Source organism: Patescibacteria group bacterium (genome assembly GCA_040387855.1).
GTDB lineage: Bacteria > Patescibacteriota > Minisyncoccia > Phycocordibacterales > JAKAEA01 > JAZKCY01.
Genome location: JAZKCY010000001.1, coordinates 514,984 through 630,326, shown reverse-complemented (window position 1 = coordinate 630,326; position 115,343 = coordinate 514,984). Strand labels below are relative to the sequence as shown.

132 protein-coding genes, 1 tRNA gene and 1 pseudogene (2 of these 134 only partly in view) are annotated in these 115,343 nt (G+C 37.9%); 120 read left to right on the top strand and 14 right to left on the bottom strand.

All coding sequences use genetic code 11. The annotated features are described in order from the left end of the window. From V4519_03555 to V4519_03535, 5 genes are all read left to right on the top strand, one after another. On the top strand, window positions 1-822 hold the 3' portion of the coding sequence (locus tag V4519_03555; GenBank protein MES2437065.1) for a peptidoglycan-binding domain-containing protein. The gene continues 63 nt to the left of window position 1, outside the view; only the last 822 of its 885 coding nucleotides appear in the window; its start codon lies off the left edge, out of view; its stop codon occupies window positions 820-822. Between the two features lie 115 nt (window positions 823-937). Beyond that, a complete protein-coding gene (locus V4519_03550; GenBank protein MES2437064.1) occupies window positions 938-1,489 on the top strand; it encodes a plastocyanin/azurin family copper-binding protein in 552 nt (183 codons plus the stop codon). Between the two features lie 18 nt (window positions 1,490-1,507). Continuing rightward, window positions 1,508-1,963 carry a hypothetical protein gene (locus tag V4519_03545; protein ID MES2437063.1) on the top strand — a complete coding sequence of 152 codons (456 nt, stop codon included), beginning with the start codon at window positions 1,508-1,510 and terminating at the stop codon, window positions 1,961-1,963. A gap of 9 nt (window positions 1,964-1,972) precedes the next feature. Continuing rightward, window positions 1,973-2,911, top strand: coding sequence for an ATP-binding cassette domain-containing protein (locus V4519_03540; protein ID MES2437062.1), 939 nt, complete (start codon window positions 1,973-1,975; stop codon window positions 2,909-2,911). 5 nt (window positions 2,912-2,916) lie between these two features. Further along, complete coding sequence (locus V4519_03535) at window positions 2,917-3,705, top strand: ABC transporter permease (protein ID MES2437061.1); 789 nt, start codon at window positions 2,917-2,919, stop codon at window positions 3,703-3,705. A gap of 317 nt (window positions 3,706-4,022) precedes the next feature. On the opposite strand, the gene rsmG is transcribed toward V4519_03535, so the two are convergent. Beyond that, the gene (rsmG, locus tag V4519_03530) at window positions 4,023-4,742 is read right to left on the bottom strand and encodes a 16S rRNA (guanine(527)-N(7))-methyltransferase RsmG (protein MES2437060.1); all 720 of its coding nucleotides are present in this window, start codon (window positions 4,740-4,742) and stop codon (window positions 4,023-4,025) included. Between the two features lie 47 nt (window positions 4,743-4,789). Here rsmG and V4519_03525 point away from each other — a divergent pair, with 47 nt between their 5' ends. From V4519_03525 to V4519_03480, 10 genes are all read left to right on the top strand, one after another. After that, window positions 4,790-5,299 (top strand): hypothetical protein, encoded by a 510-nt coding sequence (locus V4519_03525; GenBank protein ID MES2437059.1) that lies wholly within the window; start codon window positions 4,790-4,792, stop codon window positions 5,297-5,299. Window positions 5,300-5,361: 62 nt separating this feature from the next. After that, a complete protein-coding gene (locus tag V4519_03520) occupies window positions 5,362-5,907 on the top strand; it encodes a hypothetical protein (GenBank protein MES2437058.1) in 546 nt (181 codons plus the stop codon). 5 nt (window positions 5,908-5,912) lie between these two features. After that, a complete protein-coding gene (locus V4519_03515) occupies window positions 5,913-6,866 on the top strand; it encodes a hypothetical protein (GenBank protein ID MES2437057.1) in 954 nt (317 codons plus the stop codon). A 24-nt stretch (window positions 6,867-6,890) separates the two neighbouring features. Beyond that, a complete protein-coding gene (locus V4519_03510; protein ID MES2437056.1) occupies window positions 6,891-7,472 on the top strand; it encodes a hypothetical protein in 582 nt (193 codons plus the stop codon). Window positions 7,473-7,511: 39 nt separating this feature from the next. Further along, entirely contained in the window at window positions 7,512-8,147 is a 636-nt protein-coding gene (locus V4519_03505) for an SdpI family protein (GenBank protein ID MES2437055.1), read from the top strand. A gap of 329 nt (window positions 8,148-8,476) precedes the next feature. Then, window positions 8,477-9,151: a response regulator transcription factor gene (locus V4519_03500; GenBank protein MES2437054.1), complete on the top strand. Its 675-nt coding sequence runs from the start codon at window positions 8,477-8,479 to the stop codon at window positions 9,149-9,151. Further along, entirely contained in the window at window positions 9,151-9,348 is a 198-nt protein-coding gene (locus V4519_03495) for a histidine kinase dimerization/phospho-acceptor domain-containing protein (protein MES2437053.1), read from the top strand. Before V4519_03500 ends, V4519_03495 begins: the two co-directional genes overlap by 1 nt. 392 nt (window positions 9,349-9,740) lie before the next feature. Further along, a complete protein-coding gene (locus V4519_03490) occupies window positions 9,741-10,031 on the top strand; it encodes a metalloregulator ArsR/SmtB family transcription factor (GenBank protein ID MES2437052.1) in 291 nt (96 codons plus the stop codon). A gap of 77 nt (window positions 10,032-10,108) precedes the next feature. Continuing rightward, window positions 10,109-11,089: a CapA family protein gene (locus tag V4519_03485; GenBank protein ID MES2437051.1), complete on the top strand. Its 981-nt coding sequence runs from the start codon at window positions 10,109-10,111 to the stop codon at window positions 11,087-11,089. A gap of 79 nt (window positions 11,090-11,168) precedes the next feature. Beyond that, window positions 11,169-11,777 carry a nucleoside monophosphate kinase gene (locus V4519_03480; GenBank protein ID MES2437050.1) on the top strand — a complete coding sequence of 203 codons (609 nt, stop codon included), beginning with the start codon at window positions 11,169-11,171 and terminating at the stop codon, window positions 11,775-11,777. 52 nt (window positions 11,778-11,829) lie between these two features. Here V4519_03480 and V4519_03475 read toward each other — a convergent pair whose 3' ends face one another. Together V4519_03475 and V4519_03470 are read right to left on the bottom strand one after the other, a co-directional pair. Continuing rightward, on the bottom strand, window positions 11,830-12,183 hold the full coding sequence (locus V4519_03475) for a 4a-hydroxytetrahydrobiopterin dehydratase (GenBank protein MES2437049.1): 354 nt from the start codon (window positions 12,181-12,183) through the stop codon (window positions 11,830-11,832). Continuing rightward, a complete protein-coding gene (locus V4519_03470) occupies window positions 12,164-12,916 on the bottom strand; it encodes a TIGR00730 family Rossman fold protein (protein MES2437048.1) in 753 nt (250 codons plus the stop codon). Before V4519_03470 ends, V4519_03475 begins: the two co-directional genes overlap by 20 nt. Window positions 12,917-12,955: 39 nt before the next feature. Between V4519_03470 and V4519_03465 the strand changes: the two genes are divergently transcribed. The 11 genes and pseudogenes from V4519_03465 (at window position 12,956) to uvrA (ending at window position 22,795) form a co-directional block, all read left to right on the top strand. Then, on the top strand, window positions 12,956-13,333 hold the full coding sequence (locus V4519_03465) for an FKBP-type peptidyl-prolyl cis-trans isomerase (GenBank protein MES2437047.1): 378 nt from the start codon (window positions 12,956-12,958) through the stop codon (window positions 13,331-13,333). Window positions 13,334-13,359: 26 nt separating this feature from the next. Then, window positions 13,360-13,587 carry a hypothetical protein gene (locus V4519_03460; protein MES2437046.1) on the top strand — a complete coding sequence of 76 codons (228 nt, stop codon included), beginning with the start codon at window positions 13,360-13,362 and terminating at the stop codon, window positions 13,585-13,587. Window positions 13,588-14,088: 501 nt separating this feature from the next. Continuing rightward, the gene (gene tgt / locus V4519_03455) at window positions 14,089-15,315 is read left to right on the top strand and encodes a tRNA guanosine(34) transglycosylase Tgt (protein ID MES2437045.1); all 1,227 of its coding nucleotides are present in this window, start codon (window positions 14,089-14,091) and stop codon (window positions 15,313-15,315) included. A gap of 77 nt (window positions 15,316-15,392) precedes the next feature. After that, window positions 15,393-15,977 carry a hypothetical protein gene (locus V4519_03450; protein MES2437044.1) on the top strand — a complete coding sequence of 195 codons (585 nt, stop codon included), beginning with the start codon at window positions 15,393-15,395 and terminating at the stop codon, window positions 15,975-15,977. A 201-nt stretch (window positions 15,978-16,178) separates the two neighbouring features. Then, a complete protein-coding gene (locus tag V4519_03445; protein ID MES2437043.1) occupies window positions 16,179-16,337 on the top strand; it encodes a hypothetical protein in 159 nt (52 codons plus the stop codon). A gap of 64 nt (window positions 16,338-16,401) precedes the next feature. Then, the gene (locus V4519_03440; GenBank protein ID MES2437042.1) at window positions 16,402-16,758 is read left to right on the top strand and encodes a hypothetical protein; all 357 of its coding nucleotides are present in this window, start codon (window positions 16,402-16,404) and stop codon (window positions 16,756-16,758) included. 69 nt (window positions 16,759-16,827) lie between these two features. After that, window positions 16,828-18,870 carry an excinuclease ABC subunit UvrB gene (gene uvrB / locus V4519_03435; protein ID MES2437041.1) on the top strand — a complete coding sequence of 681 codons (2,043 nt, stop codon included), beginning with the start codon at window positions 16,828-16,830 and terminating at the stop codon, window positions 18,868-18,870. An 80-nt stretch (window positions 18,871-18,950) separates the two neighbouring features. Then, on the top strand, window positions 18,951-19,373 hold the full coding sequence (locus tag V4519_03430) for a hypothetical protein (protein ID MES2437040.1): 423 nt from the start codon (window positions 18,951-18,953) through the stop codon (window positions 19,371-19,373). A 196-nt stretch (window positions 19,374-19,569) separates the two neighbouring features. Continuing rightward, window positions 19,570-19,752, top strand: a pseudogene (csrA, locus tag V4519_03425) (carbon storage regulator CsrA). Beyond that, entirely contained in the window at window positions 19,750-19,980 is a 231-nt protein-coding gene (locus V4519_03420) for a helix-turn-helix domain-containing protein (protein ID MES2437039.1), read from the top strand. The pseudogene csrA and the gene V4519_03420 overlap by 3 nt, the downstream one beginning before the upstream one ends. Before the next feature lie 157 nt (window positions 19,981-20,137). Continuing rightward, the gene (uvrA, locus tag V4519_03415; GenBank protein ID MES2437038.1) at window positions 20,138-22,795 is read left to right on the top strand and encodes an excinuclease ABC subunit UvrA; all 2,658 of its coding nucleotides are present in this window, start codon (window positions 20,138-20,140) and stop codon (window positions 22,793-22,795) included. A 28-nt stretch (window positions 22,796-22,823) separates the two neighbouring features. Here uvrA and V4519_03410 read toward each other — a convergent pair whose 3' ends face one another. Then, window positions 22,824-23,120 (bottom strand): hypothetical protein, encoded by a 297-nt coding sequence (locus V4519_03410; protein MES2437037.1) that lies wholly within the window; start codon window positions 23,118-23,120, stop codon window positions 22,824-22,826. A gap of 336 nt (window positions 23,121-23,456) precedes the next feature. Here V4519_03410 and V4519_03405 point away from each other — a divergent pair, with 336 nt between their 5' ends. Together V4519_03405 and V4519_03400 are read left to right on the top strand one after the other, a co-directional pair. Beyond that, the gene (locus V4519_03405) at window positions 23,457-24,707 is read left to right on the top strand and encodes a UvrB/UvrC motif-containing protein (protein ID MES2437036.1); all 1,251 of its coding nucleotides are present in this window, start codon (window positions 23,457-23,459) and stop codon (window positions 24,705-24,707) included. Between the two features lie 60 nt (window positions 24,708-24,767). Beyond that, the gene (locus V4519_03400) at window positions 24,768-25,739 is read left to right on the top strand and encodes a D-alanine--D-alanine ligase (GenBank protein MES2437035.1); all 972 of its coding nucleotides are present in this window, start codon (window positions 24,768-24,770) and stop codon (window positions 25,737-25,739) included. A 59-nt stretch (window positions 25,740-25,798) separates the two neighbouring features. Here V4519_03400 and V4519_03395 read toward each other — a convergent pair whose 3' ends face one another. From V4519_03395 to V4519_03385, 3 genes are all read right to left on the bottom strand, one after another. Next, window positions 25,799-26,191 carry a hypothetical protein gene (locus tag V4519_03395; GenBank protein ID MES2437034.1) on the bottom strand — a complete coding sequence of 131 codons (393 nt, stop codon included), beginning with the start codon at window positions 26,189-26,191 and terminating at the stop codon, window positions 25,799-25,801. Between the two features lie 78 nt (window positions 26,192-26,269). After that, window positions 26,270-26,647 (bottom strand): response regulator, encoded by a 378-nt coding sequence (locus V4519_03390; protein ID MES2437033.1) that lies wholly within the window; start codon window positions 26,645-26,647, stop codon window positions 26,270-26,272. Beyond that, window positions 26,613-28,187: an ATP-binding protein gene (locus V4519_03385; GenBank protein ID MES2437032.1), complete on the bottom strand. Its 1,575-nt coding sequence runs from the start codon at window positions 28,185-28,187 to the stop codon at window positions 26,613-26,615. Before V4519_03385 ends, V4519_03390 begins: the two co-directional genes overlap by 35 nt. Window positions 28,188-28,263: 76 nt before the next feature. Here V4519_03385 and V4519_03380 point away from each other — a divergent pair, with 76 nt between their 5' ends. Beyond that, window positions 28,264-30,342 carry a sodium:proton antiporter gene (locus tag V4519_03380; GenBank protein ID MES2437031.1) on the top strand — a complete coding sequence of 693 codons (2,079 nt, stop codon included), beginning with the start codon at window positions 28,264-28,266 and terminating at the stop codon, window positions 30,340-30,342. Window positions 30,343-30,348: 6 nt separating this feature from the next. Continuing rightward, window positions 30,349-30,495: a hypothetical protein gene (locus V4519_03375; protein MES2437030.1), complete on the top strand. Its 147-nt coding sequence runs from the start codon at window positions 30,349-30,351 to the stop codon at window positions 30,493-30,495. Between the two features lie 83 nt (window positions 30,496-30,578). Here the strand turns inward: V4519_03375 and V4519_03370 are convergent, their stop codons facing one another. Continuing rightward, window positions 30,579-31,232 (bottom strand): zinc ribbon domain-containing protein, encoded by a 654-nt coding sequence (locus tag V4519_03370; GenBank protein MES2437029.1) that lies wholly within the window; start codon window positions 31,230-31,232, stop codon window positions 30,579-30,581. 178 nt (window positions 31,233-31,410) lie between these two features. Further along, a tRNA-Ala gene (locus tag V4519_03365) sits at window positions 31,411-31,483 on the bottom strand. A 280-nt stretch (window positions 31,484-31,763) separates the two neighbouring features. On the opposite strand from V4519_03365, the gene V4519_03360 reads away from it, so the two are divergent. Further along, window positions 31,764-32,549 carry a PEP-CTERM sorting domain-containing protein gene (locus V4519_03360; protein ID MES2437028.1) on the top strand — a complete coding sequence of 262 codons (786 nt, stop codon included), beginning with the start codon at window positions 31,764-31,766 and terminating at the stop codon, window positions 32,547-32,549. Between the two features lie 374 nt (window positions 32,550-32,923). Beyond that, window positions 32,924-33,664, top strand: coding sequence for an NTP transferase domain-containing protein (locus V4519_03355; protein MES2437027.1), 741 nt, complete (start codon window positions 32,924-32,926; stop codon window positions 33,662-33,664). 57 nt (window positions 33,665-33,721) lie between these two features. Here V4519_03355 and V4519_03350 read toward each other — a convergent pair whose 3' ends face one another. Then, on the bottom strand, window positions 33,722-34,132 hold the full coding sequence (locus V4519_03350; protein ID MES2437026.1) for a DUF4383 domain-containing protein: 411 nt from the start codon (window positions 34,130-34,132) through the stop codon (window positions 33,722-33,724). A gap of 149 nt (window positions 34,133-34,281) precedes the next feature. Here V4519_03350 and V4519_03345 point away from each other — a divergent pair, with 149 nt between their 5' ends. From V4519_03345 to V4519_03280, 14 genes are all read left to right on the top strand, one after another. Then, on the top strand, window positions 34,282-35,478 hold the full coding sequence (locus V4519_03345; protein MES2437025.1) for a hypothetical protein: 1,197 nt from the start codon (window positions 34,282-34,284) through the stop codon (window positions 35,476-35,478). A 15-nt stretch (window positions 35,479-35,493) separates the two neighbouring features. Beyond that, window positions 35,494-36,213 (top strand): 6-phosphogluconolactonase, encoded by a 720-nt coding sequence (locus tag V4519_03340; protein MES2437024.1) that lies wholly within the window; start codon window positions 35,494-35,496, stop codon window positions 36,211-36,213. 44 nt (window positions 36,214-36,257) lie between these two features. Then, window positions 36,258-36,485, top strand: coding sequence for a hypothetical protein (locus V4519_03335; protein MES2437023.1), 228 nt, complete (start codon window positions 36,258-36,260; stop codon window positions 36,483-36,485). 1 nt (window position 36,486) lies between these two features. Next, entirely contained in the window at window positions 36,487-37,080 is a 594-nt protein-coding gene (locus V4519_03330) for an NAD(P)H-dependent oxidoreductase (GenBank protein ID MES2437022.1), read from the top strand. Window positions 37,081-37,096: 16 nt separating this feature from the next. Further along, a complete protein-coding gene (locus V4519_03325) occupies window positions 37,097-37,492 on the top strand; it encodes a TspO/MBR family protein (protein MES2437021.1) in 396 nt (131 codons plus the stop codon). Window positions 37,493-37,514: 22 nt separating this feature from the next. Further along, on the top strand, window positions 37,515-37,979 hold the full coding sequence (locus V4519_03320; GenBank protein ID MES2437020.1) for a pyridoxamine 5'-phosphate oxidase family protein: 465 nt from the start codon (window positions 37,515-37,517) through the stop codon (window positions 37,977-37,979). 11 nt (window positions 37,980-37,990) lie between these two features. Beyond that, window positions 37,991-38,470, top strand: coding sequence for a pyridoxamine 5'-phosphate oxidase family protein (locus tag V4519_03315; GenBank protein ID MES2437019.1), 480 nt, complete (start codon window positions 37,991-37,993; stop codon window positions 38,468-38,470). Between the two features lie 16 nt (window positions 38,471-38,486). Further along, on the top strand, window positions 38,487-39,035 hold the full coding sequence (locus V4519_03310) for a DoxX family protein (protein MES2437018.1): 549 nt from the start codon (window positions 38,487-38,489) through the stop codon (window positions 39,033-39,035). Window positions 39,036-39,157: 122 nt separating this feature from the next. Then, window positions 39,158-39,670 carry a hypothetical protein gene (locus V4519_03305; GenBank protein ID MES2437017.1) on the top strand — a complete coding sequence of 171 codons (513 nt, stop codon included), beginning with the start codon at window positions 39,158-39,160 and terminating at the stop codon, window positions 39,668-39,670. A 103-nt stretch (window positions 39,671-39,773) separates the two neighbouring features. Continuing rightward, a complete protein-coding gene (locus tag V4519_03300) occupies window positions 39,774-40,361 on the top strand; it encodes an RNA polymerase sigma factor (protein MES2437016.1) in 588 nt (195 codons plus the stop codon). Further along, window positions 40,348-41,067: a hypothetical protein gene (locus V4519_03295; protein MES2437015.1), complete on the top strand. Its 720-nt coding sequence runs from the start codon at window positions 40,348-40,350 to the stop codon at window positions 41,065-41,067. Before V4519_03300 ends, V4519_03295 begins: the two co-directional genes overlap by 14 nt. Window positions 41,068-41,132: 65 nt before the next feature. Beyond that, window positions 41,133-41,477, top strand: a complete 345-nt coding sequence (locus V4519_03290; protein MES2437014.1) for a hypothetical protein — start codon at window positions 41,133-41,135, stop codon at window positions 41,475-41,477. 168 nt (window positions 41,478-41,645) lie between these two features. After that, window positions 41,646-42,131, top strand: a complete 486-nt coding sequence (locus V4519_03285; protein ID MES2437013.1) for a VOC family protein — start codon at window positions 41,646-41,648, stop codon at window positions 42,129-42,131. Beyond that, window positions 42,128-42,760 carry a histidine phosphatase family protein gene (locus V4519_03280; protein ID MES2437012.1) on the top strand — a complete coding sequence of 211 codons (633 nt, stop codon included), beginning with the start codon at window positions 42,128-42,130 and terminating at the stop codon, window positions 42,758-42,760. The genes V4519_03285 and V4519_03280 overlap by 4 nt, the downstream gene beginning before the upstream one ends. Window positions 42,761-42,766: 6 nt before the next feature. Here V4519_03280 and V4519_03275 read toward each other — a convergent pair whose 3' ends face one another. Then, window positions 42,767-43,042 (bottom strand): hypothetical protein, encoded by a 276-nt coding sequence (locus V4519_03275; protein MES2437011.1) that lies wholly within the window; start codon window positions 43,040-43,042, stop codon window positions 42,767-42,769. 328 nt (window positions 43,043-43,370) lie between these two features. Here V4519_03275 and V4519_03270 point away from each other — a divergent pair, with 328 nt between their 5' ends. The 36 genes from V4519_03270 to V4519_03095 all read left to right on the top strand — a co-directional run bounded on the left by V4519_03270 (window position 43,371) and on the right by V4519_03095 (window position 75,818). Further along, window positions 43,371-43,997, top strand: a complete 627-nt coding sequence (locus V4519_03270; GenBank protein MES2437010.1) for a class F sortase — start codon at window positions 43,371-43,373, stop codon at window positions 43,995-43,997. Beyond that, window positions 43,994-44,272, top strand: coding sequence for a hypothetical protein (locus tag V4519_03265; GenBank protein MES2437009.1), 279 nt, complete (start codon window positions 43,994-43,996; stop codon window positions 44,270-44,272). Before V4519_03270 ends, V4519_03265 begins: the two co-directional genes overlap by 4 nt. 495 nt (window positions 44,273-44,767) lie before the next feature. Further along, window positions 44,768-45,514, top strand: a complete 747-nt coding sequence (locus V4519_03260) for a thioredoxin domain-containing protein (GenBank protein MES2437008.1) — start codon at window positions 44,768-44,770, stop codon at window positions 45,512-45,514. 4 nt (window positions 45,515-45,518) lie between these two features. Continuing rightward, a complete protein-coding gene (locus tag V4519_03255; GenBank protein MES2437007.1) occupies window positions 45,519-46,067 on the top strand; it encodes a hypothetical protein in 549 nt (182 codons plus the stop codon). Window positions 46,068-46,071: 4 nt separating this feature from the next. Further along, window positions 46,072-46,488: a disulfide oxidoreductase gene (locus tag V4519_03250; GenBank protein MES2437006.1), complete on the top strand. Its 417-nt coding sequence runs from the start codon at window positions 46,072-46,074 to the stop codon at window positions 46,486-46,488. 4 nt (window positions 46,489-46,492) lie between these two features. Continuing rightward, window positions 46,493-47,152: a DsbA family protein gene (locus V4519_03245; GenBank protein MES2437005.1), complete on the top strand. Its 660-nt coding sequence runs from the start codon at window positions 46,493-46,495 to the stop codon at window positions 47,150-47,152. Window positions 47,153-47,158: 6 nt separating this feature from the next. Next, on the top strand, window positions 47,159-47,806 hold the full coding sequence (locus V4519_03240) for a SurA N-terminal domain-containing protein (GenBank protein ID MES2437004.1): 648 nt from the start codon (window positions 47,159-47,161) through the stop codon (window positions 47,804-47,806). A 28-nt stretch (window positions 47,807-47,834) separates the two neighbouring features. Continuing rightward, entirely contained in the window at window positions 47,835-48,956 is a 1,122-nt protein-coding gene (gene rodA / locus V4519_03235; GenBank protein ID MES2437003.1) for a rod shape-determining protein RodA, read from the top strand. Between the two features lie 14 nt (window positions 48,957-48,970). Then, entirely contained in the window at window positions 48,971-50,866 is a 1,896-nt protein-coding gene (locus V4519_03230) for a cation-translocating P-type ATPase (protein MES2437002.1), read from the top strand. A 65-nt stretch (window positions 50,867-50,931) separates the two neighbouring features. Then, window positions 50,932-51,195: a metal-sensitive transcriptional regulator gene (locus V4519_03225; GenBank protein MES2437001.1), complete on the top strand. Its 264-nt coding sequence runs from the start codon at window positions 50,932-50,934 to the stop codon at window positions 51,193-51,195. Window positions 51,196-51,198: 3 nt separating this feature from the next. After that, window positions 51,199-51,438: a hypothetical protein gene (locus V4519_03220; GenBank protein MES2437000.1), complete on the top strand. Its 240-nt coding sequence runs from the start codon at window positions 51,199-51,201 to the stop codon at window positions 51,436-51,438. A gap of 5 nt (window positions 51,439-51,443) precedes the next feature. Further along, window positions 51,444-53,777 carry a heavy metal translocating P-type ATPase gene (locus V4519_03215; GenBank protein ID MES2436999.1) on the top strand — a complete coding sequence of 778 codons (2,334 nt, stop codon included), beginning with the start codon at window positions 51,444-51,446 and terminating at the stop codon, window positions 53,775-53,777. 4 nt (window positions 53,778-53,781) lie between these two features. Then, on the top strand, window positions 53,782-54,801 hold the full coding sequence (locus V4519_03210; protein ID MES2436998.1) for a sulfite exporter TauE/SafE family protein: 1,020 nt from the start codon (window positions 53,782-53,784) through the stop codon (window positions 54,799-54,801). 4 nt (window positions 54,802-54,805) lie between these two features. After that, entirely contained in the window at window positions 54,806-55,195 is a 390-nt protein-coding gene (locus tag V4519_03205; GenBank protein MES2436997.1) for a cupredoxin domain-containing protein, read from the top strand. A gap of 3 nt (window positions 55,196-55,198) precedes the next feature. Continuing rightward, complete coding sequence (locus tag V4519_03200) at window positions 55,199-55,762, top strand: VTT domain-containing protein (protein ID MES2436996.1); 564 nt, start codon at window positions 55,199-55,201, stop codon at window positions 55,760-55,762. Window positions 55,763-55,764: 2 nt separating this feature from the next. After that, window positions 55,765-56,034, top strand: a complete 270-nt coding sequence (locus V4519_03195; GenBank protein ID MES2436995.1) for a hypothetical protein — start codon at window positions 55,765-55,767, stop codon at window positions 56,032-56,034. Continuing rightward, complete coding sequence (locus V4519_03190; GenBank protein ID MES2436994.1) at window positions 56,027-57,028, top strand: hypothetical protein; 1,002 nt, start codon at window positions 56,027-56,029, stop codon at window positions 57,026-57,028. Before V4519_03195 ends, V4519_03190 begins: the two co-directional genes overlap by 8 nt. Before the next feature lie 206 nt (window positions 57,029-57,234). After that, window positions 57,235-57,588, top strand: coding sequence for a hypothetical protein (locus V4519_03185; GenBank protein ID MES2436993.1), 354 nt, complete (start codon window positions 57,235-57,237; stop codon window positions 57,586-57,588). Between the two features lie 66 nt (window positions 57,589-57,654). Beyond that, entirely contained in the window at window positions 57,655-58,776 is a 1,122-nt protein-coding gene (locus V4519_03180) for a tyrosine-type recombinase/integrase (protein MES2436992.1), read from the top strand. 2 nt (window positions 58,777-58,778) lie between these two features. Further along, a complete protein-coding gene (locus tag V4519_03175; protein MES2436991.1) occupies window positions 58,779-58,964 on the top strand; it encodes a hypothetical protein in 186 nt (61 codons plus the stop codon). Between the two features lie 41 nt (window positions 58,965-59,005). After that, a complete protein-coding gene (locus tag V4519_03170; protein ID MES2436990.1) occupies window positions 59,006-59,182 on the top strand; it encodes a helix-turn-helix domain-containing protein in 177 nt (58 codons plus the stop codon). Window position 59,183: 1 nt separating this feature from the next. Next, window positions 59,184-60,827 carry a recombinase family protein gene (locus tag V4519_03165; GenBank protein MES2436989.1) on the top strand — a complete coding sequence of 548 codons (1,644 nt, stop codon included), beginning with the start codon at window positions 59,184-59,186 and terminating at the stop codon, window positions 60,825-60,827. Beyond that, entirely contained in the window at window positions 60,781-61,881 is a 1,101-nt protein-coding gene (ychF, locus tag V4519_03160; protein MES2436988.1) for a redox-regulated ATPase YchF, read from the top strand. The genes V4519_03165 and ychF overlap by 47 nt, the downstream gene beginning before the upstream one ends. Window positions 61,882-61,888: 7 nt before the next feature. Beyond that, window positions 61,889-62,362, top strand: a complete 474-nt coding sequence (locus V4519_03155) for a hypothetical protein (GenBank protein ID MES2436987.1) — start codon at window positions 61,889-61,891, stop codon at window positions 62,360-62,362. Between the two features lie 74 nt (window positions 62,363-62,436). Next, window positions 62,437-63,399 carry a DUF5671 domain-containing protein gene (locus V4519_03150; protein ID MES2436986.1) on the top strand — a complete coding sequence of 321 codons (963 nt, stop codon included), beginning with the start codon at window positions 62,437-62,439 and terminating at the stop codon, window positions 63,397-63,399. A gap of 9 nt (window positions 63,400-63,408) precedes the next feature. After that, the gene (locus V4519_03145) at window positions 63,409-66,288 is read left to right on the top strand and encodes a class I tRNA ligase family protein (protein ID MES2436985.1); all 2,880 of its coding nucleotides are present in this window, start codon (window positions 63,409-63,411) and stop codon (window positions 66,286-66,288) included. Window positions 66,289-66,382: 94 nt separating this feature from the next. Further along, a complete protein-coding gene (locus tag V4519_03140; GenBank protein ID MES2436984.1) occupies window positions 66,383-67,411 on the top strand; it encodes a sigma factor-like helix-turn-helix DNA-binding protein in 1,029 nt (342 codons plus the stop codon). Window positions 67,412-67,502: 91 nt separating this feature from the next. Beyond that, a complete protein-coding gene (locus V4519_03135; protein ID MES2436983.1) occupies window positions 67,503-68,762 on the top strand; it encodes a hypothetical protein in 1,260 nt (419 codons plus the stop codon). Between the two features lie 5 nt (window positions 68,763-68,767). Then, window positions 68,768-69,745: an endolytic transglycosylase MltG gene (gene mltG / locus V4519_03130; GenBank protein MES2436982.1), complete on the top strand. Its 978-nt coding sequence runs from the start codon at window positions 68,768-68,770 to the stop codon at window positions 69,743-69,745. A 3-nt stretch (window positions 69,746-69,748) separates the two neighbouring features. Continuing rightward, complete coding sequence (locus V4519_03125) at window positions 69,749-70,951, top strand: glucose/sorbosone dehydrogenase (GenBank protein MES2436981.1); 1,203 nt, start codon at window positions 69,749-69,751, stop codon at window positions 70,949-70,951. Between the two features lie 19 nt (window positions 70,952-70,970). Beyond that, window positions 70,971-72,029, top strand: a complete 1,059-nt coding sequence (gene mnmA / locus V4519_03120; GenBank protein ID MES2436980.1) for a tRNA 2-thiouridine(34) synthase MnmA — start codon at window positions 70,971-70,973, stop codon at window positions 72,027-72,029. Between the two features lie 20 nt (window positions 72,030-72,049). Next, window positions 72,050-72,904, top strand: a complete 855-nt coding sequence (locus V4519_03115; protein ID MES2436979.1) for an ATP cone domain-containing protein — start codon at window positions 72,050-72,052, stop codon at window positions 72,902-72,904. Between the two features lie 64 nt (window positions 72,905-72,968). Further along, on the top strand, window positions 72,969-73,451 hold the full coding sequence (locus V4519_03110; protein ID MES2436978.1) for a hypothetical protein: 483 nt from the start codon (window positions 72,969-72,971) through the stop codon (window positions 73,449-73,451). Between the two features lie 4 nt (window positions 73,452-73,455). After that, the gene (locus V4519_03105) at window positions 73,456-73,935 is read left to right on the top strand and encodes an MgtC/SapB family protein (protein MES2436977.1); all 480 of its coding nucleotides are present in this window, start codon (window positions 73,456-73,458) and stop codon (window positions 73,933-73,935) included. A 2-nt stretch (window positions 73,936-73,937) separates the two neighbouring features. Next, the gene (locus V4519_03100) at window positions 73,938-75,065 is read left to right on the top strand and encodes a hypothetical protein (GenBank protein MES2436976.1); all 1,128 of its coding nucleotides are present in this window, start codon (window positions 73,938-73,940) and stop codon (window positions 75,063-75,065) included. Window positions 75,066-75,158: 93 nt separating this feature from the next. Next, window positions 75,159-75,818 carry a hypothetical protein gene (locus V4519_03095; protein ID MES2436975.1) on the top strand — a complete coding sequence of 220 codons (660 nt, stop codon included), beginning with the start codon at window positions 75,159-75,161 and terminating at the stop codon, window positions 75,816-75,818. A gap of 122 nt (window positions 75,819-75,940) precedes the next feature. Here the strand turns inward: V4519_03095 and V4519_03090 are convergent, their stop codons facing one another. Both V4519_03090 and V4519_03085 read right to left on the bottom strand, forming a co-directional pair. After that, entirely contained in the window at window positions 75,941-76,480 is a 540-nt protein-coding gene (locus V4519_03090; GenBank protein MES2436974.1) for a type II secretion system protein, read from the bottom strand. A 13-nt stretch (window positions 76,481-76,493) separates the two neighbouring features. Then, window positions 76,494-76,796, bottom strand: coding sequence for a hypothetical protein (locus V4519_03085; GenBank protein ID MES2436973.1), 303 nt, complete (start codon window positions 76,794-76,796; stop codon window positions 76,494-76,496). Window positions 76,797-76,831: 35 nt separating this feature from the next. On the opposite strand from V4519_03085, the gene V4519_03080 reads away from it, so the two are divergent. The 4 genes from V4519_03080 to V4519_03065 all read left to right on the top strand — a co-directional run bounded on the left by V4519_03080 (window position 76,832) and on the right by V4519_03065 (window position 80,816). Further along, entirely contained in the window at window positions 76,832-77,611 is a 780-nt protein-coding gene (locus V4519_03080) for a PD-(D/E)XK nuclease family protein (protein MES2436972.1), read from the top strand. Between the two features lie 357 nt (window positions 77,612-77,968). Then, window positions 77,969-78,694, top strand: a complete 726-nt coding sequence (locus V4519_03075; protein ID MES2436971.1) for a protein-L-isoaspartate O-methyltransferase — start codon at window positions 77,969-77,971, stop codon at window positions 78,692-78,694. 6 nt (window positions 78,695-78,700) lie between these two features. Then, window positions 78,701-79,306, top strand: coding sequence for a uracil-DNA glycosylase (locus V4519_03070; GenBank protein ID MES2436970.1), 606 nt, complete (start codon window positions 78,701-78,703; stop codon window positions 79,304-79,306). Beyond that, window positions 79,293-80,816, top strand: coding sequence for a carboxypeptidase M32 (locus V4519_03065; GenBank protein ID MES2436969.1), 1,524 nt, complete (start codon window positions 79,293-79,295; stop codon window positions 80,814-80,816). Before V4519_03070 ends, V4519_03065 begins: the two co-directional genes overlap by 14 nt. Window positions 80,817-80,844: 28 nt before the next feature. Here V4519_03065 and V4519_03060 read toward each other — a convergent pair whose 3' ends face one another. Continuing rightward, window positions 80,845-81,663, bottom strand: coding sequence for a hypothetical protein (locus V4519_03060; protein MES2436968.1), 819 nt, complete (start codon window positions 81,661-81,663; stop codon window positions 80,845-80,847). Between the two features lie 164 nt (window positions 81,664-81,827). Here V4519_03060 and V4519_03055 point away from each other — a divergent pair, with 164 nt between their 5' ends. The 34 genes from V4519_03055 to V4519_02890 all read left to right on the top strand — a co-directional run. Continuing rightward, a complete protein-coding gene (locus V4519_03055; protein ID MES2436967.1) occupies window positions 81,828-83,579 on the top strand; it encodes a M3 family oligoendopeptidase in 1,752 nt (583 codons plus the stop codon). A gap of 18 nt (window positions 83,580-83,597) precedes the next feature. After that, window positions 83,598-84,056: a hypothetical protein gene (locus tag V4519_03050; protein ID MES2436966.1), complete on the top strand. Its 459-nt coding sequence runs from the start codon at window positions 83,598-83,600 to the stop codon at window positions 84,054-84,056. 26 nt (window positions 84,057-84,082) lie between these two features. Beyond that, a complete protein-coding gene (locus V4519_03045; protein ID MES2436965.1) occupies window positions 84,083-85,966 on the top strand; it encodes an alanine--tRNA ligase in 1,884 nt (627 codons plus the stop codon). A 57-nt stretch (window positions 85,967-86,023) separates the two neighbouring features. Continuing rightward, entirely contained in the window at window positions 86,024-87,229 is a 1,206-nt protein-coding gene (locus V4519_03040; protein ID MES2436964.1) for a hypothetical protein, read from the top strand. Window positions 87,230-87,244: 15 nt separating this feature from the next. Further along, window positions 87,245-88,669, top strand: a complete 1,425-nt coding sequence (locus tag V4519_03035) for a hypothetical protein (protein MES2436963.1) — start codon at window positions 87,245-87,247, stop codon at window positions 88,667-88,669. A 69-nt stretch (window positions 88,670-88,738) separates the two neighbouring features. Beyond that, complete coding sequence (gene infA / locus V4519_03030) at window positions 88,739-88,957, top strand: translation initiation factor IF-1 (protein MES2436962.1); 219 nt, start codon at window positions 88,739-88,741, stop codon at window positions 88,955-88,957. A gap of 3 nt (window positions 88,958-88,960) precedes the next feature. Then, window positions 88,961-89,077 carry a 50S ribosomal protein L36 gene (rpmJ, locus tag V4519_03025; GenBank protein MES2436961.1) on the top strand — a complete coding sequence of 39 codons (117 nt, stop codon included), beginning with the start codon at window positions 88,961-88,963 and terminating at the stop codon, window positions 89,075-89,077. Between the two features lie 21 nt (window positions 89,078-89,098). Beyond that, entirely contained in the window at window positions 89,099-89,482 is a 384-nt protein-coding gene (rpsM, locus tag V4519_03020) for a 30S ribosomal protein S13 (GenBank protein ID MES2436960.1), read from the top strand. Between the two features lie 15 nt (window positions 89,483-89,497). Continuing rightward, window positions 89,498-89,929, top strand: coding sequence for a 30S ribosomal protein S11 (gene rpsK, locus V4519_03015; GenBank protein MES2436959.1), 432 nt, complete (start codon window positions 89,498-89,500; stop codon window positions 89,927-89,929). A gap of 13 nt (window positions 89,930-89,942) precedes the next feature. Beyond that, a complete protein-coding gene (rpsD, locus tag V4519_03010) occupies window positions 89,943-90,554 on the top strand; it encodes a 30S ribosomal protein S4 (GenBank protein MES2436958.1) in 612 nt (203 codons plus the stop codon). A 104-nt stretch (window positions 90,555-90,658) separates the two neighbouring features. Continuing rightward, window positions 90,659-91,630, top strand: coding sequence for a DNA-directed RNA polymerase subunit alpha (locus V4519_03005; protein ID MES2436957.1), 972 nt, complete (start codon window positions 90,659-90,661; stop codon window positions 91,628-91,630). A gap of 28 nt (window positions 91,631-91,658) precedes the next feature. After that, a complete protein-coding gene (gene rplQ, locus V4519_03000; GenBank protein MES2436956.1) occupies window positions 91,659-92,006 on the top strand; it encodes a 50S ribosomal protein L17 in 348 nt (115 codons plus the stop codon). Window positions 92,007-92,011: 5 nt separating this feature from the next. Continuing rightward, complete coding sequence (locus tag V4519_02995; GenBank protein ID MES2436955.1) at window positions 92,012-92,356, top strand: uL13 family ribosomal protein; 345 nt, start codon at window positions 92,012-92,014, stop codon at window positions 92,354-92,356. 2 nt (window positions 92,357-92,358) lie between these two features. Further along, window positions 92,359-92,772 carry a 30S ribosomal protein S9 gene (gene rpsI, locus V4519_02990; GenBank protein ID MES2436954.1) on the top strand — a complete coding sequence of 138 codons (414 nt, stop codon included), beginning with the start codon at window positions 92,359-92,361 and terminating at the stop codon, window positions 92,770-92,772. Window positions 92,773-92,841: 69 nt separating this feature from the next. After that, entirely contained in the window at window positions 92,842-93,153 is a 312-nt protein-coding gene (locus V4519_02985; protein ID MES2436953.1) for a hypothetical protein, read from the top strand. 308 nt (window positions 93,154-93,461) lie between these two features. After that, a complete protein-coding gene (locus V4519_02980; protein ID MES2436952.1) occupies window positions 93,462-94,052 on the top strand; it encodes a nucleotide exchange factor GrpE in 591 nt (196 codons plus the stop codon). Between the two features lie 14 nt (window positions 94,053-94,066). Next, the gene (locus V4519_02975; protein MES2436951.1) at window positions 94,067-94,390 is read left to right on the top strand and encodes a hypothetical protein; all 324 of its coding nucleotides are present in this window, start codon (window positions 94,067-94,069) and stop codon (window positions 94,388-94,390) included. Between the two features lie 35 nt (window positions 94,391-94,425). After that, window positions 94,426-96,345, top strand: a complete 1,920-nt coding sequence (gene dnaK / locus V4519_02970; protein ID MES2436950.1) for a molecular chaperone DnaK — start codon at window positions 94,426-94,428, stop codon at window positions 96,343-96,345. 308 nt (window positions 96,346-96,653) lie between these two features. Continuing rightward, a complete protein-coding gene (gene dnaJ / locus V4519_02965) occupies window positions 96,654-97,727 on the top strand; it encodes a molecular chaperone DnaJ (GenBank protein ID MES2436949.1) in 1,074 nt (357 codons plus the stop codon). 1,075 nt (window positions 97,728-98,802) lie between these two features. After that, complete coding sequence (locus V4519_02960; protein MES2436948.1) at window positions 98,803-99,915, top strand: ThiF family adenylyltransferase; 1,113 nt, start codon at window positions 98,803-98,805, stop codon at window positions 99,913-99,915. Window positions 99,916-99,920: 5 nt separating this feature from the next. Continuing rightward, a complete protein-coding gene (locus tag V4519_02955; GenBank protein MES2436947.1) occupies window positions 99,921-101,375 on the top strand; it encodes a hypothetical protein in 1,455 nt (484 codons plus the stop codon). Next, entirely contained in the window at window positions 101,372-102,952 is a 1,581-nt protein-coding gene (locus V4519_02950) for an aromatic amino acid ammonia-lyase (GenBank protein MES2436946.1), read from the top strand. The genes V4519_02955 and V4519_02950 overlap by 4 nt, the downstream gene beginning before the upstream one ends. Window positions 102,953-102,955: 3 nt before the next feature. Continuing rightward, a complete protein-coding gene (locus V4519_02945) occupies window positions 102,956-104,017 on the top strand; it encodes a nitroreductase family protein (protein ID MES2436945.1) in 1,062 nt (353 codons plus the stop codon). A gap of 35 nt (window positions 104,018-104,052) precedes the next feature. Beyond that, entirely contained in the window at window positions 104,053-105,756 is a 1,704-nt protein-coding gene (locus V4519_02940) for an ATP-binding protein (protein MES2436944.1), read from the top strand. A 42-nt stretch (window positions 105,757-105,798) separates the two neighbouring features. Next, complete coding sequence (locus V4519_02935) at window positions 105,799-106,845, top strand: hypothetical protein (GenBank protein ID MES2436943.1); 1,047 nt, start codon at window positions 105,799-105,801, stop codon at window positions 106,843-106,845. A gap of 104 nt (window positions 106,846-106,949) precedes the next feature. Next, complete coding sequence (locus tag V4519_02930) at window positions 106,950-107,504, top strand: hypothetical protein (GenBank protein ID MES2436942.1); 555 nt, start codon at window positions 106,950-106,952, stop codon at window positions 107,502-107,504. Between the two features lie 62 nt (window positions 107,505-107,566). Beyond that, window positions 107,567-108,580, top strand: coding sequence for a tryptophan--tRNA ligase (trpS, locus tag V4519_02925; protein MES2436941.1), 1,014 nt, complete (start codon window positions 107,567-107,569; stop codon window positions 108,578-108,580). A 687-nt stretch (window positions 108,581-109,267) separates the two neighbouring features. Next, window positions 109,268-110,659: an aspartate--tRNA ligase gene (gene aspS, locus V4519_02920; GenBank protein MES2436940.1), complete on the top strand. Its 1,392-nt coding sequence runs from the start codon at window positions 109,268-109,270 to the stop codon at window positions 110,657-110,659. 4 nt (window positions 110,660-110,663) lie between these two features. Next, on the top strand, window positions 110,664-111,326 hold the full coding sequence (locus V4519_02915; GenBank protein MES2436939.1) for a DUF4145 domain-containing protein: 663 nt from the start codon (window positions 110,664-110,666) through the stop codon (window positions 111,324-111,326). Next, on the top strand, window positions 111,316-111,678 hold the full coding sequence (locus tag V4519_02910; protein ID MES2436938.1) for a hypothetical protein: 363 nt from the start codon (window positions 111,316-111,318) through the stop codon (window positions 111,676-111,678). The genes V4519_02915 and V4519_02910 overlap by 11 nt, the downstream gene beginning before the upstream one ends. 210 nt (window positions 111,679-111,888) lie before the next feature. After that, window positions 111,889-112,143, top strand: a complete 255-nt coding sequence (locus V4519_02905) for a hypothetical protein (protein ID MES2436937.1) — start codon at window positions 111,889-111,891, stop codon at window positions 112,141-112,143. A 104-nt stretch (window positions 112,144-112,247) separates the two neighbouring features. Beyond that, the gene (locus V4519_02900) at window positions 112,248-112,724 is read left to right on the top strand and encodes a hypothetical protein (GenBank protein ID MES2436936.1); all 477 of its coding nucleotides are present in this window, start codon (window positions 112,248-112,250) and stop codon (window positions 112,722-112,724) included. A 61-nt stretch (window positions 112,725-112,785) separates the two neighbouring features. After that, window positions 112,786-113,787: a hypothetical protein gene (locus tag V4519_02895; protein ID MES2436935.1), complete on the top strand. Its 1,002-nt coding sequence runs from the start codon at window positions 112,786-112,788 to the stop codon at window positions 113,785-113,787. 36 nt (window positions 113,788-113,823) lie between these two features. Beyond that, window positions 113,824-115,343 carry the 5' portion of an ABC transporter ATP-binding protein gene (locus V4519_02890; protein MES2436934.1) on the top strand. It continues 259 nt past the right edge of the window, so only the first 1,520 of its 1,779 coding nucleotides appear in the window; it begins with the start codon at window positions 113,824-113,826; the stop codon falls past the right edge of the window.

The window sequence follows — 115,343 nt, the reverse complement described above, 5'->3', positions numbered from 1 at the left end:
ATGGTTTCAGCACATGCAACAACAATCAATAGTGATCTTATGGTTGGATCACGGGGTGCAGATGTTGTAACACTCCAGACATATCTCATGGAACATGAATACATGTCACCAACAGTAAAAGGATATTTTGGAGCACTTACTAAGGCTGGTGTGATGCAATACCAAGAGACACAAAAACTTCCAGTTACAGGAAAGTTTGATGCTGCAACCCGAGCAAAGCTTTCTGGTGGTGCCGTAACTACTCCATCATCTTCAGCGTCTATGTCAGCAGGAATGCCAAACACTATGACAAAAGCGGCAGATCTACGAGTTCTACTTAATGCTTTAGAGCATGAACACGTTGATCTCGCATCTGCAGCAGTTCGAGCTGGATTTGATGGTCATAAGAGTTTCGAAGCAGCTGCAGGACAGCTTGATAAGAACTCAGTTGATCTTTCAAAGGCTGTTGGATCAATCTACGGAGCAGATGCAGAAGCAAAGTTCCTTCAGATCTGGAGAAGCCATATTGGATTCTTTGTTGATTACACAGTAGCAGCAAAGGCAGGAGATAAAGCTGGAATGGATAAAGCTGTAGCAAACCTTGGAGGATATGTTGATGCTATTTCCGATTTCTTCTCACAGGCAAATCCAAACCTCCCACGAGAAGCAGTTCATCAGCTTGTAAGTGCCCATGTTGGACACCTTAAAGCCGCAGTAGATACATACGGAGCAGGAGATTTTGCTGGATCATACAAGAATCAGCATGATGCTTTCGTTCAGATCGGATCTATTGCAGATGCGCTTTCAGGAGCTATCGTAAAGCAGAACCCATCAAAGTTCTAATTAAAAGTATTTGATTGCAGAATATTAGACTGCGACTCAAGAGGAGATATAGTATGCTCTTCTTGAGTATCGGTAAAGTATTACAGGATAATAATAAAATTAATCTAAATAATATATGAACTCTAGAATAATAATTATAGCAATCATAAGTGCCCTAGTTTTTGTAGGTATAGTAGCAGTTGTAAATATGCAGTCTCGAGAACTTGATGTTCCTATAACAAATATGAATAGCACAAGCACTCCAATGACAACTTCAAATGCATCTACAACAATGATGCATGATGATATGGAAAATATGGATGATATGAATGCTGCTACAAGTTCAGTGCAAGCAACAACCTCAGTTAAAGCTACTACTCCTAAGCCAACTCCTTCAACCACAAAACCAACAACACCAATTGTAAAATCTACTTCAAATTCTGTTGCCGTGAGTATTAAAGGCTATGACTATTGGCCTAAAACACTCAGTGTAAAGAAAGGCACAATGGTAACATGGACAAATGAAGATATTGCAAAGCACACAGTTACTGGGTCAAATGGAGGCCCCGCAAGTGCATTCTTTGGAAAGGGTGAGACATACTCATATACTTTTAATGAGACTGGAACATTTGAATATTTCTGTGAGCCACATCCATATATGAAAGCTACAGTAGTTGTAACTCAGTAATAAAATAATAATAAAAACATGAATAAAAAATATATAACTTTAGGTATACTCGCTTTAGTCATAGTAACAGCAGGAGCAACAGCATATGCTATGAATAAAAATTCATGGCAAGAGGATGCTGTATTAGGTACATCAGAAATTAAGATTCCAACAACCCATTATGTTGATCTAACTGATGATAAAGCAGTACCAGCAGAGCTTCTGATTAAAATTGGTGAATATGTGCAGTTTGATAGTAAAGATGGAAAAACACATAACATAAGTTCTGGAAAAGGTAATGATTATGGTAATACTCATGAACATACAGCAACAAGTTCTAAAATGTCAGGAGACCAAATAGAATCTGGACCATTTGGAGCTGACGAAGGATTCAAAGTGTTTTTTGCTCGCACAGGTACCTATTATTTCCATGATCATATGGATGCTGATATTACTATTACTGTAGCTGTTTACGATCCATCAAAAAAAGAGTAGTATAGTCCAATGCAAGAAAACTCAGCAATTACAATTAAAAATCTTACCAAGTCATACGGTAAACTAAAAGTATTGGAAGGTATTAATATTAATGTTCCTAAAGGCACAATGTTGGCTTTACTTGGACCAAACGGAGCAGGTAAAACAACTACGGTTAAAATTTTAAGTACGCTTATTAAACCCGATGGCGGCGAAGTTGTTGTTAATGGCTTTAATGTCGTTGACGATGCTTACGAAGTACGAAAGTCTATTGGTCTCACTGGTCAGTATGCTGCTGTTGATGAAGTTCTCACCGGATGGGAGAACTTAGAAATGATGGGGCGTTTGTATCATCTTTCAAAAGAGCAAAGTAAGAAACGAGCAGGAGAATTGCTTGAGCAATTCGATCTTTTAGATGCTGCGGGAAGAGCTGCAAAGACATACTCTGGTGGTATGCGACGACGATTGGATCTTGCTGCAAGCTTGATTGCTGTACCTCCTATCGTTTTTCTTGATGAACCTACTACAGGTCTCGATCCACGAAGTAGAATTGCCATGTGGGAAGTTATCGAAAAGCTTAAGAAAGATGGAACAACTATTTTGCTTACCACTCAGTATTTGGAAGAAGCAGATAAATTGGCAGATCGAATTGCTGTGATCAACCATGGCAAAGTAATTGCTGAAGGAACTTCTGATGAACTTAAAGCGATGGTAGGTAAAGAGCGACTTGAATTAGTTCTTGCCAAAAATAGCAACTTTGAAAAGGCTGTAAGTATTGTAAATCATGCTGATGCTGTACTTGATAAAGAAGATCGAGCAATTACCGTGCCTGTAAACAATAGTGTGGCCGATGTAAAACGAATGCTTGATATGTTTGAGAAAGAGGGAATCCAGATCGAAAGTCTTTCATTACACAAGCCAACCCTTGATGATGTATTTCTAAAACTTACTGGTAAACAAACTCAATAAATATCATGCAAAAAACAACACATTCACGTTTATATTGGGTCATGAGTGATTGCTGGGTACTCATAAATAGAAGTATTAAGCACATCTTCAAGAATCTCGACCAGCTTATGTCGTTGGCAATTCAGCCTGTGATGTTTATGTTGCTATTCCGCTATGTTTTCGGCGGTGCGATTAATACTGGAGGAACAAGTTATGTAAACTTTCTTGTTGCTGGAATTCTTATTCAAATGGCGGCATTCGGAGCAATGACCACATCAATTAGTGTGGCTACAGATCTTAAGCGAGGTATCATCGATCGTTTCCGATCACTTCCTATGGCAAGTTCAACTGTTCTTGTGGGGCACGTTGTTGCTGATCTCGTACGAAACGTAATCTCATCTGCAGTGCTTATTCTTGTTGCATTCCTTATAGGCTTTCGACCAACAGCCACATTTACAGAATGGCTCATGATCCTCGCATTAGTTCTTTTATTTACTTTTGCAATCTCTTGGCTCTCAGCTGTGTTGGGCCTCTTAGCTAAATCTGTTGAAGCTGTGCAGTGGATGGGATTTGTTGCCGTATTTCCTTTAACATTCGCAAGTAGTGCATTCGTACCTACAGAAGGCATGCCAAAGGTTTTGAAAATCTTTGCAGAAAATCAGCCGGTGACACATGTGATCGAAGCGATTCGAGGATATATGGTAGGAACTCCTGTGGGCAATCACGCAACCATGGCAATCATCTGGTGTGTAGCCGTTACTGCAATTGCAATTCCACTTTCTGGATATCTTTTCCGACGATATTCTTCTGTTTAAATTGACGTAGCTCTGCGTTTCCCGTAGTCTGTTTTAAGGAATGTACCAGGGGGAATCACGGAGGTCTGATGCTTGTGAAAATTCTTTTCTACTCGAGTCTGATCTTGATGGCCATTGGCTGTATAATGGGATTTAGTCAGATGAGGGATGGAATCACGTATGCCGAAATAGAATACAAGTATGTCTACACAATTGGGCTGTTCCTAGCTTTAGTAGGAGCATTCTGTTTTGTGGGATCGATACTTGCGTATTTCTTTCAGGATAAAATCCGATTAGCTTTGAAACAAGGGCCGCACTAACACTGCGGTTTTTTTTATTTATACCAGTGGCTTCTTAAGTGGCATTCCTGATCGGCGTGGATACATGTCGGGAGTTTTTGAAATCTTTTTGATGATTATAATTTGTCGTTCAGGTAATTCTTCGAGATTAAGTGCTTGTGAAGACTCTACTTCAGCTCCCAAAAGTTTAATAGCATTAGAAGCTTGATCAACCTCATCAGTCCCTGCTTTTTTCTGAGCAATAAAAATACCATCTTTTTTAATAAGTGGAAGTACATATTCAGAAAGTGTTGGAAGGAGTGCTACAGCTCGTGCAGTTCCAATATCAAATGATTCTCGAAATTCTGGCATCTTTGCAAGATCTTCAGCTCTGCCGTGAATTGACTGCACGTTTTCAGGATCCAATTCTAAAGCAGTAATACATGCTTCCAGGTAAGATACCTTTTTTGCAGCTGCTTCTAAAAGAGTAATGTTTAGTTTTGGCTTCATGATTGCCACCACAAGTCCTGGGAAACCTGCACCAGTTCCCACATCAATATATGTACGAGCATTGTTTGGAATATGAGGAAGCACGGTGAGTGAATCTAGGAAATGCTTGATAATCACTTCTTTAGGATCAGTTATTCCCGTAAGATTCATAGTCTTATTCCATTCCAAAAGAGTATTCAAAAGTATAGTAAACTTCTCTAATTGATCTGCTTTTATACGAATTCCAAGTTTTTCAGCGCCTGAAATTAAGGGTTCCATAGTATTTTCCATATGTGCGCGATTATAGCATAAGAATGGCCATATGGTATGCTTTGAGCATGAAAAAAAGACTTGTGTACGTGCACGACAGTATGCAACTCGACTATACATATGAATGTACCGAACCTGTAGGTAAAAACTTTGATCCCGAATTTAAGCCTGATCTTACTCCAAAAGAGATGCTTGAGCTTGGTGTATTTGGTGGAAAATATCTTACTGATTGTAAAGATGAGTTTCCTGAGTCATGGTTTGCTCATGCAAAGCTTTCGTACGGCCAAAAGAATCCCAGCATTAATTATTTTCAAGTTGATGCAAGTCAGAGTCTGAAAGAATGGCAAAAGAAAGGCTGGATTTATGTGGATGATCCTCGAGGCTGGTTTCAATGGTATTGCCGTTACTATGTCGGACGTAGATTGGACAAAGAAGATGCTCGACAAATACGCAGATGGAAAGCAATGAAGCGACATATAGCACAAATTAAGAATAAATGTCGTCCGGGAGATGTATTTTGTAATACAAAACAACGCCAAGCACTCTTGCATTGGGCATACGATAGTAGAAAATTTTAATAGTGTTAGTTTTTAGATGCTGGTGCGTCACTAGATAGGTAGTAGCTAATATATTTACGTATATGCGAACAACTATATCTCAAGACTACCCACAGTTTACATCTGAAGAAGCTCTATTTCTGGTTACGGGTAAGCAGGATGCAAAATTTTACCATGTATATGATGCGACTATAGAATTAGTCGATGATATTTCTATTCCGCATCCAAAGTATTCTGATAGAGAAGGAAGTTATGCTTCAACAAGTAGAAACGGAATGATTCAATCAGGAAGTTCACTTACCGACTTAGATAGAGTAGTTATTCGTGATTTTATTACTGCGCTTAAACATCATCTTAAGATGTATATGCACATGCATAAGAAAAATATTGATACACTGTATCTGTTTACGCCTGATCATATGAAGAACTATATTCTAGATGCATTGCCAACTGAACTCAGATCAAAAGTCTCATATATATTTGCAGGAAATTATTATCACGAACATCCAGAATTTTTCCTACAAAAAATACAAGATCAAGCAGAACTAAATAATCTAACCGAACCTCAAGGTGAAGCAAAAAAAATTCTTGATAACTCATATAAAGCAAGGAGAGCAAAGTTTGCTTAATACCTATGCCAAAACGTCTTACGACAATTCCAAGTCATACCTATCAACCCACAACAGATAGAAATATCATGCGTTTTGTGGACCGCGAAGGGGATTGGACACACTATTGGATAAAATCTAAGAAGATGTTTGTGCCGGCAGTAAATCATATTATTAAAACTGGCTATCCAAAAGGAGAACGCTTCTATTCGTATTTGCTGAGCACTCAACCTGATGCCGCAGAGCGTAAATTAAGATCAGCGGGGGAAGAAGGTTCTCGTACGCATGAAGCAATTAGAAATTTACTTGAAGGTAAGCTTGTAGATGTTAAAACGAGATTTTATCATGAGCTTACATCCCGTTATGAACCTTTATCTCCAGATGAATGGGACAATCTTGAAGCTTTTGCAAAATGGTGTGCGGTATACCAACCTCAGGTACTCATATCAGAACATGCTGTATGGTCACCCACACATTTGTATGCCGGTACAGTAGACTTCATTGGATCAATCTTAGTTCCGGAAAATGATAAATGCTTTGGTAAATCAAGTTGGGGCAAGAGAATTCTAGTCTTATTAGATTGGAAAACATCGGGTGGCATATGGGATGATTACGAATTGCAGGTAGCCGCATATCGAGAGGCTGCGCTTGAAACAATTTTTAAGAACCAGCCAGTTCCTGAATTCGGGTCATTGTGGACAGGGATAGTGCGATTGGGTACAAAACACAAATCAGGATTTGAAATGAAAGTATGGAATGAAGAAATATCTGACAATAACTTTAGATTATTTCAGTCTGTGCTTGATATTTATGATAAAAAAGCTGGCTTTGAATTTAAACCAGAGATTAGACATATACCGTCACATTTCAGTCTGAAAATTCCAAGGTTGCGATTAAAAAAAACTAAAGCCAAAAAGCCGCCTGAAAGTGAAAGGGAAGATCATATGGCAGAGGCCGCTACCTCAGCTGTTACAAAATAAGAATTTTGTCGTAGTATAGATACTATGGATAAAAAAACAGCTTATATAGTAAGTAGTATTATTCTTATTTCTGCAGTTATTATTTTTGCATGGCCAGATACACGGGATGAAGTAGTCGTGCCACCAATAGTGCAAACTTCTACAAGTACACCACAAACTCTAAAGTCATATCAAAACATTGAGCATAGTATTGGATTTGTTTATCCAAGTACATATACCCTTACTCAAAAAGAATTGGGGAATGCAGAACGTAAGCATCTTCGCATTACGCTGGTGAGCGATACAACTGTTCGAGAAAATTCTGAGGGACCTACATCTATTAATTTTGATATTTATCAAAACAATCTTGATAAACAAACTATTGCTTCATGGGTAAAAAATTATAGTGAATCAAATTTTAAGCAGTCAGTTGTAGAAGGAAAATATGCTTCAACAACAGTAGCCGGAAAAGAAGCTATCACATATACATGGGATGGATTGTATCAAGGCGACAGTTATGTGTTTGCTCATGCTACAAATATTATAATGGCATCGGTAACGTATCTAACTCCTGAAGATACTATTAAAAAAGATTTTGAAACTATTCTTTCAAATCTAAAATTGTAAGAGTATAATAAAGAGATCCTAAAAGGGATCTCTTTATATATGAAAACATCATTATCTCGAAGTATTACATTTGCACTTTTAGTACTATCATTTATAGCGGGTTCGTATTTCTATCCACGGTTTCCAGAACAAGTAGTTACACATTGGAATTTGGTTGGGGAAGCAGATGGATATAGTACGCCGTTTGCTGCTGCATATTTTTTGCCAATATTGAGCTTGATGTTGTATGTGGTTTTTAAACTCCTTCCAAAAATTGATCCACGAAAAGATATGTACGCAGCTTTTAAAGAGACATACAATCTTATAGTTGTATCAGTGATTGTTTTCCTTACAATCATGCATCTTTTAGTAGGCTTTTATGGTTTAGGTTACACTATCCCAATACATATCGTTGTCCCAATCATGGTAGGGGCATTGTTTATAACATTAGGAAGTTATTTTGGAAAAATTAAAAATAATTGGTTTGTGGGAGTGCGCAATCCTTGGACACTCTCTCATGCTAAAGTTTGGGACAAAACCCATGCATTTTCGGGTAAGCTTTTTGTAATTGCTGGGGTCTTATTCATTGGTATGGCCTTTATTCCAAACCAGTATATAACCCCACTTTTTATTGCAATTATCGCTGGAATAATTATTATCCCAAATATCTATTCATATATAATTTATGGAAAGTAAGTTTAGCAAAAAGCTCAAAAAGCTCGATCTATCTTCAAGCTTTGCATTCGTCATTGGCTTAAGCTCTATGGCTATTTCGTGTATAGTCGCAGTAATTACTTTCTTTAAGCTAGCTGAGCAGCAAACTAATCTTGGGCTTTCTTTTTTGGTCGCCCTACTAGTGTTTTATGTATTCTCTCAAGTCTATTCTTTTATTATTTTATTTGGTCTCAAGTATTTTCTCAGAATCCAGAATAAGCTTTAGCTTTACTTTCATTAGGGGATTCAGATACACTAGTAAGAGCAATCTCGTAAGGAAAGGCATATAAGCTCGTCAATACATAACAAATATGAAGATTTTACTTATAGAAGATGATATTTCGCTTAATACCTCGCTTAAAGCGAGTTTGGGGGCGTCTGGATATGCTGTAACTGCTTTCTCTGAAGGAAATGCGGGAGAGAAGCATGTACTCTTAAATTCTATGGACTATGATCTCTTGATATTGGACTGGATGCTACCTGGTAAATCGGGTGTGGAAATCTGTGTAAGTGTACGAGAACACAAAATTACTACTCCAATATTGATGCTTACAGGACGGGATGAAACCAGTGATAAAGTAAATGCACTGGATTCTGGAGCGGATGATTACCTTACAAAACCATTTTCATTAGAAGAACTATTAGCTCGTGTACGAGCCCTACTACGTCGCCCAAAAGAATCTCTACCTACAGAAATTGCATATGGAGATATTACTATGAATCCTTCAACTCGAAAGGTATTTCGCGAAGGAAAAGAAATCCCTCTTACACTTAAAGAGTTTAATATTTTGGAATATTTTTTGCGACATCCAAATCAAGTAGTTACACGAGATGAAGTGCTTGATCATGTGTGGGACTATAATTTTAGCTCACTCAGCAATATTATGGACGTACACATCAATAACCTTAGAAAGAAACTTAATAAGGGCAAAAAAGAAAACTGCATTGAAACCGTCAGAGGTATTGGTTATAAATTTTCACAATAATGATGTTTAAGTATCCAGAAATTCCAGATGATTTCTTACAGGAAATCCGCTCACCTTTAGCGGCCTTTAAACTTGGCTTGGAATTATTGGAACAAGAAAAAATTGGACCTCTCAATAGAAAGCAAAAAGAAATTTTAGATGTTATGGATGAATCGATCCGAAAGATGTTGATGCTTGTTGGTCCTAGGCTTTCATAAAGTTCTCCACAGGGGGCACAGCAATAATAATGTATATACGTTATACTATATGTATATATTATTAATAGCATCTTAATTCAATGCGAGCAGGTCTTATTGTAATTCTTATCGGTGCGATGTTTCTCCTAAAAAATCTGGGGATTATCGACATGACTCAGTGGAGTATTTTGTGGCCAATTATCGTTTTGCTTTTAGGTATTTCAATTGTTCTCCGAAAGACATGCCGATGCAATGGACGAGGTTGTGCAAAATGTGAAGATACATGGAGTGAAGGTGGATGTGGGTGTGAGTGCGGTTTTTGTAAAGAATGTATCGTTAAGTAATCATATAAACCCTGTACCGAAAGGTACGGGGTTTATTGATATTATATAAGTACATGCTAATATTGAGCTATGACGGATTTCTGCAAAAAAATTCAAAAGCTCGGAAAGGGAATTTCTAGCCCATCACGATATAGAATTTTGGAGCTTCTTATGACAGGACCAAAGACGGTAAGTGAGCTTGTGATAAATATTAAACTCACTCAGCCAGCTGTATCACAGCATCTTGCTACACTTCGCACCTGCGGCCTCGTGGAAAGCTCAAAAAAGGGTCAGGAAGTGTATTACACTCTCGATACAAGACAAATGCTCACCGTGCTCAAAGTGCTTACTGACGACGTGCAGAAGTGCAAAAATGCCTAAAATCAAGAATTGAGATGAAACTATTATTTTCAATACTTTTTGGTATAGCCACGTTGTGGATATGTTTTTTGGCATATATGTATCGTACACCTAGTACATTTGTTGCTAGTTTGGAATCAGGTACTTCTGCACCTATAGCAAGTAGTACTACACCTCAGTCATTTTCTGTACTCTTTGTAGGAGATGTAATGGTTGGTCGACATGTAGAACTTTTGATGGATACAAATGGAGATGAGTATCCATTTACAAATATTTCAGGATTATTGCAAAGTGTAGATACTGTAGTGGCAAATCTTGAGGGACCCGTTGTTACAAATCATGTACGCACTCCATCAAATGGTTTTGGATTTACGTTTGAAAAAAGAATGCCAGCACTTTTGGCAAAACATAATATTAGTATCGTATCTCTTGCCAATAATCATACCTATGATCAAGGTATTGAAGGATATAATGAAACTCGAAGTTATTTGGAAAAAGCAGGAATTATTTCTGTAGGCCATCCACGAACTATTAGTGAAAATTATGTCGTTCGTACAAAAATAAAAAATCAGCCATTTGTATTCATTGGCTTTAATATGACAAATCCAAGTTTTGATTACGCTCAAGCTACCGCATTTACTCAAAACTTTTCAAAAAATCCTCAAGATATAGTTGTTGCTATGATTCATGGTGGCGAAGAATATAAACTTGTCTCCAATACTTCACAACAAAATTTTTATAGAAGTCTTATAGATGCTGGTGTTACTAGTGTTATTGCCCATCATCCTCATGTTGTGCAAGAAATAGAAAGTTATAAAGGCAAGCTTATCTTTTATTCTCTAGGTAATTTTATATTTGATCAGTATTTTTCAAAAGATGTTGAGCAAGGTTTGGCTGTAAAAATGAATGTAACTCCGGGCACTACACCAAATCTCAGTTTTGATTTAATCCCGCTTCAGAGCAAACGCAGTGTGCAGGGAGTAATGGATGACACTAATAAAAAGCCCTTCTTAGAAGCACTTGCTAAGCGGTCGTCAGCATCTCTTAAAGACCAAATAGTGTCAGGGTTGCTAAAATAGGCATTGTTGACACATTTTTAATAAATCAGTAGTATTTCGTCTGGCGTCGTACACCTGAATTAACTCGTGGAGGTGACTTTTGAGAAATGCTGAATCGGCTAATGGCACGGTTATCCTACTTGTAGGTTATCCGGGCTGTGGCAAAGGTACCCAGGGTTCGAAGATCTTGGAAGCGTTGGACTGGCCCTCGATCAATGTGGGGGATGAGTGTCGCAACATCTCACCAAGCACTGAACTTGGGCAGCTCGTGCACGGATACTCGTCGCAGGGTCTTCTCGTTCCAGATCAGATCCTGCTGCCAAGGATCTACCGACCTGCACTCGATAGGATCCCTCCGGGGAACCGTGTTGACGATGGAGTTCCGCGTAACATCAATCAGTATCAGCACCTGAGGCGCTGGACTGATGAGCGTAACGATGGAAACATCATCGTCTTCAACATCGAGGTTTCGGCTAGCGCTGCTAAGGCTCGAATGGAGAGCCGTCGGCGTAAGGGCGAGACCATAGATGTAATCGATCGGCGGATCGAGGAATTTGAGCGGGACTTCCCGCCGCTCCGTGCAGAGCTTGAAAGAGCACATGATGCTCATGAGCTCAACTTCATCACCATAGGCGGTGAACGGCCACTCGATACGATCTTTAAGGAGATCTACGAGTGGCTCAAGCAGCTGAAAGTGGTGGCAGCATAAAGCTTCTGTTCACGTACATAACAAGCATCATCCTGGAAGGGAGATGCTTTTTTTATTGCTCAATTTCCTCAGATTCAGCGAGAAGCTGATCAATTTTTGCAGCCATTATAAAATCATTCTCAGTAAGGCCTTTTACTGAATGAGTACTCAAAGTAATAGTAAGTTTATTCCAACCAAAAATATTTAAATCAGGATGGTGTCCTTCATATTCAGCGAGATCAGCAACTTCCTGCACAAAACTAATAGCATGTTTAAAATCAATAAAGCTTAAGGTTTTCTTTATTTCTTTATGATCTACAACATCCCAACCTTTTACTCTATGATGTAGCTCGTGAATAGCATCTGGTTCCAGTGCTTTCCCTCCTTTTTCACAAGGTACACATTTTTTATGTCTGAGCTCTTCCATCAGCATCTAAAGGTTTAGCTCGTACTCCCGTTCGAATTGGAGCAGCTTTTACAATTTCAACTATTCGATCTTCATCATCAGTAATAGTAAAGAGACTTAGATCTGCTTGATCTATGGCCTGATTTTCATCAAGCATAACTTGTTTCATTGCATTTATTACTGGATTCCAAAAACTCTCTCCAACTAAAATAATAGGAAGTTTTTCGATCTTATTTGTTTGAACCAGTGTTAGGATTTCGAAAGTTTCATCAAAAGTTCCAAATCCGCCAGGGAACATAAGATAAGCCTCTGCAGAAAATGTCATAGCTACTTTTCGAGTGAAGAAATAGTAAAACTCTACAGTATCAGTAAGATAAGGATTGCGAACTTGTTCATTGGGAAGCTTGATAGTAAGTCCAAGTGATGGTCCTTCTGCTTCAAATGCCCCTCGATTAGCAGCTTCCATAATTCCAGGACCTCCACCAGTCACTATTGAGTATCCTTCTTTTGCCAATTTATAGGCAATTCGGCGTGCACGCTGATAGTGTTCATTATCTTCAGGAAATCGTGCTGATCCGAAAAAGGTTACAGTTTTTGGTTGAGTTTTAATAAAATCAAAGCCTCGCTTAAATTCTTGTTCAATACGAGAAATACGCTTGGTTATTTCTTCATCAACCTCATGAAGCGTAATTGGTTCAATGTTGAGCTCCTTTGGAGGAAGATTTACTGTCGTCTTCTGGGTTTCTTCATTCATAGTGAAATTAGTATAGCATATGTGATACAATAGCCAGGTATGAAATTATCAAAAATAGAGTGGATTACCTTAGGTTTTGGATTATTAGTAGTCCTAGCCATTGTCGTCCCAATAATTTACTCACGCAGTATGCCTAAGATTGCAGAAAATGGAAAAACAGTGAGCGTGCACTATGTTGGTACGCTTCAGGACGGTACAAAATTTGATAGTTCTCGAGACCGTGGTGAACCTATTGAATTTGTTCTTGGTGCAGGTATGGTTATTAAGGGATGGGAAGAGGGAATTCTTGGTATGAAAGTTGGAGAAAAGAAGAATCTCGTAATTCCACCAGAAAAAGGATACGGAGCTCAAGCCGTTGGTCCAATTCCAGCAAATTCAACACTTCTATTTGAAGTTGAGTTGATGGACGTTAAATAATAGTTACTAAAATAATATAAAAATATATGTCAGAAGAAATGAAGAATATGGGAGGTGCAGCAGAAATTGATAACGATGCTGAACGAAAAATTTCAGAAGCAGAGGGTAAAGACGTTATAGGAAAAATTGATCTCGCACCTTCTGATGATATTGGAACAGTAGATGATATCAATGCTCCAGTAGGAAACAACCCATGGAAGATTGAAAATGAAGAATCAGACGAAGAAGCTGGTCCTGCAGAAAAGGTAGCCTAAGTGATATAAAAAATAGCAAAAAAAATGAGGGCCTTCGCAACGTGTTGCGGGGTCCTCTTTGTTTGTGCGAGCTAGGCTCGCTGTGAACTGGCTGACGCGCCGGCTTGCGGGCGATCAGTCGCCGGAGTACTTGGTGTGGGAGGGCATGGTGCTCTCCCGACCCGGCACGTGGTCCTTGGGGTAGGTCTCCACGGTGTCCGGGTGAACGATGACCGACGGTGCCGGCTGGGTGACAGCGGGCTCGATGCGGGAACGAATCACGTCGTGGGCGGTGGTGGGACGCATGTAAAACACTCCTCGAGATGCACCTCTTGGTTTACAACGCCTGGTGCTTGGGCGTCCGACACTGTCCATAGTGCCGGGGAACTGCTATCAAAAAGTATATACCTCTTATCGACGAGGTCAAGAGTATTTATACAAAATCCATCATGAATTTTCTATTAAGATATTGATGAGCCCGTTTACCTTGCATAACCCAACATATTCTTATAGTGTGTACCTATGGGTATACAATTCACTATTTTAAAGAAACTTGAAGGCAAAATGGGCCGCGTAGGTACTATTGAAACTCCAAATGGCGTCATTAATACTCCAGCATTTGTAACAGTAGGCACAAAAGCTACAGTTAAAGCATTAACTCCAGAGATGGTTGCTTCTGTTGGTGCTGAAGTTGTTCTTGCAAATACCTATCATCTTTTCTTGCAGCCTGGAGATGAGATTGTAAAAGCTGCAGGAGGCTTTGGAAAATTTATGAACTGGCATGGACCTACCATGACTGATTCAGGAGGATTTCAAGTTTTCTCTCTGGGTGCTGCATATGGAAATAACTTAGGAAAGATTTCTAATACAAAAAAGAGCAAAGAATTATTATTGCCAGAAGCTGGGAATGATCAGGATGAAGAAGAGAAGAAACCTAGATTAGTAGAAATCGATCACGACGGCGTGATGTTTCGATCTCATTTAAATGGTGACGCTCACTATTTTACTCCTGAAAAATCCATGCAGATTCAGCACAATCTTGGTGCAGATATGATTTTTGCATTTGATGAATGTACATCGCCAGAAGAGTCTATTCATTATCAAGCAAAGGCCTTAGATAGAACTCATCGCTGGGCAAAGAAAAGTTTGGAATATCATGTGAAGGCAAATACTGGTCAAGCACTTTTTGGAATTGTACAGGGAGGACGAGAGGAATCTTTACGAAAAGAAAGTGCACGCGTACTTGCAGATATGGAAGTGGATGGCAAAAAATTTGATGGCTTTGGTATTGGAGGATCATTTGCAAAAGAAGATATGAATACAGTTGTAGAGTGGGTGAATGGAATTTTGCCTGAAGAAAAGCCACGTCATCTTCTTGGTATTGGTGAGCCCTTAGATTTATTTGGAGCAGTTGAGAATGGCTGTGATCTTTTTGATTGCGTGACACCAACTCGTTTAGGTCGCAACGGAACTATTTACACAAAAGCAGGGAAGATACATATTAGCAATGCAGAATACACAACAGACTTTACTCCAATTGAAGACGACTGCGCGTGTTATGCCTGTAAAAATTATACTAAAGCGTATATAGCTCATTTATTTAAGGCAAAAGAAATGCTCGCTGGAACATTGGCATCTGTGCACAATTTGCATTTCTTAGTGAAGCTCGTAAAAGGCATGCGACAAGCTATTATTGATGGAGATTTTGAGGAATATAAGACTAACTTTTTGAAAGAGTATAAAACATAAATAAATATTTTTTATTTGCTATAGAGATATAGGTATGGTTTAATTTAGCCAGCAGTAGTTCTAACCGGAGTTTTTTCATGAGCGACGCAGAGCGTATCGTTCAGCTTGTTAACATGCTGTTGGCTTCCTCCAATCCCAATCCTCAACGAGTTGTTGCAATCTACATGGATTGGATAATTCGGAATTTGAGGGGGCTCAACATTGCTTTGTGGCTCAAGCAGGAAAAGGGTCACTTTGAGAATGTGGCATACTTCAAACACACTGTGCCAAAGACGAAGGATGTACTCTCCGCTTTGGAGCATGTGGTGGTGTCACGAGCTATTCATGAAGGGCTCGTGACGCTCTCGGCTAGTCGGCGGAGATTTTCACATCTACGCGCCTTGGCAGACAACGATGTGATCGCAATGAGGCTCACATCGTTGGGAAGTGTCAGTGGAGTCCTTTTGGTGTTTCGCCACAAACGACAAGGTGGGACGTTTACGGGTAGTGACAAACATCTCCTCGTTCAATCAGAGTCAATCTTTATGAGTGCACTTGCGGGCGCTCAAGACCGTGCGAGCGAGGAAACCAAAAGGCCAAATGAAGAGGCACCACCTCCTCCTCAGACCAAACCTCCAGATCCTGCAGACTGGTGGAAGCGCGGAGAAAAGCCTCCATACTAGACTCGTCGCAAGGCGGTCTTTTTTTATACACATTTATATTTTGACTTGTCGTTTTAAAGGAGTATAACTACATCAGCAGGAGGTTGTATGCAACCATATGTAAAGGAGGGTGTGGCATTGATAGGTTTGATGCCGCAGATCAGACTCAGGCGTTATCGCGAAGTCAATGTAACGTGCCTTGGGCAAACAGTGACATACGTGGTGACTCCAGAGCACCAACTCAAAGTTAAGTATCCTATTGAAGAAGTCCTTTGTAGTGGGACAATAGGTCTTGAAGTTGCGTTGGATGGAAAGGTCGTTGATCTTGGACAAGTAAGTCGAGATGACATAATCGTAGCTGCGTGGGGAAAGCTCCACTAGGTTACGATTTTTTATTTGATAAAGTTCTAAACTTGTGGTTATATTGCTCGAGGAAGGGAGGCCTATGCCTGCTAGAGTAAACAAGTTTGTAAAACGATTCGTGCCGAAAAAGCGTACTATTCCTGTCACGTCCTCAACCAAGCTCAAGGAGGGAAAGTACTACGACATCAATAGCCCCGAGGATGCGTTTGTTCTGTTCTTTCAACCAAGTAATCGGATCACCGTTACCGTTGTTGAAGAGAACGTTTCGCTCTTCAAGGGTGCTGTTGTATCCATCAACGGAGTTTTTTCTCGCCTGAACGAAGCTCGAATTGTGAGGGTGATTTCATGGAATGAGAATTGTGCCATTGCCGTAGATGGCACTGACCAAATTATCTTCTACCATGAGGCACCCCCGAAAGATCCAAACCCGCCGGCCTAGTTGTCGCGGTTTTTTATTGTCCTGTTATTTTTTCTTTATTAAACGTCTATTTAACTGTATAGTATCGACATGTCAGGATTCAATATTAAATCTGAATATAAACCCGCCGGAGATCAACCAAAAGCTATTGAAAAGCTTGTTGATGGATTGAAGAAGGATATGAAGCATCTCACCCTTTTGGGTGTAACTGGATCAGGAAAAACTTTTACTGCAGCAAATGTAGTACAAGCAATTCAAAAACCGACCCTTGTTATTGCTCACAACAAAACTCTTGCGGCACAGCTTGCTCAGGAGTTTAAAGAATTCTTCCCAGATAATGCAGTCCACTATTTCGTATCATATTACGACTACTATCAGCCTGAAGCGTATCTTCCAGTTACTGATACTTTTATTGAAAAAGAAGCTCAAATCAATGAGGAAATAGACAGATTGAGACATGCCTCAACACAGGCTCTTTTAACACGCAAAGATGTATTGATCGTTGCAACAGTTTCTTGTATTTACGGCTTGGGAAGTCCAGTTGAATATCAAAAAGTAAATATGCGTATCGATGTAGGTATGACTATTTCACGTGCAGAATTTATTCGAAAGCTTATTGATATTCATTACGAACGAACAGGAGCCGATCTCAATCCTGGAGTATTTCGAGCACTTGGAAACTCTGTGGAAATTATGCCAGTGAGTGAAAACGTTATTTATAAAATCCAACTTTCTGCAAATACTATAGAAAGCATTACAAAGATAGATGCAATCACACGATCTATTATTGAAGAAGTAAAAACATTTTTCTTATTTCCAGCTAAACATTTTATTACCGACAAACCACAATTAGAACGTGCAGTGGTTTCTATTAAGAAAGAACTCAAAGAGCGCTTGGAAGAACTAAATTCCATGGGAAAGATTCTCGAAGCAGAACGACTCAAACGCCGCACGAGTTATGACTTGGCTATGATTCAGGAGATTGGTTATTGCAACGGTATTGAAAATTACTCCCGACATTTTTCTGGTAAACCATCAGGTGAGGCTCCCGATTCACTTCTCGCATATTTTCCTCATAAGGCAGATGGAACTCCCGACTTTTTAACTGTGATTGACGAATCTCATGTGACTGTCCCGCAGCTCAATGGTATGTATGCTGGAGATAAGTCTCGAAAAGATACACTTATTGAACATGGTTTTAGACTTCCTTCGGCTCGTGATAATAGACCAATGAAGTTTAATGAATTTGAAGCTCGAGTGGGCCAGACTATGTATGTATCGGCAACTCCAGGTAAATACGAAAAGGAAAAGAGTGAAGTGTTTGTTGAACAAGTGATTCGACCTACAGGACTAATTGATCCTGAGCTTACTGTGCGACCAGTTGTAGAAAAGGGTAGCTATAAGGGACAAATTTTTGATTTTATTGAAGAAACAGAAAAGACTATTAAGAATGGTGGGCGAGTTATTGCTACTACACTTACTAAAAAGATGGCTGAAGATTTGAGTGAATATCTGAAAGAAAAGAAAATCAAAGCTGAATATCTTCACTCGGGAATAAAAACAATGGAGCGAATCCAAATTATTTCTGATTTCCGAAAAGGAAAGTTCGATGTAATTGTGGGGGTCAACTTACTTCGAGAAGGTTTGGATATGCCTGAGGTGCAGCTTATTGGAATTTTGGATGCAGATAAAGAAGGCTTTTTGCGATCAGAAACTTCGCTTATTCAGACAATTGGACGAGCCGCTCGAAATGTATTGGGACGAGTAATTCTCTATGCGGATGTTATGACCGGATCAATGGAACGAGCAATTGGTGAGACAAATCGCCGACGAGAAATTCAGGTTGCATATAATACAAAGCATAATATTACTCCAAAGACTATTATTAAAAATATTAATGATATTTCTGAGCATATAAAAAGTGAACATCAAAAGACAGTATTTGATTTGCTCAAAATAGATGAAAAGCGATTTGAAAAAGAACCAAAGAAATTAATTGCTGAAAAAGAAAAGCACATGAATGATGCAGTGAAGCAACTCGATTTTGAAACTGCAGCAATTTTACGTGATGAAATAAAAGAGCTTATTGAGAGATTGGAAAAGCAGGGAAGTAAAAAGAAGGGTAAGAAGTAATATGTAGACTAGATACACATATTATGGTATAGTATAGACCGTGTTTTGAGTTCTTAACCCGTACGCCAGGAGGCGTAGCTATGCGAAAGCCAATCGTTCGTTTTTGTCCGACCTTCGTGAACCCCAACGCCCTCGCGGCCGTTTGCCGGATCGTGAACGAGATCGGGGAAATCGTGGAGGAAGGCAATCCCAACGTGACCCCCGGGGCCACCTACCGGCCATTCGAGATGGCCACGGTCCGGCCGGTGTTCATCGAGCGGACCAACGCCGATGTGAGCGCCACGCTCAACAACCCGGCCAACGTGATCGGCTTCGAGGTGGAGGATCCCAGCGCTGCCGCCAAGCGGGCAGCGGAGATCTGCAAGGTCAACCTGATCGCCACGGTGATCCTGACAGGACGAGAAGTCCTGGGTCCCGCTTCACGGCAAGACGTGTTCTTCTTGGTGTCGCCCGACCTGGGTCACACCCTCGTCTTCGGCCCGCTCGAGCCTGAAAAGGCGTAGCACAACTGTGTGTGTCCCTCCGGGGATGCTCACAGTTTTTTTATAATTTGTTTTAAAACAGACAGCTCTTGACTTTTCATATATAAGTGTTATTTTCAAACTAGGTTTTGTTCTTGCCAACGTGGCGGGACAACCTTTGAAACGGAGTTTCACTTCGCACCCCACGCGTGCGAAGCACGTTTAGGAGGACCGCCACATGTTAGTACTGTCACGCCAACGCGATGAGACAGTGATGATAGGCGACGATATTGAGGTCACCGTCGTCGACATCCGAGGCGACAAAGTTCGTCTCGGGATCACCGCACCTCGGGAGATCAGCGTTCACCGCAAAGAGGTGTACGATGCCATCCGCCGCGAGAACCGCGCGGCTGCGCAAGTGCGGCCCGAGGACCTCACAGGAATTGGTCGGCTTGCAGGGTCCTCAACGCCTCAGAAAGCGGCTGCTGACATCAAGCAAATTGATGAGGACAATGCTGAGAAGCGTCTGATCGGGCAGGTGTTGCTGCGTCATAAGGGCGACATTTCTGCCGCAGCAGCATCACTCAACATCACCCGTGGAGACCTCGATCGGAAGATGGAGATGCTTAAGATCAAGGTGGAAAAGTAGTACCATACACACGCAGTTTGCTTCGGCTCACTACGTGTTTTTTTATTTGTAAGTTCAATTTGTCAGAAAGTATGCTAGAATCTGTCTATTCAAAGAGATATACAACCCCTACGGCCAGCGCCATAGGGATTTAACGCATCATTTTTATATAACTAGTATGGCCACAAAAACAGACATCGGCGGTGATAATAAAGACAAAATCATTGTAAAAGGAGCACGAACTCACAATCTTAAGAATGTGACCGTTGAAATGCCTCGCAATAAAATGGTTGTATTTACAGGGCTTTCTGGATCAGGAAAGTCGTCTTTGGCATTTGATACTATTTTTGCTGAAGGTCAACGACGATATATAGAATCTCTTTCTTCATATGCCAGACAGTTTTTGCGACAAATGCAAAAACCTGATGTTGATGAAATCATTGGTCTTTCTCCAGCTATTTCTATTGATCAAAAATCTCGATCAAATAATCCACGCTCAAACGTAGCTACTATAACTGAGATTTATGATTACCTAAGACTTTTGTATGCTCGTATTGGCCGACCTCACTGTTTGGAATGTGGACGTGAAATAAAAAAGCTCACTCAAGAAGAAATCATGAGTACGATTCTTGAGACTATTAATGCTGTTGATACAAAAGGCAAAAAGCACGAAGTAATGGGAGTTGAATATGACAAACTAAAAGTTCAAATTTGGTCGCCTATAGTAGTCGGTCGCAAAGGTGAGTACTATCAAATGCTTTATGATTTACTAGGTAAAGGATATGAGCAGGTAAAAATAGATGGAGAAGTCAAAAAACTTCGAGAGCAAATAATTTTGGATAAAAATAAGAAGCACAACATAGATGTGCTTGTAGATGAAATGTATGTGAGTGAATTTCATGCAAAGACAGAAACAGGAGCTAAAGAACGTTTATCTGAAGCTGTAGAAAAAGCCTTGGAAGAATCAAAAGGTTTATTAAGAGTATGCACACCTGAAGAAGAAAAACTAATTTCTTCAAAGTTTATGTGTCCATATGATGGATTCTCATATCCAGAAATCGAACCTCGTTTGTTTTCATTCAACTCACCCTATGGAGCATGTCCAACGTGTAACGGCTTGGGTACTAAGTATTTTATGGGTGAAGATTTGTGTCCTACTTGTAATGGAACTAGACTACGAGAAGAAGCATTGCATGTATTCTTAGGAACAGATGAAAATCCTAAAGATAAAACAAAAGCAAAAAGTAACTCAGGTTATACAAAGCCTGCAGGGCTAAATATTTCTGATCTTGTTGGGCTTTCTATTCAAGAAACATTTGATTTCTTTTCAAATCTTAAGTTAACTCCAAAAGAAAAAAGTATTTCAAAGGTTGTGGTTAAAGAAATAGAGGCGCGTTTGATCTTTATGATAGATGTGGGTATCGAGTACCTTACTCTCAATCGACGTGCCAACACATTGTCTGGCGGAGAAGCTCAGCGAATTCGTTTGGCTTCACAGCTTGGATCGGGCCTTGTAGGAGCGCTCTACGTACTCGATGAACCAACTATTGGTCTTCACCAGCGAGATAATGACAGACTCATTAAAACGCTTCTTAATCTACGAGATATGGGGAATACTATTATCGTTGTAGAACACGATGAAGATACTATTTTTGCCTCTGACTATATTATTGATATCGGACCAGGAGCAGGAGTTCATGGTGGTGAAATTGTGGTATCTGGATATTTAGACAAATTGCTAACAGCAAAAAAGAATGATTCTGGATCGGTAACGCTTTCATATCTTCGTGGTGAAAAAGTAGTTGAAGTACCTAGCGAACGTCGAGATCAGGATAAAGGTAAAATTATGGTGCGGGGTGGAAATATCTTTAATATCAAAAATATGGATATTGATATTCCTCTTGGAAGATTGATTACTGTAACGGGAGTTTCTGGATCTGGAAAATCTACATTCATGTATGAGATTGTCCATAAGAATTTGCAGGGACGATTTGAAAAGCGCTATAGAACTAATGACATATTTAATTGCTCAAGTTTTCATGGAACTGAATATGTAGGAAGAGCAGTACTTATAGATCAATCAGCTATTGGACGTACACCACGCTCAAATCCTGCCACATATACTGGTGCATTCACGTTTATACGAGACTTGTTTGCTACAAGTTCTGAAGCGCGAGCTCGAGGATGGAAGGCAAATCGATTTTCATTCAACGTAAAAGGTGGACGATGTGAAGCATGTCAGGGAAATGGTGAAATTGCTGTTGAAATGAGTTTCTTGCCCACAGTGTATGTGCCCTGTGATATTTGTGACGGTAAGCGCTTTATGAAAGAAACCCTTGAAGTAAAGTACAAAAAGAAAAGTATTTATGATGTGCTTGAAATGACAGTAGAAGAGGCAACTACATTTTTTGAAGATATTCCGGCAATTTCAGACAGACTTAAAACTCTCAACGAAGTAGGTTTGGGATACTTAAAATTGGGTCAATCTGCAACAACACTTTCTGGTGGAGAAGCACAGCGAGTTAAAATTTCTTCAGAATTATACAAGCCTCATGTACAGAAGACTATTTATCTTTTGGACGAACCAACAATTGGTCTTCATTATGAAGATGTAAATAAACTTATTGAAATTCTTCAGAAGCTTGTAGATAAAGGAAATACGGTAATGGTTATCGAACACAATATGGATCTCATTAAGTGCTCAGATTATATTATAGATATTGGACCTGAAGGAGGAGTAGGAGGAGGAAAGATTGTGGCAAAGGGAACTCCTGAAGATGTTGCAAACAATCCTAAGTCTCACACAGGAAAGTATTTGAAGAAAATTTTGAAATAAAAAAGGCCAAACGGGGGGCCGAATGGTCTTAGGCTGCCTGTAGGTCTGATGGCGCACTGCGTATGGGGGTCGATGTCGACGCCGGCGGTGCGGCTCGAGCAGCGCGAACCTTCAGCTCCTTGGTGGCCAGGATGTCGATGACCCACACGTAGGCGATGTCGACCACCAGGGCCAGCAGGATCAGGCCGATGAGGTAGTACGACTCTTTCCAGATCACGCTGAGGAGTGCCGCGATCCCACCGCCACCGAACATGCTGAGCATGATGATGGTCATGTGGTTGCTCGAGTGCTTCTTCAGCCAGTCTTGTCGTTCCAACGCGGTCATAGAGGAACCTTTCTGCCCTAAGGGCAAGAGTGCTACTAAAACGATACGCCTAATAGATGAGTTTGTCAAATGGTACATAAAAAAAGCTCGCCTCGGAAGACGAACCCTAATTCTTGCACATCCAGACGATCGCGCAGCCGGCAACAATGGTGCAGACTACGAGAGCGGGAAGATGATTGCAGACAAACAGCCAGGTTTTCACAACTGGCCACTGCAACATCGTACATTGGTTGAGCATCTCCTCATCAGACTGGAGATGCCCTCTGAGAGAATTCATAGACACCTCGCTAAAATGTGAATTTGCCCGTCGCCCTTAACTAACGTACTATTTAAATCATGACAGGTCAAGAATTTAAAATCATATCTGAAAAATTACCTGATACACCGGGTGTGTATTTCTTTAAAGATTCCCAAGGAGATATTTTATATATTGGCAAAGCCACATCACTTCGCGATCGCGTGCGAAGTTATTTTGGTGCTGATCTTATTCAAACTCGTGGAAGACTTTTGGTGGATATGGTCGCTCTTGCTCATGACATAGATGTTACACAAACTGATTCTGTACTTGAGGCTCTATTGCTTGAAGCAAATCTCATAAAAACTCATCAACCACGATTTAATACAAAAGAAAAAGATAATAAAAGCTACAACTATGTTGTCTTTACTAACGAGAATTTTCCAAAGATTTTAACAGTTCGAGGGAGAACTGTCTTAACAGAGCAGGATAATAAAAAATATAAATATATTTTTGGGCCGTTTCCTCATGGAGGCCAGCTTAAAGTGGCAATGAAAATAATTAGGAAGATTTTTCCTTATTCTGACAATAAGTGTACACCTCAGTCTGGTAAACCTTGTTTCAATAGGCAGATCGGCTTGTGTCCAGGAGTATGTACTGGCGAGATTACTCAAGAAGCATATAGTGACCATATCCAAAATCTAAGAATGTTTTTTGAAGGTAAAAAGAAAGCACTTATTAAAAATCTTGAGAAGCAGATGGATGCTTATGCAAAGGTTCAGGAATTTGAACTCGCATCACGAGCACGAAATACTATTTTTGCCCTCAATCACATTCATGATGTAGCACTTCTCAAGAGTACTAATAAAATTTATGATTCTGCAGGTGGAGCTGTATCTGGATCTGATGATGTATTTAGAATAGAAGCATATGATGTGGCGCATAGTTCTGGAACGTCTGTTGTTGGTGTAATGGTAGTTGTAGAAGATGGTGAAATAAATAAATCGCAGTATAGAAAATTTAAAATTAAAATAAATCCAGGAGTTAATGACACAGGAGCACTTAAAGAGATCTTAAGACGACGTTTGGGGCACTTAGAATGGCCTATGCCGAATCTGATTGTTGTTGATGGTAGTACTGCTCAGATGAATGCTGCACAAGCTGTGCTTAAAGAACGAGGGCTCACAATTGAGCTTGCTGCTGTGATAAAAGATGAACGACATAAACCAAAAGAAATACTAGGGGATCAGCAGACTGTAATAAATCATGGTAAATCTATTTTGCTCGTAAATAGCGAAGCTCACAGATTTGCTTTGGCTTATCATAGAAAAAAACGAGACAAAATTGGTTAATTCAATTTTTATACACACACGCGAAACAAAAGTGCCTCATCATTTGTTATACTAGATGTAATGACAAAACTACGAGTGGCAGTATTGCGTGGCGGTCCATCAAGTGAATATGATGTTTCTCTAAAAAGTGGAGGTGCTGTTTTGAAACATCTCCCAGAAAAATATCACGGCCACGATATTTTTATTTCAAAAGATGGTACTTGGCATCGAGATGGTATGGAAAAATCTCCAGAGCGTGCATTAGCTCATGTTGATGTTGTTTTTAATGCGCTACACGGTGAATATGGCGAAGATGGTAAGGTGCAACAAATTCTTGATGCGCTAGCACTTCCATATACTGGCTCTGGTTCTATGGCATCAGCTGTAGGTATGAATAAGATACTTTCAAAAAATGCTTTTACTCATCATGGATTAAAAACTCCATATCATACAGTTATACGACATACAGACAATCTAAAAGAGAAAGTGAGTTATGCGTTTCATCATTTCTTTTTGCCAATAGTAGTAAAACCTGCAACATCAGGATCATCAATGGGAGTAAGTATTGTTAAAAATTTCAATCATTTAGAAGAAGCCTTTCATAATGCATTTCAATATTCTGATACGGTACTTATGGAAGAATACATTCGAGGAAAGGAAGCTACTTGTGGAGTTATCGACGGATTACGTGGGGAAACGCACTACATATTACCACCTGTTGAAATAATTCATCCTTCACATACAGATCATTTTGATTATGAATCAAAATATAACGGTAAGACTCAGGAAATATACCCAGGCAATTTTACAGCACTAGAAAAAGCAGAAATTCAAAGACTAGCAAAACTAGCACATGAATCTTTAGGCTTGCGACATTACTCTCGCTCAGATTTTATTGTAACTCCCCGAAGAGGTGTGTACATTCTTGAAGTAAATACGTTGCCTGGACTTACACCACAGTCATTATTGCCACAGTCTTTGGAATCTATTGGAGTTTCTTTTCCTGATTTTCTTGAGCATCTAATCACTCTTGCTCATACACATCGTAGATAAACGAAAACCCTGCATCGCATAGTGAAATGCGATGCAGGGCGTTGGACGTGGGGAAATAATTATCCCGGTCCGGGTTTGCTCCTTAGGTAGAAGGGCCACCAGCGTTGTGCTGGTTTGGTTGTTGGCTGTGTGGCAGGGGATGCTGGCGGCACCTCGGAAGGTTTGTTGAACTCCTCCCGGAATGCATGCCACGCTTTGCCTGGGATTCTCGCGACGGTTACAGTCCCGTCGGAGACTTTCTCCGTGACTCTGACTTTCTCAGTTGGTTCATCGGCTAGCCAGCCGAAAGCCATCTGATACTGCCATGTCTTGGAGATTTTGTGGTGGTACGTTTTTGCGTACCATCCCAGGATTACTCCTGCTAAGATCAGGGCGAGGATACGCATGAAGCGCAAGAACTTCGCCCACAACCTTTTCACAGCCGTACAAGCAGCAAATGCTGCTATCACCATGATTAGCCTCCACTAAACTACCTGTATTATACTATATATAATACACTGTGTCAAATATATACATTATGCTAAATAAACCTATTTCTTAGATATATGCTTTTTAATTTTTGAGAGAAGCTCTTCCATTTCAAATGGCTTGGCAATGAAATCATCTGCACCAGCTTCTGTAATAGTTTTAGAAACATTTGGATGAGCAGACATCATAATGATAGGAATATTTTTTGTTTTAGATGCTGCTTTAAGTGACTTTGCTATAACTCGACCATCTTGTCCCGATAAAAGTACATCAAGTAAAATCAGATTTGGAAGTTCTGAAGTATCTTTTATTCTTTCATCAACTTGTGATTGCGTTGTTGCTCGCTCAATAGCATAACCTTCCATGCCAAGAACTAGTTCTAACGCATCTAAAATATCAGGAGTATCATCTACGAGGAGAATTGTCTTTTTTTTGCTCATATCCTTTTCTTAAGGTTGGTAATGTAAATATAAATGTAGAACCTTTGTCTTCTTCACTTTCGACCCATAATTTACCGTTATGTTTCTCTATTATCTCATGAGTAATATAAAGGCCAAGTCCCATACCTGAATAAGTATACCCTTTAGAATCGTTGACTTGGTAGAATCGATCAAAGATTTTGTGTTGCTTTTCTTTAGGAATACCAACACCAAAGTCTTGAATTGCAACTCGAACCTGATCTCGCTCTTTAGTTAACGTAATATTCACCGTATGTGCTTGAGCTGAGTACTTTATAGCATTATTTAAAATATTCACAATTGCTTGCCGCAATCTATCCTTATCTATAGCCACTATTTTACCTGTTTTACCAGTAATCGTAAGTGTGTGACTCGTAGTAATTTGTTGAATATCATGTGCAACTTCTACTACAAATTTGTCTAATTCCACTGGCTCAAACTGGTATTGAATCTTACCTGCCTGCACCTTAGATACATCTAAAAGATGATTTACGAGCTCAAGAAGCTTGCCTATCTGTCCATCAACCTTAGATAAATACTCTAAAGGCTTAGGATCAGCATTTTTAGTGAAAAGTTGTTTTAAGATTCCGGTATAAAGCTTTACACTGGTAAGGGGAGTTTTTAGTTCATGGCTGGCAAGAGCAATAAAGTCATCTTTTCCTTGTTCAAGCTTTTTGCGGTCTGTAATGTCTTTATTAACCATTACTACACCTAGGATTTCATTATCTTCGCCATAGAGTTTTGATACAGACGTAAGGATATGAATACGTGATCCATTTTTTCGATGATGGACGACTTCGCCTTTCCAGTGTTCATCAATATCTAGAACTTCCAGAATACTTCTTTTAGCATTTGATCCACTAGAATACGAGATAATATCGTGAAGTTTATTTCCAAGTACTTCATCTGCTTTCCATCCATACAATTGTTCGGCTCCGTCATTCCAACTTTGAATTATGAGATCTTCATCTGTAGAAATTACAGCATCAGATATATGACGGGCGATATTGGCATAATATTGGGTATATCTTTTTTTCTCTTCAAATTCTTGCTGAGTCTTGTGCATTGTTGCGCTAATTCCTACAACAAGTAGTCCTTGTATGAAAAATGTAAATGATGCGAATACGTTTGGTCCAGTTGCATCTGGGTTCAACGGTTTCAAATATGCATAATAGGCAAATACAGATACAAATATTGCTGCAAATATGCCTGGTCGACTTCCTCCATACCATGCACTTATTACGATGACTCCATAGAAAAACAGAAAAGGATGACTCGATGCGAAGTACGGATCTGCAATACTTTTAATACCAATAGCGATTAAACACAAAATGAAAGCTACTCCAAATCGCAATAATGCGGGATGTGCTTTTTCTCGAATTTCCCAATTTGGAATAGAATTGCTAATATTCTGCAAAACCCTGCCAACAGTTGAAAAGAAGCCAGCAGTTAGTTCATAACATGTAATAAGAAAGGAGAGAAGGAACTCACTTATCTTTTTATAAGTAGGTTTGTTGCCCATACGTATAGTATAGCAAAAAAAACTTGAATATCATCCTCATCAAGCATAGAATAGTAGAGCACAATTTAAAAAACATATGGATATCACATTATCATACGTCTTAGCCCTGTTTACCCTCCTCACTATAGCTAGTAGTGCTTTTTTCTTGGCAAAAAAGGTTCGACTACCATATACCGTATTATTGGTAGCTATTGGAGTGATCTTGGTGCCTTTAGCACAGTTTTTCCCGTTTATTAAGGAATTTACACTTACACCTAATCTTCTATTTTATGTATTTTTGCCGATTCTTCTCTTTGAATCTGCTTATAATATGGAGTTCCGAAAGATTATGGAGAATGTACGATCCATATCAGCATTGGCATTTATAAGCTTACTTTTCTCAGCATTTTTCATTGCAGGAGCAATGTATCTTGTCTTCAACTTTTTTGGATTCCCAATACCATTTATAGTGGCACTGCTTTTCGCTTCGCTTATTTCATCTACTGACCCTGTAGCAGTACTCGCATTGTTTAAAGAATATGGAGCGCCAAAGCGGCTTGCCCTTATATTTGAAGGAGAAAGTATATTTAATGATGCTACAGCTGTAGCACTTTTTCTTGTTGTACTTGAAATTGCCCAGTCGGGATTTCACGGAGCAGCTTCAGTAGTGCATGGCATCTTCATATTTATAATGATGCTAACGTTTGGGTTGGTCTTTGGAACATTTATGGGATGGGTATTTTCGAAGTTCATCCAATATACTCGTGACAATGAATTTGTAAGTATTACATTGACTCTTGTAGTATCACACCTCACATTTATTCTCAGTGAACTTATTTCTGAACATTTAATACTCTTTGGTCAGGAAGTAAAACTCTCACCAATTATTGCAACTACAGCTGCTGCATTGGTCCTCGGAAACTACGGACGATATAAAATCTCAATTCGTGCCGAAGAATATGTTGAAAAAGTATGGGGACAGTTTGCCTTTATTGCCAACTCTTTGGTGTTTATTTTGATGGGACTTATTTTTATATCTGTTCCAATTGCATTTACAGATCTCATTTGGCCAATTATTGCAAGTGTAATAATTGTAGCTGTAGGGAGAGCACTCTCTATATATCCAATTGTTGGATTTGTAAATTGGCGAAAGAAAGAAGCCCATATTCCAATGTCATGGCAACATTTATTGGCATGGGGGAGTTTGAGAGGTGCATTGGCAATTATGGTTGGTTTACTCATTCCAGATTCATTATCTATTCCTGGCTGGACGCATGCCCTTAGTCCTAAAGAGTTTATTCTAGCTGTAACAATTGGGTGTATCTATGCCACAATCTTCCTTAAAGCAACAACTATTGGATTGTTCATAAAAAAGCTAAAGATTAGTGATCTTACTGATATAGAAAAAATCGAACGTGAAGAAAGTATGGCTATGATTAACTCTCGAGTGCTGGGTAGATTGGCTGATTTCTACACAAAAGGGTATATCGATAAACATTCATATGAAATTATCAAAGTAGATTATGAAAAAGGACTTGAACAATTCCTCTCACACAGACAGGAACATCACCGGACAAAGACAACCCATCATGAACGTGTATTACGAATGTATGCTTTAGGAATTGAGAAACACTTTCTAAAAGAATTGTTCTTGTATAACGAAATTTCAGAACATATATTTAAGAAAATACTAAAAAAACTAACTCTACAAAGAGAACAACTAGAAAAAGGCACATTATCTTTTGACCCCTATGCTCATGACCCCTCAGGATTTATAGAACGAACCTCAGATTATACAATGAAAGTATTACGAGGAAATCGTGATCAACAAGTAGAAGAAATCAACGATGCATATCTCTATTATCGAGCGTTAGCAATTATCTTGCGTAAGGTGATAAAAGAATTAGAGCAAGTAACAGTTAATTATCCAATTGGAATTTTTGAAGCGGATTCTTTAGATCGTACAATAAAATTATACGGGGATCTACGAGTCCATGCTCAAAAGAGAATGGAAGAAATTCATAAAACAAACCCAAACGTGATAGGTGAACTCAACACCAGGTTAACTCTAAATGCCACATACAAAGTTACTGAGATTGTACTAAATGATTTGTACAAGAAAGAAATGCTTTCTCAGAAGGTATATATTAATTTGAAGGATGAATTGTTAAAATAAATCTCTATGGCAAAGAAAACAAAACAAGAACAGCTACAAGACTTAAATGAAGAATTAGCAATGCTTTCTGGATGGGGTGAGGGATCGGCAGAAGAAAAAAAGAAGATTAAAGATTTGGAAAAGCAGATAGAGAAACTAGAGAAGAGTAAGTAATAAAATAAATGTGATTGAGCCCGGCGAAGTTAATCGCCGGGCTCGGTTGTCTCCATTATACCTGGAGGAAGGTTTTGTGCTCCTTACTTTTGCGGGTGGCCGCAGGAGGAGCAGAAGTTGGCTTCTTGCGGTAGTGCGTAGTGGCACTTGCAGCACGGCTTGTTGCCGTCGATCTCCATGATCTCGGTTGCAACCGCGAGGGTCGCTTCCTTGATCTCGGAGTCCATGAACTCCATGATCGACATGCCCTTAGGGGCCTTGTACACGACAATCGTCGGTTTGTGAGAGTACTGGTTCCTGAAATTGGTCCGGACGATGTAGTGAACCTCGTTCACTGCGTCGCCCAGCCGCTTCAGGCAATCCCAGATCGACTCCATGAAGTAGGTGGTTTCCTTCACGGTCTTCACGTGGGTTTTCCTGTCCCACCAGAACCCTGTCGTTACGTCGATCTCCTTGGTGATCACTGCGCGACCGACATCGCCGATTCTCGAGCCATTCTTATCGAACAGCACGATCGTCTCGTCGGGGTCGGTCACATAGCGTTGACCGATGTAAAGTCCCTTGGGATACTCACCGATGGCGCACACATCCAAAATCGAACTGTTGATCCGGGACACCCTGTGGGTAATCGGTTTTTTCCAGTTGAAATCGAAGTGGTTGCTGAGGAAGGTGAACTCCCTGAGGAAGGCATCTAACTGTGGGGTCGACGTCGCCGGACCAGTTACAGTAGCAGTCATCTCGAAACTCCCGTGGCATCTCGCCACAAAGGGAACCAGCATCTCGCCAGTTCCTTGGGTAAGGTCGTCCCTTGCATCTCGCTTGGGATCTACTGGAATAATATCATAAAATTGATATAAAGTCAAGTTATATACATCCAGCAAAAAACCGCATCTCTGCGGCTTTAGATTTTATTTGTGGACCCTACAGGACTCGAACCTGCCACCCCCTCATTGCAAATGAGGTGCTCTACCAGATGAGCTAAGGGCCCAGTAAAACTAACAAAATCATTGTACAGGAAAATTGCATTTGTGCAAATGTCGTCTATAAAAGAGCAAAAGTATGTATCGTTAATTTTATATTAACTAGTAGGGTAGATTTATCCACAGAAATAAGCTCATCAGTACGAATCGTTATTTTAGGCTCTAAAATCAAATATGTGAGGTACTTGCTTTTTTCTTTGATATGTTGTATACTTGAGTCCAGTCAGTTCAGCAATTAATCGGCGTGTGTACGTCGTGTTGCTTCAATGGGGACCCGCAGGCGCTTGGATGCTCCTGCTGATCTCGCACTTCATTCGCCCGTTGGAGGTTCTCATGAAGGTTCCTCACCAAGTGGGGAAGATGATGGCGATCAGCACGATCGCCTTCATCCTCAGCAGTGTCTTTTCCAGTCCCGTGAGCGCCGGCTACATCGCCGAGCTCAAGGGATCCGATCCGGCATACACTCTCGACCAGACGGTCGTGGGCAAGGCCGGCGGGGTCGGGTTCGTGGGCAACTGGGTTGGCAGCACGTCTGCCACCTCGGGAGTCATCAAGAACTCCGTCCTCGGCCAGTCATTCGCAATGACCGGCTCCACCGCGTACGTTCGTTCTCTCGAGCGCGAACTCCGGGCAGGCGATCACTTAACCGTGCTATTCGCTCCGCCGGTGCAAACCTCGCTTCAGACGACATGGGTCGGCTTGAGTGAGGGCGCAGGTTCCACCACCCGTACGGGAGCGGCGAGCGTCTTGGCTGAAGGGTCAAACCTCAAGCTCCAGAGCGGAAGCGGCAAGCAAACGCTAGCCGCACTCGACGGGAATCCGTACAGCATCCGCTTCACGATGATCACCGACGGGCAATTCCGCCTCGACGTGACCAACATGGGTACGGGTGCTCTCATCACCCGCACAGCGGATCTGGCGGCATTCGCCAACCAGATCGAGTTCGGTGGCGCCAGTTCCCCGGGAACAGCGTACGCCAACAACTGGGGCGTCAATGTCCCAGAGCCGACGAGCGCAGCGCTCATCGGAATCGGAGCTCTCGGGCTCCTGGCCCGGCGACGTCGCCGGCAGTAACCACCCTGATGGTGGTCAGTGTTAGTACTTTGTTCGACAGATCCTTGGTACAAGGCTGTGCCCCTCCCGGTACACGCCTTTTTTTTATTCTGTAAAAAATAGTGCATGAGTCCGTCTCTTATGGTAAGTTGCATTATTATGACAGTTACGCTATGGGACGACATTGTTAAATATTCAATAATATTTTTCACAATTATTGCAATTGGTGTCTATTTCTACATATGGTTTCTATTGTTTAAACCTGTAGTAATTCTTACCTGTGTCGCTTTCATATGGGGTTATTTCGATGGTAAGTAGTAACAACTCTGTTGATAAATAAGTTATACATTACAGATTAATTTGATAGTATAGAAAACTCGTTAAAAATAAAATATATGGCACACGTAATTATTCTTGCAGGAGGAAAGGGTACCCGAATGAAATCGGATTTACCTAAGGTCCTTCATCCTATTAATGGGATACCAATAATCCATCATCTATTAGAAAATATAGAATCATTTTGCGCGCGACCAACTATTGTCGTGGGCTATGGGGCTGAGCACGTTAAGGCTGCTACAGAAAACAAATATGATTATGCACTTCAGGCCGAACAGCTAGGAACAGGACATGCAATCATGTGTGCAAAACCAAATCTAGTTAATGCAGGTCATACAGAAATAGTTGTATTACCGGGAGATCATCCACTTGTTACCGCAACAACACTTAATGCTCTTTTAGAATTACATAAAAAAACTGGTGCTACCGTTAGTCTTGCAACAGCAATAGCTCCAAGTTTTGAAGGTGAGCATGCGTTGTTTTTGAATTATGGACGAGTAATTCGTGATGTTGATGGCACAGTAGATCGCATTGTTGAATACAAAGACGCTAGTGAAGAAGAACGAGCATGCGCTGAGGTGAACTTGAGTTATTATTGTTTTGATGCAAAGTGGTTATGGGAAAATATCGAAACCCTCGCAAATGCTAATGCTGCTAAAGAATACTATCTTACTGATATGATTAAATTAGCTAAGAATCAAGGCAAAATAGTTTCTGCATATGCAATTCCAACTTTTGAAGAATCTCTAGGTATTAATACTCCAGAACAACTTAAGAATGTAGAAACGACAATAGTTTAAATCAAAAAACTCCCAGCGAAAAGCTTGGGAGTTTTTTGATTTATACGTACGTACAAACTACATTGTTGATTTATCCATAACCATTGGATTTGATCCTCGTGATGCCATTCCGGCGATCAAGAGAACAATACCAAGTGCTAAGTGAAGATATGTATCAGCTGCGTTTTGCTTAACAAATCCAAGAAGTAAATCTGGATTAATAAGTCCGTTTACAAAGAGAATAAGATATACTACTCCAAAAACTTTGAGAGCCGTTGCTGATGCTTTATTTCCTTTTCCAGAAGCAAGAAGGAGCACAACACCAACGAGAAGGTGTACGAGATCGTGAATTGCATCTGTAACAAAGATTGGACTTTTCATAGAAGCATCCATTGCTTCTCGTCCTACGATGGGATTAGGTACAAATAATCCAAGAACTCCTACAAGTACAAAAACTATTCCAAAGATTACCGCTAATTTTTTTGCCATAATTTTAGTTAATTAACCAAAACTACTATTAAAACCATCGACCTTTGTTTAAGATACTTAAACAAACTCATCTATTAGTATATATCAGATATTACGAGTTTATATAAGGTCTTGTGGATAAGAGACGTGTGCTGAGCTATAATTCTTTCATGTCACAATATTCAGCAGTATACGTAGTCTTTGGTGCCACAGGTGATTTAGCTCAGCGGAAGATCATTCCAAGCTTGCTGGCTCTCATTAATTCAGATTCAACAATTTCAAATGTATCTATAGTTGCGTATTCACGGCGACCATGGAATGACGATGAATACCGAGCATTTATTAAACCGTCACTTGATTCTAGAAAATATACAGATGAGCAAATTGAACAATTCTTAAACAAAATTTCATATGTACAAGGTACATTTGATAGTGCTGATTCATACAAAGCATTAAAATCAAAACTTGAATCATATTCTAAGAAATCAGATGTTCTATTTCACTTTGCAGTTCAACCAGAGTTTTATAAAAACATTGTAGAAGGTCTTGGAAAAGTTGGTCTTACGGGGAAACTTCTTATAGAAAAACCATTTGGCATAGATGGTGCATCAGCTGAAAGCTTGCAAAAAACAATAGAGAAATACTTTTCAGAATCAAATATATTTCGAATTGACCATTACTTAGCAAAGTCTGGGTTACGTGAAATGATTGCTGAGAAATCACAAAATATTACAGCAAAACCTGTCCGAAAAATTCATGCACATGTATTAGAAAAACTTGATATTCAAGGGCGTGGTGAGTTTTATGATTCAGTTGGAGTAATAAGAGATGTAATTCAGAATCATCTTTTAGCTATGATTGCATCCTGCATAATGCTTACATCACCTACAAATGATATTCAAGCAGCTCGTGCAGCAGCAATTAGCTCTCTTACTGTTCCACAAGGAGAAGATTTCAAGTATTCATTTGTTAGAGCACAGTATAATGGGTATCAATCTGAAGATGGTGTGGATCCAGCTTCTGATACTGAAACGTATGCAAAGATTTCTACTTCAATTACTGCTGGTTTCTTACGACACGTTCAGGTGAGTCTTGAGGCTGGTAAAGCTATGCCTACTAAAGAATCTCAAATTACAATTACTTTTTCTGATGATTCTGAACTAGTGTTTGATATGGAAAAAAAACATCCATCACACAATGATGCATATGAGATACTAATAAAAGAAGCAATGAATGGAGTTGCTTCATATTTTGTAAGTATGGATGAAGTTCGTGCGTCTTGGAAGTTTATCGATCCAATTATTACCCATAAGCGCAATGTTCCTTTGCTAACCTACAAGAAAGGAGATATGCCTCACAATATTTAACATACATACATATATATGAAAATTATTACAGAAAAAACAGATCTTAAGCAAAAAGCTGGTGAGGCTTTAGATACAATGATAAGTGATCGGGCAGGTAAACCATTATTACTTTTGCTTTCAGGTGGGTCTTCATTAGATCTTTTAGAATATATTCATGATGAGTCATTGGAAGGAGGCATCACAATTGGAATGCTTGATGATCGTTACTCATTTGATGCTGAAGTAAATAGTTTTTCAAAGCTACAAGCCTTTAATCTTGGTGGATTCTATGCTCGAGCCTTAGATAAGGGTTGTATATTCTTGGATTCTGCTCCACATGAACCTGAAACACTTGAATTATATGCAGAACGATACGAATATTTTATTAAAGAATGGATGACGATGTATCCTGACGGAATAATTCGTGCAACTGTGGGAATTGGACCAGACGGTCATACCTCAGGAATTTTGCCATTTCCAGAAGATCCAGAAACATTTGATCATTTGTTTAATGGTAGTAAGTTGATTGTTGGGTACGATGTGGGAGATAAAAATCCTCACAAATATCGAATGACTAGTACTTTCACGTTAATGCGAAAGTTTGATCAAGTACTAACCTATATGTCGGGTGATAATAAAAAAGATGCTCTGATGAAAGTAGTGTCTGAGGAGGGTACATTAGCGGAGACTCCCGGTAGAATAGCTCGAGAATTAAACAATGTCACAATAATGACTGATATTTCTCTTGATAAATAAATAAGGTATACTTAAGAAAATTAAATTTAACGCAACGTACAATCATGTCACTGAAAAGCTTTTTGATGAGAAAAATGTTGAAGTCAAAGATGAAGGATATTCCTGAGGATCAGCAGGAGAAGATCTTTACTGCTATTGAAAAAGATCCTGCGCTATTTCAAAAAATCGCTGAAGAAATGCAAGAAAAAATGAAGGGTGGAATGGATCAAATGGCGGCTGCCCAAATAGTAATGCAAAAATATCAGTCAGATTTACAAAAATTGATGAATTAATATGTTTGGCCCATCAAAGAAAAAGAAAGTTTTGGTGTTCTTAGGTCAGGAAGATAAAGATGGTACTTTTTGTGCACGGTTAGCAGATGAATATCAGAAGGGAGCAGAAGCCGGAGGACATGAAGTACGCCGAGCCAATATTGGCGATATGAAGTTTGATCCACTTCTACATAAAGGCTACAAAGTAATTCAAGAACTAGAACCTGATCTAAAAAAACTTCAAGAAGATTTTCGTTGGGCGGAACATATAGTTGTTTTATATCCAACATGGTGGAGTGGAATGCCTGCTATTTTGAAGGGACTCTTTGATCGTTTTTGGATCCCTGGTTTTGCGTTTCATTTTCATCCGCATCTAGGCTGGGACAAGCTTTTGAAAGGCCGCACAGGTAGAGTAATTATTACCATGGATTCATGGCCTATGGCCTCACGAATTTTGTTTGGTGACTCAACAAATGAAATTGGTCGCGCTATTTTGGGATTTGCTGGAATTCATCCTGTACATATTGAAAAAGTTGGCTGGCTCAAGCATGCTTCTGATGAAAAGAAAAATGCTATAGCAAAGAAAATTTACAATCAAGGTTTGAAAGCTCGGTAATATTTATTGAATCCCTATGCGAACCTACGAATGGTATCAAGCATTATTAAAACCTAGTTGGGCGCCACCATCGTGGCTCTTTGGTCCTGTGTGGAGTGTCCTGTATACACTAATAGCTATTTCATATGGCTATGTTGGCTATCTTTATTTCACAAAGAAAATTCCATTTATTGTAGTACTGCCATTTATTTTGAATCTTATTTTTAATTTCATTTTTACTCCACTCCAGTTTGGTTTAAGAAATAACTTATTAGCATCTATAGACATTGTTTTAGTATTGGGGACTTTAATTTGGGCACTTATTGCTATATATCCCTATGTAAAATGGGTGAGTTTTATAAACATCCCATATCTAGCCTGGGTGAGCTTTGCCACAGTGTTACAAATTACTATTACCTATTTAAATAAATAAGTATCAGGAGTATACTTGGGTTATGAACGACCAAGCAAAAAAAGATGCATTAGATTTTCTAATGAATGAGAAAGTTGGTGTACTTGCGACAGTGGCAGAAGGTAATCCACATGCAGCATTTATATATTATATATGTGACGAGTATTTCAATATTTACTTTACAACAGTTGTAAATACTAAGAAGCATCAAAATATTGCATCTGGATCTAAAGTCGCATTTACTGTGGGTAAAACAAAACCTCCCCAAACTGTTCAAATAGAAGGCTCAGCAGAAATAGTTTCTGATGAGAACACCATAAATGCTTTAGCTGCCTTATATATTGATATTGCAACTGAAAATACTCATTATCCAGTACCCTTAACAAAGCTTGATTGGGAAAAGGGAGTTGTCATGTATAAAATTACTCCCACTCGTTTAAAGTGGTCTGATTTTACAGATAGTAAAAAAAAGGAAGAGAAGGGTGTATCAGTAGTAATTATTGGCTAACCAATCTAAGTATGGACAACAAAGATCAAGTTAAGAAGGACGTACAAAAGTTTCTTTCAGAAAATGTTACAGCCGTTATTGCTACATCGTTTAACGATGAGCCCAGAGCTTCTACTGTATATTATTATGCAGATGAAGCATTAGACTTTTATTTTGTCACAAAAAGGAACACAGGCAAATATATCAATATTGAAATGAATCCTCGTGCAGCTGTAGTAGTGGGAACAGGACCTGAACATATTAGTGTTATGGCTAATGGTGAGGTAAACATAGTAACTGATATTGAAGAGCAGATCCGGATTTTGGGAAAAATGGAGGAGCTCTATAAACGAGAAAATATTACAAACTTACCGATTGAAGAATTACAGAACTTCAAAGATAGAAATAAAGTAATTTTCAAAATCACTCCTAAAGAACTTATCTTTATGAATCTTGACAGCACTAGTTTTCCAGAATCACACGGTGATAGCTTTGTACAATTAATTCCTTAACCAATTACAAAATCCAATGAGTCATGTAATCATCGATGAATCGCCTGTGTCACGCTTTTTATTCAGTAATACAAAAATGGCATGGTTGTGGTTGGTTGTACGCTTATATGTGGGATGGGAATGGCTTCATGCTGGTTGGGGGAAATTACACAGTGATGCATGGGTAGGTAGTAGTGCAGGAAAAGCCCTATCTGGATTTATCCAGGGAGCTCTTAAAAAATCTTCTGGTGAACATCCAGATGTTCAAGGTTGGTACGCGGCTTTCTTACAAAATATTATTTTGCCTAATGCTGATACTTGGGCTCATGTTGTGTCATATGGTGAGTTTTTGGTTGGAATAGCATTAATTATTGGAGCATTTGTTGGAATTGCTGCTTTTTTTGGACTTTTCATGAACCTCAACTTCTTATTAGCAGGGACCGTAAGTATAAATCCAATTTTATTTACACTAAGTATAGGATTAATTCTTGCCTGGAAAATCTCTGGATATATAGGATTAGATAGATATCTCTTGCCGCTACTTGGAACTCCATGGAAGCCAGGGAAGATATTTAAAAGTATTTAGAAAAATAAAGTGAAATAAATAAGTGGGTAGAATGTAGTACTACATGAGGGTCGGGAAGTAACAATCAACTTTCGCCTCACCATGGTTTATTAATTCTTCATTACTTATTTACTATTCACATTATGCGTCACAAAAAATTACTCATCCCTATGGTAGCCTTTGCGCTATTAGCAGGAGCAACTGCAATTCACGCTCAAACATCAAGCACAACAGACAACCCAATGACTGCGCTTGCTACAGCAATTGCTCAAAAGTTTAATCTTAATGCCACTGAGGTACAGACAGTCTTGAATGAAACGATGGAGGCACAGCATACAGCTCGAGAAGCACAAATGCAGCAAGAATTTGCAGCACGACTCACTCAAGCTGTAACTGATGGAAAACTTACTCAAGCACAAGCTGATTTAATTACTGCAAAAGCAGCAGAGTTAAAAGCGGCAATGGAAGCTGATCGAACAGCAGATCAGTCTCTCACAGCTGAACAGCGAAAAGCTAAGATGGAAGAACGAAAGACAGCGCTTACAACTTGGGCAACTACAAATGGTATCCCAGAAGAATATCTTCATTTTGTAAAAGGAGGTAAAGGCTTTGGAGGTCATGGTGGAATGAAAGGACCCCGACCAGTAAGCTCATAATCTTAAAACAAAAAACCCCTTTTATGAGAAGGGGTTTTTTGTTGGTTGATAGAAGTGAAATAAAACCTTGATTTGTTTGTAATAAGAGTATAATCACCTAATAATGGATACGTCTCAGGAACATTTATCTGATGAACAGGTTGCCACACTGATCCAAGAAGGGGATAAAGAGAAATTTGGCGTGCTTATGCAACGCTATGACAAAAAGCTTTCCCGCTATGGAAAAAAGTTTTTATCACAGCAAGAAAACATAGATGATATAGTTCAAGATGTATTTATCAGTACATTTCAAAATATAAATAACTTTGATCCCGGATTAAAGTTTTCTTCATGGATATATCGAATTGCACATAATGCATTTGTAAATGGATTGAAGAAGCATCAGAGAAGTTTCATTCCAAACTTTGATTTTGATACATTTCTTTCTCACCACGTTCCCGAGGATGAGACATTCAATGAAACTGAACATGAGATGATGAAAAAGATGATAGATCAGGGACTTGATGAGTTGTCACCAAAATATAAAGAAGTAATTATTCTTCATTATTTAGAAGAATTGAGCTATAAAGAACTATCAGATATTTTGCAGATACCAACAGGCACAGTAGGAATAAGAGTGAAAAGAGGAAAAGAAGCATTGCGAAAGGTCTATGAGAGAATGAATATAGAAAAACCATATGGAACAGGATAATCAAAATAACGACAAATTCAAAAGCATTCTTGAGAAAATCCAAAAGAATGAAATTACTATAAAACCAAAGACATACTTTCGGTTAAAACTCATTGCTTTGTTTGTTACTGTTACAGCTATTGTTTTTCTTTCTCTCTTTCTTTCAAGCCTCATTCTCTTTACTATCAGGGTAAGTGGCCAAGCGTCTCTTATCGGATTTGGTCCAAGTGGATCACAAGTATTTTTCCATCTCTTTCCATGGAGTTGGCTTATTGTAGAAATTCTTTTAATTATTATCCTTGAGAAATTATTACGCTCATTTAGATTTGGGTATAAAATTCCAGTGCTATTTTTATTTATTGGTGCTGTAGTATTTATCTCAGCAAGCGCATTTGTAATAGATAAGCTCCATATGCACGATGAAGTCATGCGACGTGGTCCAAAATCGTTTGGGGGTGTATATGATCGAGCTCGACGTCCACCACCACCGCCGATGGGTAGAGGCATTTATCGGGGAATTATTACAAGTATTGGTACTTCAACATTAGATATTACTATTGATGATCGACGTAATGCTTCTACAACATCTCGAAGTGTTGTCCTTCCTCCAGCATTTGATATATCAGATTTAAATCCAGGCGATAGGATCTTCATTCAAGGAGAAATGTCTGATGGTGTTATTAATGCTCTTGATGTAAAAAAAGCAGAGCGACCATTGATGCAATAAAAAAGAGCCGGTTAGGCTCTGGGTTTTTGCTTCTTCTTTTTGATGTCCTTTCTCATCTCGATTTCATGCTCCCTGAAACCCAACTTCCTATAGAAGACAGCTTTCTTCGCACTGCAGTCGAGAATCTTCTTGTAGCATCCTCGGCGTTGTGCTTCACGCTCAGCACGCTTTACGAGCATTCTGCCAATACTGCGTCCCTCCCATCCTTTTCGGACAGCTACATCCTCGATGTGACCCACACGGCCACCTTTTCGGATGAACTTCTGTTCGATCCAGATGGTGATCGAGCCAACCACTTCATCATTCTCAATCGCAACAAAAATGAAGTGGTTGGGATCCTGCTCGATCTTCTGGAATATCGCTTCCATCTGGCGCAGGCTGAGCCGGCCAACGGACCGCAGATTCCGTAAGGTCTCGCGGAAGCCTCGTGACAGATCCGCTTGTACAAGCTTTCGGATGATCATTGGTACTCCTGTGGTTTGTACCCCGGATATATAACATCAAACAACTAATCGCCGTTACAGTATCAAATAAAATACATTATTGCTATAGTACTCATAATTTAGTGAAATCATTTTATGAGCGCTCACCCAGAAGTAAAAATCGGTCATGTTCATCTCACTGTCGCAAATCTTGAGCGGTCTCTAGTTTTCTATCGTGATATTTTGGGTTTTGAAATAACCGCACGGTATGGTTCATCAGCTGTGTTTCTTTCTGCTGGAGGATATCATCATCACATTGCCTTAAACACTTGGGCTGGAGAAGGTGCACCGCCACCACCTCAAGGTCACTCAGGGTTGTATCACTTTGCAATTTTATATCCAACGCGAAAAGAACTTGCAAAAGTGTTGCAAAGCTTAATAGATGCACAATATCTACTCGACGGTGCAGCAGATCACGGCGTATCAGAAGCACTGTATCTTTCAGATCCAGATGGCATTGGAGTCGAGCTTTATTGTGATAGACCTAAAAAAGATTGGAAGGTAAAAAATGATGGGGAAGTTGAAATGGTGACAGAGCGATTGGATATTCAGGATTTATTAAGTGAATTAAAAAATAAATGAAACATATATACTTTGTACGGCACGGTTCGACACCCGGTAATGAATCTAAATTATATAAAGTTGAAACTGAACCTTTATCTGAAAACGGAATTAAACAAGCAGAATTTGTTGCTAAACGATTTCAGACAATTCCAATTGATACCATTGTTTCAAGTGAAATGACTCGCGCGGCTCAGACTGCAGAAGTTATTGCTAAAGAGCTTGGTAAAGAAATAATCTACACAAAACTGTTTCAAGAAATCATGCGTCCATCAATTGTGCGCAATCGATCACAAAAGGATCCTGATGTTGAAGCAATTATGAAAGCTATTGCTGATAATGCACATGATGCAGCATGGCGACATTCTGATGAAGAAAATTTTCATGATTTGAGAGACAGAGCCACACAATGTATTGAATACTTAAAGACTGTTGTGGGAGAAAATATTTTAGTTGTAACTCATGGCTATATGTTGCGCATGATTGCTGCAGTGATGCTCTTTGGCAATGATCTAACTGTGCCAATGTTTAAACGCCTCAATCATTTCCTAGTAACTAAGAATACTGGCATCACATATATGACTGAAGACAGCGGAGTGTTCCGAGTACAGACCTGGAACGACCATGCTCATCTAGGAGAGATTAAATAATAGTTATTAATCAGGAAGCGTATTACCAGTCTTATCAGCAAGATATTTAATCTGTCTATCGTGTCGTTCTTGATTGAATTTAAGAGCTACTATTTCAGCTTCATCTTGTTTTTTTACAATAGTGTCTAGAATAGTAAGTATCTGTTGAGTGTTTTCTTTAACAGTGATCATATCCTCTTTGAGATTTGAAATATCATTTTTAATTGGATATAGCTCATTATAAAACTCATCTTTTGTTACGAAAGTATCCTTTAGCTTTGTAATATCTTGCTCAGTTATCATATGTTGAATTAATTATATCACTTTATATATTTTCAAGTATACATATCTGTGATAAAGAAAAGATAAACAGTAATTTGAAAACCCTTCATTCTCTGCTATAGTATCCATCTATGGCACTATCCATCGGCATGGAGCGAACACTACTCGACATACAGAAAGCTTAAAAGGTATTCCATTTCACTTTAAAATCAAACTCCAAATATAGTTATCAATCTCCCATAATGACTTATATGCTAGTAAAACACTATAAAATTACCCATTTAAGCTGAGAATGATTTAGAACAAGAGCTTAGTGCAAGAATAGGGTAAGTCTATAGTCTTAGATTAGATGAAATCTTTAAAGTTCATTTTAGTACTAATTATTACAATCACTGCTTTTTCTGTAATAGTTTTTATTCTATACAAAAATTCTGTTGCAGCACGTCCTGAGCCTGAATTGCCAATACCTGAAAAATTCATAACAAGTGAAGTTGTTGCTACATCAACTGAAAAACATTCATACCCATACAGACTCATCATACCTTCAATTGAATTAAATGCTGGTGTTCAACATGTTGGTATAAATCAAAAAGGCAATATGGCAAATCCAGCAGGATTCAAAGATGTTGGATGGTATAAATACGGTCCAATTCCTGGGCAAAAGGGAAGTGCTGTGATAGCAGGACATTTCGATAATGGCTTAGGTCTGCCTGCTGTATTTTATGAATTAAATGAACTACAAGTGGGGGATGATATATATGTTCAAGATGAGGATGGTAAAAAGCTTCTTTTTAAAATTATACAAACTAAACAGTATGACTATATGGACACTGCAGCTTCCCAGGAGGTTTTTAAGTCTTCAGATAAAGTTATGCTTAATCTAATCACCTGTGATGGCACATGGATAAAAGATCAAAAAACATATACAAAACGCTTTGTGGTCTTTGCTGAGCTAAATGATAAAGTTATGAGATGAAAAAAAATCTTCTATTAGTTGTGGCTGTAATAGTTATATCAGCTAGTCCTTTTGTTTGCATGGCACATGGAGAGGAATACCATTCATCCATAACTACAGCGAGCACAACTATTCAGATTATTTCTACTACATCTGAAGCTACCACCACAGTGAATCATACTGGTCATTTGCAAAAACATTGGTTTCATTACGCTATATTCGGAGGAGCATTTATATTTATCGTCTATATGTTGTTTTTCACTGATAAATTTAACGATAAACCAAAAAGTAACTAATACAAGAGTTTGCGAATAGTTAAAGATTGAAGTAAAATCACATTAATGTTATCTCTTATATCAAAGGCAATTGCAGTAACAATTATTTCAACTCTGGTTTTTGCAATACTTATGATTTGTATTGCACCAATGACAACACAGCACATAGTTCTAGGTTGTGGCGGTGATACTTTGGCGATATGTAAAATGGATCCTTTAGATCATATTTCACATCTTCAGCACTTATTTACATCTATAATTCCACAAATTCTTCTAGTTGTTGGATTGTCCATTCTGACTTTATTCCTCTATCTCAAATATCAAGACAAGTACAACAATGATCTTAATTTTAAATTCTATTCTTTCAAGGTAAGACAACGGGATCTATTTTTAAACTATTTCAAATACGCTTTTTCTCAAGGGATACTCAATCCGAAGGTTTTCTAACGTATGTACAGCTTCAAAGCTTTTTAAGCGTACCTAATACGCCAGTTTTTACTTATCAGTATATAAATTATGGATAATCCACAACCAGTTCAAAATAATACCAGAGGTCAAAATATCTTTCTTCCAATTGCGATTCTTTTAGCTAGCATCATCCTAGGAGGATCACTTGTTGCTAGTGCTCTAATAAAAGATAAAAGTCCAAGTGAATTTGCTGCACCAGTTCAAGCTGCTAAGCAAGAAGAAGTAAAAGTTAAGAGTATACGACAAGTAACTCCCGAAGATCATATACGAGGTAATCCAAATGCAATAGTTAAAATTGTTGAATACTCAGATACTGAATGTCCTTTCTGTAAATCGTTTCATCCCACAATGAAGCAGGTATTTGAAGAATATGGAAAAACCAATCAAGTTGCATGGGTTTATCGACATTTTCCTTTAGATCAAATTCATCCTAAAGCTCGTAAGGAAGCAGAAGCAACTGAATGTGCAGCTGAGCTTGGTGGTAATGATGCATTTTGGAAATACATAGATCGTATTTATGAAATAACTCCAGCTAATAATCGTTTGGATTTGGCTGAACTTCCTAAGATTGCTAAGTTTGTCGGGCTTGATGTTAATAAGTTTAATCAATGTTTAGAAAGTGGTAAGTATGCACAAAGAGTAGAGAATGATTCAAAAGATGCTATTGCATCAGGTGCACGAGGAACACCATGGACAATTGTTGTTTCACCGAAAGGAACTTTATATCCAGTAAATGGTGCTCAACCTTATAATGCTGTTAAAACTCTTATTGAAACTGCCTTAAAGGATAAATAATTGTATGAAAGTTATACTGGAAGCTTTAAAGTCTGTTATGTACAGTCCCATCTATTTTCTGCTAACTCTTGTAATAAGCTTTCTAACTTTAATCTTTGTCATTCTTCTTCCAAACTTCGGACTAATCTCTCAGGTATTTGGAGATATGAGTATTCCTATAGATCTGAAGTTAAACTTAGTAAAAGGACTTCTCGGAGGTATTACAACTAATTTCTCAGTATTCTCAGCAGCATATACAGTAATTATCTCTCTCTTCTTTGGAATAAATATTACATTCGTTTTATTTCTTTTAAAAAAGAGAATATCCTTGAATCGTAAAGTATTTGCTACAGGCTTTGGTGGAACATTTGCAGGGGTTATAGGTATAGGTTGTGCTGCATGTGGAACATTTATCCTAAGTAGTATTCTGTCTGTAATTGGAGCTTCAGGTGCACTAGCATTATTACCATTAAATGGCGGTGAGTTTGGGTTAATAAGTATCGGTCTGTTAGTTGTATCCATCTATCTTATTAGTAAAACAATAGTACAACCTGCGGTATGCGAAATAAAATAATATGATGACTAAACTTCAAACGAACATTCTTTATACAGCATTAGCTCAGGCAATTGTTGCCATGCTTGGAAGTTTGTACTTCAGCGAAGTAATGAAGCTTCCACCCTGTATCCTATGTTGGTATCAAAGAATTGTTATGTATCCTTTGGTTGTAGTTCTGGCTGTTGGAATAATTAGAAGAAATAAAGATATAGCGCTTTATGTTTTACCTTTGTCCTTGGTAGGACTTGGTATATCGATTTACCATAATTTACTTTATTGGAAAATTATTCCTGAAAATCTTGCCCCTTGTGTCGCAGGTATATCTTGCACAACAAAATTCTTTGAATGGTTCGGGTTTATTACAATTCCATTTTTAGCATTAGTGGCATTTGTAGTTATAAATGCATGTATGGTTATATTCATTAAAAATAATAAATAACAGTATGAAACAAGAAACTAAAGTTGTATTGGGAATGATTGGAGTATGTCTAGTTATATTTATTGGAATTATCTTTCTTAGTGATAGAGGGACATCACCACAAAATTCCTTAAGTGATACTCAACCTATAGTAGATCAAACCGTATTAGTGAGAGAAGACAGTAAAAAAATAGAAGTAGCAGGTTCAAAAATCACACTGGTTGAGTTTGCTGATTTTGAATGTGAATCTTGTGGCGCGGCTCATCCCATACTAAAGAAAATTAAAGAAGAATATAAAGAAAAAATGACTTTCGTATTTAGAAATTTTCCACTTCATGGAAATTCAGTGCTTGCGGCAAAAGCAGCCGAAGCTGCTGGGGAACAAGGTAAGTTTTGGGAAATGCATGACAAATTGTTTGAAAATCAGAAACAATGGGGTGAGAAGCAAACTCCACAAACTGAACTTTTTAGAAAGTACGCCCAGGAATTGGGATTGAATATGACAAACTTTAATACTGTGATTGCAAGCACTAAGTATGAAGATAAGATTGCAAGAGACAAAAATGATGGTGTAAAAGCAGGGGTAACAGGAACGCCAACATTCTATCTGAATGGAAAAATAATTAAAGGAGTTCCAACTTATGCTCAGTTAAAGCAGTTAATAGACAGTGAATTAAATAAATAACATTATATGGATAATCAACAAGAAACACCAAAAGACATTACTAAAAATTCTCAAAATAAAGGTTGGCAATCATGGCTCACTTTAAAAACTGCTATACCTATTTGTATTTTATTAATAGTTCTTGCTGCACTCTACTATTTTAAGGGCGTATTCATTGCTGCAACTGTAAATGGTAGCCCAATCAGTAGAATGTCTGTTATTAAAGATCTCGAGAAACAAGGTGGAAAGCAAGCAGTTGATGCTCTTATCACTAAAAAGCTTATTGATAATGAAATAGATAAAAAAGGCATTACAGTATCACAAGAAGAAATGGACGAAGAAATTAAAAGTATTGAAAGTGGGCTTACTGCTCAGGGAACAACGCTTGACTTAGCTTTGCAACAGCAAGGTATAAGCCGAGAAAAATTAAATGAACAAATATCTTTTCAAAAGAAGCTAGAAAAGCTTTTAGCTGATAAAACAGTGGTTTCAGATCAAGAAGTTGATGCATATATAAAAGATAATAATGTGAAGCCTCAGGCTGGAGAAAAGATAGAAGATATTAAAGCTGAAATAAAGACGACACTTCAGCAGGAAAAATTTAACCAAGTAGCTCAGCAATGGATTGAACAGTTAAAGACAAATGCAAATATAAAATATTATGTTAACTACTAAACCTAAATAATTTTGATCAATTGCTTAAATGATTAAAAGATTTCTGGGACATATTGATTGGATACTGTTCTTAGCAATTCTACCTATACTTGGTGCAGGTCTAGTAACAATGAATTCATTTTCTACGGATAGTGGTTATTTTACACGCCAATCTGTCTGGATTGTAATATCGTGTATTGTATTTCTCATTTTTAGTAAGATTGATTTCAGCTTTCTAAAAAGAACAAGAGTAATTACTACTATCTTTTTTCTTTCGTGTTGCGTGCTCTTATCATTATTTGCTATAGGAACTGTGGCAAAAGGTGCTCAAAGTTGGTTTAGCGTAGGGTTATTCTCTATTCAACCTTCAGATCCAATGAAGATTGTTCTCATTCTATTGTTATCAAAATACTTTTCTCGTAGACATGTTGAAATACGTAATATAAGGCATATTTTAGTATCTGGGCTGTATTCACTAATTGTATTTTTGCTTATAGTAATTCAACCAGATTTTGGAGGAGCAATAATTATTTTCTTTATTTGGTTTGGAATGGTGCTTGTGTCAGGGATTTCTAAAAAGCATCTTTTAGCGGTCTTCCTTATGGGAGCCGTTGCGTTTGGAGGTTTATGGACATTCGTCTTTCAAGATTATCAAAAACAACGTATCATCTCATTTATTTCTCCTTTGGCTGATATTCGAGGTGCTGGTTATAATGCATATCAATCAACTATTGCTGTAGGTTCAGGACAAATGCTTGGAAAGGGAATCGGGTATGGTACACAATCAAAACTTAGTTTCTTGCCAGAGTATCAAACAGACTTTATTTTTGCAGCATTTGCTGAGGAATGGGGATTTATAGGAGTAATAATACTTTTCACACTATATGGAATTATAATGTGGCGAATCCTATTAAATGCCATGTATGGTAGTTCTAATTTCGAAGTATTATTTGCCCTAGGAATTGCAATTTTATTCATGATTCAGTTTACCGTTAATGTGGGCATGAACATTGGTCTTCTGCCTGTTACAGGAGTTACCATTCCATTTATGAGCTATGGAGGTTCACATCTTGTTACAGAATTTGCTGCTTTAGGAATATTAATGAGTATGCGTAAGTATCGTAGGGCTACGCATGTTGATACTATTAAGAATGAGTTTATAGGAATATAATAGGTATATCTACTATGTTTAAAGAAATAATAAAAAATAAGAAATTTATCTTCCTTTTATCTGCTTTGGTGTTGGTAATTCCATTTGAGATCCTGTCGTTTATGGATATATATCTTCCAGATGCAGTTGAAATTCCATTTTTTATTATTTTGATTGCAATTATAGGAAGGAAGGTTTTCTATAAAGGTGTAAAAAGCCTCCTTAAACTTAAGTTTTCTAGTATCAATTTATTGATGACTATAGCGGTTTTTGGTGCAGTCTATCTTCAACAATTTGCTGAAGCTGCAATTATTGTGATTCTTTTTTCATTAGGTGAAGCACTAGAGAACTTTGGAATTGATAAAAGTAAATCTGCTCTACAAGAATTAATAAATAAGAATCCTAAGTCAGTACAACTTAAAGGGAAGGAAGAAAAAACAGCTATTGAAGAGGTAAAGATTGGTGATGTATTTATAGTTAAGCATGGGGATCATATTGCTCTTGATGGAGAAATTATTTCAGGAGAATCATTATTAGACGAATCATCTATTACTGGTGAGCCATTACCAAAAAGTAAATTTATCGGTGATCTTGTTTATTCTGGAAGTGTAAATGGTGAAGGATATCTTGAAGTAAAGGTTACTAAAGAAGCTAAAGATACTACGCTTTCAAAGATCATTAAGCTCACCTATGAAGCAGCAGCTAAAAAATCAGAGTCACAGCAATTCATAGATAAATTCGCAAAGTACTACACCCCAGCGATTATGCTGATAGCCTTTTTGGTATTTTTTGTTCCTGTCGTATTGATGGGGCAAGACTTTACAAAATGGTTTACTGAAGCTCTCACACTTCTTATTATCTCTTGCCCTTGTGCTTTGGTCATTTCTACTCCCGTTGGAGTATTTTCCGCAATAGGCAATGCTACCAAGAAAGGTATTCTTATCAAAGGTGGAAAATTTCTTGAGGAAATGGGAAGGATTCAAGCGATTGCTTTTGATAAAACCCGAACACTTACAATAGGTGAACCTGTAGTATCAGATGTGATTGCACTTAAGGGTCACACACAAGAAGGCGTGTTGAGTTGTATAGCGGGTCTGGAAGCATTCTCAGAACATCCAGTATCTCGAAGCATTACCCAAAAGGCAAAAGAATTAGGATTGGATGCACATGCATTTAGTAACTTCAAAGCTGTAGCAGGAAAAGGAGTAAAAGGGACTTGTATGGTTTGTACAAATGCCGAGCATACCGTAGGAAATTTAAAATTTCTTACTGACGAAAAACATCCAATCAGCGATGAAGTTATAAATCATGTTCAATCGCTTGAATCTCAAGGCAAGACAGCAATAGTTGTAAGTGATGGTAATGATATTAGTGGTGTTATAGGAGTAACGGATGAAATTCGATCAGAATCAGCTGGAATAATTCAATCATTAAAACAATTAAATATCATTCCTGTGATTTTGACAGGTGATAATCTTTCTTCTGCTCAGTATGTTGCACAACAAGTCGGCATTGATGAAATCCATGCATCGTTACTTCCTGAAGAAAAAGTAAATGAACTTAAAAAACTTGAAGAGAAATATAAATCAGTAGCTATGGTGGGGGATGGAGTAAACGATGCTCCATCACTCGCTCAAGCTTCAGTGGGTATTGCTATGGGAGCTGTGGGATCAGATGTAGCTATTGAGAATGCTGATATTGCACTGATGAACGATAAACTTAGTTTGATTTCTTATATCATCGCTGTAAGTAGAAAAATGAATAGAATAATTAAATTTAATATTATTGCTGCAGTAGCTACAAAGGTTTTGTTTCTTGTTCTAGCTGTCACAGGACACAGCAATCTTGCCTTAGCAATATTCGCTGATGTTGGAGTGACTGTATTTGTAATATTAAATGCCTTAAGACTTTATAGCTATAAACCAGCTTAGTACTGCGCAACATAATCCTTTCCTCATGCAGTTGACATATACCCCCTAGGGGGTATTATTCATCTATGAATGTTAACAAAGCTAAAATCGTTCGACGTTTACAAATAATTGAGGGTCAGGCACGTGGACTAAGAGAGATGATCGAAAAGGGGAGCTACTGTATTGATGTTATTACCCAGAGTTCTGCAATTAAGCAGGGCCTTTCTAATGTAGAAGATATGCTTATGGAGCACCACCTCTCCCACTGTGTAGTAAAGCAAATTGAAGAAGGAAAACCAGCAAAGGCAGTAGAGGAAGTTCTTAAGGTCTATAAACTAAAACGAAAATAAAATATGCATCATCTTAAAAAATGGTCTAGCTATACAACTAACAAGAAAAGAACCCTTGTTTTGGCTCTCATTGCAAAGTTTGCAGTGTTCGGTTTAGTTATTGGTGGTTTAATGCTCATTCTAAGAAATTATGTCTCACCAATAGTTCTTGTAGGTATTGCCCATGTAATTATATTTGGTGCTGTTATATCTGTAGTCTTTGTACATACTCATAAAAAGGGTGGTCTTAATCATAGTAAATAAAAATTATGGAGCATATACACTCACAGCCTAAAATATATCGAGTGAAAGGAATGCATTGTGCTTCATGTGCTTCTATCATTGAAAAGACTTTCAAGAAAACTGAAGGTGTTAAATCTGCTGAGGTGAATTATGGTACTGAGACTGCAAAGATCGCCATTGATGATTTAAAGACTAATGCTCACGCCCTTTCCGAAAAGATTAAACCCCTTGGATATTCATTAGTTGTTGAAGATCATTCAAAGCACACTAAGCATGTAATGGCTGATGGATCAGTAATGAGTGGAGAAGACCATTCAATGCATACAGGTATCAACCAATCTAAGGAAGAAAAGCTTGCAGAAATTGCCGACATGAAGACTAAAGTACGTTCAGTAATACCTCTCGCTATTTTTAGTATCTTAGTTATGGCGTGGGATATCCTTGCTCAGTTCAATGTTATTCCAGCTATGTCTAATACTTTGTATGAATTCTTCCACCACCTTTTACCTATATTTGCTACATATACACTCTTTATAGTTGGGAAGCCATATCTTAAAGGAATGTATACATTTTTCCGATACGGTAAAGCAAATATGGATACACTTATTGGAATTGGTACATCAGTAGCATTTCTATATAGTTTTATTGTTACTGCATTTGAAGAAAGCCTAGCACCATTTATTGATGTTACACACACTTACTATGATGTAACAATTGTAGTTATTACTTTTATTGCTCTTGGAAAATATCTTGAGGCACGATCAAAACTTAAAACAGGAGATGCTATTGAGAAGCTTCTTAATTTACAAGCAAAGACTGCACTTGTAATTAGAGAAGGAAAGGAAAGTGAAATACCTGTTGATCAAGTTGTGCATGGTGATGTGATAGTAATAAAACCAGCTGGAAAAATTCCTGTAGACGGTGTACTAGTAGAAGGATCATCTTTTGTTGATGAAGCACTTGTTACGGGCGAGCCAATACCTGTTGAGAAAAAAGCAGGAGATATCGTTGTTGCTGGAACTATAAATACATCAGGAACATTCACGTTTAAAGCAACTAAAGTGGGATCAGAGACGCTTCTTGCAAACATTGTAAAAATGGTTCAGGAGGCACAAGGTAGTAAAGCTCCTATTCAAGCTCTAGCTGATAAAATATCAAGTGTTTTTGTACCTGTTGTTTTGGTACTATCTGTCATTACACTTGGGTTATGGCTTCTTGTCGGAACTCAGTATTTTGGATTTTCCCAAGCTCTTTCTTACGGTCTAGTTTCATTTGTGGGTATTCTTGTTATTGCATGTCCTTGTGCTCTTGGTCTTGCAACTCCAACTGCAATTATTGTCGGTGTTGGTAAAGGGGCACGAGAAGGAATACTCATAAAGGATGCTGAGACCTTAGAGAAATTCCATAAAGTAAATACTATTGTTTTAGATAAAACAGGTACTCTTACTAAAGGTAAGCCAGAACTTGTAGGCATTAAGAATAGTTCAACTCAAAGTGATAACGAGATTATTTCTATCCTTGCTACACTTGAAAATAAATCAGAGCACCCTATAGCTCATGCTGTGGCAGAATATGCACGAGCAAAAGATATTAAGTTATCTGAAGTTCAAGGGTTTGAAATGATTAAAGGAAAGGGTGTTAAGGGTACTATAAAGGGTACTGAGTACTATGCTGGAAACACAAAACTCATATCTGACTTAAAACTTATGTTTGATAGCAAACTGATTGAGGAGGAAACTACTCAGGGTAAAACTCCCGTCATTCTTGCTACTAAAAACAAAGTGTTGAGTGTAGTAATGGTTGCAGACGCTGTAAAACCTGAAGCTATTGAAGCTGTAAGAAATCTTCATAAACTTGGTATTAAGGTTGTGATGCTAACTGGTGATAATAAAAACACGGCTCAATTTATTGCTAAAGAAGTTGGTATTGATGAAGTAGTTGCAGAAGTTTCACCTGAAGATAAACTCAAGAAAATAATTGATCTTCAAAAAGAAGGTCAGATAGTGGCTATGGCTGGTGATGGAGTAAATGATGCCCCAGCACTAGCTCAGGCTAATGTTGGTATTGCTATGGGAACAGGAACTGATGTTGCTATTGAGACTGCTGGTATTACACTTCTCCACGGTGATATTTCAAAACTTGTAAAAGCAATAAAATTATCTCGCTTAACTATGCGTGGTATACGACAAAATCTTTTCTGGGCATTTATCTATAACATTATTGGAATACCACTTGCAGCAGGATTATTCTTTCCTATTTTCGGCTGGTTACTGTCCCCAGTATTTGCAGGGCTAGCTATGGCATTTTCAAGTGTATCAGTAGTGTTCAATTCATTACGATTAAAAGCTAAACAACTATAACAATATGAGTACTTACACATTTCATGTAAACGGTATGCACTGTAAGGCTTGTATAGCTCTTACAGAAAGTGAACTTCATGATCTTCCTGAAGTAAAAAAGGCAAAGTCTTCTCTTAGTACACATAGTGTTGAAGTAGAGGGAGATTTTGGCGATAAGAGCCAAGAAGAAATTGCTTCACAGCTAAGTGGTGTTCTACAAAAACATGGATATACCGTTACTGTTGAGAAACAGAAAAAAGCCGTTAATTGGAAAGAGTTCAATATAGCAATTCCAATAGCTGGAGCATTTATTGCTTTGTTTATCATTCTTCAGAAACTAGGCATAGTAAATCTCGTGAATACTTCAGAGGTTGGATATGGGACAGCCTTTGTAATAGGTCTCATTGCCTCAGTTTCGACCTGTATGGCAGTTGTTGGTGGCTTGGTACTCTCTATGTCGGCTAACTTTGCTAAAGAGGGAGATAAGGTTCGTCCTCAAGTGATTTTCCATGCAGGAAGATTGGTGTCATTCTTTATCTTAGGAGGAGTAATTGGAGCAATTGGATCAGCTTTTCAACTGGGAATTACGGGAACATTTATACTTGGGATTCTGGTTGGAATAATAATGTTAATATTAGGAATCAATCTGCTAGATGTATTTCCTTGGGCAAAGAAACTACAACCAACCCTTCCTGCTTTTTTCTCAAGCCATGTTCAGGGTCTTAAAAAGATAAATCATACACTTACGCCTCTTCTTATTGGTATCGTCACATTCTTTTTGCCTTGTGGCTTTACTCAGTCAATGCAGATTTATACTCTCACTACGGGTAGTTTCTGGGCAGGAGCAATGACGATGGGAGCATTTGCACTTGGAACACTACCTGTACTGGCATTATTAAGTTTTAGTACTTCAAACATCCACAAGAAGGCACAATCTGGTGTATTTTTTAAAACAGCAGGCTTAGTAGTTCTATTCTTTGCCGTCTTTAACATATACAACAGTTTAGTAGCCGTAGGATTATTACCAGCATTATTTAGCTTCTAAAAACATGAAATCAACAATAATATCAATTTTAATTGCAATAGTATTAATAGGAGGTGCTGTATTTTTAGTTAAAGGTAAAAATGATGCAAATCCAGGAGAAGTTAAAAATAACGTAACTGTTGTAGATGGAAAACAGATTATTGAGATAGATGTGAAAGGAGGATATAGTCCGAAAGTAACAACTGCTAAAGCAGATATGCCAACTGTAATAAAAATGAAAACCTCTGGAACATTTGATTGTTCGTCAGCCCTTACAATTCCAAGCATTAGTTATCAAAAGAATCTTCCTCAATCTGGTGTAACCGATATTGAAGTACCAGCTCAGAAAGTAGGAACTAATCTACAAGGTATTTGTTCTATGGGAATGTATAACTTTTCTGTAAATTTTATTTAGTCTGTGAAAGATGCACTGACAAATATACTTATTCACTATCCATTACTTGCACCTTTTGTGTTTATTGCTGTGCGAGCATTTGCAATTATATTTCCTCCTATACCTGGCATTGTGATCGATTTAATTGGTATCGCAACGTTTCCTTGGTTTTTAGGATTTATTTATGGAGAAATTGGAGTTGTATTAGGAGCAATGATTGCCTTCTGGATTGCTCGATATTTGCGGAAGCCACTACTCAAAAGATTTGTGTCCTTAGAGAAATTGGAAATATGGGAAAAGAAGCTTTCTGGTGAACAGGAATTTTGGGTTCTTGTAGGATTACGATTATTCTTTAATCCTTTATTTGATTATGTTAGTTATGCTGCTGGTTTAACTAAGATTAGTACAGGTAAGTACCTTCTTACTACTGTTTTAGGAACATTTCCTACAATGTTTGTTATATATTATTTCGGAGGTTTATCGATAAGTAAGGGTATATACTTTGGTGGCGGTATCATAATCATATTTTTCTTGCTTCGAATGATTTATAAATTGAATTTAAATCTAAAAAGAAGTAAATTAGAATGAATATGAACGCGAAAAATGACTTAGATACTTGTTTGCTCTTTATTCTCGAAAAACTTGAGAGTGAATATGAAATTGCGAAACGACAAAGACCTCAAGTAAGTAGAGTATATAATACTTATAATCCACAATGCGAAGCAAAAGTACCCGAGGCACGTTGGAGAGAATGGTCGAGGGAATTAAATATTGACTATACTCATTTCGAGTCTATTCTAAAAATACTTAAAAACGAGGGACTGTTATTAAAGTTCGAATTTATTGCTGAATATGAGTAGTCTCTTTATATCGTTCCCAGATGATTTTAATAATCGATATATAGAATATCGAGAGAAATTTAATGTAGGTAAAATTCCAGAACCATTTTTAATGAATTTATTTGCAAATGAACGTGAGAATCTACTTTTAATAAATGATGAGGATGAATATCAACATGAAATAGATAAATGGAAGCCGCTTAAAATTTTGGTAGATGCTATATACAAGCAATTATCACCCTTTATGGAAAAGAACCAAAGCGTGAAAATCGTTCTCAGTGATGATTTATCAGAAAATATAGTGATTTCTGTGCTAATGATGCTTATTTATGAGCGAGTATGTAGATGGAAGTTCGGAAGTGCAGGAATAACCTCAAATGTACCTGTTACCAAGTTTCTAAGTAATGAGGGGATTATAGTGCCAAGTTATCAAAAGTTTCGTGACTTCAGAAATGAAGTTCATAACTTTTATAATTTTATAGAAGAAAATAGAGATTCCAAATTCTCAAAATTTCAGCCAATCAAAGCTAGTGCAATACCTCCAGATAAAATGAAGCATCAAACAGCTGCTCTTAAGAGTGTCCTTGATGATGGACTCAAGGAAGAAGCTTTAACGGATCGAATTTTAACAAGGCTAAATAATATGGACGGACAGGTAAATGAGCTACCAAATATTGAATTCAATCCCACCACTGGTATTGGCTGTGTTAATAGTATTAGAGATTTTAGGTTTAAAGATGGATCTCCTGAGCATATGATTTTTACTCAATTGTATTCACGATTAACGAAAAAGCTATCCCGTCAAGATGTATTAATAGCAGGTAGCTTTTACGAAGACTATGATAAGCCTGATCCATCAAAAAAGACTTTGGAAACAACTTTTATTAATGATCGAGCAAAAAGCATTAGAGAAAAGACAGGGTTAAATACACAGCAACTAGTTATGAATGCGGGTAATCTAACATTGTTAGCTAAAAAATCCGACAAATCGACCCCAAAGAGACCCCAAAAGTAACCAGATAGGCTCTAAATTAGGTTTTCATTTAAGGATATGCTTTGTGCATAGCCTTTTTAGTATGGCTTAATCTTGAACGCTCCAGTAAGCCCATTGCTTACTTAGCAGGTCGCCTTTTGGCGTTCAAGAACCTGTTAAGTAAAGAGTGGGCTTAATTTATGGCTAAGTACAATACGCATCATATTAAATCAAGAAAAAGTTATTCCATGAAAGAGGTAAGTACTCTTTTAACCATCGATATAAAAACGTGTTCGAGGTGGATTAATGAGGAGGGATTAGAAGTTCTTGAGAAGAACATGTATCCAATATTAATTATGGGTAGCTCATTAAAAACTTTCTTGTTACTCAAGCGTGCTGTTAAAAAGGTGAGCTTAAAAGATGATGAGTTTTACTGCTGTAAATGCAAGAAAGCTGTAAGGCCAAAACGAGGGAGTAAAAGTGTGCAGAAGACAGGAAAGTATATTGGAAAAGAAAATAAGGAACAATTGGTCGAAATAGGTATTTGTGAAATATGTGGGACAAAAATAAATAAATTTTTAAGGGTATGCCAGAAGGACTAATTGATTACCTGATGTGTCCCGTAAATGTCCTAAGGAAGTAGCCTAATAAATTTAATAAAATAGTATATGTCATCAACAATCTACAAAAATGAAATAATAAAGAGAAAGTTCTATGAATACCTCTTAAATTCAAAAGGGTTTTCAACATTAACGGTCCAGTGCTATGAGGATGCTATTTATCTTTGGGAAGACTATACAGGTAAGGCAGACTTTGCCAACTTCACTAAGACAAAAGCAGAGGATTTTAAAGTTTGGTTAAAGAATAAGAAGAAGATGAGATCAGAAGAAAAAGTAAGTCTTTCCTATTGCTATGACAACCTCAGACATTTAAAGACTTTCTTTGATTGGCTCTCAAAGCAATCGGGATATAGATCAAAAATCAACCAGATTGATTATGAGTATCTGAACCTATCTAAGCAAGAGGCTAGAATTGCTACTCAGCCAAAACATAAGCAATGTCCAAATCATGAAGAAGTAAAAGCTGTAATAGAAAATATTAAAGGGAAAACTGAAGTTGAGATGAGAGATAAAGCACTAATATCACTTACTCTCCTTACTGGGGCAAGGATTTCTGCTATTTCCTCATTGCCAATGCAGAGCTTTGATAGGGTGAAATTAACTATTGATCAAGATCCAAGACTAGGAGTAAAGACAAAGTTCTCTAAAAGAATCATCACAACATTAATACCGTTTGGTTACAAAGAGTCATTAGACTATTTTGTGACATGGTTTGATTATCTAGAAAAGCAAAAAAAATTTAGTGCTAATGATCCAATCTTTCCTGCGACTAAAGTTGAAAATGGAAAAGAAAATCTAGGATATTTTAGTACCAATGAAGTAGCACCTATATATTGGAATGGATCTGCTTCAGCAAGGAAGGTCTTTGAAAAGAGATTCAATCAAGCGAATGTTACCTATTACCATCCCCATACCTTTAGACATCTTTTAGTAAAGACCATATCAAAACTTCCATTAACTGAGGAGCAAAAGAAAGCAATAAGTCAAAATCTTGGACATGAGGACGTAGGTACAACTTTTGGTTCATATGGTTATGGAAAGATTTCTGAAGATCGACAGGTGGAGATCATTGCTGAAATTGATTTTGATGGAAAGAAGCAGGAGGTCAAATATGTTTTAGGTACTGATGATATTAAAGAGTTAATGCGTGAAATGAGAGATAGTAACTAAGAATGACGTACCAAGTTTCAAAAAGAATAAGTAAGTCTATTACTAGTAGCCATACTGGTATAAAAGGGAAGGATACTAAGCCTACCCCTGAATATTTCTATACAGAAAATGATAGTAAAGAGGTACAGTCAAAGTTAGATATGGCGTTTAATATTCTTTTTGATGCCGTTCTAAAAGGTGGAGCATAACTAAATTGACAACTATGGACATTTAAGAATATACTTACTACATGGAATTTCTAACAAAACAGGAAGTTGCAACATTATTGAGAGTTCACGAAAGGACTGTGGCTCGCTGGATCGATAGTGGTCAATTAAAGGGATACAAGTTGGGCAAAGGTAAAACTGCTCTTTTACGTATTCCTAAAAAGGAGATCGAAAAGTTCTTAGAAAAAAATAAAGCTTAATATGATAGAAGATACTAACAAAAATATTAAATTGATTGCTGTGTATGGCAGAGTATCAACTTCTAATCAAGAGAATGAAGGTACTATAGAGACACAGCTTTCTGCTGTAAATCAATTTGCTAAGAATAATGGCTATACAATTGTTCAACAATATATAGATAACGGGTGGAGTGGTGATTCATTGGCACGACCTGAATTAGATAAATTGCGAGAAGATGCAAAAAGTAAAATATGGGATGCTGTATTAATATACGATCCTGATCGGTTAGCTCGAAGATATTCATATCAAGAGCTTGTGATGGATGAACTTAAAGAAAAAGGTATACCTGTTTTATTTGTAACAGTACCTCAAGCAAAAAATGATGAAGATAGAATCATGTATGGAATGCGTGGCTTATTTTCTCAGTACGAGAGAATGAAAATAGCTGAACGCTTTAGATTGGGTAAAGTCCGAAAAGCAAAGAATAATCATGTTATTGCTAGTGAAGCCCCATATGGTTACACATTTGTAAAAAGGAATGGTAAGCCTGGTGATACTGGATTTTATCAAGGATATTATGAAATCAATGAAAGAGAGGCTCAAATAGTAAATTGCATGTTTTCATGGGTAGGTGATGAAGGCTTAACCCTACGAGGGGTTGTGCAAAGGCTTCAGAAATTATGTATTCCTCCACGCAAGAGTAAAAGAGGGGTTTGGAGTACAAGTACATTAAGTACCCTGTTTAGAAATAAAACATATATTGGAGAGGCTCATTATGGTGCTTCGTATGCAATCGTCCCTCTAAATCCGTTAAAGAAAGATGGTTACAGAAAAATAAAGAAGACCAGTAGAAAAAGTAAACCTGAAAATGAATGGATTAAAATCACAACTCCTAAGATTGTTGAAGAAGAACTATTCAATAGAGTAGGATTGAGACTTAGAAGCAATTTTGAGGCTTCTGTAAGGAATACAAAGAATGAGTATTTGCTATCACATAGAATATGGTGTCCTTGTGGTTGTAGACGAGCTGGAGAGGGTCCACAAAAAGGTAAGCATCTATATTACAGATGCACCAGTCGCGTAAAGAGCTTTCCATTGGCTTCTACATGCCCTGAGAAAGGTCTAAATGCAAGAGTTGTAGATCAGGTGGTATGGGATAAGATATCTAATCTTATGAGTTCTCCAGACTTAATTAAAAAACAAGTAGAAAGGTGGCTTACTGATAAAAATAAAGGAAGTAAAGTTTCAACTGTTAATGTAGATGATATTACAAAAGAAGTTTCAAAGTTAAAAGATCAAGAGGATCGATATGCCAAAGCTTATGGGGCTGGAGTAATTACAATAGATCAATTAAAAGACTATACTCAACCAATCAAAGATAAAATTATTGCTCTAAATAATCAGCTTACACAAGCTCAGTCAGAGATCCAAAGTACATCTACAGGAGAATTACCTAGACCTGATAAAATAAATGAATTTGCCAATAAAGCAGTTGAAGCCCTTAAAAACTTGAAATTTAGTCAAAAACAGGAGATAGTAAAGAACATTATAGATAAAGTTGTCGGTACAAGAGAATCATTAATCATCAGTGGATACATTCCAATAACATCAAATATCAATGTCTTCACTATCCATCGGCATCGTCGGTCTTCCAAACGTAGGTAAATCAACACTTTTCAACGCTCTTACAAAAAAGAGTGTGCTTGCTGCAAATTATCCGTTTGCGACTATTGATCCATCTGTAGGAGTGGTGAGTGTTCCTGATAATAGACTTTATAAGCTTGCTGATTTTTCTAAAACTCAAAAAACTATTCCAGCTGCAGTAGAATTCGTAGATATTGCAGGACTTGTAAAAGGAGCTTCAGAAGGTGAAGGATTGGGAAACCAGTTTTTAACTAATATTCGAGAGACAGATGCAATTGCACAAGTTGTGCGAATTTTTGAAGATGAAAATATTATCCACGTTGCAGGAAAAGTGCATCCTTTAAGTGATATTGAAACTATAAATCTCGAATTGGCCCTTGCAGATCTTCAGACTGTAACTAAACGACTTCAGAATATTGGCCGAGATGTAAAGCGTGGTGATAAAGCAGCTGTGCTTGAAGAAGCTGTACTCAAGAAAATTGAGCCAGTATTAAAAGAAGGAAAGCTTGCTGGATCCCTTTCATTTGATGAAAAAGAACGTGAAGTATTCAAGACTTTGCACCTTCTTACAATGAAGCCTATTTTGTATGTGCTCAATAAAAAAGCTGGATCAACAAATCTTGATGAGACCAATGATGAGCGATACCAACAGCTCATGGCTTATTTTAAGGAAACTAATTCTAATTTTGTTGTAGTAGACGCTCGGATTGAAGAAGATCTAAAAGAAATGGAGGGGGAAGAAAAAGAAATGTTCCGAAAAGAATTGGGAAGTGTAAAGGATGGAATTAATGATTTGATTACTGAAGGCTATAAAATGCTTGGTTTGATTACCTATTTCACTACTGGTGAGAAAGAAACTCGAGCATGGACAATTCAGAAAGGTTGGACTGCGCCACTAGCTGGGACTGCAATTCATACTGATTTTAAAGATAAATTTGTGCGTGCTGAAGTAATTGAGTGGAATAAACTTATTGAATCAGGTTCATTTGCTGTTGCAAAAGAAAAGGGATTGCTTCGAACTGAAGGAAAGGAATACATTGTGAAAGATGGAGATGTAATGGAGTTCAAGATATAATATATCTATGAAAAAAATGTCGTTGTTGATTGCTGTTGTTGCAATTATGATTATCGTGGGTATTATTGCTGCGTTTAAAAATACTAATACTACTCAAATGTCTGATAATAATAGTGGTAGTCAGTCTGAATCTCGACCAATGGGTAAGATTGTTGCTCCACAAGAAATGAAAGCTAGTTCTGGTGATACAGAATTTGTTGCTGCAAACAGTCTTGAAAAGCCATCTGAAGTAGTAGCAATGAAGGGAACTACTGTTTTGTGGAAAAATGAAGTAGCGACTCCAACAATTGATCCAAATCTTGAAAAAGATGTTCAACTTTTAGATTTTTTTGTTACAAAAATGAGAATAGATGATTTCAAATCACAACCGGCTTTGTATGTAACTATTGGAACTGGGGTAAATACAAAGCTCTATGTTTTGAATCCTGAAGATGGAAAAGTATTAAATATTGTAATTGTTAGCCCTCCTCCTGCTCAATAAGCTCAACGGCTCGGTCTTTGCTAGTGCAATAAAAACGTGATATAGTTTGCTCATTAATAACTAGTGATTTCGCTATGGAAATACTTCACAAAGTACGAATGACTCCCAAGGATTTTTTCCTTCACCTCGGAGCAATGGTTGCCCTCTATATTACTGTGCCAACCTTACTTGTACTTTTGTTTAGTATCATTGATAGTGCATTTCCGATAGTTCGGGATTATTATTCCAACTACACTCCAAATATTAGTTTCCCAGTAGCGACACTCATTGTTGTTTTTCCTATCTTTCTATTGCTCTCATGGCTTTTACAAAAAAGTTATGCAGAAGATTCTCACAAAAAGAATCTAATCATGCGAAAATGGCTTTTGTATATAACTCTTTTTGTATCTGGAATTGTCATTGCTGGAGATTTAGTAACAGTAATTTATTATTTCCTTGATGGTCAACTCATAACAAATGCATTTATACTAAAAGTAATCGCTGTATTTGTAGTAGCCACAGCAGTGTTTGTGTACTATATATTCTTGTTACTCAACAAAGTAACTTCTTCTCACAACAAAATAGCTGCAGTTATTGCAAGTCTAGCCATTTTAGCTGTAATAGCTGTTGGATTTAGTGTTGTTGGCTCTCCTCGAACTCAACGACTCAATAGATATGATGAAATGAAGGTAACAGATCTACAAGGGATTCAGTATCAGATTATTAATTACTGGCAGCAGAAAGGTAAATTGCCTGAAGCTCTCTCTGATCTCAATGATCCATTAAGTAGCTTTATGGTTCCTAATGATCTAGAAACAGGTGCTGCATACGATTATGAAAAAGTAACTGCAACAACGTTCAAATTGTGTGCAGAATTTAATAAAAATAATATTGGCAAGCAACCAGGAATTTCAAATTCATCTGCAATGCTTGGACGAGAAAATCTAGAGCTGTGGCAACACACAGGTGGACAGTATTGTTTTGAAAGAACAATTGATCCAGAACGTTATCCAATGTTGAATAAAACACAACAAAAAGCACCTCCAATATTAGAATAATTTACTACTGTGGCTGAATACAATCATAAAGATATAGAAAAAAAGTGGCAGGATTCATGGGATACATCTGGAATTTATAATGCACAAGATTCATCAGATAAACCAAAGTTTTACGGTCTTATAGAATTCCCATTTCCATCAGGAGCAGGAATGCATGTGGGACATCTTCGCAGTAACACCGCAATCGATATTGTTGCACGTAAACGCCGTATGGAAGGCTACAACGTGCTTTACCCAATAGGTTGGGATGCTTTTGGTCTACCTACTGAGAACTATGCGATTAAAACAGGTAAATCTCCCGCACTCGTAACTAAAGAAAATACTGACAATTTTCGCAAGCAACTAAAGTCTGCTGGTTTTTCATTTGACTGGTCTCGAGAAATTAATACTACTGATCCTGCCTATTACAAATGGACCCAGTGGATATTTTTACAGATGGAAAAGAATGGTTTGGCGTACAAGAAAAAGATGGTTATCAATTGGTGCCCTAAAGATAAGATTGGTCTTGCAAATGAAGAAGTTGTTGATGGGACATGTGAACGGTGTGGAACTGTTGTAGAAAAGCGAGAAAAAGAACAGTGGATGCTTGCTATTACTAAATATGCAGACAGGCTGGATAAAGATTTAGATCTTGTTGACTATCAAGAGAAAATTAAAATTCAGCAGAGAAATTGGATAGGGAAAAGTCAGGGTGTGAATTTTAAGTGCACCATTAAGGATTTGAACATAGCTGTTGAAATGTACAACTCAGTACCTCAAACATTTCGTGCGGAAACATATACAGTTATTGCACCCGATCATCATCTCGTTCCAAAGTTGGTTGCTGGGACTGAATACGAGAAAGATGTTTTAGCATTTGCTGAAAAAATAAAGCAAAAGAAAGCTGCAAATAAATTTGATGTCGAAAATGACATGGAGGGAATCTTTACGGGTAGATACATAGAAAATTTTGCTGGTTCAGGTAGAGATTTGCCAATATGGATTGCATCATATGTTCTCTCAGATTACGGAACAGGTATCGTAAACGCTAGTGCCCACGATACTCGTGACTATGCTTTTGCTAAGAAATACAATATTCCATTACATGAAGTTCTTATTCCACGACTTATAGATGCAACAAATCCACATGTTCCGGGAAAAGAAGTGGTATTTCGAGATGCAGTTATTGCTGTAGTTAAAAATCCAAAGACAGATAAATATCTATGTTTGAAATGGAAAAAACAACCATGGACAACCTTTGTGATGGGAGGAATGGAATCAGGCGAAGACGCTGTAACTAGTGCCCTTCGAGAAATTCAAGAAGAAACAGGTTATAAAAATGTAAAATTCATAAAGAATTTAGGTATGGCACAGTCAGAATTTTACGCTGCCCATAAAGGCGTAAATCGAGTTGCTCATACTCGCAATCTTTTATTTGAACTTATTGATGAAGAACAGGATGCTATTGCTGCAGAAGAATCTGATACGCATGAACTTGTTTGGAAAACTATGGATGAGATTATGAGTACAAATATGACTCATAGTGAAATGCCACTTATTTTAGATGGAATCAAAGGTATAGAAAAACCAATTGTTAAAACAGGTATTCTTTTAGAACCTGCAGAGTTTAAAGGACGAGAATGGAGTGACGTTCGAGAAGATGTAATTTCTTATCTAGAACAGAAAGGATATGCAGAGCGAAAAGTAAATTACAAGCTCCGTGACTGGGTATTTTCACGTCAGCGATATTGGGGTGAACCAATCCCAATGATTCATTGTGCGGCATGCGAATTAAAAACAGGAAAAGCCTGGATTCCCGTTCCAGAAAAAGATTTACCGGTAAAACTTCCTGATGTAGAAAAGTATGAACCGACAGATAGCGGTGAGTCACCATTGGCTGCTATCTCAGAGTGGGTAAATACTACATGTCCAGAGTGTGGTGGTCCCGCTACTCGAGAAACAGATACTATGCCAAATTGGGCAGGTTCAAGCTGGTACTATCTACGGTATGTAGATCCAAAGAATAGCGATTCTTTTGTATCTTCTGACGCAATTACATATTGGTCAAATGAAAAGGGAACTGTTGATTGGTACAACGGAGGAATGGAACATACGACCCTTCACTTATTGTATTCTCGCTTCTGGCATAAGTTTTTATTTGACCAGGGATTAGTACCTACAAGTGAACCGTATGCTAAACGTACCTCTCACGGCCTCATTTTGGCTGCTGATGGTGCTAAATTCTCAAAGTCGTCTGGTAATGGCGTGGATCCAGATGTCATCATTGATTTGGTTGGTGCAGATGCTTTACGTTTGTATGAAATGTTTATGGGACCTTTCGAACAAGCTGTGTCATGGAGTAATGACGGAGTTGTTGGTCCTCGACGATTTATTGAACGAGTATGGAAAATGCGAGATAAAGTAGTACCAAAATTACCGTATGTTGCATCACTTGAAAGTACCATCCATAAGACCATGAAGAAGGTGAGTGAAGACATAGAAAAAATGCAATTTAATACTGCTGTTTCTTCTCTTATGATCTTACTTAACGAAATGGATAAACAGGAACAATTGGCCCAGAGTTATTACTCACACTTACTTACAATGCTTGCTCCGTTTGTACCCCATGTTACAGAAGAATTATGGCAGTCATTGGGTCATACCACATCAATACACCTAGAGAAGTGGCCGAAATATAAACAAGAAAAGATAATCGAAGATGCATTAAAAATAGCAGTTCAAGTGAATGGAAAAGTACGAGCAGAAATGGAAATTGCACCTGATACGAGTCAGTCAGAAATAGAGCAAAAAGCCCAGGAATTAGCCGAAATAAGGAAGTGGACCGACGGAAAAGAGCTAAAGAGAGTAGTGTATGTAAAGGGTAAGATAGTAAATATCGTTGTGGCGTAAGGATTTCTAGGCGCCCCTTGACTTATTTACACAATAATGATAAATAATAGACACAGGTTTAACTCAAAGTCAAAAACAACAATTAATAACATATATGCCTGCAATCACATTCAAGCCAAAGCAAGTAACTAAGCATCTTCTAAGTGTTCTCCCTGAACGCGCACGAGACGTTATGATGTCTCGCTATGGGCTTGGAAAGGATCCAGAGCGTATGACCCTCGAAGCTATTGGTAAAAAGTACAATATTACACGAGAACGTGTTCGACAGATCGAAAATCACGCTATTGCAACTATTCGAAAATCAAAGGAATACCAGAAAGAGAAAAAAGCCTTTGAAGAATTGGAAGTAGTTATTCACGATTTGGGCGGACTTATCACAGAAGACGATCTTTTGAACCACATTACAAAAGATAAGACTACTCACAATCATCTCAATATTCTTTTAATTTTAGGTGAATCATTTAAGAAGCGAAAAGAAGACGAGCACTTTAATCACCGATGGTTTATCGATGAAGAGCTTTCAGACAAAGTTCATGGTTCACTCCACAAGCTTTTTGAAAACCTTTCAGATACCGATCTTATTTCAGAAGGAGACATTATTAGTACATTTGCAGATCATCTTAAAGAAGTCGCTGACGAATATAAGCAAGAAGAAATCCTTAAGCGATGGCTTGCCCTCTCAAAGGCTATTTCCCGCAATCCACTTGGAGAATGGGGTAAAGCATCAAGTTCTAATGTAAATGCTAAGGGAATGCGAGATTACGCCTTCCTGGTTATCCGAAAGCACGGATCACCAATTCACTTTACTGAAGTTGCAAAGCAAATTGAAAAGCTTTTCAAGAAAAAGGCTCATGTTGCAACAACTCACAACGAACTTATTAAAGATCCACGATTTGTTCTAGTTGGACGAGGATTGTATGCTCTCTCAGAATGGGGATATATTTCAGGAGTAGTAAAAGACGTTATTAAGAAAGTTATCGAACAAAACGGACCACTACCAAAAGATAAAATCATCGACAAAGTTTTGAAAGAACGATACGTGAAAGAGAACACCATTATGGTAAATCTCCAAAACCCAAAGTTCTTCAAGAAAGATAAAGAAGGACGATACTCTCTCTCATAATTTTAAAAAGCTAAACTTAGTTTATCAACAAACAGCAGACCTAGGTCTGCTGTTTTGTTTTGCTGAGTTTTGATACAATAGATACCATAGTATGTTGCGAGATCTTATTATCGGATGGTATGGCGAAACAACCTATGAAGTGTTGCGCGTTATTGGCTATCTCTATCCACTTTGGTTTCCTCCACTTTTAGCTTGGATGTTTTGGGAAGTGTGGCTTCGTTATATTCGTTACTTATTTTTTGCGAATACAAAATATGTACTGCTCGAAATTCGTTTACCAAAAGAAATTACAAAGTCTCCAGTAGCGATGGAGCTAGTAATTCAAGGTTTATACCAAACAGGAGGTGAAAGTAACTTTTTTGCTAAATATTGGGAAGGTAAAGTTCGTGCATGGTTTTCTCTCGAACTCGTGTCTATAGGTGGAGAAGTTCATTTTTATATTTGGACTCGAGCAAATATGAGAAATATTGTAGAAGCACAAGTGTATGCTCAATATGCAGAAGTTGAAATCCGTGAAGTAGAGGATTATACACGACCAGTTGCATATGACCCAGAAAAGAATGAAATTTGGTCTTGTGAATATACACTTACCAATCCAGATCCACTCCCAATTAAGACATATATTGATTATGGATTGGACAGAGATCCTAAAGAAGAGCATGAGAACAACCCATTATCAACAGTTGTTGAAACGTTGAGTTCTATCAAGCCTACAGAAAATATTTGGGTGCAGTTTGTTATTCGAGCTCATAAAAAAGAAAAAAGAGGAGGCTTTTTGTCTAAGGCACAAGACTGGAGTGGTGAAGTCGACTCACTTCGAAAAAGATTTTTTACCAGTGTAAAGGATGAAGGAAGAACCACTCTTACTGATGAAGAAAAGAAGCTTGTGGATGCATTACACCGAAGTGTTCAAAAATATGCATTTGATACAGGTATTCGTGCACTCTATATTGCAAATAAAGGTGCATATGACAACACAACAGTAACAAGCATACGAGGATTGTTGCGACCATTTAGTACTGGATATGCAGGTAAGCTCGAAGAAGTAGAATTAGGTAAAGTGCAACGACATTATTCTGCATTCAATAGTTTTAAACCAAATGGAGCACCTGATTTTGATTACCCATGGGAAGATTACAAAGATATTCGAGCAAATTACATTCGTAGAAATGCACTTGACGCATACAAGCGAAGAATGTATTTTTATGCTCCATACGAGATGAAAAGCATGGTGTTAACAACAGAAGAGCTTGCTACCATGTTTCACTTCCCAGGAGCTACAGTTGCATCACCAGGCTTAGACCGTATACAATCTAAACGTGCTCAAGCTCCAACAAATCTTCCTACATAATTTATATGAAATTTTACAGGTTTAAAAAAAGATGGATACTATCTGCTCTGGCGGTACTTACGGGAGCCATAGTTGTGCTCTCGTTTTATGTGTTTTATTTTCGTGCACCATCAGCATTTCCGGATTCAACAGTTGTAGCTGTATCTGATGGAAAAAGCTTATCTAGTATTGCCAGCGATTTAAAAAATCAGAATGTAATTCGATCTCCTTTTTGGTTTGTGAATTTTGTACTTTTCCTAAAGCATGAACGACGAGTAGTGGCGGGAGAATATTATTTTGACTACCCTGTAAACGTATATGAAGTTGCCCGAAAACTAACGAAAGGAGATTTTAATGTAGCCCAGCTTAAGACTACAATTCCTGAAGGATCAACTGCATTTGAAATTTCAAATATCATTAAAAAGAATTACCCTGATTTTGACACTCAAAAGTTCCTGACTCTTGCTCAAGGTAAAGAAGGATTCTTGTTTCCAGATACTTATAAATTTGGAGCAGATGTACAGCCTGAAAAAGTTATTTCTATACTAACATCAACATTTGATAAAAAAATTCAACAACAAGATATTGCTGATGCAATTACTGCATCGGGAAGATCAGTAAGTGATGTAATAATCATGGCTTCTATTTTGGAAGGTGAAGCGAGACAAACACGCACACGCCAAATTGTAGCTGGAATTCTTTGGGAACGAATTCGGCTGGGAATTCCACTTCAGGTAGACACTGCATTTCGTTATGTAAATGGTAAGACAACAAAAGATTTAACGTTGGCTGATCTTAAAATAGATTCTCCGTATAATACGTATTTATACAAGGGACTGACTCCAACTGCAATTTCAAACCCAGGGCTAGATTCTATTTTATCTGCAGTTACTCCTATACAAACAGAGTATTTGTATTTCTTAACCGATGATGATGGAAATATGCATTATGCAGAAACTCTAGAAGAACACGCACGAAATAAGAATAAATACTTAGCAAATTAATGTATGAAAAAAGTATACTTAATAATCTTTTTAGTAATTATTGTTGGACTAATTGGTTCAATAGTTACCTATAAAAAAGCTCCAGAAATTATTAATCCGCCTGAAGTCGTAAAAGTGGATCAGATGATTCAGCATACAGTAACTCGAGCAAATGGTAGCTCTATAGTTCTTACTGCTCCTGAATCATACTCAATAAATGTTGCTGCTGAGGGATTGGGACGAGCTCGTTTTATGGCATGGAGCCCAGATGGCAAGCTTTTTGTAACAGACATGCATGATCTTTCAGATAATTCTTTGGGAAAGATTAATATCTTAAGTGGATTTGATCGAACAACAAATACATTTGCATCAACGACTGTATATGCAAGTAAATTACGAAATCCAAATAGTGTAGCTTTTTATGAGGATAATGAAGGAAAAAACTGGATCTATATTGCCCTTACTGACAGATTAATACGTTATCCATACTCTGCAGGTGATATTGCTCCTCAAGGAAAACCTCAAATCATTGCTCGGTTTCCTGACTATGGTTTAAGTTATAAATATGGAGGATGGCATCTTACTAGAACTGTTTCTATTCATGATGACAAAGTATATGTATCTGTTGGATCAAGTTGCAATACATGTGAAGAAAAAGAAGCCGAGCGCGCATCTATTATTCAAATGAATCCCGATGGATCAGAACCAAAATTCTTTGCTCGAGGATTGCGCAACGCTGTAGGCCTCATTTGGATAGATAATGTACTGTATGCAACAAATATGGGAGCAGATCACCTTGGAGATGATGTTCCTAATGATATGTTTTATAAAATCATGCCAGGAAACCACTATGGCTGGCCATATTGTTATGTTAAAGATGGTTTGATATTTGATGACACAAGTGTTGAATGGAAAAATAAAACAGTACTATGTGATTTAGTGCCTACAACATTTGCTAATTTACCAGCTCACTCAGCTCCATTAGGTGTTTCCTATTTTAACAATCAGTTTTTAGTAGCTCTACATGGCTCTGGAAAACCCGAGCTTGGTGCTGGATATAAAATAGTAAGTATTAATCAACAGGGAAGCACTACTGACTTTATTTCTGGATTTAAACAAGGCCCAGATATTTATGGACGTCCTGTAGATATTCTGCCACTATCAGAATCATCATTCTTTTTTACTGATGATTACAAGGGCTTGCTTTACTTTGTGAGTAAAAAATAGTGTGGTATAGTCTTTTCCTATGAATAAAGGTAAGCGCGTATTTGTAGGTATGTCAGGCGGAGTTGATAGCTCCGTCTCTGCTGCGTTGCTCAAAGATGCAGGATACGATGTTACTGGCGTATTTATTAAAGTATGGCATCCCGATTGGTTACCATGCGAATGGAAAGAAGAACGACGCGATGCTATGCGAGTAGCAGCTCACCTCAATATTCCATTTTTAACTATTGATTTAGAACAAGAATACAAAAAGTCTGTTGCAGACTATATGATTGAAGAGTACCGAAAAGGCCGAACTCCAAACCCAGATGTAATGTGCAACAAAGAAATTAAATTTGGATCTTTTCTACAGAAAGCTCTAGAGATGGGTGCAGATTACATCGCTACAGGACACTATGCTCAGATTTCGAATGCTATTTTAAAAGAAGGTGCAGATCAAAACAAAGATCAATCATATTTTTTATGGACACTTACAGATAAGCAACTAAAACATGTGCTTTTTCCTGTAGGACATCTTACTAAGCCTGAAGTTCGAAAGCTAGCTGAAAAATATAAACTTCCAACAGCAACTAAAAAAGATAGTCAGGGAATTTGTTTTATTGGGAAAGTAGATATGCGTGAATTTTTGAGTCACTATATCAGTCCAATTCCAGGCAATGTGGTAAATGAAAAAGGCGAAATAATAGGGAATCACGAAGGCGCATTATTTTACACTATTGGCCAGCGCCATGGATTTATAGTTACTGAAAAAACTCCTCATGATAAGCCGTACTATATTGTAGATAAAAACACTGATGCAAACACACTCACAGTATCGCAAAAGTTCTCTGAACATGATTTAAAGACAGTTTATTCAGTGGGCTTAACAGATGTAAACTGGAATCAGAATTTCGCTATTGATATATCAAAAAAATATTCAGCTCGAATCAGATACCGTCAGGACCCTCAGGAATGTATGATTTCTAATAATGAAATTATATTTTCTATGCCTCAGCAAGGTGTATCAGTAGGTCAATCAGTAGTTGTCTATGATGGAGATTTGTGTTTTGGTGGAGGAATCATCAATACAGTGAAGCTGTAGCTTTGGTATACTATATATCTATGGCACAAGAAACACCCTATGTTGTAAAAGCAAACGGTAAGAAAGAACCATTTGATATATTAAAGTTGGAACATTCTTTACGAAATGCTGATGCAACCCCTGATACTCTACAGAAGATTACAAAACATATAATTCAAGAACTAGAAGATGGTATGACAACGCAAGATATTTATAAACATGCGTTTTCACTTCTCCATAATATAGAACGTCGATCTGCGCTTAAGTATTCAATGCGACGAGCCGTAATGGATTTAGGTCCTTCAGGATTTCCCTTTGAACGATTGGTAGCAGAAATATTTAAGCAAAAAGGGTATGAAGCTGTAACAGATAAAATTGTTGAGGGATCATGTTCAGATCATGAAGTTGATGTTGTTGCTTGGAAACCAGATAGTCTTATTATGTGTGAGGCAAAATTTCATGGTCAGCTAGGGCTCAAATCGGATCTTAAAACTATTTTGTATGTAAAAGCACGTTTTGATGATCTTTCAAAGAAGACCTATACCTTTGGAGCAGAACCACAACCTTTATCTGAAGGGTGGCTTGTTACTAATACAAAATTTACTATAACTGCAATCAAATATGCAGAATGTCAGGGTATGAAAGCAATTGGCTGGAACTATCCACTTGATGGAAACCTTCACGATCTTATTGATTCAACAGGGCTCCACCCACTAACATGTCTTCATTCATTGAGTGACCATGATAAAAAAGAACTACTCAGCAAAAATATTATTTTGTGTAAAAATTTAGTTGAGGATCCAAGCATATTAGTTGGATTGGGATTGAATGATGCAAATATAGAAGCGGTTCTGGAGGAAATTGCTCTTGTGGGAGAAATGGGGATTGGTGCATAACACATTTTACACAAGCTCAAGTGACGACTATAATTAAGGAGTAACAAATAATTTACAGAACGCTATGGATAATCAGAATGTGCGCTTAGCTATTAGTTTTATTGCCGGTCTTATTGTGGGATTTGGAGGGTACTGGCTTGTTGCTCAGCAGCAAGGAGATATTATCGATCGAACTGAGCAATCAAATACTACAGCATCGACAACAGCATTAGTAATGCAAGGAGATAATGGAGTGGCTGTTTCAAATCAAGCTGCTGGTAAGACTGTGAAAATCGACAATGTGGTACTAAAGAATCCAGGATGGGTAGCAATTCATGATAATAACAACGGTGTCCCCGGACGAATTCTTGGTGCTCAAGTATTTGATTTTGGCAAGTCTTCTGGAACTGTAGAATTACTTCGAGCTACAGTAGCAAGTACATCTTATATTGCAGTTTTGCATAATGATGATGGAAATTATAAAAACTTTAATCTGCGAACTGATCTTCCATTAAAAGACAATGCGGGAGCAATGGTAATGACAACATTTACAACACTTTCACAATAATTTTATGGAATTTATTTTCAATCCAGATTTAGCACCTTATTTTCAACTGACACTAGCAACTTTATTGGGAATGCTTCTCGGGATTGAAAGACTCCTTATTGGAAAAACGGCTGGACCACGAACATACGCACTAGTATCTATGGGTTCTTGTCTACTTACGGTAATATCTCTTACCGCAGCAAATTATTATCCAGTACTATCAAAAGCTGATCCAGTTTCAATTGTTGCTTCTGTAATTACAGGTATTGGCTTCATTGGTGCAGGACTTATTATTTTTAAGGGCTCAAAATTGTCTGGCCTTACTACAGCTGCAGGGATTTGGGTCGCTGCTGCTATTGGTATTGTTGTAGGCTTTAGTCATTATCTTCTCGCACTTTTTGCAACATTTCTTACACTGTTTGTATTTACTCTCATGTGGAACTTTGAAAACAAAATTAAGAAGATGGTAGATAAACAGCCTCATCACCACAATCACGAAGAGTAACAATGAAATTATTCACCTCTACAAAAAGTGCACTGCTGATTTTAGCTCTTTTTGTATCGGTGGTAAGTCCTGTTGTTGTAAAAAGCGCTGAATTTTCATCTGAAGCTCAGCGCTTTTCTGATATCTCTCAACACATTGTAGTAATTCAAAATACAACTCAAGAATTAGAATCTCAATTAAAATCTTTCATAGAGAAATCTGTTTCAGATCATATATATGTTATTTCAAAATTACCACAAAATCAGACACGAAGTATTGAGTCTCTAAATTCATATGTAAATCCGCTCCGGTTAGAACTTATAGAAAATATTTATACTCAACTTTCACATACAGACACTCTTACTGCAACTGTCTTAAAAGATTTAGAAGCAGAGGTCCTCGTTACATTGGATGCTATGCATAAGGGACTTTCAGAATTAGCTAATGAATCTGATTATTTTGGTAACTATTCAGCAGATATAAAAACTGAAATTACTAAGGCTTCACAAGCTATTACATTAGCGCGAGATGCTTTGTCGAAAAATCAAGGTGATCTAGTATTTAAAGATTCAGATAGTGACACACTTTCAGACTTTGATGAGGTGCATGTATTTAAAACAGATCCATCTATTTTTACTTCACAAATAATCCCATCACAATATCAAGATCCTCATACTGCTGGAATTACTGCTTCAAACATTTTTGAAGTAAGAAACATTTCATACGTAGCAAGTTCATCAACTGATAGTAAAAGTATTGTAGTAGAAGGTACGGCACTTCCGAATAGCACACTAACGTTATTTATATATAGCAATCCTATAATCGCGAGTGTAAAAGCAAATGCTCAGGGTTTATGGAAATATATAGTTACAGATCCACTTGAAGACGGAAATCATACTTTGTATATAGCATCAGTAAATGGGGAAGGAACAATAGTTTCTAAAAGTGAACCCACTTCATTTTCGAAAACTCCGAAATCTATAGTTCTCGAAACAGTAGGACTCACGCAAGATGTTCTCGAAGCTAGGAAAGACAAGTTACAAAAAAATATTATACCGTTATTAGTTGGGGTATTGGCAATTGCGGGACTATTTATTGGAGTTGTTTATCGTATGTTGAAAAACAATTTTCTCCCACCCATCAGTCATTGACTTTTTATAATAATTATAGTATAAATAGATGAGCGAGCACAGCCAGCGTGGTTGTGTTCAACTGTTCCAACTCGTTCCCTAAAGGAGGGAAACGTGCGAATTGCTATCGTATTGTTGGTGATGCTTTCGAGCGTCACCACGACTCAAGCCGGCTACATTGTGAGTGAACCCGCTCGCGCAGAAGCATTGGCCGCCCCAAAGGCAGCCAGCGCCCTGTTCGATCTCGGAACCACGTACAGTAGTGGGTCGGCACCCGAGATGAAGCTGCAGACACCCACCGAGACGGTCATCGCAGACTATACTGGCTTCGTCGCCAGTCAACCTGCAAGCATCTCCATCACCAACGACGGTGGTGGGGCTGTGAGGATGGCGATCGGCTCGACGTTCACCAACGTGGTGCGGCCGTCGGTGTCGGGCAATACACTCGTCGTGGTACTGACGTCGTCAGCACCGCAAACGAGTGTCACGCTCAGCAGCCTCACGATCAACGGCGAGGCGCAACCGACGCTTACAACGTCGGGACCTGCCGGCCGGGTAACCCGTGAGTTTTACGGGGTGCCAAGCTTCGCCAGCATGACGCTGACCGCGAACCTGACGTACACACTCAACGGGCCGATCTTCAAACCGGCACCGGGTGATACCACGGTGGAGTTCTACTTCACCACTACGTCGGCTCCGGTTCCCGAACCGGCAAGCGCGGGCTTCGTCGTCGCCGCAGCATGTGCTCTTCTAGCCCGCCGCAGGAAGCGGTAGGCACAGTTCCTCATTCTCGTGAAAGGTCATTCATGATCCCAACGAATAAAGGTCGTAGTTGTCCGGATGACGACTACGACCTTTAATCTACCCAAAATTTAAAAAATCTATGAGACTTTTTGTTATTTTGTAATAACACATTCTAAAAATCCACTTGTTGGTACTGCAGGCACTGAGACACCTTCACCACAATTTGGTGTATTTCCTTCAATAAACCATCGTATAGCATATGATGTGCAAATATTGTTGCTAATAGCGAGGCACTGATACACTATTCCTCGAATATCACTACCTTCAACAATAAGAGATTTTGTATCTGAAGGTAATCCGGAAATATATGAGCTAATTTCGTCATTAAACGTATCACTTTCTGTATACTCAGTGTTATAACAAGTATCATTTGGATTACTTGCTCCCAGACAAAACCCTGAATTAACACCCATACCACTGATTCGTGGATATGAGTCGTTGTCAGTTTGATACAAAGCAAACGCATTCATATATTGCCGGGCTGTTTGCAATTTATACACAGCATTTGCTCTACCTGTTGCTGTTTGTACACTTGCGAGCACTACAGATGAGAGTAATGAGATGATAGCTATTACAACAAGAAGTTCTATGAGAGTAAATCCATAACTACTGTTTTTCTGAAAGATTTTCATAGGCCCGAATAAATTATTTTCTTTTTACAAGATTGCGTATATATTCTTGAACCGTAAGAATACTACCATTTTCATCTATGATTTTATTTTCTATTCTATGAGCAATAAACCAATAAATTCCAAATGAAAGTGTTAAAAATATAACCGTACATATTATTAATACAATGAGCGCTTGCTTTTCATTCTTAACTAATTTTGTGCGCAACAGAAACTTAATCATAGTAGGAGTTTCTGGCGCACCAAAAAGCTTTGGAGATCGGATGTGAAATTCCCGATCTATTTGTTGTGAAGGTTCTTCAAATTCTACATCTGCCATATACTCTAGTATAAGTTATACGTTATAATACGTCCATGTCTGATTTTTATAAAACATCCCGTCATATAGATTGGAATTACGGTGGACCCAAATGGAAGCTTTCTCGATCAAAGATAGATCTCTTTATGGAGTGCCCACGGTGTTTTTATATTGATAATAAACTTGGGCTCGCTCGACCCCGAGGTCCTTCATTCACATTAAACATTGCAGTTGATGCATTACTTAAAAAAGAATTTGATATCCATCGAAAAGCAAAATCAGCACATCCTTTAATGAAGGCATATGGTGTAGATGCTGTGCCTTTTGCACATAAAGAACTCGACGATTGGCGAGAAAATTTTGTTGGAATTCAAGTAACTCATAAACAAACTGGTCTTACTATTTCTGGAGCAATTGACGATGTGTGGGTTGATCCAAAAGGGAACTTACTCGTTGTTGATTATAAAGCCACAGCAAAAGAAGGAAAGTTGGAATCACTTGAGGATACAAAATGGAACATACAGTACAAGCGACAGATGACTATCTATCAGTGGCTGCTTCGAAAAAAAGGTTTTGATGTGTCTACTACAGGATACTTTGTATATGTAAACGGCAGGGCAGACAAAGAGGCATTTGATGGCAAATTAGAATTTGATGTCACACTTATTCCAAGTGAAGGTGAAGACACCTGGGTTGATAAAGAAATAGTTAAAATAAAAACATGTCTTGATGATGATCGAATACCTGAATATTCTAAAGAGTGTGATCACTGCAGATTTATCCAAGCATATGGAGATGTCCTGCGAAAGAAAGCGGGAGCAACTAAGAAGAAATAAAATTCATTAAGATTTTATTAAAAAGTGCATAAATCTCTTTACATCTAAAATAAGAAGAGCATACTATTTAAAGTCCCTGTTCACTTGTGGAGGAATGGCTATGGCCCAAGCACACGGACGGGCTGCACAAATCCTCGAAAACTTGCAAATCCACGGGGTGGATCTTGATGCGGCGACCAACGGCGACCGCACACAGTTCACCCAACAGTTGGAGATGCAAGTCCGCGAGGCTATCCAGAGGGGCGATCACGGAGATTACACCCCGTATCAAGCTCACCTCGATAGTAGGCACTCAGTAGGACAGACCACCTAACGGCCTGCCCTTTTTTATTTCTAAATAATGAGTACAATAGCGATATGGAAAAAGATGATTTGATACAACATCTCGAACAAGAGACTCAGGTATTTAAGAATACTGCGATAAAAGATGCATTTTTAGCAATTGATAGAAAAGACTTTGTTGAGCCAGATTATGAAGTAGAAGCATATGAAGACTATGCATTACCAATGATCGATGGTCAGACATTTACCAAACCTACAGCTCTTGGCTATATGCTTGAGCTTTTAGACCCAAAAAAAGGTCATACTGTTTTAAATATAGGTTCGGGAAGTGGATATTTGGCTGCACTTTTGGCACACATGGTAGGTGAGGATGGCAAAGTACTAGCACTTGAAATCAATCCTGCTATTTTAGAATTGAGCAAAAAGTATTTAAGCAAATATAAAGATCTCCCAATAGAATTAGTTCAGGCTGATAAAGATACTGGATACTATCGAGGTGCTCCATATGACCGAATTGTTTCTGGAGTAGCTTTTCCTAATAAAGAGACAGCAATGGAACTTATGATCCAGCTTGTGCATGGCGGAATCATGGTTATTCCTATTGGTGACAAACTCATTCAGTTCGAACGAGTTAGCGATGATGATTTTTACGAAACAGAATTCGAAGGCTTTTTGTTTGATGATTATATAGGTAAAGGGGCAGATAAGCCTGAAGGTGATGACGAGGATATGGACCAGGATGACAATCAAGACGATGATAGTGACGACGGACAAAATGATAAAATAACTGACGAATACTAATTCAGTATGACGCTCAAAGAACGACAAGATGCATTAGAAAAAATTAAAGAAGAAGTTCTAGTTCTTAAAAATGCACTTGTCGATCAGCGGCTCAAGAATAGTATGTTTCCGGTAATAGGTGATGGTAAGCATAATGCAGAGATTATGTTTGTTGGTGAGGCTCCTGGAGCCAATGAAGCCAAGCAAGGAAAGCCATTCGTTGGTGCATCAGGAAAATTTCTCAATGTGTTACTGGCTCATGTGGGCTTAGAAAGAGAAGATGTGTATATAACTAATATAGTTAAAGATAGACCTCCAGAAAACAGAGATCCTACAGCAGCTGAGATAGATGCATATGGTCCGTTTTTAGACAGACAGATAGATATCATTCAACCAAAAGTTATTGCCACGTTGGGAAGGTTTTCTATGGAGTATGTGATGAAGCGATTTAAAATGGATGATCAAATAGAACCTATTTCAAAAGCGCACGGTAAGGCCTATGTGACAAAGGCGTCATATGGAAAGGTGAATATAGTCCCTTTATATCACCCCGCAGTAGCACTGTATAATGGGGGAATGCGTCCGGTATTACAAAAAGATTTTCAAATTCTGAAACAGTATGCAAAAAAATAAAAAAGAATCTGCTGATATCGTTGAATTAAAAAAAAGACTAGATGAAGTATCTCATCTCAATTCTGCAGTTGCTATTTTAAGTTGGGATCAGGAAGTAAATATGCCTAAGAAAGGTTCTGAAAAAAGAGCTGGAACAATTGCTCATCTAAGCAGCATCGTTCATAAAAAGTTTACGGTAATAGATCATGATGGTCTTTTAACTAAACTCAAGCATGAAGCTGAAGCTAATAAACTAGATCAAGATAGCACGGCTATCATTCTTGAAACATGGAAATCATATGAACGACAGGTAAAACTGCCAGATGAATTTGTGTGGGAAATGGCAGAATTGGCATCTAAAGCACAAACTGTTTGGGCTCAGGCGCGAAAAGAAAATAATTTTAAGTTATTTCAACCTTATTTAGAAAAGATAATAGAAATGAAACGACAGGAAGCTAAGTATATTGGCTTCAAAGACTCTCCCTATGATGCACTTATAGATGCCTTCGAGCCAAATATGACAGCCCGAGAAGCTGCGCAGATTTTAAATGATCTTAAAGATTTCCTCGTGCCATTTCTTGCTGAGATCAAAAAGAAAAAGAAGAAGATTAATGCTAAAAAGATACTTGGAAAGTTTCCAATACCAGAACAATTTGAATTTTCAAAATTTGTAGCACAAAAGATGGGCTATGATATGGATGCTGGGCGAATAGATATTAGCAGTCATCCCTTTGCAACAAATTTTCATTCACAAGATGTGCGTTTTACCACGCGATACAATGAAAAGAATGTTCTTGAAGCACTTGGTGCAACTATTCATGAGACTGGTCATGCTCTGTATGAACAAGGAATTCTCTCCGAAAACTTTGGAACTCCATTGGGTGAAGCTATATCTCTTGGTATTCATGAATCGCAGTCTCGATTATGGGAAAATATGATAGGAAAGAGCAAGCCATTCTGGAAATTTTTGTATCCAAAACTACAAAAAGCATTTCCAAAACCCTTTAAGAGTGTCTCTGTCGATGAGTTTTATGAAATTCTCAACAAGGTAGAGTCATCTCTTATCAGAATAGAAGCTGATGAGATAACCTATAATCTTCATATTATTATTCGCTTTGAAATTGAACGGGAACTTGTAGAAGGAACATTAGAAGTAAAAGATGCACCGAAAGTATGGAATCAGAAGTATAAAGATTATTTAGGTATTGATGTTCCAGATAATGCTCGAGGAATATTACAAGATGTGCACTGGTCTGGTGGAGGAGTGGGATACTTTCCAACCTATAGTTTTGGAAATCTCTATGCTGCTCAGTTTTTTAACGCAATGCGAAAAGATATTCCAGATCTTGATAAAAAAGTTGCAAAAGGAGACTTGTTGCCACTACGTGAATGGCTTCGCGCAAAAATCCATGCTCATGGAAAACGATTTACTGCAGCAAGTCTAGTTCAAGAAGTAACAGGAGAACCACTTAATGCTGCATACTTTTCAGCGTATATAAAAGAGAAGTTTGGTAAGCTCTACGGAATTTAAGTATAAAAAAATTCAAGGCCCGACAAAGTCAGAACTTGAATGTGATGCCCGAATAGATCATGACGTCAGCCTTGCGACCGTCGCCCGGTTCCTCGAACGGGATGTACCCGAAGACGCCCGGCAGCGTAAGGGTGATGTTGCTGCCCACGTTCCAGCGCGCGCCGAAGCCGTACTGGAAGAACGCGGACTCATTGTTGCTAAGGAACTCCTGGTTGTACTGCAGCCCAACCATTTCGAATGTGGTGAGCTGCGGAATTCCGAACGCTCCCTTCCACTCGTGCGTCACGCTGGGAAGCAGCACGAACGCCCCGGATGAGGGGAACCAGTCGACGATGTTGATATAATCGACCCGGAGCTCCGGCCTCAGCGTGTGACCTTCGCCGAGGTTGAAGGTCTTCGAAGCCGTCCCCCAGACGATGAGCCAGTCCGTACCGGCCACCGTGTCGGCGGGATTGAAGTTGACGTAGCTCGTGTTGAGCTTCACGTCAACGTCGGCGATCTTGCCCTTCCACCCCAGGGTGAAGTCGGGGCCTTCGTCTCCGAAGTTGTCGCCCCAGGTGTTGTCGTCGGTGCCGACCATCCCGTAGATGTTGACGAAGAACCCCGCCGTCAGGTCGACCGTGAGGTCAGCGGTGATGACCGGCTCGTCGAAGAGGTTCCTCGACACCCGGTTTTTCAAGACTGCGCTCTGGTAGTTCACCGACAGGCTGCCGTGGGGCCTCCAGTCGAGAACGTTGGAGGTCGGTGCGCCGGACTCCTTGCCGCCGAGCTTGTCGGTGTCGGCGGCCTTGCTCATGCTGACCGGCAGCAGGAGCATCAATACCGCGATCAAGTACTTGATCTTCATACCAACCTTTCGCTTGGAGCATACTCAAAGGGGGATACAACCCCTGATGAGCAGCTCAATCCGTGCGTAATACTACACATTAAATACACTTCGTCAATATGTGGCAATTTGCTGACGTAACCGTCTATAGTATATAGTTCATCCAATATCATATTTATTTACCCATGAAAACAACCTGGAATTTAGACCTGTTATATACATCTGGGAAAGATCCACAGATAGAAAAGGATTTACTCGGCTATGAAAAACTTTGTGCTACTTTTGAAAAGAAATATAAGAAAGATGTTAGCTATTTAGACAATCCAGAGAGTCTTTTAAAAGCACTTAAAGATTATGAAAAGTTTTATGAGGATGCTACAGCTTCAAAAGCCTACGCATATTTTAATTATCGAAAAGATTTAAATAGCACTGATCAAGAAGCCGAAGCTGAATCAAACAAAATCTCTCAAAGATTAGCAAAATCATCAAATAAAACACTGTTTTTTGAAATAGAATTAGGGAAGATCTCTAAAGATCGGCAGAAAGCTATTTTAACCAATCCAGAATTCAGTAAATACAAATACTTTCTTGAGCGAATTTTTATTACAGCTAAGTACAATCTTACTGAAGCTGAAGAGAAAATTATGAACTTGAAATCACTTCCTGCACGTGGAATGTGGGTTGATTCACAAGAAAAACTTCTTAATCAGCAATCTGTAACTTATAAAGGTCAGCAAATTGCGCTTCCTGGAGCACAAAACATGCTTACTGAATTGCCTACTAAAGAACGCCGTATGTTGGCAGATAAAGTAAATGAAGTGCTTAAGAGTATCTCACATTTTGCTGAAGCTGAATTAAATGCAATTTTAACTGATAAAAAAATCAACGATGAATTACGAGGACTAGCCAATCCTTATAGTGCAACTATTATTGGTTATCAAAATGATGAAAAAGCTATCATAAACTTTGTACAAACAGTGACTCAGTATTTTTCTATTAGCCATAGATTTTATAAAGTTAAAGCCAAGCTCCTTAAAGAGGAAAAGCTAGAGTACGCAGACCGTGCTGCAAAAGTTGGAACACTCAAATTAAAGCTCAGTTTCGAGGAATCATTGGAAATACTACGAAAAGCATTTGGCAAAGTAAATCCTGAATATGTAACTATTCTAAATAGATATGTAGAACAAGGGCAGATAGATGTATTTCCTCGAGTGGGAAAACGAGGTGGGGCATATTGTTCAAGCAATGTGGGGCTTCCAACATTTGTGATGCTCAATCATGTAGACAATCTCAAATCTCTTAAAACATTTGCTCATGAAATGGGACATGCCATTCATGCAGAATATAGCAAAACCCAACCAGCGCTGTATCAGGGTCATACTATTTCGGTTGCAGAAGTAGCAAGTACTTTGTTTGAGAACTTTGTTTTTGAAGAAGTATTTGAAACACTTACTGCAAAAGAAAAGATAATAGCACTTCACGACACTATAAATGACAGTATAAGTACTATATTCAGACAAATAGGAGGATTTAATTTTGAATTGGATCTCCATACAACACTTCGAGAAAAAGGCGCACTTTCTAAAGAAGAAATTGCAGAACTTCACAATAAGAATATGAAGGCATATCTCGGCCCACAATTTGAGATGAAAGAAAATGATGGATACTTCTTTGTAAATTGGCCGCACATTAGATACTTCTTTTATGTGTACTCATATGCCTATGGAGAACTTATTAGCCGAGCATTGTATGAAAACTATAAGAAAGACCCAGCATATATTAAAAAAATTGAAGAATTCTTGAAAGCTGGTGGATCAAAATCTCCTGAAAAGATTTTCAAAGATATTGGAATTGATACATCAAAACCACAGTTCTTTATTGATGGATTAAAGAGTATTGAAGAAGATATTAAAAAACTTGAAGAGCTTACTGCATAGGCGTATACTTGAGATACTATGTTTGAGTCACTACATAACGAAGAATTTACTCGTGATAAAATTCCTGAACTAACATATAGATTGAGTGCAATAAAAGTTCGTGTTGAAGACTTAAAAACCAAGCATCCTATTCAAGATCAGGTTTCTCAAAATATTAGTTTTCTAAATATTACAGGGAATCTTTTAGCTTCATTAGGCACAGACTTAATGATTATGGATCGTGATAGTAAGCTTGATGATGAGGAAAGTCAGCAGATAGTTCAAGAAAATTTCCAAACATTCGTTCAAAAAATCAAAGCACTAGAGACCTATTGTGAACTTTTAGAACAACATGAAGAATTAGCGGTTGCTGAAATGGGTGGACAAGAAGGGCATTATGCAGATCTACAAAAAGAAGTAGACGCACATCATGATAAATCTGGTGCTATTGAAACCTATATTGAACGACTAGTACAGGAAAACTCAGTAATGAACTAAGCCTTTTTTATTTCTATAGGTTTGTTATGATGCTCATCATGACATCTCATGAAATTCGTACTAAATATTTAGAGTTTTTTAAGAAACAGGGACATGTAATAGTTCCTTCAGCTCGACTCGTACCTGATAATGACCCTTCCACCCTTTTTACTGGCTCAGGAATGCAGCCAATGGTGCCGTATCTATTGGGGGAAACCCATCCTGCAGGCACACGGGTAGCTGATTCTCAAAAATGTTTTAGAACAGTAGATATTGATGAAGTTGGCGATAATCGTCATTTTACGTTTTTTGAGATGTTGGGGAATTGGTCTTTTGGTGATTATTTTAGAAAAGAGCAACTAGAATGGATGTTTGCATTTCTTATTGAAGAAATAAAACTTGATCCAAAGAAATTGTATGTAACTACATATAGTGGAGATCCAGAATATGATATTGCTCGTGATGATGAAGCAGTAGAGATTTGGAAAAAACTTTTTAAAAGCAAAGGAATTGATGATGTAAAAATTGTTGATTTAGTTACTGAAGAACAAGCAGCCGAGCTTGGTATGCAAGGGGGACGAATTTTTGCATATAGATCTAAAAATTGGTGGTCACGAGCTGGAATCCCAGAAAAAATGCCAATAGGAGAACCTGGTGGCCCTGATTCAGAGATGTTTTATGAATTTGATCATGTAGAACATAATCCAAAGTATGGTAAACACTGTCATCCAAATTGCGACTGTGGAAAGTTTATAGAAATTGGAAATAATGTTTTCATGCAACTTATAAAAGTTGCAGATAAAAAATTCGAACCACTTCCTAAAAATAATATTGACTTTGGAGGAGGATTTGAGCGTATTGCTATGGCCGTTCAAAATACAGAGGATGCCTATAAACTCGATATTTTTGATAATTTAATCGCTGCTATAGAAAAGCTTTCAGGAACTAAATATTCTGATCCTGCTTTTACTCCTTCATATCGAGTCGTAGCCGATCATCTTCGGGCAAGTATTTTTCTAATTGGTGACGGGGTACTTCCAGCAAATACCGATCAAGGATATTATGTTCGCCGTCTATTGCGACGAGCTGTACGATATTGGGATAAATTAGGCATTAATGAATCTGGACTTTCAACACTTGTTGACTCAATTCTTGATTATTACAAAGAATCGTATCCTGAGACCTTTACTCAAAAAGAAGTAATTAAACAAGAAATATCACGTGAAGAAGAAAAATTTAGAAAGACACTCAAAGAAGGCCTCAAGCAATTTGAAAAGATTGTGGCCCATAGTGAAGGCAAAGTCTCGGGAATTGATGCTTTTAATCTCCTTCAAACATACGGCTTTCCGATCGAAGTCACCCTCGAACTCGCCAAAGAAAAAGGAATAGATGTTGATGTAGATAGCTATAAGGCTGAATTAAAGAAACATCAGGACCTTTCACGTGCTGGATCTGAACAGAAATTTAAAGGGGGATTGGGAGACACATCTGAAATGTCACTTAAGTATCACACTACTACTCATTTATTAAACGCAGCGCTCAAGCAAGTGCTTGGATCTCATGTTGGTCAAAAGGGATCAAACATTACTCCAGAACGCCTTAGATTTGATTTCTCACATACTGCTAAAATGACTGATGAAGAGAAAACAAAAGTAGAAGAACTTATAAATAGCTGGATCAAAGCTGATTTACCGGTAGGCTTTGCTGAAATGCCAAAAGAAGAGGCAGAAAAAGTAGCTGTGCATGCTTTCGGTGATAAATATGGCGATGTTGTTAAGGTCTATTCAATTGGAACTGAAGGTAATTATATTTCTCGAGAATTTTGTGGTGGACCGCATGTTTCAAATACTGGTATCTTAGGCACATTCAAAATTCAAAAAGAAGAAGCGGTATCTCAAGGTGTACGACGTATCAAAGCTGTATTGAGTTAATCTCTGAGACAGGTTTATACACAGCTTTAAAAAAGCCGAGTCTGCTATAATAGCTACATGTTTAGTTTCTTCGCGAAAGCTCAAGAAGAAGTAGTTGCCGTGTTTGATATCGGCAATGGTTCTATTGGCGTTGCTTTTGTGCAGCTCTCACATCACACAGCTCCTGTTATTTTGTATGTTCATCGAGAGCCTATAAGTTTCTTACCTGAAGTTACTGCAGATAGGCTTTTGGCAAATATGCTTAAGCTATTAAAATCAGTAACAAGCAATTTGCAGAAAACGGGAATGCCTCATCTCCAAAAGCAAATTGGTAATTATCATGTAAAAAGAGCTTTTTGCACCTATTCATCACCTTGGTATATTTCACAGACAAAAGTAGTACGTGTAGAAGAACCAAAGCTTTTTACGGTAACTAAAAACGTTATTGATAACGTTGTGCGCAAAGAAGAGGCTGCTTTTATGCAGTCACTTAAAGATGGTAAATATGAAAAAATGTTTGGCCTTGATGCCAAACTTATGGAACGACGCATTATTCATACTCGTTTAAACGGCTACGAAGTGCAGGATCCGTTTAATAAACGAGTGAAAGAATTGGAAATCTCATTCTTTTCAAGCTTCATATCTAAAACTATCATTGAGCAAGTAGAGAAGACTCTCCATTCCTTCTTTGGTTTTACAGATATTAAGCACGGTTCATATGCATTAAGTTCATGGAGTGCCGTGCGTGATATGTATCACAATGTAAATGATTTCTTATTTCTCGATATCTCTAATGAGGTAACAGATGTTGTATTGTCATATAAAGGAGTTCTCGCAGAAACTATTTCATTTCCGATGGGTAGAAGTGCTATCTTGCGTGCTATTGCTAAAGAACTGGCTATACCGCCAGAAATTGCCCAATCTTTTCTATCTCTGTATATCAAAAAGACTGTCGAGAAGAATTTCTCAGATAAGATTGGTAGTATAATTCTCGCTGTAACTCAAGAATGGAATAGAGAACTTACAAAAGCACTTATAGAGCTTGAGACTAGTTATCCTATTCCACGGCATGTGTTTATTACAGCAGATTCAGATGTATCGTCAGTGTTTGTTCGAGAGCTTTCAAAATCGGTAGATGCTCGATTAAGTGTACCTCAAAATACCTTTGAAGTTACAGTCCTTGGGGAAAATTCGGTACGACCATATGTTCATGCAACGACAGGTTTATCATATGATCCATTTTTATCATTAGAGAGTATGTTTCTTAATAAAATTGCGTTATAGTATTAGTATCTATTTATGGCAAAACCGATCTTTCAAGATATCGTTCCACCAGAACGTCGTTCAATAAAAAAGCTTACACGACCAGTACCACCACCACCTGAGTCTCCTGAGTTATATCAAGAAGAGATGATCTCTACCCGACGATCAGCTCCCTTACGAAAAGAAACTCGAAGAGCAATAGAAGAGTTTGAGGAAAAAGAAGAGGCATTTATTCGTCCTCCATCTGGAGATCTATCTTTGGATGAAGACGCACCTTCACGACCTCCTGTATATCAAGCTCCCAAAAAAGGAACGAGTCTTACAAAGATTGGATTCACCCTTATTGCACTATTAATAATATTTGGAGCAGGGTTCTTCTTTATTTCACGAGTTACAGGTGCTCATGTCACCGTTACTCCAAAAGAGGAGGCTGTTTCTGTGGATGCCCAGTTTAATGCAGTAAGAACGGGTGAAGGGTTACAGTTCCAGACAGTAACTATTGCTAAAGATGGCAAACTCGCAATTGCAGCTACTGAACAAGAAATTGCTAATGTGAAAGCATCAGGAACTATTGTTATCTACAACACTACTGCAGCAGCACAAAAATTGGTGGCAAACACACGATTTGAAACACCAACAGGTCTTATCTTTAGAGTAAGCCAGCCGGTAACAGTTCCTGCACGAAGTATGCAAGCAGGGGCAAGTGTTCCAGGAAGTGTTGAAGCAATTGTGACTGCAGATGCAAATGGTCCAGAATACAATGTAGGACTTGTAGATTTTACAATCCCTGGATTTAAAGGAGATCCAAAGTTTACTCAGATATATGCTCGAGCAAAGGTGCCTATGCAAGGAGGATTTTCTGGTACTCGAAAGAAAGTCGATCCAAAAGAGCTAGAAACAGCTCGAGAGAAGGTTCGATCAGAACTTAAATCTACATTAGTAAGAGAAGCTGAGAAAAATATTCCAACTGGGTTTGTATTACCGACAGATGCATATTATATCCAGTATGAGTCATTAGTAGATACTCAAATTGAAACGGGTGTTCAGATTAATGAGCGAGCTACATTCCGTGGCTTTATCTTTAATCGAACTCAGTTGGCTACTGAAATATCAAAGAAAGTTCATAACTCTAATGCAACTGATGTTTTACCTACGGATATTAGCTCTATTGATACACTAGTATTTAAAATTAAGGACAGCAGTATTAAAGAGCCATGGAATAGCCCTTCAATTGCCTTTACATTGATAGGTCAAACCAAACTTGTATCTATTATTGATCAAGAAAAAGTGAAGGGAGACCTAGCAGGTAAGCCACGAAATAGCTTGAATGCTATTTTGGCAGGATATCCAGCAGTATCTAAGGCAGAAGTAACAATGCGACCATTTTGGAAGAAAACGTTCCCAACTAATACAGCTGAGATTACCGTAACTGTAGCTGAAGCTCAGCTATCCACACAATAGGGGGTTGACGTATATGCCCATCATTTGCTAGTATAGCGGAACGTTTCATTTAGGCGTTTTTTTTACGTAATGGATACAAAGTCAAAAGCAGAAACAGTAGCTGGCGTCGTAACCGAGGCCTTACCTAACACGCAATTTCGTGTTAGGTTGGATGGTACTGATGTTGAGCAACTTGCGTACCTTGCAGGAAAAATGAGAATGAATAGAATTCGAGTTCTTATTGGTGACCGAGTCATCATGGAAGTCGATCCCTACGGAGGAAAGAGCAAAATAATCAAACGAATGTAACCAATGAGAGTAAAATCATCAGTAAAGAAAATTTGCGCAAAATGTAAAGTCGTACGACGAAAGGGGTATGTGTACGTAGTTTGCAGTGCCAACCCACGCCATAAGCAGCGACAGGGCTAATTTAAATATATAGAATAGACTATGAGAATTCTTGGAATCACCTTACCAGACGAAAAGCGAATGGAAATTGCATTAACTGCAATCTTTGGAATTGGACGACCACGTGCACACAAAATCCTGAAAGAGGCAGGAGTTGAATTCGGAAAGAAGGCTAAAGAGCTTTCAATGGACGAAGAAAACAAAGTTCGAGGTGTTATTGAAAAGGGTGGGTTTAAGATCGAAGGAGATTTAAAGCGAGAAGTTGCTTCAAATATCAAGCGTCTTAAGGACATCAAAGCATACCGAGGAACTCGACATGCAAAACGATTACCAGCACGAGGTCAGCGAACCAAGACAAACGCTCGAACACTTAAGGGCGTTAAGAAGACTATGGGTAGCGGACGAAAGAAGGAATCTAAGACATAGTCATAAATATTTACCATGGGAAAGAAACGAATTGTTAAAAAAGGAGAAGAAGGAGCTGAAGCCGCAGCACCAAAGGCACCAACAGCAACCGCTAAAAAGCGTTTTGAATTGGCGCATCTTTATGTACAGTCAACCTACAACAACACTAAGGTTTTGTTGACTGACACAAAGGGAAACACTCTTGCATGGTCATCATCAGGAACTCTTGGATTCAAGGGTGCAAAGAAAGGAACTCCGTTTGCCGCTGCAAAGGTGGGTGAAACTCTTGGAACTAAAGCAATTGCGTTGGGGGTAAAAGAAGTAGCAGTAGTGGTTAATGGTGTTGGTTCAGGACGAGAGTCTGCAATCCGAGGCTTTATTTCAAAGTCTATCGGTATTTCACAAATTAAGGACATGACACCAGTGCCTTTTAATGGACCGAAGCCTAAGAAGCCTCGTAGAGTATAGTTTTTGAAGATATATGATCATTGGACCAAAATACAAAATTGCACGACGTTTAGGAGCTGGAGTGTTTGAAAAAACATCTACAGCTAAATTTGCGCTTCGACAAACCCAAAAAACAAAGGGTAAGGGAGAGCGACGAGGTGGGCCTAAAACCGACTTCGGAATTCAAATGCTTGAAAAGCAGAAGGCACGATTTAGTTATGCCTTAACTGAAAAGCAATTTTCAAAATACGTAAAAGCATCTCTTGAAAAGAAAGGACTCAGTCGAGATCTTCTTTTCCAGAAGCTTGAACTACGACTTGATAACGTAGTACTCCGATCAGGAATTGCAATTACTCGTCTTGCAGCTCGACAGATGGTTTCTCATGGTCACTTAATGGTTAATGGAAAGCGAGTAACAATCCCTTCATATGAGTTGCGGATTGGAGACAAGGTTACCATTCGAGAAGCAAGTGCAAAGAAGCCATTGTTTGCTGGTTTGGATGAGCGAATCCAGAAATTCAAGGCACCTTCATGGATTAAGCTTGATGGAGAAAAGAAGATTGTAGAAGTTCAGGGTCTACCAAAATTAGTTCCTGAAGAGCTGATCTTCGATATTGGTCAGGTTCTTGAATTCTATAGTAGATAAGTATAGAATCTCAAGGTTTACAGCCTTATGTTTTAACGTGAGTTTACAAAGTTTCAAAAATAGTATATAATATTTTTATATCTTTAGCTTTAACAAAAGAACCAATGTCCGACTTTAACATCGTATTACCATCAAAGCCTCGAATCATCCTTGAAGAAGGCTCACAAGGTGTATACGAAATTGATGGTCTTTATCCAGGATACGGCCATACCCTTGGAAACAGCCTTCGAAGAATTATCCTTTCTTCACTTCCAGGTACAGCAGTTACCTCAGTAAAGATTGCAGGTGTTAGCCATGAATTTTCATCTATCGAAGGGGTAAAAGAAGATGTTATCACTATTCTTCTTCACCTTAAGAAAATCCGAATTCAGATGATTACTGATGAAGCGCAAGTATTGCGACTCAAGGTAAAAGGAATTAATGAAGTAACAGCTGCAAATGTAGAAACAGCAGGTCAAATTCAAATTTTGAATCCTGAGCTTGTACTTGCTCATATTACTGACAAAAACACAGAGCTCGACATTGAAATGACTGTTGAAAAGGGTCTTGGATATGTTTCAAAGGAAATGCTCCAGAAGAACAAAGTAGATATTGGAACAGTTACTCTTGATGCAAGTTTTACTCCAATCCGACGTGTACACTACGAAGTAGAAAACATGCGAGTTGGTGATCGAACAGATTTCAACCGACTACGACTTTTCATCGAAACAGACGGAACTCTTACACCAAAAGAAGCTCTTGAACGATCAATCGAAATTATGATTGCTCAGCTTAAGTCAATTGTTGGCTTTAAGAAGGAAGAAGAACTTCCTATGGTTGAGGAATCATCAAACGAATCATCAGGTGACTCACAAGGTGATAAGGAAGTTGATACTGAAGCTTTGAAGACACGTGTTGAGACTTTAAACCTCTCACAGCGAACCATGAATGCACTTTCAAATGCAAACATCCGAACCGTTGGAGGCTTGAGCCGAAAGCGAGAACAGGATATTCTTGAAATTGAAGGACTTGGTGCAAAGGGACTTCAGGAAATCAAGAAAGCATTAAGTAATTTTGGTATTGTACTAAAAAGTTAGAGTAAGCTATTAAATTTCGGACACCCCAATGAGACATCACAAAGTAAACAGAAAATTTGGCCGAAAGGCAGACGAACGAAAAGCGCTCATGCGATCGCTTGCTCTTTCTCTTGTAACACGAGAGAAGATTAAGACAACTGATGCAAAGGCTCGTGAACTTCGACCATTCGTTGAGAAGCTTATTACCCGATCAAAAGTTGGGACTGTAGCAACACGACGATTCCTCGTTACACAAGTTGGAGTGCCAGGCGCAAAGAAACTAATTGAAACCATTGGACCAAAGTTTAAAGAGCGAAGTGGTGGCTATACACGAATCGTGAAGCTTCCAGCTCGAGTAAGTGATGGTAGTGCAATGGCTTACATCGAACTCGTATAAATACCATGAAATACACTCTCGACGCACAAAATAAAAAGGTAGGACGAATTGCTAGTGAAGCAGCAAAGCTTTTAATGGGAAAAAATCTCACTACATTCGTACGAAACGCCGTTCCTGACGTTGATGTTGAAATCATCAATGCCGGCAAAGCTGACATCTCAGAACAGCGAAAGGAAAAAGAAGTAAAGCCACGATACTCAGGATACCCAAGTGGTATTAAGGTACAGACTGTGGGAGAAGTTCTTGAGAAGAAAGGTCCACAAGAAGTTTTTCGTAAAGCAGTGTACGGCATGTTGCCTACAAACAAGCTTCGCGCTAAAATGATCAAACGTCTAAAAATTTCTGAATAATCATGTCTGAAGCAACAACAAAAAATAAATACATCGAAGCAGTAGGACGACGAAAGACTTCAGTCGCACGAGTGCGAATTACTGAAGCCGCAAAGACATCGTACCTTATCAACGAGCGAGAACTTCCTGCATACTTTCCAACAGCAGAACTTCAGCGAATTGTAACTGATCCTTTCCAGGGACCTACAAAGGTAGCAGGAAAGTTTAAGATCACTGTTATGCTTAAGGGAGGAGGAATGAATTCTCAAGCTGAAGCACTCCGACACGGATTGTCACGAGCACTTATTGATTGGGATATCGAACTTCGAGGAAAACTAAAGAAAGCAGGCTTCCTCAAGCGAGATCCACGAGCGAAAGAACGACGAAAGTTCGGACTCAAGAAAGCGCGAAAGGCACCTCAGTGGTCAAAGCGATAAATCTATTTACAGAAATCACCGAAAGGTGGTTTTTGTTTTGTACACAGTAAGCTGTGCTATACTTTTAACATGAAAATCAGAAATGTTTTATTGTGGTCTCCTGAGCTTTGGCTAGCATTTTGTATTATCACTTCATCGCTTCGTTTATATTCATTGTATCCACTTACTGATCCTAGTACGCTCGCATTACTTTCACTAATTATTCTTCCTATTACGCTCATAATATCTGTAGCTATAGGTTTTTCTTCTATTGCACACCATGAAAAAACAAAGGCTATTGTGGTTCTGACAACGATCCATACGTTAGTCCTTGCGTTTATGCTCATAGGACTTATAGGAAGCAAGCTTTCATCGGGAGAGTGGATTACGATTACAATGTAGTTGGGCTTGATATATATTCAATATATGGTTAAATAGCCCGAAGAAGGGAGTATCTCGATGAGTAAAAAGCACCGAAGGGCGAGTAGTCCGCATTATCGGCAAGTTCTACGTGACCAACGCGAAATCATGCCAGTCAACTCGGTTCGCCAAGCCGAACAAAAGTATGGCCCCAAGCGTCGTAATCCGCGTAGGCGCAGGTCACGCAACTAGTGATCTCTCAACATGAGGGCCACTAGTTTTTTTATATACATAAACCTCGATCTTCAAGCCTTTGACAATCCCTAAAAATATTCTAAAATAGACACACTATGGCAGATGAAATTGTACACAACGACGAAAATATAGAGCCAGAAATTGCCGATACTGATGAAGAATTTATTCCAGAAGATGGTGAAGGTAATACTGCGACAAGTAAAGATGCAGTTAAAGATTTACGAGAAAAGCTTAAAAAAGCAATTGCTGAGAAACAAGAATATTTGGATGGATGGCAGCGAGCAAAAGCAGATTTTGTAAACGCTCGAAAGCGAGACGAAGAAGATAAAAAAGAATTTGTTAAGTTTGCAAAAATAGGTCTTATTGAAGAGTTAATTCCAGTTCTTGAAAGTTTTGAAATGGCACGTGCAAATAAAGCTGCATGGGAAGCTGTAGATAAAAACTGGAGAATGGGAATTGAATATATTCAAACTCAGTTTGTGAAAGTATTGCAAGACAATGGCGTCACTGAAGTTGATCCTAAGGGACAGAAATTTGATCCAATGCTTCACGAAGCAGTATCATATGATGAAGTCCAGGATGAATCTCAAGATCATGTAATTACTGACGTAATTCAGAAAGGATATACTATTGCTGGTAAAATAATTAAAGCTCCACGTGTTAAAGTAGGAGAGTTTAAGAAGTAAGAGTAATCAGAATAATGCTAAAGCTACACCGAAAACAGCATATTAGATTTGCAACGATTGAGCAGCCAACTCAGTTTGTGGTTGTTGCTGTCATGCTTGAAACGGTAGGTACTGAAACTGTCGCCATCTCTGAGCCTAAAATCGTTAAAATCATACCAAAGGCAATACACCTGCTTTCTGGCTCAAAGACTTCACCTCAAGCTGTTTTAGCCCTCACAGCACCTGCTCTGGCATTGATCTCACAGCCAATTGTTTCTCCATACTTTGCTCACATTTTTGGATCTGAAAAATCAAATTTTATAACAGGTCTAGCAGCTCAACCTCCTACATATAGATAATTAGTTTTTGTTATTACAACTAATTATTTATATTTATGTCTAAAATTATTGGTATCGATCTCGGTACAACAAACTCAGCTGTGGCAATCATGGAAGGAGGCGAACCCCGCATCATTGATAACGCGGAAGGTGCACGAACAACTCCATCTATCATAGCTCAGTCAAAAACAGGTGAACGACTTGTAGGACTTTTGGCAAAGCGACAAGCAGTAACCAACCCTCGAAATACGATCTTCCAAATCAAGCGATTCATTGGTCACACCTATGATGAAGCTAATGTTCAGAAGGATATTAAAAATATTCCCTTTGAAACTCGAAAGTCAGACAACGGAGGAATTGAGGTGAAGATGGGAGATAAATGGTATCGACCAGAAGAAATTTCTGCGATGATCATTCAAAAGCTTAAGGCAGATGCCGAAGCTCGTCTTGGAGAAAAAGTAACAGAAGCAGTTATTACTGTTCCTGCATACTTCAACGATGCTCAGCGACAAGCAACAAAGGATGCAGGTAAAATTGCAGGCCTTGATGTGAAGCGAATCATCAATGAGCCTACAGCTGCAGCGCTTGCATACGGATTCAACAAAAAGAAAGATGAAAAGATCGTAGTGTTCGACTTCGGAGGAGGTACATTTGATATCTCTGTACTTGAAGTGGGAGACGATGTGGTAGAAGTGCGATCAACTGACGGAGACGCTCATCTTGGAGGTAAGGACATCGATCAGAAAATCATAAACTGGCTTGCAGAAGAATTTAAAAAAGATCAAGGAATCGATCTCATGAAAGATGCTCTTGCTATTCAGCGACTCGATGAAGCGGCAGAAAAAGCAAAGATTGAACTTTCATCAGCAGTGCAGACAGAAATTAATATTCCATTTATTTCATCTGGCGCTGAAGGACCAAAGCACTTGGTTATGACTCTTACTCGAACTAAGCTTGAAGAACTCACTCGAGAATTCATTGACCGAGCACTTGAAATCACAAAACGAGCAATGGAAGCTTCTCCATTTAAGAAGGATGAAATTCAAGAAGTGATCCTCGTTGGAGGTCAGACCCGAATGCCAGCGATGCAGAAGGCAGTTAAAGAATTCTTCAACAAAGAACCACACCTTGGAGTAAATCCAGACGAAGTAGTGGCACTTGGTGCAGCTATTCAAGGAGGAGTTATTTCTGGAGATGTGAAAGGAATTCTTCTTCTTGATGTTATTCCACTTTCACTCTCAATCGAAACTATGGGAGGTGTAGCTACAAAACTCATTGAAAAGAACACTACAGTTCCTACCTCAAAGAGTCAGATTTTCTCAACAGCGGCAGACAATCAGACATCGGTAGAAATCCATGTGGTGCAAGGTGAACGAGCAATGGCAGCCGACAACAAAGATCTCGGACGATTTATGCTCGATGGAATTCCACCAGCACCTCGAGGAATGCCGCAGGTTGAAGTGACCTTCGATGTAGATGCAAACAGTATTCTTACCGTTAAGGCAAAAGAAAAGACTACTGGAAAAGAACAGTCAATTACAATCCAGGGAACTTCAGGTCTTTCAAAAGAAGATATTGAAAAGATGCAGAAAGACGCTCAAGCTCATGCCGATGAAGACAAGAAAAAGCATGAACTTGCAGAAGCAAAGAATATTTCTGAACAGCTTCTCTATACTGCAGAAAAGTCATTGAAAGATGCAGGGGACAAAGTACCAGCAGATATCAAGACTGCTATTGAAAGTAAAATTGCAGGACTTAAAGCAGTGAAAGATGGCACAGATATTGAAAATATGAAGAAGGCAACTGAAGAGCTTTCAAATGAACTTCAGAAAATTGGCCAGTATATGAATCAGCAAGCACAAGGTGCAGCGGGTGCTCAGCCAGGGGCAGAAGGGGCAGGGCCAGCAACCGATGGACCAGTACGTGATGCAGAAGAAGTAAAAGAAGAACCAAAGGATAATCCAGAAGCTAAGTAATATAAACGTGAACGCCCCCAACCAAATCAATGGTGGGGGCGGGCCGTATAGCCTGGGAAAGATCAGAACCGAACGATGGTCCGTGGGTCACGCTTGCTGGGGTTCCGGCTTATGTACCAGATGATCCCGCGGGCAGCGAGCAGTGAACAGACCAGTGCGATGGGAGCGAGTGCCGCTTCCATGTGGCACCTCCAAACGTTAGAGTTGGGAAGTTCGAGACAACTAAAGTAACTACGAGTCAAGTATTGAAAGGTAACAGCTGGGGCCGGTAAGATTGAAAATGGGCTATAAGTATATATAATATTCGCATGGCAAAAAACTATTACGAAACATTGGGCATTGATAAAAGTGCATCAAAAGATGACATCAAAAAGGCTTTCCGAAAGCTTGCTCATGAATACCATCCCGACAAAGGTGGAGGAAATGAAGCAAAATTCAAAGAACTGAGTGAAGCATACTCGGTGCTTTCTGATGACAAAAAACGCTCACAATACGATACCTATGGCCAAACCTTCGATGGTGCAGCTGGAGGACCGGGCGCCGGAGGCTTCGGTGGTTTCGACTTTTCTGGATTCCAACAAGGTCAGGGCTTTGAAGACTTTGATCTTGGTGATATCTTTGGTCAATTTTTCGGAGGAGGACGTAGTAGTTCACGTCAAAAGCGTGGAGCAGATATATCAGTAGATGTAGAGCTAACATTTCAAGAGTCAGTATTTGGCGCAGATCGTACAATTGTTCTCAACAAAACATCTCAATGTGACAATTGTCATGGCACAGGTGGTGAACCAAAGACAGAAATGAAAACCTGTCCAACCTGTAATGGAAAAGGAAAAATTCAAGAAAACAAATCATCGTTCCTCGGTACATTTGCATCGGTACGACAGTGTTCAACTTGTAATGGATCTGGAAAAGTTCCAACAGAAAAATGTAAGAAGTGTAGTGGAATGGGAATCCTAAAAAAACAGGAAGAAATAAAAATTAGAATTCCTGCTGGAATCAACACCGGAGAAATGGTTCGTCTCACTGGTGCAGGAGAAGCCGTAGCCGGTGGAGTTGCAGGAGATCTTTATATTAAAGTTCATGTAAAGAAGCATCCAATCTTTATCAAAGAGGGAATAAATCTCATAACTGAATTAAATGTAAAGCTTTCTACAGCATTACTCGGAGGTGAATATAGTCTCGAAACTCTCGATGGGCCACTTACTATCAAGATTCCTCAGGGGGTAAATCACGGAGAAGTCCTCAGGGTCAAAGGAAAAGGAGTGCCTGCAGATCGAAGTAAGCGTGGGGATATCTTAATTAAGGTTTCTGTAGATATACCGCATAAACTCTCAAAAAATGCTGCGAAGCTCATAGAAGAGCTCAAAAAAGAGGGAATATAAAGGTTATTATATGGAAGTGTTGCAAAACCCAAATTTAATAGCTTTATATATTGTAGTTATTGTTATAAGTATTTTGGGTTTTGCAATTTATTATCAAAATATTCATGACCCGACTAATAAGACCTTTCTTGGGTTCTCAATTTGCTTGATTGGATGGTCTGCAACGAGCTACATTTCATCAATTTCACAAAACCAGACTATTACACTAATTCTAATTCGTATTAGTTTTGCTTTTTCAATTTTGTATCTGTTTTTTTTGCTACATACTATCCTAACTTTCAAAAATGAAAAGATGGAATTTCCATTTATATATAAATTCGGAGTTGTACCTTTTGTTATTTTAATCTCGATATTATTATGCTCACCATTTATAGTAAAAGATATCAAAAACTTTCCAAACTATGGATTTGTTCCATTAGTAAATATTTCATTTGGCATAATAATATTTACTTTATGTATATTAGTTTTAATCACCTCTATTTTAATAACATTTTATAGAAAATTAAAATTTAGCAAGTTACCAAATACAAGTAGGCATATAATACTATTTTTTTTATTTACAGCATTCATTTCCAAAATTATATTTAATTTAGTATTGCCTGCATTATTTGATAATACAGAGTATATCCCTTTTGGGTACATAATGAATATTCCTATAATATTTATAGTGAGCTTAATAATATTTTCTAGTAACAATCGTATTCTAAATTTAAGACTAGCCATAATACATATAGCATTCTTTGTTTTAGTATTAGTGCAAATCTTGAATGTTATCAAGTCCAATAGTTTTAATATTATTTTATATCATTCGAGTATTTTATTGATAATATTAATGCTTGGGTTAATGCTTACAAAGATGATAATTAAATATCATAAAGTTGAAAGACAATTCCTAGTGTTACACGAAGATTTTGAAAAAAGAAAAAAAATGGTATACCGAAATGACAATGTTGATTAATAGTCTATATTCAGTATACTTCATATAAGAAATGCTATATTAATCTATACTAATTACTGATTATGGAAGCAAATTATTATAAGTAAAACACTTATTAACATTGAATATTCTTGTAAAATGCTCGAAATTATCAAACCAAAAATCATAGATCAATCAGAATTTGAAAAAATATCAAAATCTAATTCGATTACTTTTGTTGATGCATACAAAACACAAATTGAAGAAATCTTTCAAATTAACAATCCACAAATTAAAAAGACAAGTGTTGAATATAATCAAAAACTTGGGGACTTTTTGTTAACTCAATCTATTCAATCAATTTTAATTTATTACTCATATTATAATACAGTAGTAAAATCTGTTAATGAAGATTATTACTACATTCTCCGGACATCTAGAAATAAAGATATAATTAGTCATGAAGATCAGATCAAATACCGTAATTCGAAAATTGGAATAGCTGGATTATCAGTTGGATCAGCTGTTGTAGCTGCTCTCACGATAACAGGAGGACCTAAAAATATTAAGATATCTGACTTTGATACTGTAGAAACTACAAATTTAAATAGAATACGCGCAAAACTAATAGATATAGGCAAAATTAAAACAGAAATAACTGCTAGAGAAGTGTGGGATATTGATCCCTTTGCTGAATTAGAATTGTGGTCAAACGGATTAAGTAATGAGAATATGCTTGAGTTCATCACTCAACCTAAATTAGATATATTTATTGATGAATTTGAAGATATTGGTTTGAAAATAAAAAGTAGAATAATATGTAGAGAGAATAGAATCCCTGTTCTCATGGCAACGGATAACGGTGATAATGTACTTCTAGATGTAGAAAGATTTGATATTGAAATGAATCGACCTATATTTCATGGATTAATTGAAGAGTCCGAATTTAAAGATTTACAAAAAATAGATTTTAAGACTTGGCTTAGATTAGCTACAAAAATTGTAGGACCCGAATACCTACCTTTAAATATGCAAAAATCAATATTAAACATAGGAAAAACTATTCCATCAGTACCTCAGTTAGGTAGCACTGCTATGACAGCAGGAGGAGCAATCGTATATGCAGCAAGAAAAATAATTTGTAATTCTAATATGCCATCTGGAAGATATGTAATAAATCTAGAAGAAATTCTAAATCCAGATTACAACTCCGATCGTAATATAGAATCCAGGAAAAAAAGTACTGAGGATTTCAAGAATAAGTTCTTATAATAGCGATGAAACATGATGAAAAAAGAGTTTTGAATATTTTCTACGATATGGCAAAAAACGTGCCCGCCTATAAACTTTTTTTGAAAGAATCAAATATTAAATATTCAAGTATTAAAAACTTCCAAGACTTTAAAAAAGTTCCATTGGTTGACAAGAAGAATTATCTTTATAAATATAATTTCCAGGATTTATTTGATCATAAGAAAATTCCTCCTATGGTGTATGCTAGTTCAGGATCATCAGGAAGACCAACTTTTTGGTTTAGAGGTGACAAACAAGAACAAATTGGAGGGAGAATCCATGAACAAATTTTTAGAAAAGTATTCAAAATCCAAAAGTCTGATTCTACCTTGGTAATAATTTGTTTTTCTATGGGAGTATGGGTGGCCGGTAACTACACATTAGAAGCCTGCAGATACGTTGCTAGACAGGGGTATAATCTCACTACAATTTCACCAGGAATTGAAAAGGATGATATATTCAATGTTTTAAAGAATCTTGCTCCTAAATTTAAAAATGTGGTATTAGTTGGATATCCTCCTTTTGTAATGGATATCCTTAAAGATGCACAAGTTAAAAGAATCCCTATAAATAATGAAAATATATATGTACTAACAGCTGGGGACAAATATTCTGAGTCATGGAGAGAATCAACCTTAAATATGTTAGACACTAGGGATAAGTTTTCAAACATAGTTAGCATTTATGGATCTGCAGATGCAGCGATGCTTGGGCATGAAACTCAACTTTCAATATTTATACGTAGACAATCACAAAAGGATCGCAAACTTTACCTAGAAATCTTTGGTGATACACAGCCACAACCTGCATTAGTTCAATATCACCCTGAGATCGTTTACTTTGAAACTATAAATGATGAGCTAGTATTAACGACTCAAACAGCAGTTCCGCTTATTCGTTACAATATCCATGATCTAGGGACTATTTTTACGTTCAATCATATTCAGAAAATACTAAAAAAATTTGGCCTCTTTGAAAAAGCTGTTCAGAACGGTTTAAAAGAATGGAAATTACCATTCCTTGTTCTCAAGGGGCGCACAGATGTGGCCGTTACTTTCTATGCGTTAAACATATTTCCTGAGCACATTAAAAGTGGGATAGAACATAAAAAGCTATCCAAATTATTATCAGGAAATTATTTCGCATATAATAAAACTTTTAATAAAGGCAAAAGTCAAAAATTATACTTACAATTAGAACTAGCAGAAAATATAGATCCAACAATTGATATTATTAAGATCGCAAGGGAGACAGTAGTTAAAAGTTTATTAGAGAAAAATATTGAATACAGAAAGTTGTACTCTATTATTAAGGAAAAAGCATTACCAACAATTGAGTTAATTAAATTTGGTGATCACAAATTCCGATTAAAGTTAAACTCTGGAATTCTAAACATGGAAGGAAAAAAGCCTAGAGTAATTTTACCTAATACTAAATGAAAAATATTAATGTTGGAAAGAAGGTCTCATTAAACTTAGAAGATTGTCATAAAGTGGGAAGGATGTCACATAAAGTTTCATTACATAAAGACTCAATTAAGTATATCATTGAGTCAAATGAATATTTACTTGAAAATGCATTTGAACGCATGCCAATTTATGGGTTAAATACGCAGTTTGGAAACCAAGTTAACATGCTCGATAATCATTTAACAGATGGTTTTAATGAATATCGAAAATCTATAAATGATAGACAATATAATCTAATTAAATCACATAATATTGGACTAGGAGAAGAGATAAGTGAGGATATTGTACGTACGTCTATCTTTTTAAGAGCACATTGTTTAAGTCAAGGATATTCAGGTGTGAGACCAGTAGTTATTGAATCATTACTTAACTTACTAAATCTAGACATTCACCCTATCATAAAAAGATATGGATCAATTGGAGCAAGTGGAGATTTAATTCCACTATCTTCAATAGCATCAGTTCTAATAGGTGAAGATGTTTTAATAAACTATCAAGGTAAAAAAACTAAATACAACAAAATATCGGCAAGTCTGAAATTAAAAAAGGTCGAGTTAAAAGTTAGAGAGGGGCTAGCATTAATTAACGGAACATCATTTCTAACTGCTTATGCTGCGTTATCAATGTATGATTTAAATAGACTATTCCCACAAATGTTGTCAGCAATTGCCATGTCATTGGAATCACTCTGCATAATTGATAGTGCTTACAATTCTGTTGTACATCAATTAAAAAACCACTCTGGACAAATATATATTAATAATTTTTTAAATTCATTTTGGAAAAATAGCAAATTAATCCGAGATCTAAATACTGTTAGAAATGAGAATTTGGAATCTTCTAAAATGAAAAGTGATTTTGGGTCAGTGAAAAATCTTCAAGACTTCTACTCTTTAAGAGCCGTGCCTCAGGGCTTTGGAGTTTTTTATGAGAATTTAAAAAAAGCTACTTTATGGGTTGAAGAAGAGATTAATTCTGTGAATGATAATCCCATTATTGATGTTCAAAATAAATCAATTTACCAAGGTGCAAATTTTATGGGGCACTATATAACTGAAGCTTGTGATTTAATTAAAATCGATATTGGTCAAGCATCAACTTGGATGCATGCAATACTTGCTAATATGGTTCATCCTAGAAAAAACTATGGATTACCCTCAAACTTAATTACAAATCCAGAAATTTATAATGGATTTAGACCAGTTCAAATTCTTACAGCATCGCTTACTGTGCAAAACAGAAAGTTAGCACAATCTCAGCAGTCATTTATGATTCCAACAGAAGGTGACAATCAAGATGTAAATAGTCTTGCTGTGCATGCAGCATATGATTTAAAAGAAGCTGTATTAAATTTAGAAAGAATAACTGCAATATTGTTTTTATCATCAGCGCAGGCATTAGAACTTAGAGGTGTTCAAAATTCCAGTTTAAGTAGTAAAAATATATACAATAAGATTCGTTCTAAATCACAATTTGTTAATTTAGATAGAGACTTAAGCCAGGATATAGAACTAATAGTCGAAATGATGAGAAATAAACAGATCTGACATATGGAAGATAAAATTAGATTAATATTAAATCAAGCTGTTTTTGCACCCTCAGGAGACAATTCACAACCCTGGAAGTTTACTCTTAATGCGAATAAACTGAAAATTTATAATTTACCAAATAAAGATCATCCTTTATTAAATTTCCAACAAAGAGGTTCATATATCGCTCATGGAGCTTTAGTTGAAAACATAAATATTTTATCTAGTGGTTTTGGCTTAAAGGCAGATTTTAAATTTTTTCCTAAAAGTGATGAAAAGGACTTAATTGCAATTGTTGATTTTACAAATGCCTCAGTGAGAACGGATCATGAGTTAGCTTCTTCCATAATTCTTAGACATACAAATAGAAAAGCCTATAAAAGCACTGAAATTGAACTTGATATCCAGAATTATATTTTAGAATGTAAGTATCCAAACTCAAATTTAAACTTGCATTGGATTTCAAACAGAAAACAAATTGAAAAGATTAGTATAGCTTCAAGTAAAATGGAAAAAATTGCTTTAGAAACCAAGGAATTACATCATAATTTTTTTAAAGATATAATTTGGAATAAAAATGACTATAAAAGTGGAAAGGAGGGGTTATATATTAAGACTTTAGAACTCCCTATTATTATTGAAAAGATATTTAAATTTCTTAAATATTGGCCGATTGCTAAGATGTTGAATACACTAGGTTTTTCTAGTTTAGCAGCATTCGGAAACTCAAAACTGTATTCAAAATCAGGAGCTTATATTGCAATAAGTTCCAAGTCTACGACCCAAATTGACTATATCCAATGTGGAATATTGATGCAGAATTTATGGTTAAGAACTACTAATAAGGGTTTAAGTTTACAACCTGTATCTGGAATAATTTTTATTGCTCAAAGATTATTGTTAGGATTACCGCTAAAATTAACCAAAGAAAACGCTAAACTTGCTATAAATCAGTACCAGGTCATAAAAAATGAATTTAATATTAATAACGATGAAGTGCTGATGATTTTCAGAGTCGGTTATACTGATAAATTAGGGATTAAAAGTTATAGACAAAAACCATACTTAGTGAATGGAAAATAAGTTGTGATATAATTAGATTTCAATTTTATATTCTAATGAATTTAATATCTAATTTGAGTTTACTTTCAGTAGCAGTAATAATAGCAGCAATTGGAATTTTGGGATTTTCAATATATTTTAATAATAGAAGGAGTATAACTAATAAGAGCTTCTTAGCTTTTGCTATTATTACAATCCTATATAGTTCATTAAACTATGCACGCGATATTGTTAGTTCAATTGATATTTCTTTCGCACTATTAAAAATTACTATTTTTTTAGCTTTATGGCACGCATTTTATTTTATGCAGCTTTTCTATGTTTTTCCGAATGAAAATATAAAATTCCCTTTTTTTTATAGATACATTTTGCAGCCAATAACTCTTATTATCGGATTATTAACATTAACCCCTTTTATTTTTTCAGGAGTTAACGAGGTTTCTACTACAGGAAAAATTCTAACTGTTAATAATGGACCAGCGATAGCATTGTTTGGATTAGCAATTATTGTTTTTATATCTACAGGCTTATACTATTTAATAAAAAAAACTATTAAGAGCACTGGGAATGAACGAACTCAGTTTAAGTTTATTTCAATAGGAGTTTTTATAACTTTTTCTTTTTTAGTTATTTTTAATTTACTATTACCACTGTATTTTCAAAATTCAAGCTTTACATCTTTTGCAGCAATATTCTTCTTTCCTTTTATTTCATTTACGGCATATGCAATCCTGAAACACAAACTATTTAATTTAAAAATCGCAGGTACTGTTTCATTGACTTTCGCTCTTACTATAGTTAGCTTTATTGAAATAATATTTGCTGAAACAGTAACAATCACAATATTTAGAATTGTTGTTTTCTTTTTGGTAATGCTTTTTAGCATATTAATTATTAAAGGAGTTCTCCGTGAAATCCAACAACGAGAACGAATCGAAGTACTTGCTAGCGATCTCGAAAAATCAAATACAGGTCTTGCAGAAGCCAATGAACGATTGAAAGACCTCGATAAAATGAAGACAGAATTTATTTCCCTCGCAACCCATCAAATCCGAGGACCACTTACCGCTATTAAAGGATACATTTCTCTTATTCAAGAAGGTGACTATGGTCCGGTATCAAAGGAAGTACTTGGAGCTGTAGATGTAGTGATGAATTCTACAAACAATCTTGTAACTATTGTGGGGGACTTCCTAGATGTATCACGAATCGAACAGGGTAGAATGAAGTATGACTTTACAGACTTTGATCTTCAAGAATTGGTAAATCAGGTGATTGTTGAATTTAAACCTACAATGGATAAGAAAGGACTTGCATTCAACTATATGTTTGATAAAGATAAGAGCTACATGATCCACGCCGATAGAGGAAAGATCAAACAAGTGTTTGGAAATATTCTCGATAACTCTATTAAATACACACCATCAGGAGGAATAGATATATCGCTTGGAGTAAAGGATAAAAAGGCATTGATTGCAATTAAAGATACTGGAGTGGGTATTCATAAATCGACTCTTCCCAAATTGTTTCAAAAGTTTACACGAGCTGAAAATGCAAATGAAACAAATATCATGGGAACAGGTCTTGGTTTGTATGTAGCAAAGCAAATGATTGAGGCGCACCATGGACGTGTGTGGGCAGAATCTGAAGGGGAGGAAAAGGGAGCTCAGTTTTACATTGAATTGGGTACGAGTGATATGAAAAAAGAGGATGTTCCTGTAGATCAAAAACCAAAAGGCATTTTGATTAAGACTCATTAGTATATATGTAAGCTCAGCCATACTGATTCGTCTTATACCTATATGAAACATGATAATCGAGGATTTGTAGCCATACTCATACTTTCTGCAATAGCTATTGCAGCTGTTGGTGGAACATACTTAATCCATACAAAATCTTCTACAAAAGTTGGAAATTCTGTTGTACAAGCTCCACTTGCGACAACATCGGATCAACAAATATATGCATCGAATACTCCAAGTAAAGCAGGTCAAGACAAAGCGGCAACCAATACAATCTCAACAAAAGTAGAAGTAAAAACTGAAATTATCCCTACAACAAAACCAGTTCAACCTAGTATTACGATTCCGCAACAAGCTCAGACTCAAACATCATCAGTCCAAATCAAGACTGAGTCTGCTCCTCCCCAACAAACCCAAACAATACAAGCAGAAGTAAAACCATCAATTGAAGTTATTTCGCCTAATGGAGGGAATATGTGGAAAGTTGGAGAAACCTATACTGTTTCATATAAGATCTCAGGTATTAATGTTGATACAAATAACACTATTAGTGTTTATATTCAGAGATCAAACGGTTCTGGATCGAGAATTGGACAAAGTGTACTAATACATGAATCAAAAGTATTGGACAATGGGTTTACATTTACAATGAATGAAACTCTTGTTAATACTTTGGGAATGGGCAGTGGCTACCAAATAAAAGTTTGTATTGATGGTTGCAAAAACTATTTTGATATGAGTAATGATGTCTTTTCGGTTTTACAATCAACAGATAAGATCGCCTTTGTTACATCATTTACTCAAAATGATGGAGTGAATTCAACAATAAAGAATTTAAAATGGAGTACGGAAAATACGGTATATACAAAATTGAAAGTATCATGCAATCCAGCAATAACCATTAAATATAAAGATAGTAATAAGATATTTTACTGTGACGATCTTGGACCAAACGACCTAACTGCTAATGGATCAACATCACTTGTCTTTACTAGCTCTTCATCAGAACCAGTGACACTTGTTGCACAACTGTATGCAATGGCATATTCCACTCAAGAGGCGTCCCATTCTATGAAAATACAACTTATAATTCCAGCAGGTCAATAATAATTGTATTTCTTTTATTACATGTTTATGTTTGACTTTTCCCTTAAAAATTGTAAAATTACGGAGCGTCTTTGAGAGTGTCTCATGTGAAGTGGGAGTCCGTTATGAATATGTTCTTTATCAGTCGTGGAGGCAGTGTCACTTATAAAGTCGACAACAAGGCAACTCTCACCTTCGACGGTGTGGTAGAAGCTGAGCGGTGTAGGGAAAAGCTTGGATACCCGACTTTTGATCTGGTGGCGAGCTCACCATCAGCGGATTCCAAGGAAACAGCGATGATCATCGCTCACAATCACGATCAGAGCAAGATCGTGATTGTGCCAGACATGAGCTTCGAAAACCCGGCCCTCCAGCGGATAATGGAATTCCATGGGCTGAAGGATCTGCCGACCGGTCGCACGGAAAAAGAGCGCACGGTTCTCACCTCATTTGCCGCTGTGGCAATGAGTGGCCTTGCGGATGCGATTCGCGGAAATGTAACTCCCGAGATGGAGGGTGACATCCTCGTGGTTGGAGAAGGGGTGCTGCTCAAGCACATGCTTGCGTTCTTGTTCAGTTCGACGGAAATTTTGCCGATCGAACTTGGCAACACGCATGGTTTCAGGATCACCTTGGACAACCTTCGAAGGCCAACAGGCTTTAGCCTTATCAACGACTGATGTCGAGGATGAGGCTTTTTTATTTCTTCCTAAATCCCATTATTTCTGATACTATTTCACCCATGAGCGATTCATCTAAAAAAACAGCACTAACCGGGGACAGACCAACAGGAAAACTTCATCTCGGACATTTTGTGGGATCTATTAAAAACAGAATTAAACTTCAAACAGAAGCTGATGAAAGTTTTTATATGGTTGCCGACATTCAAGCATTGACTGACAATGCTGACAATCCTGAAAAAGTTCGCACAAATGTTGTTGAAGTTGCTATGGACAACTTGGCATGTGGAGTTGATCCTGCAAAAACAACTTTTTTTATTCAATCACAAATTCCGGAAATTGCTGAACTAACAGTGCTCTTTTTAAACCTCGTAACACTTGCTCGATTAAAACGAAATCCGACTGTGAAGTCTGAAATGCAGCAAAAGGGATATGGGGAAGATGTACCGGCAGGATTTTTGGCATATCCGGTAAGCCAGGCAGCCGATATTCTTTTCGCTAAGGCAAATATGGTGCCTGTGGGAGAAGATCAGCTTCCTGTTTTAGAACAAACAAATGAAATAGTCCAGAAATTTAATTTCTTGTATGGTGAAGTGTTTGGAAAAGTAACTCCAATTATTTCTGAGCATTCTCGCTTAGTGGGAATTGATGGCAATGCAAAGATGAGCAAGTCACTCAACAATGCTATTTTTCTTGCCGATTCTCCAGAAACCGTCGCTGAGAAAGTTATGAAAATGTATACAGATCCAACCCACATTCATGTACAGGATCCTGGAAAAGTAGAAGGAAACGTAGTATTTACCTATTTAGATATTTTTGATCCGAATAAAGAAGAAATTGCTGAATTGAAAAAACAGTATCAACAAGGAGGATTGGGCGATGTTGTTATAAAGAAACGACTCATTGCATTACTCGAAGAAATTCTCACTCCAATTCGAGAAAAAAGAAAAGTATACGAACAAAATCCAAAACTTGTTTTAGATATATTAAAAGAGGGAACAGAGAAAGCAAAAAAGATTGCTGGACAAACTATGAAAGATGTGCGCGGAGCATTGCAGATTCATTATTTCAACTAGCTTTTGACAAAGCACTAAATACATTTCAGAGACAACACATGCTGTTGACTCTGTTTGTAATGAGCATATTATTGTATATGTAACAAGTACACCGTTTCGATTGAGGTTTCGCGCAGCGGCTGCTGGTGGTGGAGGGGCTTCGGCCACCCCAGTGCCGCAAAGCATAGTGAAACCCAAAAGGGACATCTAGGAGCGAGAGGATGAATTTATTCAACCTCCCGCTCCTATTATTTTACCTAAATTTCAACTAGATATTTTGACAGAACAGCATATCTGTTTCACAGCTAAGACTGTTGCTTGACGATTATTTTACATAGGAGTACTATGTATGAGTCAGGATCACTTAGTAGATAACCTCGAGTTTGATTGGTACGGTCGCTTCACAGCAACCAAACCAATCAACTCAAGGACGACTTATTACTAACCCCCGACACATAATGGGCACCGCCGCTTTATTGCCGCAGTGTCCATTTCCCATTTATGGGGGTGTCGCAATTTCTCCATTGACTTATTTTTTATATCAGATAGGATAACAAACGAATCGCTCTTCAATTTGATCATTTCGGTTTTTACTTCGCTGCCGAGGCGTAACTTGCGCCTCCCGTCACGCCACGCCGCTCCACGCATACAACGTGGAGCGGCTATTTCGTTGGATAATTTGCATAAATTCTGATAGTATCTCAACATATGACACGAACGTATATTAAAGATCTCAAATCACAGGTAGGCAATGAAGTGAGTATTTCTGGCTGGGTAGATATCCGACGCGATCAAGGAAAAATGGTTTTCTTTGATTTTCGTGATATGTCTGGAAAGGTGCAAGGTGTTGTTCTCCCAAATGCTACTGAAGCAATTACTATTGCAAAAGAAGTACGACCAGAATGGGTTGTCGAAATAAAAGGTAAAGTAAATGCTCGACCAGAAAGAAACATTCAGAAAGATAAACAGAACGGCAACATTGAACTTGAAGTCCTTGCAATCAACGTTTTAAACAAAGCAGAAACTCCTCCTTTTGATTTGCATACTGATGGTAAAGAAGTAAATGAAGAAGTACGACTCAAGTATCGATACTTGGATCTTCGACGTGATCGACTTCAGAAAAACATTCGAGAACGAGATAAGATTATTACGTTCTTCCGAAACCACATGCATAAGAATGATTTCGTTGAAATCGAAACTCCTATTCTTATGAAAGGAACTCCTGAAGGGTCACGAGAATATTTGGTACCTTCACGACTTGAAACAGGGAAGTTTTACGCACTCCCACAATCTCCGCAGCAATTTAAGCAGCTTTCTATGGTTGCTGGCTTTGAAAAATATTTCCAAATTGCTCGATGTATGCGAGATGAAGATCTTAGAGGAGATCGACAGCCTGAGTTTACTCAGCTCGATTACGAAATGTCATTCGTAAATCAAGAAGATATTCTTTCATTTACAGAGCCCATGTTTATTGAGCTTGTGCAGACGTTGTATCCTGAAAAAACTATTACTGAAATTCCATTCCCACGAATTACCTACAAAGAATCAATGGAGAAGTATGGATCAGATAAACCGGATCTTCGAAAAGATAAAGAAAATCCAAATGAATTAGCATTTGCATGGATTGTTGATTTTCCAATGTTTGAAAACAACAGTGAAGGAAAGATCACTGCAGCTCACCATCCATTCTGTTCTATTAAAGATGAAGACAAAGAGAAGTTTATGAAAGGTGAAGACCTTATGTCTATCCGAGCAAATTCATATGACCTCGTTATGAACGGATATGAACTTAGTTCTGGAAGTATTCGAATTCATGAGCAAGAGATGCAGAAGCGAGTATTTGAACTCCTAGAGATTGGTGAGGAAGAACAGCAGGCAAAGTTTAAGCATATGCTTGAGGCCTTTAAGTTTGGTGCGCCTCCACACGGAGGATTCGCTCCTGGTATCGATCGAATTGTGATGCTTCTTATGGGTGAGCCAAACATTCGAGAAGTTATTGCGTTCCCAAAGACTGGAGAAGGAAAGGATCTCATGATGAGTTCTCCTTCAGAAGCATCTCCAAAGCAGCTTAAAGAATTGGGACTTAAGATTGTGAAATAAACAAATGGAGAAACCACAAATCATTCAATGTCATCACTGTGGTAATAATTCTCCTCATGAAATAATTTTTAAATGTGATGGACCTGAAGAAGTGCTAACTAATTCTGAAGGTGATGTATTTGAAACGGTAGATACTTATTACTTTTTAACTAGATGCAAAAGTTGCGAAGATGTTTCTCTATTTAGTGACATAGAATTAAGTATGGATCTTGGTAACCTTAATGAGGCAGTTTTGCAGTATCCAAAAATCAAGAGATATCAAGATGAGTTACCTGAAAGAATTAAAAAAAACTATACTCAGGCAAAACGAATAGAAAAATTATCTCCTATTTCATTTGCCGTTATGATTCGAAGGTGCTTAGAAGCTGTGTGTATTGATAAAGGTGCTTCTGGTAAAAATCTTAAAACTAAACTAGATGATTTGGCAGCAAAACAAATCATCCCCGAAACACTATCTAGGATGAGCGAAGCACTAAGGTATTTTGGGAATATCGGTGCCCATGCTACTGATGATGACGACTCAGTAGGTGGAGAAGAGGCAAAAATAATGGATGAATTTTTTACTTCAATTATTGAATATGTTTATGTTGCTCCTGCAAAAATCCAGAAATTGAATCAACGATTAGCACAAAAAAGAAAACGGAAATTAAAAGAAAATGAATCTTAAAATCACTATTGAAAACAAAAAACGCTCCTTCAAAACCTTCGAGGATGAAGATGATGATGGTACCTACAAGTATCCATTGAGAGGAGTTACGTTTCCTACTAACTATGGATTTATTGAAGGCTATAGGGGAGAAGATGGTGATGAACTTGATGTCTTTGTAGGCTCAGGTGATCTTTATGCTTCATTTCAAGTATGGCGATACGATGTGCCGCTTGAGACTAAATTTTGCATGAATATAACTCAGAAAGAATGGGATGAGATTTTGGCTGAATATAAACCAGTTATTAAAACTCAGACTGTATATAAAACTAAAGAAGATTTTGAAAAGGCTGTAGAAGGTTTTAAGGTTTGACATCCTCATCCAAATTCGACAATATCTAACGAGCGGGGCCGATTACTCAAACCAAAACGGAGGTTGGCGATGTTCATTAAGTGCGTTCTGCAAGGGCTGATTGAAAAGTCGGGGTACATCCTGTCTGGCATCCTCGTGATTATCGGGCTTCAGTGGTGGCTCGACGATCGGGACATCAGTCTGCTGTATCTTTTTTACCTAATCGGAGTGGTGGCTTATACCATTAACCTTGGTCAGAAGCTTTCTGTGCGGCGCAATCTGATTCTCGATCGAGCCAAAAAAGTACTCAAGTGCAAGCCCAACAAGTACGAAACGCTCGACAACCTTTGGGTTGATCTCTATCCAAACGCGAAATGTGGAGGGATAGAGTACATGCTACTCGTAGCAGCACTAGAATACGGGGTTACGGTGCGAGCACTGAAGTACCATGATCTCTACGATAATCCTGCATACGAATTACGCTGATTTTCCTCGGAAGGGAGAGTCAGTTTTTTATTTGACAATATCGTACTTATATTACATTATACAGAAGAACCCGCTCTTTCCCATACTCTAACCCTGGAGGTACCGTGTTTTGGATTCATCTCGGATACGCCGTAAAGAAGACCTTCGTCTACTGGATGCTGTTCTTCTTCGGGGCGTGGATGCTCAACAAGACCATGCAGGGCAGCGTAATCACGGCCATCTTGGTCATCTACGCCATCGCCCTTGCGGTAGTGACGTTCGCATGCATGGTCTTCCACACGAATGCTCACCGCAGGCTCGTGTACAAGATCGACAACGAGCTCGCCGAACCCGGCAGTGTAGCGACCGAGGAACAGCTGTTCCACTGCTTGCTGATGAAGGACAAGACCCTGAAGAAGCGCCGGTTTAAGAGAGCGATGGAGACGGCTCTTCACCACGGACTTATCCGGCCCGACCACATGAAGATCCCCGGGACCGACACCGTGATCATCCGGTACAAGCGACTGAAGTCGCAACGACCGCGGGTGAGCCGTTCGATCGTCGATAGGACAATGGTCGATACACTCGACAAACACAGCTAATTTCCCAGGAGGGGAGGTTGGCTTTTTTATTACCCAAAAAGTGCGGTATACTAGCTAACATATGCAAAATAAAAACTTTCTCATCGGTGCATTAATAGCTATTGTTATTATCGTAACTGCCGGTTTTTTTGTACTAGCTTCAAAGAAAAATACTGCACCCGTTGCAATTAATACAGCAACAACTTCTCCTTCGACAAACACGCAAGCTGCAACGTCTACCACACCAAATACTACAGCAACGACAACACAACAGGCTCCAAACGATCCCTATCCTGGATGGAAGACATACCAAAGTAATCACCTTGGAATGACATTTAGATATCCAACAGAATATTTATTAAAGTCTGAAGGCTACTCATCTGCAGGAATGTATACTGCGTTATTTAATTCAAGTAATGGAAATATTGTTCTAACTGTAGACAAAAAACTACAAGACCCTTCAAAAGAACGACTCCAATCAAAGACTGTGACAATTGGTGGTAAAGATGGAACGCTTTTTACAAGTCGAAGAGATGTGTGTGATGTAGCTGTTGCACGAACCACACTAGATGCTGAATATGGAGTTCAAATTGCATTTGAATCTTGCGGTAGTTCACAAAAGCTTTTCAGTGATACAAAAACAATTGATTCTATTGTAAAGTCTACTTTTTTCCAAAATAAAAATACAACCATATTTGTAAGTACCCCAAATAATATTGCTTTCAGATATTATGCAGCTACGGGAAAACCAGTTCAAAAAAATACATCAACTTCAGCACAATTTACCATTGGTAAGAATCTAACTATAAATACGGGAGCAGTATACAGTACGACACTCAAGAAAAATCTCACACTATCTGAAGTAGTTACAGAGGCAGCAAAGGCACCGAATGTTACAAACGTACCAGTTATGATCGATGGTAAACAAGGACAAAAGCTTACCCACACTCCAACAACCGGAGCAAAACAAGTAGCAGTTTATGTAGAAGGAAAGACAGCTACCGATATTATCATGATTCGACAAACAGGAGTGGATACAGCCGACCTTGATCTAGCAGTTATCTCATTCAAGTTTATTAAATAAGTTACACTCGGGCATTACGAACGTAGTAGATTAAATATGAAACAAAACAAATCGACAATGCGCGATGTGCTTAAAGCATTTGGGGTAGGTATTAAACCACACTGGGTGGCAGTTACTTTTATGTGGCTCACAGCAATACTCGCTGCAGCACTTCAGGTCTTTATACCGTTGTTATATAAAGAGTTCTTCGATATTTTGTCGCAAACCGCAAACCGAAGTGAAGTCGTGCCTTTATTAAAAGAAGTAATATTTCAAATATTATTTATCAATGTTCTATTTTTTATTGCGCTTAGAACCACTACGTTTTGTGATTCATATGTTCAAAATAGAATCCCTGCACAATTAAAGCAAACTTCGTTTAATTATCTTATTAATCATTCATATACTTTTTTCTCAAATAATTTTGGAGGGTCACTCGTTCAAAAAGTAGGGCGTTATACTCGTGGTTTTAATAAGCTTATGGACTCTATAACATGGAGTCTTATTCCCATAACAGTGAATGTAGTTGGAGTCGGATTTGTACTATGGAAAATTGAACCTCGTGTCGCGTCAGCAATGCTCGTATGGGCAATGCTATTTCTTGGGTGGAACTATATATTTGCTCGATATAAATCAAAGTACGACATACTAGTTGCTGAAGCTGATTCTAAAGTTACGGGACGACTAGCTGATGTAATTACAAATAGCAGTACTGTTCAGTTATTTACTGCAAATAAATATGAATCTGATGAATTTAGTGACGTTGTAGAGAAACATATAAAACTATCTTTATTTACCTGGAGAATATACAACGTAAATCAGGCTATTCAATCGGGGCTTATTATTGCTCTTGAGTTTTTCGTATTTTATATAGCTATAAGATACTGGGAAATTGGAGTATTTAGTGTTGGAACTTTTGTGCTTATTCAAGCATATATTTTAGGATTAACTGAACGATTGTGGGGCTTTGCACGAGTTATTCGAGCTATGTATGAAAGCTATGCCGATGCAAAAGAAATGGTTGATATATTTAATACTCCACATGAAATTCAAGATATTCCTGGTGCACATGACATAGTAATTAAAGATGGAATCATAGAATTTAAAGATCTAGAATTTAGCTACAACCAGACACGAAATGTCTTAAATAAAATAAACCTACACATTAAGTCCGGAGAAAAAGTAGCACTTATTGGACCTTCTGGTGCAGGTAAATCTACATTCGTGAGATTGATTATGCGTTTGTATGAAATTACTGGAGGTGAAATTCTTATTGATGATCAAAATATTGCGAAAGTAACTCAGGAAAGTTTGCGCTCATATATTAGTTTGGTCCCGCAAGATCCAATTCTCTTCCATCGATCACTTAAAGAAAATATTCGTTATGGACGAAGGGATGCAACAGATGAAGAAGTGATTGAAGCAGCAAAACTTTCTCACTCACATGAGTTTATAAAAGACTTACCTTTAGGATATGACACATTGGTAGGAGAGCGAGGTATCAAACTTTCTGGAGGTGAACGACAGCGAATTGCTATTGCTCGAGCTATCTTAAAAAATGCACCAATTCTGATTCT

Excerpts from the sequence above, each read along its gene's own strand:
- rodA (MES2437003.1), top strand. The coding sequence starts at position 47,835 with ATGATTAAAAGATTTCTGGGACATATTGATTGGATACTGTTCTTAGCA.
- V4519_03070 (MES2436970.1), top strand. The coding sequence starts at position 78,701 with ATGACGCTCAAAGAACGACAAGATGCATTAGAAAAAATTAAAGAAGAA.
- V4519_03395 (MES2437034.1), bottom strand. The coding sequence starts at position 26,191 with ATGGTGATAGCAGCATTTGCTGCTTGTACGGCTGTGAAAAGGTTGTGG.
- V4519_03265 (MES2437009.1), top strand. The coding sequence starts at position 43,994 with ATGAAAAAAAATCTTCTATTAGTTGTGGCTGTAATAGTTATATCAGCT.
- V4519_03180 (MES2436992.1), top strand. The coding sequence starts at position 57,655 with ATGTCATCAACAATCTACAAAAATGAAATAATAAAGAGAAAGTTCTAT.
- V4519_03105 (MES2436977.1), top strand. The coding sequence starts at position 73,456 with ATGGAATTTATTTTCAATCCAGATTTAGCACCTTATTTTCAACTGACA.
- V4519_03330 (MES2437022.1), top strand. The coding sequence starts at position 36,487 with ATGTTTGGCCCATCAAAGAAAAAGAAAGTTTTGGTGTTCTTAGGTCAG.
- V4519_03280 (MES2437012.1), top strand. The coding sequence starts at position 42,128 with ATGAAACATATATACTTTGTACGGCACGGTTCGACACCCGGTAATGAA.
- V4519_03430 (MES2437040.1), top strand. The coding sequence starts at position 18,951 with ATGCGAAAGCCAATCGTTCGTTTTTGTCCGACCTTCGTGAACCCCAAC.
- V4519_03055 (MES2436967.1), top strand. The coding sequence starts at position 81,828 with ATGAAAACAACCTGGAATTTAGACCTGTTATATACATCTGGGAAAGAT.
- V4519_03040 (MES2436964.1), top strand. The coding sequence starts at position 86,024 with ATGTTTAGTTTCTTCGCGAAAGCTCAAGAAGAAGTAGTTGCCGTGTTT.
- V4519_03260 (MES2437008.1), top strand. The coding sequence starts at position 44,768 with ATGGATAATCCACAACCAGTTCAAAATAATACCAGAGGTCAAAATATC.
- rsmG (MES2437060.1), bottom strand. The coding sequence starts at position 4,742 with ATGGAAAATACTATGGAACCCTTAATTTCAGGCGCTGAAAAACTTGGA.
- V4519_03185 (MES2436993.1), top strand. The coding sequence starts at position 57,235 with ATGAAAGAGGTAAGTACTCTTTTAACCATCGATATAAAAACGTGTTCG.
- V4519_03110 (MES2436978.1), top strand. The coding sequence starts at position 72,969 with ATGGATAATCAGAATGTGCGCTTAGCTATTAGTTTTATTGCCGGTCTT.
- V4519_03515 (MES2437057.1), top strand. The coding sequence starts at position 5,913 with ATGCCAAAACGTCTTACGACAATTCCAAGTCATACCTATCAACCCACA.
- V4519_03385 (MES2437032.1), bottom strand. The coding sequence starts at position 28,187 with ATGGGCAACAAACCTACTTATAAAAAGATAAGTGAGTTCCTTCTCTCC.
- V4519_03400 (MES2437035.1), top strand. The coding sequence starts at position 24,768 with ATGACAAAACTACGAGTGGCAGTATTGCGTGGCGGTCCATCAAGTGAA.
- V4519_02910 (MES2436938.1), top strand. The coding sequence starts at position 111,316 with ATGAATCTTAAAATCACTATTGAAAACAAAAAACGCTCCTTCAAAACC.
- V4519_03310 (MES2437018.1), top strand. The coding sequence starts at position 38,487 with ATGAGTCATGTAATCATCGATGAATCGCCTGTGTCACGCTTTTTATTC.
- V4519_03295 (MES2437015.1), top strand. The coding sequence starts at position 40,348 with ATGGAACAGGATAATCAAAATAACGACAAATTCAAAAGCATTCTTGAG.
- V4519_03125 (MES2436981.1), top strand. The coding sequence starts at position 69,749 with ATGAAAAAAGTATACTTAATAATCTTTTTAGTAATTATTGTTGGACTA.
- V4519_03210 (MES2436998.1), top strand. The coding sequence starts at position 53,782 with ATGAGTACTTACACATTTCATGTAAACGGTATGCACTGTAAGGCTTGT.
- V4519_03505 (MES2437055.1), top strand. The coding sequence starts at position 7,512 with ATGAAAACATCATTATCTCGAAGTATTACATTTGCACTTTTAGTACTA.
- V4519_02985 (MES2436953.1), top strand. The coding sequence starts at position 92,842 with ATGAAAATCAGAAATGTTTTATTGTGGTCTCCTGAGCTTTGGCTAGCA.
- V4519_03240 (MES2437004.1), top strand. The coding sequence starts at position 47,159 with ATGGATAATCAACAAGAAACACCAAAAGACATTACTAAAAATTCTCAA.
- V4519_03335 (MES2437023.1), top strand. The coding sequence starts at position 36,258 with ATGTCACTGAAAAGCTTTTTGATGAGAAAAATGTTGAAGTCAAAGATG.
- V4519_03320 (MES2437020.1), top strand. The coding sequence starts at position 37,515 with ATGAACGACCAAGCAAAAAAAGATGCATTAGATTTTCTAATGAATGAG.
- V4519_02955 (MES2436947.1), top strand. The coding sequence starts at position 99,921 with ATGAAACATGATGAAAAAAGAGTTTTGAATATTTTCTACGATATGGCA.
- V4519_03075 (MES2436971.1), top strand. The coding sequence starts at position 77,969 with ATGGAAAAAGATGATTTGATACAACATCTCGAACAAGAGACTCAGGTA.
- rpsK (MES2436959.1), top strand. The coding sequence starts at position 89,498 with ATGGGAAAGAAACGAATTGTTAAAAAAGGAGAAGAAGGAGCTGAAGCC.
- V4519_03510 (MES2437056.1), top strand. The coding sequence starts at position 6,891 with ATGGATAAAAAAACAGCTTATATAGTAAGTAGTATTATTCTTATTTCT.
- V4519_03005 (MES2436957.1), top strand. The coding sequence starts at position 90,659 with ATGTCCGACTTTAACATCGTATTACCATCAAAGCCTCGAATCATCCTT.
- V4519_03290 (MES2437014.1), top strand. The coding sequence starts at position 41,133 with ATGCTCCCTGAAACCCAACTTCCTATAGAAGACAGCTTTCTTCGCACT.
- uvrA (MES2437038.1), top strand. The coding sequence starts at position 20,138 with ATGGCCACAAAAACAGACATCGGCGGTGATAATAAAGACAAAATCATT.
- V4519_03060 (MES2436968.1), bottom strand. The coding sequence starts at position 81,663 with ATGAAGATCAAGTACTTGATCGCGGTATTGATGCTCCTGCTGCCGGTC.
- V4519_03050 (MES2436966.1), top strand. The coding sequence starts at position 83,598 with ATGTTTGAGTCACTACATAACGAAGAATTTACTCGTGATAAAATTCCT.
- V4519_03230 (MES2437002.1), top strand. The coding sequence starts at position 48,971 with ATGTTTAAAGAAATAATAAAAAATAAGAAATTTATCTTCCTTTTATCT.
- V4519_03175 (MES2436991.1), top strand. The coding sequence starts at position 58,779 with ATGACGTACCAAGTTTCAAAAAGAATAAGTAAGTCTATTACTAGTAGC.
- V4519_03470 (MES2437048.1), bottom strand. The coding sequence starts at position 12,916 with ATGAATGAAGAAACCCAGAAGACGACAGTAAATCTTCCTCCAAAGGAG.
- V4519_03140 (MES2436984.1), top strand. The coding sequence starts at position 66,383 with ATGCCTGCAATCACATTCAAGCCAAAGCAAGTAACTAAGCATCTTCTA.
- rplQ (MES2436956.1), top strand. The coding sequence starts at position 91,659 with ATGAGACATCACAAAGTAAACAGAAAATTTGGCCGAAAGGCAGACGAA.
- V4519_03220 (MES2437000.1), top strand. The coding sequence starts at position 51,199 with ATGCATCATCTTAAAAAATGGTCTAGCTATACAACTAACAAGAAAAGA.
- V4519_03340 (MES2437024.1), top strand. The coding sequence starts at position 35,494 with ATGAAAATTATTACAGAAAAAACAGATCTTAAGCAAAAAGCTGGTGAG.
- V4519_03380 (MES2437031.1), top strand. The coding sequence starts at position 28,264 with ATGGATATCACATTATCATACGTCTTAGCCCTGTTTACCCTCCTCACT.
- tgt (MES2437045.1), top strand. The coding sequence starts at position 14,089 with ATGGGTATACAATTCACTATTTTAAAGAAACTTGAAGGCAAAATGGGC.
- rpsI (MES2436954.1), top strand. The coding sequence starts at position 92,359 with ATGTCTGAAGCAACAACAAAAAATAAATACATCGAAGCAGTAGGACGA.
- V4519_03460 (MES2437046.1), top strand. The coding sequence starts at position 13,360 with ATGTCAGAAGAAATGAAGAATATGGGAGGTGCAGCAGAAATTGATAAC.
- V4519_03325 (MES2437021.1), top strand. The coding sequence starts at position 37,097 with ATGCGAACCTACGAATGGTATCAAGCATTATTAAAACCTAGTTGGGCG.
- V4519_03410 (MES2437037.1), bottom strand. The coding sequence starts at position 23,120 with ATGACCGCGTTGGAACGACAAGACTGGCTGAAGAAGCACTCGAGCAAC.
- V4519_02935 (MES2436943.1), top strand. The coding sequence starts at position 105,799 with ATGAAACATGATAATCGAGGATTTGTAGCCATACTCATACTTTCTGCA.
- V4519_03270 (MES2437010.1), top strand. The coding sequence starts at position 43,371 with ATGAAATCTTTAAAGTTCATTTTAGTACTAATTATTACAATCACTGCT.
- V4519_03540 (MES2437062.1), top strand. The coding sequence starts at position 1,973 with ATGCAAGAAAACTCAGCAATTACAATTAAAAATCTTACCAAGTCATAC.
- V4519_03195 (MES2436995.1), top strand. The coding sequence starts at position 55,765 with ATGAACGCGAAAAATGACTTAGATACTTGTTTGCTCTTTATTCTCGAA.
- V4519_03305 (MES2437017.1), top strand. The coding sequence starts at position 39,158 with ATGCGTCACAAAAAATTACTCATCCCTATGGTAGCCTTTGCGCTATTA.
- V4519_03225 (MES2437001.1), top strand. The coding sequence starts at position 50,932 with ATGAATGTTAACAAAGCTAAAATCGTTCGACGTTTACAAATAATTGAG.
- V4519_02945 (MES2436945.1), top strand. The coding sequence starts at position 102,956 with ATGGAAGATAAAATTAGATTAATATTAAATCAAGCTGTTTTTGCACCC.
- V4519_02930 (MES2436942.1), top strand. The coding sequence starts at position 106,950 with ATGAATATGTTCTTTATCAGTCGTGGAGGCAGTGTCACTTATAAAGTC.
- ychF (MES2436988.1), top strand. The coding sequence starts at position 60,781 with ATGTCTTCACTATCCATCGGCATCGTCGGTCTTCCAAACGTAGGTAAA.
- V4519_02960 (MES2436948.1), top strand. The coding sequence starts at position 98,803 with ATGCTCGAAATTATCAAACCAAAAATCATAGATCAATCAGAATTTGAA.
- V4519_03085 (MES2436973.1), bottom strand. The coding sequence starts at position 76,796 with ATGGCAGATGTAGAATTTGAAGAACCTTCACAACAAATAGATCGGGAA.
- V4519_03155 (MES2436987.1), top strand. The coding sequence starts at position 61,889 with ATGAAAAAAATGTCGTTGTTGATTGCTGTTGTTGCAATTATGATTATC.
- V4519_03250 (MES2437006.1), top strand. The coding sequence starts at position 46,072 with ATGACTAAACTTCAAACGAACATTCTTTATACAGCATTAGCTCAGGCA.
- V4519_02950 (MES2436946.1), top strand. The coding sequence starts at position 101,372 with ATGAAAAATATTAATGTTGGAAAGAAGGTCTCATTAAACTTAGAAGAT.
- V4519_03345 (MES2437025.1), top strand. The coding sequence starts at position 34,282 with ATGTCACAATATTCAGCAGTATACGTAGTCTTTGGTGCCACAGGTGAT.
- mltG (MES2436982.1), top strand. The coding sequence starts at position 68,768 with ATGAAATTTTACAGGTTTAAAAAAAGATGGATACTATCTGCTCTGGCG.
- V4519_03360 (MES2437028.1), top strand. The coding sequence starts at position 31,764 with ATGCTCCTGCTGATCTCGCACTTCATTCGCCCGTTGGAGGTTCTCATG.
- aspS (MES2436940.1), top strand. The coding sequence starts at position 109,268 with ATGACACGAACGTATATTAAAGATCTCAAATCACAGGTAGGCAATGAA.
- V4519_03465 (MES2437047.1), top strand. The coding sequence starts at position 12,956 with ATGAAATTATCAAAAATAGAGTGGATTACCTTAGGTTTTGGATTATTA.
- V4519_03315 (MES2437019.1), top strand. The coding sequence starts at position 37,991 with ATGGACAACAAAGATCAAGTTAAGAAGGACGTACAAAAGTTTCTTTCA.
- V4519_03300 (MES2437016.1), top strand. The coding sequence starts at position 39,774 with ATGGATACGTCTCAGGAACATTTATCTGATGAACAGGTTGCCACACTG.
- V4519_03500 (MES2437054.1), top strand. The coding sequence starts at position 8,477 with ATGAAGATTTTACTTATAGAAGATGATATTTCGCTTAATACCTCGCTT.
- V4519_03405 (MES2437036.1), top strand. The coding sequence starts at position 23,457 with ATGACAGGTCAAGAATTTAAAATCATATCTGAAAAATTACCTGATACA.
- uvrB (MES2437041.1), top strand. The coding sequence starts at position 16,828 with ATGTCAGGATTCAATATTAAATCTGAATATAAACCCGCCGGAGATCAA.
- V4519_03520 (MES2437058.1), top strand. The coding sequence starts at position 5,362 with ATGCGAACAACTATATCTCAAGACTACCCACAGTTTACATCTGAAGAA.
- V4519_02915 (MES2436939.1), top strand. The coding sequence starts at position 110,664 with ATGGAGAAACCACAAATCATTCAATGTCATCACTGTGGTAATAATTCT.
- V4519_03550 (MES2437064.1), top strand. The coding sequence starts at position 938 with ATGAACTCTAGAATAATAATTATAGCAATCATAAGTGCCCTAGTTTTT.
- V4519_03215 (MES2436999.1), top strand. The coding sequence starts at position 51,444 with ATGGAGCATATACACTCACAGCCTAAAATATATCGAGTGAAAGGAATG.
- V4519_03080 (MES2436972.1), top strand. The coding sequence starts at position 76,832 with ATGTCTGATTTTTATAAAACATCCCGTCATATAGATTGGAATTACGGT.
- mnmA (MES2436980.1), top strand. The coding sequence starts at position 70,971 with ATGAATAAAGGTAAGCGCGTATTTGTAGGTATGTCAGGCGGAGTTGAT.
- trpS (MES2436941.1), top strand. The coding sequence starts at position 107,567 with ATGAGCGATTCATCTAAAAAAACAGCACTAACCGGGGACAGACCAACA.
- V4519_03535 (MES2437061.1), top strand. The coding sequence starts at position 2,917 with ATGCAAAAAACAACACATTCACGTTTATATTGGGTCATGAGTGATTGC.
- V4519_02980 (MES2436952.1), top strand. The coding sequence starts at position 93,462 with ATGGCAGATGAAATTGTACACAACGACGAAAATATAGAGCCAGAAATT.
- V4519_03090 (MES2436974.1), bottom strand. The coding sequence starts at position 76,480 with ATGAAAATCTTTCAGAAAAACAGTAGTTATGGATTTACTCTCATAGAA.
- V4519_03135 (MES2436983.1), top strand. The coding sequence starts at position 67,503 with ATGTTGCGAGATCTTATTATCGGATGGTATGGCGAAACAACCTATGAA.
- V4519_03490 (MES2437052.1), top strand. The coding sequence starts at position 9,741 with ATGACGGATTTCTGCAAAAAAATTCAAAAGCTCGGAAAGGGAATTTCT.
- V4519_03525 (MES2437059.1), top strand. The coding sequence starts at position 4,790 with ATGAAAAAAAGACTTGTGTACGTGCACGACAGTATGCAACTCGACTAT.
- V4519_03475 (MES2437049.1), bottom strand. The coding sequence starts at position 12,183 with ATGGAAGAGCTCAGACATAAAAAATGTGTACCTTGTGAAAAAGGAGGG.
- V4519_03485 (MES2437051.1), top strand. The coding sequence starts at position 10,109 with ATGTATCGTACACCTAGTACATTTGTTGCTAGTTTGGAATCAGGTACT.
- V4519_03275 (MES2437011.1), bottom strand. The coding sequence starts at position 43,042 with ATGATAACTGAGCAAGATATTACAAAGCTAAAGGATACTTTCGTAACA.
- V4519_03245 (MES2437005.1), top strand. The coding sequence starts at position 46,493 with ATGAAACAAGAAACTAAAGTTGTATTGGGAATGATTGGAGTATGTCTA.
- V4519_03100 (MES2436976.1), top strand. The coding sequence starts at position 73,938 with ATGAAATTATTCACCTCTACAAAAAGTGCACTGCTGATTTTAGCTCTT.
- V4519_03115 (MES2436979.1), top strand. The coding sequence starts at position 72,050 with ATGGCACAAGAAACACCCTATGTTGTAAAAGCAAACGGTAAGAAAGAA.
- V4519_03065 (MES2436969.1), top strand. The coding sequence starts at position 79,293 with ATGCAAAAAAATAAAAAAGAATCTGCTGATATCGTTGAATTAAAAAAA.
- V4519_03190 (MES2436994.1), top strand. The coding sequence starts at position 56,027 with ATGAGTAGTCTCTTTATATCGTTCCCAGATGATTTTAATAATCGATAT.
- rpsD (MES2436958.1), top strand. The coding sequence starts at position 89,943 with ATGATCATTGGACCAAAATACAAAATTGCACGACGTTTAGGAGCTGGA.
- V4519_03440 (MES2437042.1), top strand. The coding sequence starts at position 16,402 with ATGCCTGCTAGAGTAAACAAGTTTGTAAAACGATTCGTGCCGAAAAAG.
- rpsM (MES2436960.1), top strand. The coding sequence starts at position 89,099 with ATGAGAATTCTTGGAATCACCTTACCAGACGAAAAGCGAATGGAAATT.
- V4519_02995 (MES2436955.1), top strand. The coding sequence starts at position 92,012 with ATGAAATACACTCTCGACGCACAAAATAAAAAGGTAGGACGAATTGCT.
- V4519_03255 (MES2437007.1), top strand. The coding sequence starts at position 45,519 with ATGAAAGTTATACTGGAAGCTTTAAAGTCTGTTATGTACAGTCCCATC.
- V4519_03370 (MES2437029.1), bottom strand. The coding sequence starts at position 31,232 with ATGACTGCTACTGTAACTGGTCCGGCGACGTCGACCCCACAGTTAGAT.
- V4519_03045 (MES2436965.1), top strand. The coding sequence starts at position 84,083 with ATGATGCTCATCATGACATCTCATGAAATTCGTACTAAATATTTAGAG.
- V4519_02940 (MES2436944.1), top strand. The coding sequence starts at position 104,053 with ATGAATTTAATATCTAATTTGAGTTTACTTTCAGTAGCAGTAATAATA.
- V4519_03495 (MES2437053.1), top strand. The coding sequence starts at position 9,151 with ATGATGTTTAAGTATCCAGAAATTCCAGATGATTTCTTACAGGAAATC.
- rpmJ (MES2436961.1), top strand. The coding sequence starts at position 88,961 with ATGAGAGTAAAATCATCAGTAAAGAAAATTTGCGCAAAATGTAAAGTC.
- dnaK (MES2436950.1), top strand. The coding sequence starts at position 94,426 with ATGTCTAAAATTATTGGTATCGATCTCGGTACAACAAACTCAGCTGTG.
- V4519_02895 (MES2436935.1), top strand. The coding sequence starts at position 112,786 with ATGCAAAATAAAAACTTTCTCATCGGTGCATTAATAGCTATTGTTATT.
- V4519_03450 (MES2437044.1), top strand. The coding sequence starts at position 15,393 with ATGAGCGACGCAGAGCGTATCGTTCAGCTTGTTAACATGCTGTTGGCT.
- V4519_03350 (MES2437026.1), bottom strand. The coding sequence starts at position 34,132 with ATGGCAAAAAAATTAGCGGTAATCTTTGGAATAGTTTTTGTACTTGTA.
- V4519_03285 (MES2437013.1), top strand. The coding sequence starts at position 41,646 with ATGAGCGCTCACCCAGAAGTAAAAATCGGTCATGTTCATCTCACTGTC.
- V4519_03150 (MES2436986.1), top strand. The coding sequence starts at position 62,437 with ATGGAAATACTTCACAAAGTACGAATGACTCCCAAGGATTTTTTCCTT.
- V4519_03545 (MES2437063.1), top strand. The coding sequence starts at position 1,508 with ATGAATAAAAAATATATAACTTTAGGTATACTCGCTTTAGTCATAGTA.
- V4519_02975 (MES2436951.1), top strand. The coding sequence starts at position 94,067 with ATGCTAAAGCTACACCGAAAACAGCATATTAGATTTGCAACGATTGAG.
- V4519_03375 (MES2437030.1), top strand. The coding sequence starts at position 30,349 with ATGGCAAAGAAAACAAAACAAGAACAGCTACAAGACTTAAATGAAGAA.
- dnaJ (MES2436949.1), top strand. The coding sequence starts at position 96,654 with ATGGCAAAAAACTATTACGAAACATTGGGCATTGATAAAAGTGCATCA.
- V4519_03165 (MES2436989.1), top strand. The coding sequence starts at position 59,184 with ATGATAGAAGATACTAACAAAAATATTAAATTGATTGCTGTGTATGGC.
- V4519_03170 (MES2436990.1), top strand. The coding sequence starts at position 59,006 with ATGGAATTTCTAACAAAACAGGAAGTTGCAACATTATTGAGAGTTCAC.
- V4519_03035 (MES2436963.1), top strand. The coding sequence starts at position 87,245 with ATGGCAAAACCGATCTTTCAAGATATCGTTCCACCAGAACGTCGTTCA.
- V4519_03390 (MES2437033.1), bottom strand. The coding sequence starts at position 26,647 with ATGAGCAAAAAAAAGACAATTCTCCTCGTAGATGATACTCCTGATATT.
- V4519_03205 (MES2436997.1), top strand. The coding sequence starts at position 54,806 with ATGAAATCAACAATAATATCAATTTTAATTGCAATAGTATTAATAGGA.
- infA (MES2436962.1), top strand. The coding sequence starts at position 88,739 with ATGGATACAAAGTCAAAAGCAGAAACAGTAGCTGGCGTCGTAACCGAG.
- V4519_03355 (MES2437027.1), top strand. The coding sequence starts at position 32,924 with ATGGCACACGTAATTATTCTTGCAGGAGGAAAGGGTACCCGAATGAAA.